Below are 109,043 nucleotides of genomic sequence, written 5' to 3' on the forward strand. Positions count from 1 at the left end.
GGACGGCACCGAGCCGTCATCGAACTGAGAAGGGGGAGGCCGCGAGGCCTCCCCCTTTTTTTACGCTAACACTTCACAATGTAGTTGCATTTCACCTGTAACCCGATTGGGCTTATGGGTAATGAGCTTTTATTTAAAGACAATAAATCGAATAACAAGGGCAACTGCTATGGCCACAATGATTAAAAGCAGGATTGTCAGTCGATGCTGCTTGCGTCGTTTGCTTGACGAAACGAAGATTGATTTTCCCTGTTTTGGCGTTTCGAGATAACGAGCCGAATGCGTTAAGGTTTGCTTAGGTCGGGGGCCTCTTTGCTGCCGAGTTATGGGCGTTTTCGCCGGGTCGTCATTGATTGCGCTGTTTTTTGATAACGGTGCATCTTTCAGATATACGGGATCGCTCGATGCGACGCCCATATGCTTACGCCCCGTTTGGGCATCCTCGAGCGTTTGATATCGATTTCTCGTCACATACTCGGGCTCTGGATCATTAATGGGCTCTTGCGAGATGTGGGGGCGATGGAACCGTGGCGGCTGCGTGGAAGTATTTTCCCCCTGCGTCGGCATAAACATATTGTTCTGGTTTTGGTCGTCCATGATGCCCTTTAGCTCGTTACCAACAACGTGTATGCGCTCATTGTAAGCCCCTTGTTATTTGTAGCTGGGGACATACTCGTTATTTAAGCTCTGGTTCAAAGAACCTTAACCTTCCTAAAACCTGAGTCCTATGCACTTAGATATGCTTATAGTACTGGACTCAAAAAACTTTATAGCTGATGTATATATGAGCACCGGGTGGGCATATATAAGAACGTCAAAAGAAGTCCCAGTCACCTAGAAGATGACTCGGCAGTCCTATAAAGGAGTGGTAAACATGGCAAGCATGGTTCCTTATCGTTCGGTTTTTGGCGTTCGTCCCTCTGCAAGCTCGCTGTTCGATCTGTTTGATGATATGAGCGACCTAGCGAACAGCTCGATTGCCTCTAAGGCGTTCCCCGTTGACGTTGAGGATAAGGGCGACGGCTATGAGGTCAAGGCTTATCTGACCGGCGTCGCCAAGGACGATATCGATGTCGAGCTTAACGAGGGCCGTCTGTCCATTAGCGTGAATGTCGAGGAAGGCGAGGAGAACGAGGGCAAGAACTTCCTGCAGAAGGAGTTCAGCTCGTACAGCGCGACGCGTGGCGTGTATCTAAAGGACGCTTCGAGCGAGGGCCTCTCGGCTAAGTATGCTGACGGCATCCTGACCGTAACGGTTCCCAAGATCGTCGAGAAGAAGAACGTTACGAAGATCTCCATCGACTAACTTCGTTGGTGCTCCGCGCTATTAAAAGACAACAAAAGGGGCTGGGAAGCGATTCCCGGCCCCTTTTGCTGTCTAGGACAGACTATTGAATGGTTGCTGGTCGATGCTGGCTTGCGGGGCGTATCGAGAGTTTTCGCGATCCTTGGAGAAGAGTGGCGGAACTGCCGACCTCGTCATCCAGGGTTGCGGCTAGAGCTTTGGCATAGCTTTTGACGGTAAGGCTCGGGCGATTGTTATCTTGGCTGATATGCATCGCAATGAGCTGTTCGGTGCGATCGGTGACGAGCCCACGCGCTGCGTCGGCGGCTTGGTCGTTAGAGAGATGGCCTTTTGCGGCTAAAATTCGATCTTGGAGGAAGCGGGGGTAATCTCCTTGGCGCAGCATGGCCACATCGTGGTTGCTCTCGAGTGCAAGAACTCGGCAGTCTTCGAGGGTGTCTATAGCTTGTTTGGTTAGCTCTCCGGTGTCGGTGGCAAAGCCAATGGAGTCATCGAAAGTGTCGAATCGATAACCGACAGGATTGATGACATCATGCGATGTTGGGTAGGTTCGTACGCGGATGCCGGCAATGGAAAGCGTGTCGCCGGGGTCAAATTCCTCTACGGGTAGATGTGCGAGGGTTTCTTTGCACGAAAGCGTGCCCCTGCTGGCAAAGAGGGGACCATGCCAGTGCTTGCACCATACATCGAGCCCTTTGATGTGGTCGGTGTGCTCATGGGTAATTACAAGCGCGGCAACGTCGTCTGCCGAGAGGCCGAGCTCCGCCATGCGTTTAAGTGTCTCGCGGCGGGACAGGCCATCATCGATCATGATGAGACCTTGCGGCCCCTCGATGAGCGCGCAGTTGCCTTTTGAGCCGCTGCCGAGGATATGAAGGTGCAGGCGAGACATAAGATTCCAAAGGATACAATGGGTGCGGACGAATAGAGGAGGAAGCGAATGCCAACGGTATCTCAGCACTATGGACATCATGCTGCGTCGAGGGCGGATGATTACGCCCTGGCGACGCGGCAGACGGCTGCTCCTGTGGTGCTCATGGTATCAGGTGGTGCGGACTCGACGGCTTTGCTCCTTATGGCATGCACATCAAAGTTGGATATCATGGACGGGCACGGCGTCGCTTCCATTGCGCGCGAGCGTCTGCACGTACTGCATGTAAATCATCACCTGCGTGGTGAGGCGTCCGATGGCGACGAGGCCTTTGTGCGCGAGCTCTGCGCGCAATATGGCTTGCCGCTGTGTGTTGAGCATGCCTATTTTGATGATGAATCGGGCAATATCGAGGCGGCTGCCCGCGAGGTACGCTATGCCGCGGCACGGAGATACGTTCGTGAGCTCTGCGCCCAGACGGGCGCACCGCGGACGGCGGCCCGCATCTGTACGGCGCACACCTCATCGGACCGCGCGGAAACGTTTTTGATGAATGCGATTAAGGGGTCGGGGCCCGCTGGTCTATCGAGCATTCCACGCCGTCGGAACATCGTGGTACGCCCCTTGCTCGACCTCACGCATGATGAGCTCGTGAACTATCTGCAGGTGCATGGCCAGCTGTGGCGGGAGGATGAGAGCAACGAGGACGTTTCGTACCTGCGCAACTATGTGCGCCACCGGGTGATGCCGGTGGTGGCACAGCGCAACGCGAACGTCTGCAAGACGATTGGTGCCGCTTGCGAGATCCTGGGCGACGAGGATGCGTTTTTGTCTCAGCTTTCGGCTCAGGCGTTTCGAAGCTGCCTGCGCAAGGAAGTGGCGGGTGCGCTGGTCCTCGACGCGCGCCGCCTTGCCGCGGCCGAGGTGGTGATTGCCCGGCGCATGGTGCGACTGGCAATTAAGCGCATCGACCCCGATGCTCGGCCGGAGATGCGGCATGTGGAGCGCGTGCTCGCCTGTGTTGCCGAGGGTGCGGGCTCGGTCACACTCCCGGCGGGAATTGATGCGCGCGTGGAGTTTGGAATGCTGGCACTCAAGGCCCCGGTGGCGCGCGAGGGCTTAGTTGCCGACTGGATCTCCGTTCCCGGGCGCCTGTCTTTGGGGGCGGGGCGTATGCTGGTGGCCGAGCCGATGGCCGTTGAGCCGGGATACGATGTCGTGCATCGAGCCCGCGAGCTTGTGGCTGCCGGAGAGGTGGCCGCTATCGTGGATGCGGCGGCCTTGGGCTTTGCCGACCGCGATAGCGATCGGATGCTCGCTGGCTCGTGCGGAGAGATTCCCGCTGAGGCTCGATCGGCGCGCTTGTGGGTGGATAACCCTGTGCCGGGGGATGTGATGTGCCCGCTGGGAATGAGTGGTCGAAGCAAGAAAGTGTCCGACCTGCTCAACGAGGCGCGCATTCCCGTTTCCGAACGCTCTGGCGTGCCCGTGGTAAGAACGGCTCCGGGGGGAGCCGTGGTGTGGGTTGCGGGCGTTCGGGCCGACGAGCGTTTTAAATGCACGGCCGCAACGCGCGTGGCATATCTGCTCCGCGTAGTCGATGCGGAATAGCGCCTTGCGCCTACTATTCTGTGCGACGTTGACGGTATTCCCGCGCTGATGGCGCACGGGCTGGTAAATATACCCCGTGCGCTGCTAGAATGTGTAGTTCGCGTCCATACGGCGGTGTGTGGGCGATAAGCACAAGAAAGGGTTGTCATGGCTTCTCAACATCCGGATATCGAGAAGGTTCTGTTTACGCAGGAGGATATCGACGGTATCGTTTCTCGCCTAGGCGAGCAGATTACTCGCGACTACGTGGGTAAGGATCTGGTGCTGATCGCGGTCCTACGCGGCGCCGTGGTCTTTATGGGCGACCTGATGCGCAAGATCGAGCTGCCGACCAACATCGATTTCATGGCTGTTTCGAGCTACGGCGACGGCGTGAAGTCCTCCGGCATCGTGCGTATCATTAAGGACCTGGATATCGACATCCGTGGCCGCGACGTACTGATCGTCGAGGACATTCTGGACTCGGGCCTGACGCTCAAGTATCTGATGAAGAACCTCGAGAGCCGCAAGCCCGCTTCGCTGGAGGTCGCCGCCTTCCTGTGGAAGGACGTTGAGGACCGCACCTCGGCCATCACGCCCAAGTATGTTGGAACCCATTGCCCCGATGCCTTTGTGGTGGGCTACGGCCTCGACTATGCCGAGCGCTATCGTAACCTTCCGTATCTGGGCATTTTGAAACCGGAGGTTTATTCGTAAGATGCCCGACGACCATAACGATAACAATTCCCAGACTCCCCGGGAGCCTAAGATCCCGGGGATGCCCGGAGGCAAGAAGCCCACGCGTACGGGCTGGCTGTATTTTATTTTGGCTTGCGCGCTTCTGGGCTACGCCTTCTTTAACATGGGCTCCGGCTTTGCCAATTCCAGCAATACCGTTAAGCTCGCGACGAGCGAGATGGTGAGCGCCATCAAGCAGGATCGCGTCGAAGATCTGACCTATACGGTTCAAGACGGAAGCGTGACGGGTCATTACTGGAAGACAAAAAAGGACAAGGGCGATACGAGCGAGCTCAAGAGCTTCTCTTCGACCTATGTCGGCTCCGATTCGCTTGCCGAGCTCATGGCGGAGCACCCCGATACCAAGTACATCGTCAACACCAACAATCCCGATTTTTGGGGCGACTTGGCGATGAGTGTGCTTCCGACGATCGCCCTTATCGCCATCATGTTCTACTTTATGCGCCAGATGATGGGCGCCAACAACAGGAACATGCAGTTTGGCAAGACCAACGCCAAGACCAACGAGGCCACACGCCCCAAGGTCAAGTTTGAAGACGTTGCCGGCGTGGACGAGGCAGTCGAGGAGCTCGAGGAGATCCGTGACTTTTTGAGCGATCCGGATCGCTATCGCAAGCTGGGCGCCAAGATCCCGCGTGGCGTGTTGCTGGTTGGCCCTCCGGGCACCGGTAAAACGCTGCTGGCCAAGGCCGTTGCCGGCGAGGCGGGCGTGCCGTTCTTTAGCATCTCGGGTTCCGACTTTGTCGAGATGTTCGTAGGTGTCGGCGCCAGCCGTGTGCGCGACCTCTTTAAGGAGGCCAAGTCCCAGGCCCCGTCGATCATCTTCATCGATGAGATCGATGCCGTGGGACGTCAGCGCGGAGCTGGCTTGGGCGGCGGTCACGACGAGCGCGAGCAGACGCTCAACCAGCTGCTGGTCGAGATGGACGGCTTTGAGGAAAGCGAGTCGGTCATCCTGATCGCTGCGACCAACCGTCCTGACATCCTGGATCCGGCATTGCTGCGTCCCGGCCGTTTTGACCGTCAGGTTACGGTCGACCGTCCGGATGTGAAGGGCCGCGAGCAGATCTTGCGCGTGCATGCCGAGAACAAGCCGATGGACGAGGACGTTAAGTTTGAGAAGCTCGCCCAGATGACCGTTGGCTTTACTGGTGCCGATTTGGCGAACCTGCTCAACGAGTCTGCGCTGCTGGCCGCTCGCCGTCATCGTTCCGTGATCTCGATGGACGAGGTCGAGGAGTCGATGGAGCGCGTGATTGCCGGACCGCAGCGCAAGGGTCGCGTGATGACAGAAGCCGAGCGCACCACGATTGCCTACCACGAGAGCGGTCACGCCCTGGTTGGTCACATCCTGGAGCACTCTGATCCGGTTCACAAGATTTCGATTGTCAGCCGCGGCCAGGCTCTTGGTTACACGCTGCAGCTTCCGCAGGAGGATCACTTCCTCAAGACCAAGAACGAGATGCTTGACGAGCTTGCCGTGTTCTTGGGCGGCCGCGTTGCCGAGGAGCTCATGTGCGACGACATCACGTCGGGCGCGAGCAACGATCTGGAGCGCGCGACCAAGATGGCGCGCGAGATGGTCACGCGCCTTGGTATGAGCGAGGAGCTGGGCACGCAAGTGTTTGGCGAGGCGCAGCATCAGGTGTTCCTTGGTCGCGATTACGCTGATCACCAGGATTACTCCGAGGAGACGGCGCGTCGCATCGATATCGAGGTTCAGCGCATCATGCGCGAGGCCCATCGCCGTGCGGTCGAGATTCTGGATGCCCGTCGCGATCAGCTCGATCTGATGGCGAAGGTGCTGCTCGAGCGCGAGACCGTCGAAGGCGACGCCGTGAACGCCCTGCTCGACAACGAGTGGGATGCCTACCTTATGCGCGAGGGCGATATCCTGGCGGCCAAGGAAGAGCGCAATGCCAAGGCGGCCGGCATGCCGACCAAGAAGCGCGCGCCTCGTATGAGCGAGGAGGAGCTGGCGGCTGATGCCGCGGCGTTTGCGCAGGCGGCCATGCAGGAGGATGCCGACGTCGCATCTGAGGATGCTGACGATGTCGAGACTGCTGACGCAAAGAAGGCCGACGGCAATACTGACGTCGACGAGTAATCTTTGTCACGAAAGCCTCCGCGGGGAAACCTGCGGAGGCTTTTTCTTTTGAGCGATATGGGCCATCTGTTGATTGGGGACAGACTTAAATGAGCGTTTTCACGCATTTAAGTCTGTCCCCAATTAACATTGCTGCGGCACTTTGCTCGGCTAAAGCGTACAATAGCGCCTATGCGAAAGGGGAACAGATGATCAACGATACTATGTATGCGCGCGGTGCGGAGAGCTCCATCATCCGCGAGATCTTTAGCTACGGCCTTGAGCGCAAGGCACAGATCGGCGCGGAAAACGTGTTCGATTTCTCACTGGGTAACCCGAGCGTTCCGGCACCTGCCGCCGTGGCTGAGTCCATTAAGAAGGCCTTGGAGCTGCCGAGCGACCAGCTGCATGGATACACGCCTGCACCGGGTCTGCCGCAGTGCCGTACCGCCGTGGCCGAATCGCTCAACCGCCGCTTTGGCACGAGCTATGAGGGCAAGGATGTCTTTATGACGGTGGGTGCGGCGGCTTCGCTCACCTGTACGCTCAACGCGATTACCAATCCGGGCGACGAGGTCATCGTTATCGCTCCGTACTTTCCGGAGTATCGCGTGTGGATTGAGAAGGCCGGCTGTACGTGTGTCGAGGCGCTCGCCGATGAAGATACGTTCCAGCTGAGCGTGGATAACGTGCTCAAGGCGATTACCGATAAGACGGCTGCCGTCATTATCGACTCACCCAACAACCCGACCGGCGCTGTGTATACGCGCGATACCTTGACGCGCCTGGCTAAAGTTTTGTGCGAGGTCAACGCCAAGCGCGATCCCGAGAATCCGATCATGCTGATCTCGGACGAACCGTATCGCGAGATTGTATACGGCGCCGAGGTGCCTTGGGTACCCTCGATTTACGAGCACACCGTCGTGTGCTATTCGTACTCCAAGTCGCTGTCGCTGCCGGGCGAGCGCGTGGGGTGGATCCTGGTTCCCAATACGAATCCTCAGGCAGCTCGTCTAATGCCCACCGTTGCCGGTGCCGCCCGTACGCTGGGCTTCGTGTGCGCTCCGGCGCTCTTCCAGCGCGTGATTATCGACTGCATTGATGAACCGAGCGATGTCGAGGCCTATGCGCGCAACCGCACCGCGCTTACCGATGCACTGGCGGAGTACGGCTACACCTATGTTGAGCCGAATGGCGCGTTCTACCTATGGGTGAAGGCGCTGGAGCCCGATGCGAACGCTTTTTGTGAGCGCGCGAAGAAGTATGAGCTGCTTGCGGTTCCCTCGGACAGCTTTGGCATGCCGGGCTGGTTCCGCTTGGGCTACTGCGTGAGCTACGAGACTATCGTCAATTCGTTGCCTGCCTGGAAGCAACTGGCCGACGAATATCTTTGAAAGTAAAGCGCTCTGCTTACAATGTTTTACGTGAAACGGGGTTTGGTTTTAAGCCAGACCCCGTTGTCTATGCCGTTGTGTGATTGGGATGAAGCAGTTTTACGACTATCGAAGGCTATGCGTACAATGAATATACGCGACGGCCATGCCGGATAAGGAGATCCGATGCCCTACCTGCTTTCTTGTGATATCCATACTCATACGATGTTCTCTGCGCATGCATATTCGACCATTGAGGAGAATGTGTACTGGGCGGCAGAGCGTGGCCTGCAGGTGCTCGGATCTGCCGACCATCTGAGCTCTATGGTTTCGCCTTGCCCCAATGACCTGCGTAGCTACCAGTTCTTTATCAACCAGGATGTCTGGCCTCGCATTTGGAGTGGCGTGCTGGTGTTGCGCGGTGCCGAGGCCGATATCGTTTCGCTGGACGGAAGCCTGTTTGGCGAGGACACTCCTGTCACGCTCGATATTGCCGGCGATCCGTTCAGCCGCCAGCATTCGCTGTTCGATTTGGTTACGCGCAATTTGGATTATTTGGTGGCAAGCGTGCATAATTCACAGATTGCTGAAGGCGCGACGCTGGCCCAGACGACCGAGATGTATATCAATGCCCTGGAGCACCCCAAGGTGTTCATGCTGGGCCACACGGGTCGCGCCGGTGTTCCCTTTGATATCGATGAGGTGCTGTTGGCGGCCAAGGCCAAGCACAAGATTATCGAGATTAACAACCATAGTCTTGAACATGGTACCGATGCCGAGCATTGGGGTGTGTGCCGCAAGATTGCCGAGCGCTGCGCCGAGCTGGGCGTGGGGATTGGCATCTCGACCGACGCGCACATTGGTATGGCGATTGGCAAGCTCGAGCAGGCGCGCAAGATGCTCGACGAGATTCATTTCCCGCTGGACCTGATTGTGACGCGCGATCGCGAGACGCTGCTGCGCGAGATGGCGGCAGCCGGCGTGTGCGACCTGCGCAAGAGCATGTAACGGGCTCATATAGCCAACGAAAGGGGGCGGTCCAGACGGGCCGCCCCCTTTCTTGTGCCGGTAGATTTTAAGGCATGTCCCAAAAATCTACTGGGGTGGGCTAGCGGCGCCCGAGGATCGCTACGGTTTCGGTGTGGTCGGTATGGGGGAACATGTCGACCGGCGTGATCTTGAGCAGGCGATAGCCTCCGTCGAGGAGCTGGTGCAGGTCACGCTCTTGGGTCACGGGGTTGCAGCTGATATAGGTGATGCGGCGCGGCTTGAGTGCGCAGGCGGCTTCGAGGAACTCGGGGGTGGAGCCGGCGCGCGGCGGGTCGATGGAAAGGACGTCGACGCGTTCGTTGTTGTCGGCGGCATCGAGGATGTAGTCGGTGGCGTCGTCGGCCATAAACCAAGCGCTGCGGGTGAGACCGTTGAGCTCGGCATTGCGGCGCGCGTCGGCAATGCCCGCGGGGTTTCGCTCCACACCGAGCAGCATGATGCCAATGCCCTTGTCCTGGGCACCCTTTGCGGCGCAAAGGCCGATGGTGCCGCTGCCGCAGTAGGCATCCATAAGCACGTCGCCCTGGCGCAGGTCCATGCCGTCGATGGCGAGCTGGTAGAGCAGCTCGGTCTGTTGCGGGTTGGTCTGATAGAACGCGGTGGGGGAGATGTCGAAGTCGCAGCCGAGCAGCTGGTCGCGCATGCATTCGGCGCCATGCACGATGCGGGTCTCCTCGCCTAGAATGGCGTTGCCGGGGCGTCCGTTGATGTTTTGGGCAACGGTGACGATATGCGGATCGAGTGCGGCGACGGCCTCAAAGAACTCCTGCGCATACGGCAAGTCGCGCTGAGCGGTCACGAGGGTGACCATAATCTGGTCGGTGCGCCAGCCGCAGCGAACGACGGCATAGCGAAGCAGCCCCAGATGCTTGTCTTCGTTAAAGGCGGGAATGTGCAGACGTTCGGCCTCGCGAGCGATACCGTTGAGAATCTGACGAGCACCCGGCGCCTCGACAGGACACTCGGGTACGGCAACGATCTTGTGCGTGCCGCGCTCAAAGAAACCGCAGCGGACAGCGCCCTCCTTACCGGGAGCAAACGGAGTGGCAGCCTTATGACGAAAACCGCGCGGCGCAGGATATTTGCCCGGGTCGCCTAGGGTGACGCCCATACCGCGAATGGGATCGACGGTTATGCCCTCGCGCTCACAGAGCTCAGCAAACAGTTCCTCCATAGCAGCCTGCTTGGCCGCCAACTGCTTCTTATAAGGACGATTGAGCGCCGTGCACCCACCGCAAGCTTTCATGATCGAACAGGGAGACTTGGGGTCCACAGTCTTGCGCGCAGCCGAAGCCGGATCTTTATGCGAGTGCTTGGGGCGAGTCTGAGATGCCTTATCCCCGCCCCGACGAGAGCCAGAACGCTTGGCCTTAGCCTTGCCCTTGGCCGACTTACCCTTCGCATCCTGAGACGCCTTGGATTTCTTAGAAGATTTTTTCTCCCCCGACCCCTCAGCCGCCTCGATCAAAGCACGACGAGCCTTACGCTCCGCACGAGATTCTGCCATGAATTAACCCCACTATTTAATAAAAGAAAAGTCCGAAGCAATTGTACCGTGCATTCAACGTGCCCGTTTGGAGAGGAGGCTATTTAAGGTTCCGAGCACGTTGTCTCCCGGCTGAGTGGCGCCCGGCGCGGAGTTTAATTTGTCGCGAGTTCCGCACGAACAGGAGGCCACTTAATGTGGCCTCCGTCGTGAGCAGGACTGTAGAGCAGCAAACTTAACCCCTGCCCCGGCACCCGGCGGGCAAATCCTCCCTTGTACTCTATCAAGGTAAAGTGTATGATTCTGAACGTTACATGACTCACTTTACTTAACTAAAGTGCCACCAAGGGGGAATACCATGAATACCGATATGTCTCGTCGTCAGTTTGTTGGTCTAGCCGGCTCGCTCGCCACGGTGCTCGGCCTTGGTCTTGTCGGTTGTGGCGGCGGTGCCGGTAAGGGCTCTGTTGCCGGCTCTGCCGCGGCCAAGGATACGAAGGGTGCCGCGGAGTCCAAGAAGCTCGTGGTGGGCTTTGATAAGTCCTATCCTCCGTACGGCTTTGTGGGCGACGACGGCGAGTACACCGGCTTTGATCTCGATCTGGCCAAGGCTGTTGCCGATAAGCAGGGCTGGGAGGTCAAATACGAGGCCATCGACTGGGATGCCAAGGACACGCTGCTCAACTCGGGCGCCATCAACTGCATCTGGAACGGCTTTACCATGGAGGGCCGCGAGGACGACTACACGTTCTCCGAGCCGTACATGCTCAACGAGCAGGTGCTGGTGGTCAAGAAGGATGCGGGCATCAAGAGCTGGGACGATCTTGCCGGCAAGACCGTGATCACCCAGACCGATTCCGCTGCGCAGGATGTGCTCGAGGGCGACCAGAAGGATCTGGCCGCGACGTTTGCCACGCTCGATACCATCGGTGAGTACAACACGGCGTTTATGCAGCTCGAGAGCGGCGCGGTCGATGCCGTGGCTTGCGACCTTTCGATTGCCCAGTATCAGCTCGCCGCCAAGCCCGATGCCTATACGCAGCTCGACAAGCCGCTGTCCAGCGAGCACTACGCCGTTGGCTTTAAGAAGGGCGACACCAAGTCGGCCGATGCTGTAACCGAGTCGCTCAAGGCGCTCTACGAGGACGGCACGGTTAAGGACCTCTGCGACAAGTATGCAGATTACGGTCTTTCCTTCGATAATTGGGTGCTCAAATAACGGCTTTCCCAGGAACCCGATCTTGCCGCTCAAACCCTCCTCGCGTACCAAAGTACGCTTCGTCGGGCTTGTCGCTCGCAGTCTTGGGCACTGCGCCTATTTGAGAATAAGATCCGCTGTTCTGCTGTTGCGAAAGAGAGGGTAGGTTGTCTATCCAAGTCATGATGCAGATGCTTGGCCAGGGATTCTTGGTCAGCTTGCAGCTGTTTGTGCTGACGCTGCTCGGGTCGATTCCACTGGGAATCCCCGTGGCGTTTATGCGCATGAGCAAAATCGCGCCGCTTCGCTGGATTGCGCGCATCTACATTTCGGTCATGCGTGGCACGCCGCTCATGCTGCAGATGTTTGCCATCTACTTTGCCCCGTACTACGTGTTTGGCATCTCGCTCACACCCGATTCCAAATGGACGGCGTGCGTTGTGGCGTTCATCATCAACTACGCCGGCTACTTTGCCGAGATCTATCGATCGGGCCTGCAGTCTATTCCGCGTGGTCAATACGAGGCTGCCGAGGTGCTGGGCTATTCGCGCCTGCAGACATTTTTGTACATTGTGATGCCGCAGGTCGCTAAGCGCATTTTGCCGGCGATGGGCAACGAGATTATCACGCTGGTCAAGGATACGTCGCTGGCATTTGCCATTGGCGTGGGCGAGATGTTCTCGACGGCCAAGGCGCTGGTTGCCTCGCAAGTGAACATGGTGCCGTTTGCAATCGCGGCGCTGATCTACTGGGTCTTTAACTTTGTGGTCGAGATGCTGCTGGGCGCCGCCGAAAAGAAGCTGGACTATTACCATGACTAACTCAGTGATGAAGATCGAAGGCGCGCGCAAGGCGTTTGGCGGCAATGAGGTTCTCAAGGATATCTCGCTTGAGGTGAAGCGTGGCGAGGTCGTGGCGATTATCGGGCCTTCGGGTGGCGGCAAGTCCACGCTGCTGCGTTGCGCCACACTGCTCGAGACGCTCGACGGAGGCTCGCTCTCGTTTGGCGGCCTTGCCGTCGCGACGGATGCGGGTTCGGGCGCGGTGTATGCGAAGGGCGATGTGCCCAAGCAGGCGCGCTCGCGATTCGGCCTGGTGTTCCAGAACTACAATCTGTTTCCGCACTATACGGTGATGAAAAACATCACCGACGCGCCGATCCGCGTGCTTAAGCGCCCGCGCGAGCAGGCGGAAGCTCGTGCGCACGAGCTGATTGCTCAGATGGGGCTTGTGGGCAACGAGAACAAGGTGCCGTGCGAGCTTTCGGGCGGCCAGCAGCAGCGCGTGAGTATTGCCCGCGCCCTGGCGCTCGACCCGGAAATCTTGTTCTTTGATGAGCCGACCTCGGCGCTCGATCCAGAGCTGACGGCCGAGGTGCTGCGTGTCATTAAAGACCTTGCGGCGCAGAACATGACGATGGTGATCGTGACCCACGCGATGCAGTTTGCGCGCGATGTTGCCGACCGCGTGGTCTTTATGGACGGCGGCCGTATTGTCGAGGAAGGTCCTGCCGAGCAGGTCATCGACCATCCACGCGAGCAGCGTACCCGCGAGTTCTTGAGCCGTATCGAGGGGTAGGCTCAGCTATTTACTCAACTTTTTAATTGAGGCGAAGCCGCCAGGTCTTACGGCCTGCGGCGGCTTTTATTTGTATCGATGGGGTTTAATAATCGCCTCGCACGTTTGCTCTGGCCTCTCGCCGTCTGTATTCATACGTGCGCCGAAAGGTGTGCATGGACAGGCGGATGCAAGGGTAGGGTGGTGGCATAGGACATTTGGAGGGTGAGTCGGCTCGGCTGCCGACCATGCTGCTCCCGGGACGGCACCGACCGCGAACTCTCCCCGTTGGCGTCGCGCATTGCGCGCGGCCCTGCAAGGAGGTCATCATGGGTGCTCCCAAGACCGGTAACGTAAGGAACGTGGTGCTCGTAGGCCAAGGCGGGGTGGGCAAGACTTCACTCGCCGAGGCCATGCTCCACCTTTCCGGCAAGACCGCCCGCCTGGGCGGCCACGACGGCACCAAGCCCACGCTTGACTATGACCCCGAAGAGGTCAAGCGTGCATTTTCCATCTCGACGACCATTGCGCCGATCGACTGGAAGGGCGCGCGCATCAACGTGCTCGATGCCCCGTGCTATCCCGATTTTATCGGCGACGCCTATGCCGCGATGAGCGTCTGCGAGACGGCTCTGTTTGTTGTCGACGCCGAGGCCGGCCCGCAGCCTACGACGGTTAAGCTCTGGTATGCCGCCGAGGACCTGCGTCTGGCGCGTGCGGTGTTCGTAAACCGTCTGTCGCGTTCCGAGGCCAGCTTTGCGACCACGATGGACCTGCTGCAGGAGCGCTTTGGTACGCGTCTGGGCGCCGTGACCCTTCCCTGGGGCGAGGGCGAGGACTTTGACGGCATCATCGACCTGGTGCGCATGAAGGCGCGCCATTGCAACGGCGCTGAAGCCGTTGAGTCGGAGATTCCTGAGGAGTATCGTACCCAGGCCGAACAGGCCCATGACCATCTGTGCGAGCTGGTGGCCGAGGCCGACGACGAGCTGATGATGAAATACCTGGAAGGCGAGGAGACGCTGACGCAGGAAGAGCTCGAGGGTCTGCTGTCGAAGGCGATCGCCGAGCGCATCTTTGTGCCGGTCTTTGCAGGCGATTGCATTAAGGAGCAGGGCGTCAACTCGCTGATGGACGACATCGCCACGTACTTCCCGGCGCCGACGGACTACGGCGAGATGCCGCTCATCGACGGCGATTCGCTCAAGATCTCGAGTGACGATGACCGCCCGGTGGCGTTTGTGTTTAAGACCCTGGCCGATCCGCAGCAGGGTCGCATCAGCTTTATCAAGGTGCTGACGGGCACGCTTGAGCCGGGCCTTGAGCTGGTCAATGCGCGCACGCGCAAGGGCGAGCGTCTGGCTCACCTGTATGTGATGTGCGGCCGCGACATGACCGAGGTCGGGCACGCGTATGCCGGCGATATCATCGTGGCGCCCAAGCTGGCTGCCGAGACGGGCGATACGCTCTCGATTACCGGTAAGGTCGAGGCTGCGGCGTTTAAGTTCCCCAACTCGCAGTACCGTATCGCCATCGAGGCCGAGAATCGCGGCGACGAAGAGAAGCTCTACGCGTTTATCGAGAAGGCTTGCAAGGCCGATCCGACCATGAGCATCGACCGCGACGAGGAGACCGGCCAGACCATTATCTCGGCGGTGGGCGAGGCACAGGTTTCGGTCCTGCTCAATCGTCTGGAGGACCGCACCAAGGTCGCTGCCAAGAGCGTGCCGATCCGTATCCCGTATCGCGAGACCATCCGCCGCACGGCAAGTGCCCAGGGTCGTCATAAGAAGCAGACTGGTGGTGCCGGTCAGTATGGTGACTGCTGGCTGCGTGTGGAGCCGATGATTACCGCCGACGGTACGAGCGACGGTTATGAGTTTGTGGACGAGGTCGTGGGCGGCCGCATTCCGCGCTCGCTGATCCCTGCCGTGGATAAGGGTGTTCAGGAGACTATGAAGGACGGCATCATCGCCGGCTACCCGCTCACGGGCATTCGCGTGGCTGTGTACGACGGCTCGTATCACAGCGTCGACTCCAACGAGATGGCGTTCCGCGCGGCGGCCCGCATCGGCCTGCGCAAGGCGTGCGCCGATGCCGACCCGGTGGTGCTGGAGCCCATCGAGGAAATCACGGTGACGATCCCCGAGAGCTACGCCGGCGCCGTGATGGGCGACATCTCGGCCTCGCGTGGTCGCGTGACGGGCATGGAGACCGATGAGCGCGGAGACACCGTGGTCATCGCCCAGGCGCCGCTGGCCGAGCTGACGGATTACTCGACGCGCCTGCGCTCTATTACGCGCGGCACGGGCGACTTTACCATGAAGCCCGCGGGCTATGAGCAGGTGCCTTATGACGTTCAGGCCAAGCTGGTCGAGCGCTATGAGGAGGGCCGCGCCAAGTAGCGTGTGACGTTGCCTGTAACATACGTGCCGATGCAAGGGCCGCTCTGGGTGATCCGGAGCGGCCCTTTTTGATCCCCGGTGGGGTTGCAAATCGGTTCTTGTCGTGGCTCGGGGCTAATCCCCCGAGGCCTGGTTGCGGCCGGTGGCGTAGTCGATCTGCACATGCGGCTGCAGGTTGTAGCAGTACACGTGGAAGCACAGTGTCTTGCCGTGGTCCTCGACCGACTGCGCCTCGAGGCGGACACCGCGGCAGACGAGTTCCTCTTCGTTGTACATGGGCGTGACGCGGTAGAGCACGTGGTTGCCCGTGTCGCGGATATAGCCGAGGATCTGCTCTTCGAAGGGCAACATGCCCGTCTCGTTGAGATAGCGCGTGCCGGTCAGGAGATTTTTGCGGTTGGCGTTTTCGCCGCAGAGCGACCAAGCGATAAGGTGGCAACGGTTATAGAGGCTCTGGCTCGGAATAAAGTCGTAGCGCTGCTGGTGCCATCCGGCGGGGTGGATACGCGAGATATCGCCGCGCTTGCCCTGACCGAGCGATTCAGGTCCTATGCAGGCGAGTGCTTTGCGGGTACGGCCCAGGCTGTCGAGTTTAGAGAACTTCTTAAAGCAGCCCTCTTCTGCAGCGCGCTCGTATTCATCGAGCGTGAATGATGGCGTGCCGAGCGCGTGCGTGCTGTCGGCACGAAGGGCAACGTAGGGGTTGCCGGCGTAGTCGGGAATGCTGCTGAGATATACGCCGCGGGCGCGGTTGAGATCGGGGTTTTCGACCTCGTCGATGGGGGTGGCGGCGCTGTCCGCGGAAGCGCCGTCGCCGGTGTCGGTTGCGGCGGAATCGGAGCCATCGCCAGAGTCCTGGCTGTTTTGAGGGTCCGGGGAGCTCGCCGTTCCCGATTCGAGCCGGGCGACCAAGTCCGCTTCGTCGTCGGTGCGGTTGGGGCTCTCGCTTTGCTTCTCGGCCAGAGCCGCCGCCTGCTCATCGCTTTGCGGCGACAACAGCTTGGGCGCTCCGTCGATCGATCCCGTAAACAGCGCAAACCCCAGCACCACGGCGGTGCCGATGGAAAGTACTTGCTTGTAGGCGGACTTGCGCGACATGGGGGCTCCTGGTTAGTCGGTTGCGAATCTACCAGTCTAGCAGGAGACGCCGCAGGTCGTTTCCCCAGATAAAACCTGCCAAAATAAACCTGTCCCTTTTCAGCAGGTTGGAGCGATATGATATATACGTTATATACAAGTTGCAAAGTGGGGGTAGGGTTGCGGTAACGCAAGCCGGCGAAGGGGGTCGATATGATCAAGGCTGTCATTTTTGACATGGACGGAACGCTGATCGATACCGAGCGTTTGGACATGAGGGCATGGAAGGCGGGCGCTGCCGAGCTGGGGATCGCGATTGACGATGCGCTGGTCCATCAGTTTATCGGTCGCTCGATGCCCGATGTCAGGGACATCCTTGAGGAGCATTATGGCAGCCGCGAAATCGTCGAGACGGTCGAAGCCCACTACAGGGATGCTCTCGACGAGATGGTCAAGACCGATCTGGAGCTTAAGGCCGGCGCCGCCGAGTGCCTGGACGAACTGCTGGCTGCGGGCTATCACGTGGGCCTTGCGACGTCGTCGCGCCGCGTTGCGGCCGAGCGCAACCTTAAGACGGTCGGCCTCTTTGATAGGTTTGAGACGGTGACCTGCAACGAGGATACCCTGAACGGCAAGCCCGATCCCGAGATCTACCTGCTCGCCTGCGAGCGCGCGGGCTTTGCTCCCGAGGAATGTGCGGTGGTCGAGGACTCACGCAACGGCTGCGTCTCTGGCATCGCGGCCGGCTGCCATGTCTTTGCCGTTCCCGACATCGTGCCGCTGCCGCAGGACGTGGTGGATGGCTGCGAGGCTGTGCTCGATACGCTGTTCGATCTGACGGCGGCGGTCAGGGCCGTGCGCTAAAGGTATGCGCCGAGGCTGATGACGGTGGCTTCGGCGTGGCCTCGCTTGCGTTTTCCCAGATAAAACCTGCCAAAATAAACCCGTCCTCTTTTGGCGGGTTGGCGGGGTAATGCCCGCCGCAACTTATGGCACGGTTGGGATGTGTACGCTTTAAAGAGCGGAGCCCATGGTTAGAGAGATGCGCTCGTCTCTCTAAACGTCTCTCTAAAGAGAACGTCGGTTAGAGAGATGGCCTTAGGTAATCTAGCAGTGAATTCGATACATCTCTCTAAATTTCTCTCTAAAAGAAGGTGCTCATCTCTCTAAAGTTAGAGAGATATACTAAGCTTTAGAGAGATAAATCTATTGTTTTAGAGAGACGGAATGCCAATGCTGTTGGATGAACCTCTTGGCCTTATCGTTGAGCGCCTTCGCAGGCGGGGGACCGATGACGCATCGGTAGAAGTTAAAGCCTGCACGAATAAATTGAGTGCAGACGTATGGGAGACAGTGAGTGCTTTTGCGAACACTGCGGGCGGGCTCATTATTTTGGGTCTGAACGAAGCCAAAGGATTTGTTCCTTCTGCCAACTTTGCTATCGACAGGGTACGCGACCAGTTTGTTTCGGGTATCGGAGACGGAGGCTCAGCGGCGGTGGTGACCCATGCGCCACGGTATGAGCTTGATCGAGGCGAGGTTGACGGGCTCCAGGTACTTCTGGTGCGCATCTTTGAACTTGAGCTCAAAGCGAAGCCATGCTATATCGGCGCGCGCGGCGTGCAGAACGGTAGCTACAAGCGCGTGGATGATAAAGATATCAAGATGTCGCCCGCTGATCTATATGAGCTACAGAGTGCGTTGCTTCCGAGTGATGCAGACGGTACGGTGGTTTCGGAGGCAACAGTCGAGGATTTGGATCCAGATGTCGTGCGGTCCATTATCGCAAATCGCCGGCTGCAGACCCCGCGCGTTTTGCGCGGGGCCGATACGCTGGAAAAGCAGCTGGCCAGACTCAATATCACTACAAAGGATGGAGCTGTGAAGCTCGCGGGGCTGCTGTCGGCGGGAATTTACCCCCAGCAGTTCTATCCCAAGCTGATGATCGATGTCGCCGTTCATTCCGATGTGGAAAAATCTGCTCCTGGGCAACCCCGGTTTATTGACCGCCAGTTGTGCGATGGCCCGATTCCGGCTTGCATCGAAGATGCCCTCGCTGCGATCGGACGAAACTTGCGCAAAGCGGCGATAGTGCGAGGCGCTGGTAGAAGGGAAGATTGGGAAGTACCCCAGGAGGTTTTGCGCGAGGCCTTGGCGAATGCCTGCATCCATCGAGAGTATTCGCCCATGTTTGTGGGGCAGGCCGTGAGCGTCGATATCTACCAAGACAGAATAGAGATCAAAAACCCCGGCGGGCTTTGGGGCGGAAAGACAGTGGACAATCTTGCGGACGGGGAATCGCGCTGCCGAAACCCAAAGCTCATGAGTCTGATGGGGGCGACGCCGTTAGAGCATACTGAGGGGGCTGTTGCGGAAAGTCAGGGATCTGGCATCCCGGCTATGATTCGCGAGATGGAGTCTCGTTCGCTTGGCAGGCCGAAATTTATCGTTAAGGCCGATTCGTTTACGGTGCTGCTTTCCCGGCACGGGGCGGAGCTTGCTGAAAACCGCATGTGGATTCAGGGCCATGTGGACACCGAACTGACGCATCGCGAGGAAACATTGCCTATGTTTATGCGGGAGCATGGGTGCGTATGCGATGTTCAAAAAATACGAGAGGCTTTGAAGTGGGATTCGGATGACATTCGCCTGATCTGCGGGGGCCTTGTCGATAAACATGTCCTGTCAAAATGTGGCAAAGACACGTTTGAAATTATCGATATGAGCAGAGAATTGTCAGCTTCGACGGCGGATAGGATCCTGGAGGCTCTCAGCGCCGGAATGGATATGACGGCGCGAGAAATAGCGGTTGCATCGGGGGTCAAGATTTCGTCCGTCCGTTACCATCTGCCAAAAATGGCGGATAAAGGACTCATTGAAGTAATGGGTTCATCGACGAGCCGCAACCGCCGCTATCGGAAGAGGTAGATGTGGCTGAGTCGCCTCTCTAGTGTCTCTCAAAGATAGATGGATGCTAGAGAGGCGGTTGCCCTGCGATATTTCCCCAGATAAAACCTGCCAAAATAAACCTGTCCCTTTTTGGTGGGTTATTGGTTCATGTTGCCGTGGATGTAGGGGGTTACCTCGGGGGAGATATGACCGCAGCCTAGGTTGCGCAGGGCAGATTCGATGGCGACGGGAAGCGGGGCCTTGCCCTCGTCGTTGACCGCGGTACTGCCGAGGGCGGCGATCTTGGCGACGTCTGCCGGCGCGGCCTCGATATGCATGCAGCCGCCGACGAGGCGTGCGCGGACCTGGTCCAGGCCAAGGTCGTGCAGGTAGTCCTCACAGGTGCGGATTGCATCGACCTTCTCGCGCGTGAGCTCCTCGCCCGTGGGGACGCGCGTGGCCAGGCAGGCTCCTGCCGGCAGGTTCCAGACGGGGTATCCCCAGGCGCGCAGCAACTCGCGCTCTTCGTCCTTGGTAAAGCCGACCTCCATGAGAGGGGAGCGCACGCCGAGTTCCTCGGCAGCGCGCATGCCGGGGCGGTAGTCACCGCGGTCGCTTGCGTTGCTGCCGTCGATGACGGTGGGAAAGCCCAGCGACTTGGCGTGGTTGACGATGGCGGTAAAGCCGGCGTGCTTACAGTGGTAGCAGCGATTAGCATCGTTGCAGGCTACTTGGGGGAGCCGCAGCTGATCGACCGAAAGATTGAGCACGGGGAGCTTAAAATGCGGCCCCTCATTGGCCTGCCCGTCAACCGCCCGCTCAAACGAAGCCTGCTCGGGCGTGCCGATGAGCGGCGTGGTGAGGTGAACGAGAAGCGTGTCGGCAGGCATGATGCGGGCGCATACGGCGGCCAAAAAGCTGCTGTCAACGCCGCCGGAAAAGCCGATGGTGACGCGTCCATATGCCAAAAGCAGCTGCTCGAGCGCTGCGAGTTTGTCCTGAAGCTCCTCTGCAGGTGCGGTGGTGTCTGAAAGCATGAATCGATCCTTGCCGTTGAGTACTCGGTCGAAAACTATAATCCTACCGAGCCGCTTGTCATAAGACTTCTATCTATGTAACGAAAGCGCAATATGCTATATACGTTATATACAAGTTTGTAAAGTGCGGTAGAGTGGCAGTAATGCAATCCGGTGAGGGGACCGATATGATCAAGGCTGTTATTTTTGACATGGACGGAACGCTGGTCGATACCGAGCGTTTGGGTATCAAGGCGTGGAAGGCGGGCGCGGCCGAGCTGGGATTCGCGATTGATGATGCGCTGATCCATCAGTTTATCGGTCGTACGCTGCCCGATGTCATGGACATCCTTGATGAGCATTACGGCAGCCGCGAAATCTCTGAGGCAATTTATCGTCGCCATAGGGAGATTCGCGACGAGATGGTCAAGACCGATCTGGAGCTTAAGGCCGGTGCCGCCGAGTGCCTCGACGAGCTGCTGGCTGCGGGCTATCACGTGGGTCTTGCGACGTCGTCGCGCCATGTTACCGCCGAGCGCAACCTTAAGATGGTCGGCCTCTTTGATAAGTTTGAGACGGTGACCTGCGGCGAGGACGTTGTGCACGGCAAGCCCGATCCCGAGATGTACCTGCTCGCCTGCGAGCGCGCGGGCTTTGCTCCCGAGGAGTGCGCTGTGGTCGAGGATTCGCGCAACGGCTGCGTCTCGGGCATCACGGCCGGCTGCCACGTCTTTGCCGTTCCCGATATCGTGCCGCTGCCGCAGGACGTGGTGGATGGCTGCGAGGCCGTGCTCGATACGCTGTTCGATCTGCCGGCAGCGGTCAAGGCCGTGCGCTAGCGTTTGTACGCGAGTCGCCATGTCCCGCGCCCGATCCCGCGGGACGGTGGCGGCAACGGCGCCTGCGTGGAGGCGCTGACGCAGTCAGCCCCTCTTATCACGCCAAGATTGCTGTTTTGGCCGATAAGAGGGGCATTGTGCTTTAAGCGACTGGGGCTGCGGCCTTGGTAAGGAGCTGGCGGAGGGTTATGACGCTACAAGTTACTCAAGGAGCCAGTCGATCACGTTGCGCTTGCGGACTCCTTCGTAGTTCGCGTCCGCAAACAGCGTGTCGAGCGTAAGAAGCGTCTTGGGGTAGTTGTCTCGGACTTTCTTAAAGGGGGCCAACTCTCGATTGAGGGTGGTTTCGTCGAGCGTTGTGGCTGAAACCTGAAAATAGGCTGTCTCGTCTGAGTTTAGGGCAACAAAATCGATTTCCCCGCCGTCGATATCGCCCACGTAGACGTCGTATCCACGGCGTAGGAGCTCGAGATAAACAACATTTTCGAGGATATGACCGATATCGCTGCTTTGGGTTTTGACAAGAGCGCCTCTAAGTCCAAGGTCAACGGCGTAGTATTTGCCGTTTGTTGAAAGAAGCTGCCGACCGCGCACGTTATAGCGCGGAGCAAAGTACAGCACAAGGCTGTCTGTTAAGCCTTTGAGGTACTTGGCTACGGTTTTCTGGTCGGTTTTGTTGCCGTTGGACGAGAGCGTGTCGGAGATTTTTTTAATCGAGATCCGGTTTCCAATGCTATGGAGTAGGAACTTGGTGATATCGCGCAGGGTCGGGACGTCCGAGACCTTCAGGCGTTCGATAACGTCGCGTATGACGATGGTATCGTAGAGGCTCATAAGATAATCGCGCGCCTGGGGTCCCAGAATACCCGTCTCGGCGATAAAGGGAAAAGAGCCCCGGGTGATGTACTCGTCAAACAACTGCGCGGGAGCCTTTCCGTCATTGGTTTTTGCCGAGCAAAACTCTTTAAAGGATAGGGGCAGCATCTTGAGCTCTACGTAGCGACCGGAGAGCAAAGTAGCCAGCTCGCTCGAGAGCAGATAGGCGTTGGAACCGGTTATGTAGAGGTCGACATTGTCCTTGATAAAAAGACTGTCGACGGCTTTTTCGAAATGCTCGACGTGCTGTATCTCGTCCAGAAAAACGTAGTTCATCTTATCGGGGACGAGTCTGGCGGAAATGTAGTCGTAGAGTGCTCTATATGACGTAAGCGACTCGAACTCCAGGTCTTCAAAGTTGAGGGATATAACCTGGTCACCTGTGATTCCATGATCGCGCAGGTAGCTACGGTAGATTTCGAATAGCTTTGATTTGCCGGACCTTCGCACGCCCGAAACGACCTTGATGACGTGCGAGTCTTTCCACGAAATGAGCCAGTCGAGGTACTGTTTGCGATCAATCAGATTCATGAAACCCCTTTCTTGGCGAGAAAAAACTGGAGCAAAATCAATACTTATAGGAAATATCTAAAAAAATGGAATTGAGTCTATTTTAACAAAAAAGTTAATGAAAATTGGATTACATTCCATAAATATCCGTAACCGCAGGTCCGGCTAAACGGGGGGCGCATGGGGCCAGTAAAAAACGCCGCAGCGGGCCTGTTTCCGTTTCGGCGTTTTTTTGTTACAAGTAGGCGCCCAGGTTGATGTCGGTTGTCGGGACCATGGGTTGGCCCGTCGGGTGCGGCTTGGCATTTTGGGTGCTTACGCGCTCGAGCAAGAAGGGACGCACGAGCTCCTGACGGTTAATGTCCTCGCTGGCCGTGACCGTGGTGACGGTGCGCGCGGCGGAGCCGATGCGGACTCGTTTGGTCTTGGCGACAGGTTTATCCTCGATTTGTTCCATGAGCAGCTGCACGCCCTTGCGGCCAATTTCATAGCCCGGCGGCGCCACGGTGGTAAGGGGAACCGACCCGCTCCATGCAAGGGGGTTGCCGTCGCAGCCGGCCACACGGACCTGCTCGGGGACGAAGATGCCTTTGTCGGTCAGCGCCGAGATAACGCCCGAGGCCAATACGTCGGTCAGGCCGATGACAAAATCGGGGCGCTCGTCAGCAGGGCGTTCGGCAATCTGGGTACCGATGCCGTAGCCGTCGGCTGCGGCATTCCACTCTCCGGCATCGATGACCTCAATTTTGATATCGGGATGCAGGGCAAGTGCTTTGTGGATGCCAAGGACGCGCAGGGTGAGCTGCATAAATGCCGCTCTGCCCACAACGGTGATACGGCGTGCGTCGCGGGCGATGGCGAGCTCGGCGATAATGCGCCCCTGTGCCTCGTTGTCGGCGGCCACGTAGTAACCGGGTTCTGAACAATGGACGTCCAGATGGACGATGGGGACGGGAATCTTGGTCATGGCGGGGTGCCAATCGGGGGACGCCATGGGCTGAACCATGACGCCGGACATCTGCGTGCCCATAAAATAGCGCAGGTAATGGTCCTCGAGAATGTCGTCGTTATCGGCGTTGGCGATGAGCAGGTCGTAACCGTGTTTGCGCGCCTCGTTATGGGCGCCGCTGGCAATTTGGAGCGAGAAGCCGTGGTCGAGGCGGGGGAGAACCAAGCCAAAGGACTTGGTGGTGCCGCCTGCGAGCTGGCGGGCGCTTTGGTTGGGCAGGTAGCCCAGGCGATTGATGGTCTCGTTGATGAGTTTGAGGGTCTCGGGGCGCAGCTTTTCGGGGTGGTTGAGCGCGTTGGATACCGTGCCCAGCGAGACCCCCGCTTCGCGCGCGACGTCGCTGATTTTCACCTTTGCCATAGCGGCCCCTTTGATGCGTTTCAAGTACAAGGCAGATTGTAGCATCGCCCGCCCCTAGGGTGTCAAAACCTGCCAATTAGGGACAGGTTAATTTTGGCAGGTTTTATCTGGGCAAACGCCGTTGCCAGCGCGACCACCACGAAGGGGACAGGCACCTTTGTGGTGGTTTGAGACGCCCGGGCCTTCAATTGTCTCGATCTGTAACATCTGGACGGCAAAACCGCCTCCACCTGTTACAGATTGAGACATAGTGCAGGGGCCGAACCGTAACGTCTCGACCTGTAACACTAAGCCGGCTTATTGCGGCCCAGATGTTACAGATCGAGATCTTTCGCCGGGATAGGCCGCCGCCCCGGCCCAAACCACCACAAAGGTGCCTGTCCCCTTTGTGGTGGTGAGGTGTGTGCATCGGGTGGTATCTAAGTTGAGATACCACTTCTGGTATATCAGCTTGCGCTTGCGTGAGTACAATACTCGAACGTTATACGTCTCAGCGCCCCCTGTGCGTGGACGTCTTGCAGTCACGCGAACGAAGGGATTTATCCTATGTGCGGAATTGTCGGCTACACCGGCTCTGATATTGCAAAGAACATCCTGGTCACGGGCCTCAAGCGCATGGAATATCGTGGCTATGACTCCTCGGGCGTTGCGCTCGAGGTGGGCGAGGGCGCCGCGGCTCACCTCGACGTCATCCGCCGCGTGGGCAAGGTCGCGGGCCTGGAGAGCGAGCTTTCCAATATCGACAGCGACGCTACCTGCGGCATCGGCCATACCCGCTGGGCTACCCACGGCAAGCCCTCCGTCGTTAACGCCCATCCCCACACCAGCTGCGACGGTCGTATCGCCATCGTCCACAACGGCATCATCGAGAACTTCGCTGAGCTGCGCGAAGAGCTGGAGGGCCGCGGCCACCACTTTAAGAGCGAGACCGATACCGAGGTCTTCGCGCATCTGATCGAAGAGGCCTATGCCGAGACACACGACCTGATGGCCTCCGTGCGCGAGGCTTGCACCCACGTGGTCGGTGCCTATGGTCTGGCCGCCGTGTGCGCTGACGAGCCCCGCGTGATCGCCGTAGCCCGCAAGGATTCCCCGATTGTGGTCGGCGCAGGCGAGACCGGTGCCTATGTCGCCTCCGACGTCATTGCACTCATCGACGCCACCCGCGATGTCGTGGTGCTCGAGGACGGTCAGTTTGCCAAGCTCACGCCCGCAGGCGTCGAATACACCGACGAGGCCGGCAATGTTATCGAGCCCAAGGTCACTCACATCGACTGGGATCTGGACATGGCCGAAAAGGGCGGTTATCCCGACTTCATGCTCAAGGAAATCCACGAGCAGCCGCGCGTCGTGCGCGACACGCTGGTCGGTCGTATGACGCCAGCCGGCGAGCTCGACATCGACGAGCTGGGCCTTTCGCTCGAGGAGCTCAACGACATCGACCGCGTCTACGTGATCGCTTGCGGCACCAGCTATCACGCTGGCCTCATTGCTAAGAATCTCATTGAGGGCTGGGCTCGTATTCCTACCGAGGTCGAGGCGGCAAGCGAGTTCCGCTACCGCAACCCCATCATCACGCCGACGACGCTTGTTGTGGCCGTGTCCCAGTCGGGCGAGACGGCCGATACCCTTGCCGCCATTCGCGACGCGCGCATCAAGGGTGCCAAGGTCTTCGGCATCACCAACGTGGTGGGCAGCCCGGTGGCGCGCGAGAGCGACGGCGTCATCTATACCAAGGCCAACAAGGAGATCGCGGTCGCCTCGACCAAGAGCTTTATCGGCCAGGTTGTGAGCCTGACGCTGCTGGCGCTGCTGCTGGCGCAGGTCAAGTACCGCCTGACCACCAAGCAGGCGCGCATGCTGTTCCGCGAGCTTTCCGATACGGCAGAGCAGATCCAGTGGATTCTGGACACGCAGACCGAGGCCGTGCACGAGGCCGCCCTGCTGTGCAAGGACGCGCAATCGGCGCTGTTCGTGGGCCGTGGCATGGGTGCCGCTATCTCCTACGAGGGCGCGCTCAAGCTCAAAGAGGTCAGCTACCTGCACGCCGAGGCCTACGCCGCCGGTGAGATGAAGCACGGCCCCATCGCCCTGATCGACCCGGGCTTCCCTGTCATCGCCGTGGCCACCAAGAGCGCCACCTACGACAAGACCGTGTCGAACCTTATGGAGTGCAAGGCGCGGGGTGCCAAGGTCATCGTCGTTGCCACTGAGGGCGACGAGGAGATCAACAAGATCGCCGATTGCATCATCCGCGTGCCGGCAGTCCGCGACGTGTTCAGCCCCATCACGGCGAGCGTCCCGCTGCAGCTGCTCGCCCGCGAGGTCGCCATCCTGCGCGGATGCGACGTCGACCAACCCCGAAACCTGGCGAAAAGCGTTACTGTCGAGTAGCGGATGTTCCGGCGTTCCAACAGCCAAGGCCCGGCTCCGCGTCATCAGACGGAGCCGGGCCTTTTTGTACGGAGAAACCACCACAAAGGTGCCTGTCCCCTTTGTGGTGGTTTTGGCAGGTTAGCGGAGCTTGCTGGTCTCGAAGTACTCGGGATACTGGTCCAGAATCTCGGTCTGGTTGCGGAACATCATGTGCAGGTGCTTGCTCACCAAAAAGCGCGCCTCGATGGGGTCGCGTCCGGCAATAGCGCGGCGGATTTGCTTGTGCTCGTTAACAATCTCCTGCTTGTCGAGCGTCTGCGTGGCGGCGCGCAGCCAGCGGAAGCGCTCTAGGTCGGCATTGGTCTCCTCGAGCCACGACCACACGGTGCTGCGGCATGCGATGCTAAAGATCATGCGATGCATGAGATTGTCGCTCAAAAAAAAGCCGATGCGATCCTCTTCGGCCATCGCCTTTTCCTGCAGCACGATGGCGCGGTCGAGCTGCTCGATGCCCACCGAGGTGGCACGCGCGCAGCACTCCACGATCACCTGCTTTTCCAGGTGCTCGCGAATGTAGCAGGCACTCTCGGCAAGGGTAAGGTTGATGGGCGAGACATAGGTGCCGCTTTGGGGCACGGTGCGCACCAAGCCCTCTTGCGCCAGACGCACCAACGCTTCGCGCACAGGGGTGCGCCCCATATCCAGGTCGTCGCAAAGCTGTTTAACGCCCAGCTTCTCGCCCGGCTTGTAGTCCAGGTAGACGATTTTGCGTCGAATGGTGTGGTAGGACTGGTCCTGTAGGCTCGCTTCTTGCTCGCCGATGTGCATCGATTCTTCCATAGCGCCTCGCAACCGTTCATTCACACTCATATGTCAGTTGTTTATTATGCCGCGAGTCAGCCCTCCGCGGTGGGTAATTCAATCGCCGCCCGATAACTTTTGCGACATTTTTTCCTGCGTTTGCGCGGGATTGCGCTTAGCGTTGTCGTATCGTAAGTCGTCGCAAACGTGAAATAGGAAGAAGGAATCCCATATGCAACTGGCAAATATCGTACGCGAGCGCTGGAAGGGCGTCTTGTTCTGCCTGATCATCGCCATTCCCGCAACGCTGCTCGGCAAGCAGATCGAGGTGGTTGGCGGGCCGGTATTTGCCATCCTCTTTGGCATGGTCCTGGCTCTCGTCTTTCCCAAGAATCGTCGCGAACCGCTCGCTGCTGGCGTCACCTATACATCCAAAAAGATCTTGCAGTACGCGGTTATCCTGCTTGGCTTTGGCATGAACCTCTCGCAGATTCTGTCCAAGGGCGCCCAGTCGCTGCCGATTATCGTGGCGACGATCTCGACCTCGCTTGTTGCCGCCTTCGTGCTCTGCCGCGTCATGAACGTGCCGAGCAAGATCGCGACGCTTGTGGGTGTGGGTTCGTCGATTTGCGGCGGTTCTGCCATCGCCGCGACCGCACCCGTCATCGATGCCGACGATCGCGAGATTGCCCAGGCTATTTCGGTCATCTTCCTGTTTAACGTTATCGCGGCGCTCGTGTTTCCGACGCTCGGCGGCATGCTCGGGCTGACCAACGAGGGCTTTGGCATGTTTGCCGGCACCGCCATCAACGACACCTCGTCGGTAACGGCTGCGGCGAGCGCCTGGGACAGCATGCATCCCGGTGCCAATGTGCTCGAGAGCGCCACGGTGGTCAAGCTCACCAGGACGCTGGCCATTATTCCCATTACGTTGGTCCTCGCATGCTGGCAGATGCATCTAGCGCGCAAGGCTGGCGGCGACGCCAAAAGCACGTTCTCGCTTAAACGCGCGTTTCCCATGTTTGTGCTGTTCTTCGTGCTGGCGAGCGTGATCACCACGGTGCTTCAGCTTCCCGCGTCCGTTACGGCACCTATCAAGGAGCTTTCGAAGTTCTTTATCGTGATGGCCATGGCGGCTATTGGTTTCAATACCGATATCGTTGAGCTGGTCAAAAAGGGCGGTAAGCCCATTGCGCTGGGCCTTTGCTGCTGGATTGGCATTGCGTGCATGAGCTTGGGAATGCAGTACGTGCTGGGAATCTGGTAGAGAAGTAGCCAGTTTGCGTGTTGGCTGCTGGTGAGCGCATGCCTGCGGTGGAGCGATAGGAGCTCTTGCGGGTATGGCTTGTCCGCAGGTTGATAGGTCCCGAAGAGCTCTTATCGCCCCGCCAGGATGGCGATGCGGGGCAACACCTATACTCGCAGGACGGCGCTTTCTGCCCTATAGTGTTTGGTGAGCAATATCGTTCAATTTTGAAACACTCGGTCGTGCGACCGTCGGCGGTTGCACATCGCCGCGGACAGGGGCAAATCATGGATAGCGATTCCAAGCTGAACATCTTGACCGAGGCCCTGGCTGCTGCCGGGGCCTCGGCATTGGCAATCGATGCGCGGGGGGACGTCGCGATTTCTACCATGAATGACGCGGCTCTTGAGCGGGATGTGGCGGCTTTTGTCGCTGAGCGCCTCGACCGTATAGGAGACGGCGCGCGTCTGGTTATGGGACGTGCGGGTGCGCGCCTGAGCCTGACCGTTCGCCCCACCGACAAAGAGGGCGGGGGGCTTTGGGTCGCCGTGGTCCGCGAGGTGCGCGGCGCCGCGGCACATGCGGGCATCGAATGGCTCAATGCCGACGAAGTTGAGGCCCGCTACGAATCGAGCGCGTACGGCATCGTTGAGGGGGCGGCCTCGATGGCTGCGCCGGTCGCCGAGAGCTACGCGCGCGGAGTGCCCCTTATGCTCGAGGGCGAGCTGGGGGCGGGTCAGGTCGAGATAGCCAAGCGCCTCTATCTGGACGGTCCTTTTGCCGATCAACCCTTTGTTTCCGTCGCGCTCGATGAGCTCACCGATCGGGGTTGGCGCCATGTGCTCAAAAGCTCCGAATCGCCGCTGTTTCAAACAGGGCTGACCCTTTGCATTGAGGGCTGGAATGCGGTTGGTCCCCAGCGCCTCCGCGAGCTCGTTTCCACGATGGCCGACACCGCGTTGGCGACGCGCTGCCATGTGGTGCTGACGGCGAACGACATGCCGGGCGGCAGCGAAAGTGATCAAGCCGCCTTTGTGACCGAGCGCTTCGCCTGTGCGGTGAGCGTGGCGCCGGCGATTGCCGAGCAGGGAGCCGCGTCGACAAAGGTTGCGCGCTATTTGGAATATCTCGCTGATGCATTTGGGACGGCAGCACCCACGCTGTCCGCCGCGGCGACGAAGACGCTCGATGCTTACCGCTGGCCGCGCAATTATCTGCAGCTCCGCGAGGTCTCGGAACGACTGTATATATTGGTGGGGGCGGGCGCGGTGGACCGCGCTGTGGCGGAGGAAGTGCTCGCCCAAGAGGATGTGATTAAGACCGCAACCTTTGGCGCCCCGACACTCGAAAGTGACCTGTATATCCTGCGACCGCTGGCCGATACCGAGCGAGATATCGCGCATCTGGTTGTAGATCATCTACGCGGCAACCGAACCCGTGCGGCGGAGGTGCTGGGCATAAGCCGTACAACGCTGTGGCGCTTGCTGAAGGACGATGACCGTTGAGCGAGGCGCCCGTGACCGCGCGCGACGCGTGTGCTACAGTCCAAAGCGTTATTGTTTCGATTTGGTTACGGCGTGCGAGGGCATATGGCTGAGACTTCAAAACCGAGCCGCAGAAGACGGAGCGCCGCGCCGGTTAACCGACGCACGACATCGGTGACGTGGGGCAAACACGCCTCGGGGTTTGATGGCTCGTTCAAGCGCACTAAATATGGCTATCCTTCGGCAAGCGCTCGCTTGGCCATGCAGGCCGAGTCGTCGCTGTGGGGCCGCAAGCGCGTGGTGGGCTCAAAGCTCAAGCACGACGGCACACTCGGTTACATCAGCCGCGGGGCGGCTCGCCGCAGCGGGCTCAATCCCGCCGGCTGGCATCGCTACGTGCCGATCGTGGTTGTCGTTGCAGCGATCGTCATCGCGCTCGCTGCGCTTGGCTACGCCGGCGGCGGCGCCAACTTGGACGCAATGTTTAAATCGCCCGAGCTCGCGCATGCAGGCACAGAAGTTGTCGAGGGCGCACAGACCCAGACGGGCGTTGTGCCCCAACGCGGTATCGTCGCGGCGGCCACCACCATCGCCGATGCGCAAAAGGACGAGGACGAACAAAGCAGCGAAGCCGAAACGACTCACACGAACGAAACGACGACAACGGCGACGTCAATATAAGTTGCGAGAGGGGTAGCTAAAATAGCCCCGTCCCAAATTAGCTACCCCTGCTGACGCTCCTGGGTTACCTTACGTAGACGACGTTGTCGCGGCGCGGCTTTGCCTCGGGAAGCGCGTCTTCGGCATAGCCCAGAATGCAGTGACCGATGCCGCGTAGGCTACCGTCGGCGGGCAGGCCCCAGCTTGCCAGTAGCTTCAGGCCCTCGGGCGAATCGAAAACCTCGTGGGCGCGATGAATCCAGCACGAATCGACACCCAGTGCATAGGCGGCGTTGAGCAAGTTGCCCATGGCGAGCGAGCCGTCTTCCAGATGTGTGGGCACGCTGCGGTCGACGAGCACTACCACAACGGTCTTGGCGCCGTAGAAGGGATCTCCCTCGCTACCCATAACTTGGGCGTTGAGCTGCGAGAGGCGCTCGACGGTTGCGGGGTCGGTGACGGCGACGAACGTGACCGGCTGGCGTCCCATGCCGCTCGGCGCGTACTGACCGGCTTCGATAATGCGTGCGAGCTTCTCGGCCTCGACAGGGCGATCGCTGTATTTGCGGCAGCTGCGGCGGTGGATTAGCGCTTCAATAGTCTCCATGGTGTCTCCTTGCGGTGGCGTTGCAGATGCCACGTTCATACCCGTCGGGCTCAAACGATAGACGGTCAATTGCCCGGCCAAAAGGATAGATTCCAATTGGGAAAGTAGGTTTGCATAAAAGTACCTTCATAATGTGACAAACCAATGGGATGGTTAAACGTTTTATCCCGTCTACCCTGCGGTTTTTTACCACTTGCCTAAATGACGAACGCATAACCTCTGATAAAGGTTTTACTAAAGGAGCACCAACGTTTATCAACGCGCCGTGGTGGCGCCGGGCCAGGAGGTAACTATCATGTTCCAGGCTGGAGATGTCGTCGAGACCGATTTCGAAGGATTTCTGAAGCTGCTGCGTTCCAAGACGCGCGCTTTCGTGTCGATCAACGATCACGAGTACTACATCACGCACACCGATGGCTATTGGCGTGTTCAGGATTGCGAGGCCCTCAACGACAAGGGCCACTTTACTGACTGCTCCGAGCTCGTCAATACGGTCTGCGAGGTCGTCGAGCTGCCGTGGATTGCCGGCAAGAGCCTGCATGATAGCTTCTCGGGCGCTACGGTCTATGAGGCCGTCGCCGCTTAACAGGCAATAAAACCCGAATTTCACGTGACCGCTGGCGCTGCCCCCGCGCCGGCGGTCTTTTTCTGCCGATAGGCCATAAAAGTGCAAACATTTGCGGAACGCCTGTTGACGATAGTCAAAACTCGGACTAATCTAAAGACATAAATTGGTCAAAAATCGGACAATCGAATGGTGGGATAGATGAATAGTGCGGTTACGCTGGTCGACTTCGACCGGTTGCTCAATGGACTCGACCATATCTATTCGGAGTTCTCGCGCGCCTGCGGTCTTTCGGACTGCGCTTACTGGATGCTCGTCGATACCAGCACGGCGGGCGGTAGCATCGCTGTGAGTCGTCTGACAAGCGAATGGTTCTACAGCAAGCAGACTATCAACTCGGCAATTAAAACCTTGACGGCGCGGGGCTTTGCAACGTTGGAGTTTGCCGAAGGCAGCCGTAAGAACAAGGTTGTGCGTTTGACCGAAGCGGGCATGCGGTTTGCCGAGCAATATGCGCTGCCGGCGCAAGAAGCCGAGCAACAGGCTTTCGAAGTGCTCGAGCCCTGGGAACAGCGCGAAATCATGCGCCTGATCGGAAAATTTTCCCATGCGCTCGGCGATGAGTGCGATGCCTTTAAGCAGCATATCGCTGCCGAGAGCCAGGCCGAGAATCAAGGTGAGGGGGAGTCGTGCGACTCTTAATGAGGTTTATGAAGCCGTATCGCAGGCTTGTCGCGGTGACGTTGTTGGTGCTGCTAATCGACAACGTCGGTACGCTGTTGGTTCCCACGATGCTGGCGAACATGGTCAACACCGGCATCACCACGGGCGATGTCGACTACATCCTGCGCAACGGCCTCTACATGCTTATCGCGACCGGCATGGCCAGCGGCGGCGCGGTGTTGGGCTGCTATCTTTCGGCGCGCTTGGCCGCCAACGTGGCCTGCGATATCCGCAATGCCGTCTACGACAAGTCGCTCGAGCTGTCTGCCAGTGACTTTGAGCGCTTTGGCACGGGCTCGATGATCACGCGCTCGCTCAACGACATCAACGTGATTCAACAGGCGATTCTGCAGACGATCCAGCTGGTGCTGCCGGTGCCGTTCCTGGCGGTGGCAGGCATCATCTTCGCCTGGCTCATCGATTCGGCCATGGGCATGCTTCTGGGCGTCGTGGTTGCGATCGTGCTGGTTGCGGCGGTCTTTACGGTTGCCAACGCGGCTCCGATCTTTATGCGCTTGCAGAGTTTTATCGACCGTATGAACGTGGTGCTGCGCGAAAACATCGTGGGTGTGCGCGTCATCCGTGCGTTTAACAAGGAGCGCCATGAGGAGCAGCGCCTGGACGAGGTGTTTAGCGATTACGCGGACAATGCCATTAAGGTCAACCACCTGTTTGTGGGGCTCGACAGCTCCAGCTTCTTTTTGATGAACATCGCCGAGGTGGCGGTGCTGTGGGTGGGCGGCAACCGCGTGGGCGCCCATGCGATGCAAATCGGCAGCATCTCGGCCGTGCTGGAGTACGCGATCCTGATTCTGTTCTTTGTGATGATGGCGCAGATGGTGGTGCTGACGCTTCCGCGCGCCGCGGCGTGCCTCAACCGTGCGCAGCAGGTGTTGGAGATTGAGCCGAGTATCGTGGATGGCGAGCGTACGCTGGGTGACGGGGCGCCTGCCTCCGAGGACGATGCGGATGCAGTCGCCGTGTTCGATCACATGTCGTTTCGCTTTGACGACACCGACGAGGACACTCTGTGCAATTTGAACTTTACTTGTCGACGCGGTCAGACGACCGCGATTGTGGGCTCGACGGGCTCGGGCAAGTCGACGGTGGCCAAGCTCCTACTGCGCTTCCACGATGCCACCAAGGGCGTCATTCGCCTGGACGGCGTCGATCTGCGCGAGCTTTCGCAAAGTGAGATTCGCGGGCGCATTGCCTATGTGCCGCAGAAGGCATGGCTGTTCTCGGGTACCGTGGCAAGCAATCTGCGCTTTGGCAACGAAGACGCGACTGAGGCCGACATGCTTCATGCGCTCCAGGTTGCCCAGAGCACCTTTGTGCTCGATCAGCCGCAGGGGCTCGATGCCCCGGTGGCGCAGGGCGGCACGAACTTTTCGGGCGGCCAGCGCCAACGTCTGGCCATCGCCCGTGCGCTCATGAAGCATGCCGATCTATATATCTTCGACGACAGTTTTTCGGCCCTGGACTTTAAGACTGATGCCGCCCTGCGCCATGCGTTGCAAGACGAGACGCGCGACGCTGCGGTGCTCATCATCGCGCAGCGCATCTCGACGATCTTGCATGCCAACCAGATCGTGGTGCTCAAGGACGGCGAGGTCGTGGGCCTAGGCACGCACGACGAGCTCATGGAAACCTGCGAGGTGTACCGCGCTATCGCGGAATCGCAGATGAAGGGAGGTGAGTAGCATGACCGAGGAGCTCAAGAAGCAGGGCGGCGTTGATGACGCCGCTGCCGCGGGACTGGTTGAGGAAACGGCTGCCGCGGTACCCGAGCTGGACGATGCCGCCAAGGCGGCGGCCGAGCGCGAGGCTCGTCGCCAAGCGCTGTACGAGGAAAACGAACGAGCCGAGGATGAGCGTGCCCGCGCCGAGGCAGAGCGCATGCGCGACGTGGATGACGAAGACGAGGACGAGACGCCTCGGGATACCTGGGCGACGGTGCGCCGTTTGTGGAACGAGGCTACCGGCGACCATTGGCGCTTCTATATCGTGTTCGTGAGCATCGTGTTCTACGTCATCTTTAACACCGCCGCGCCGGCATATAGCGCTCATGTTATCGACGAGCTGTGGGGCCATATACAGGTGGCGTTTGCCAACGACACCACCTTCAACATCACCTGGGAGAGCTGCGGCAGAACCATCTTCATCTACTTTTTAATCTGGACGGCCGCCGGATCGTTCTATGCACTGCAGAGTTTTTTGATGTCGAGTGTTGCTGAGCGCCTCAACCTGCGCCTGCGCAACCGCATCGCGCAAAAGCTCAGCCGTCTGCCGCTCGCTTACTTTGATGCGCATCGCCCCGGTGAGGTAGTCAGCCGCGCGACCAACGACCTGGACAAGATGTCCGAGAGCATGCAGCGCGGATTGCTGCAGCTGCTCGTGTCGATCGGTACGGTTGTGGGCGCTGTGAGCATGATGTTTGTGTTCAGCGTCGAGCTCACGCTCGTCTTTTTGGGCTTTACGGCGGTGTCGCTGCTGGTGACCAAGGTGGTTTCGCGCCGCACGCATGACGTGACGGGCGAGCGCCAGGAGTGGGTGTCCAAGATTACGAGTGCGGTCGAGGAGGGCTATTCGGGCCGCCTGGTGATTCGCGCGTTCAACCGCGAGCGCCAGAGCTCTGCCGAGGTGCATGAGGCTTCGAACGAGTTGGCGCGCATGAGCGCCAAGGCCGACTTTATGATTAACGCCGTCGGCCCCGCGGTGCGCTTTATCGGCCGTTTGGCGCAGATCGTGATCGCGCTCGTGGGCTGCAGCATGCTGGTTGCCGGTCATATGACTGTCGGCGTGTTCCAGGCGTTCTTCCAGTTTATCTACGAGGCGTCCGAGCCCATGACGCAACTCTCGTTTACCTTCAACTCGCTGCAGAGCGCGCTGGCGAGCGCGGAGCGCGTGTTCGACCTGCTCGATGAGCCCGAGATGGAGGCCGATCCGCAGCCAGGCGAGGCCGCCAAGCTGCCGGGTCGCGTGGAAGGCCGCGTCGCCTTTGAGCATGTGCGCTTTGGCTATGCGCCCGATAAGCCGCTCATGCGCGATGTGTCGTTTACCGCTGAGCCGGGCCAGAAGATTGCCGTGGTGGGAACCACGGGCGCGGGCAAGACCACGCTCATCAACCTGCTCATGCGCTTCTACGAGATCGACGGTGGCCGCATTACGCTCGACGGCGTGGACACGAGCCGTATGGACCGCGGCGAGCTGCGCCAGCAGTTTGGCATGGTGCTGCAGGACGCCTGGCTATTTGATGGCACGATTGCGCAGAACATCGCCTACGGCTGTCCCGAGGCGACGCGCGACGAGATCGTGGCGGCTGCGCGCGCCGCGCAGGTCGACTTCTTTGTGCGTACCATGCCGCAGGGTTATGACACGCGGGTGGTCAACGATGCCGAGAGCATTAGTCAGGGCCAGCGCCAGCTGCTGACCATTGCACGCGTGCTGCTCAACAACCCGGCGATTCTCATCCTGGACGAGGCGACCTCAAGCGTGGACACGCGCACCGAGCTTGCCATCGGCCGCGCCATGGATGCGCTCATGCGCGGGCGCACCAGTTTTGTAATCGCGCATCGCCTGTCGACGATCGTGGATGCCGACCTGATTCTGGTCATGGACCATGGCAACATTATCGAGCAGGGCACGCATAAGGAACTGCTGGCTGCCGAGGGTGCCTATGCCGACCTCTATCTGAGTCAGTTCGCATAATGTGACAAAGGGACAGTCCCCTTGTCACATCGAAAAGAAGGCGCGCCGGGGGATTGATTCCCTGGCGCGCCTTCTTGCGTTGATGCGGGTCTGTACCGTTCGCAGCCCTAGCGTTCGTCCACGAGCTTGGCGACGAGGGCCTTGAGCTCCGCTACCTCTCGCTCGAGCTCCTTGACGCGGCGAGCATTCTCGGTGATGCCCTGGCGGTTGAGGGCACTCTGCTCGGCGGCATCGTCGGGCATGTACTCGCGATGCTGTTTGGCGTCGAAGCTTTCCTCGAACACACGGCAGCCGTTGCGCTTGATGATGCGCCCGGGCACGCCCACGACGGTGCAGTTGTCGGGGACGTCCTTAACGACGACCGAGTTGCCGCCGATCTTGACGTTGTTGCCGATGCGGATGTTGCCGAGCACCTTGGCGCCCGTGCCCACGGTGACGTTGTTGCCGAGCGTTGGGTGGCGTTTGCCGGTCTCGTTGCCAGTACCGCCGAGCGTGACGCCCTGATAGAGTACGCAGTTGTCGCCCACAATGGTGGTCTCGCCGATGACGACGCCCATGGCATGGTCGATAAAGAAGTGCTTGCCAATCTGCGCGGCAGGGTGAATTTCGACGCCGGTGATATGGCGAGTGAGCTGCGAGAGCACACGGGCGAGCGAGCGATACCCATGTTCCCACAGCCAGTGCTCGGGCACGTGGTTCCACTTGGCGTGAAGACCGGGGTACGAAAGAAAAATGACCAGACCGTTTTGCGCGGCGGGGTCCTGCGCCTGGACGGTCTTGATGTCCTCGCGAATGGTATTGATAAAGCTCACTGGCCGCCCTCCCTTAGCGCCATGGCAATGCGATTCAATAAAGTATAGCGATTCGCTAGGGATTAGGAAGAGCAATCTTTCACGGCTTAGCGTGACAGGTGTCAGTTATGCATACTTGCTGGTAATGGAGTCATGCTTTTGTGGGGTTGCGCACGAGGAGGCGCCGCAACCGTATACTGGTCAACTTGGACGTATCCGCGCCCACAACTGAGAGGTTTTACTTCATGGGTTTCATTAATTTTATCGCCGAGTTGCTCAAAGACCCGCGCACCGCGATCGCCAGTTGGATCGCCGCCGGCCCGCTTATGGCCTACGGCTGCGTGTTCCTGATTATCTTTGTCGAGACGGGCGTGGTGTTCTTCCCGTTCCTTCCCGGCGACTCGCTGCTGTTCGCCTCGGGCTTCTTTGCCCACAACGGCGGCTTTAACATCGTGGCCCTGCTGGCCGTCGCATGGACGGCTGCTATCTTGGGCGATCAGTGCAACTTTATGATCGGTCATTTCTTTGGCCAAAAGATTATCGCCTCGGGCAAGGTCAAGGCCATGACGCCTGAGCGTATCAAAAAGTCCGAGGACTTCCTGGACAAGTGGGGCCACCTGGCCATCTTCCTGGGTCGCTTCTTCCCGTTTATCCGCACCTTTGTGCCCTTCATCGCCGGTATGGGCGGCATGCACTGGCGCAACTTTGTCATCTTTAACGTGCTGGGCGGCATTACCTGGTCGACGGTCTTTACGCTGCTGGGTTACTTCTTTGGCGGCATTCCCTTTGTGCAGGAGCACTTTGAGCTGCTAATCGTTGGTATCGTTGCCGTGTCGATCATCCCGACTGTGGTCGGTCTGGTTAAGGCTAAGCTGGGCAAAAAGAACGCGTAGGCGTCTAAAACCGATTGGTGCAAAAAGACCCGCCACTTTGGATGGCGGGTCTTTTTTGTTGTGGGAACGATGTGTGGCGTTGAGTGCGAGGCTATTGGACCTCACTCAGCTTCTGTAGAACGCGCCCCTGGACCTCGAGATAGTAAGCCTGATCCTCGGCGGACAGCGAGCTTTCATCGACGCTGTCAAATTTCTGCGACCAATCGCTGTATTGCTGCATCATCGATCCGTAGTCGGCAAGCATCGATGCGGTGTCGTCTGAATTCTCGTACTTTTTCATGAACTCGACGTAGCTATTCATAAACTGTTCGTAGCCGTCCATCATGGCGTGGAAGTCAGAAGAGGATGCGGCCGGTGCGGTTTCGATCTGCAAATCAGCGGCTGCCGCATCGGTATCGTCGGCCGCGTCTGCCTGCTCGCTGCTGTCCTGCGGCTTCTCGAGCTCGATGTCGAGGGACTTTGAGCTGCTGTAGTAGGACAAGGTCAGTTTTGCTCCGCTGGGTGCCGTTGCCTCAAAATCATCGGTGCCTTCGCCCGAGAAATCGGTATAGCTAGCTTCTTTGCAAGCGTTGATGTAGCTATCGTAGTCCGCTTGTGAGACTTCTTTCAGCGTTGCCGAGAAAGAGTCGGAGCTGTTCTCGTATATCTCGCCCTTGTTTGTATTGGGCTTGGGCAGTTCGGTCGCGAGACCGCTGCTGGGCCAGGTGAACGTGTCGGCGGTCTTTGATGGGCCCGAAGAGCCGCAGCCGCTCACGCATGAGCTGATACGTGCCAAGATAATCAGGATAACAAGCACTGCCAGAACGATCGGCCATTTCTTCTTGCCTTTGGGCGGCTTGCCATCGGGTGTCGACACCGTTTGGGGGACGCCATTATCCCCGCTGCCTGAAGCTTCCCAATCCATAGTTGTTCCTTCCCTTGATATGGATGACACTGCTTCGAATTGTGGCTGTGGGCTGCGGGGGTTTCATCAGCTGCCAACTGAATCTGGTGAGAAATTCAGTTGGCAGCTGATGAAATTATTTGCCTGGTGTTTAGGATGGGAGGAAAACGTTGGACGGGGGATGACGGCGTGGACGAGTACAATCTGGCACCCGGCGAACTCATCATCATGCAGACCTCGAATGTGCGCTTGGGCGTTGGCTCTGGTAGCGAGGCTCTCGATGAGATCGTGCTTACAAATATGAATCTAATCTTGGTCGCAACGGTCTCCGAGGGGCTGTTTAAAACTCGACGCTATCTCAAGCGCTGCCCGCTCGATTCGATTCTGTGCTCGGCGGATGTCCCCCAGACTATCGCAGCGCGTGTGAATAGTACGCCGGTGCTGCGAGTCGCATTTTCGGAGGAGACCGTTACGGTGAGCTTTACCGAAGGCGGCAAGCGCCTTGCCGACCGTTGGGCCGAAAGTGTGCGCCGCGCGGCGGCGGGCAACATCGATGCCATCGATACTTCGGAGCTTCCCTCAGGTACAGCGGCAGAGATTGCCGATTTTGTAGACGGTGCCGTGGGCGTTGTCGGGGCAGTTGGCGACTCCATTGGCAGTGCCTTGGGTGCTTCTCTGAAGGTGCAAAAGCCTCATGCCGAGAAGATGGCCGCAAAGGCGACGGCAAAGTGTCCCGGATGCCATGCGCCCGTCGCGGGACGCAAAGGCCAGGGCATCGTTTGCTCGTACTGCGATACCAAGTTTGTGCTGTAGGGTGAGGTGGCTGTGGGTATTGTGAATGTTGCCATCGACTCGCTCGGTGGCGTACTCGCCGATCAATGGAAAGATATTGTCACGGCTGGTCATTTTGACGAGCATGTCGTGGTTGCTCCCGGGGTGCGTAAGGTTGGGCAAAACGGGCGCGGCGGAAACTACGGATCGAGTGACGTTCTGTCCAACGGCTCGCTCATTTTTGTTCCCGAGAACACCGCGGCGTTTATTTTTAGTCAGGCGGGCATCGAGCAAGTTATAACGGAACCGGGCGGTTTTGAGTATCGCGACGGCGAAGCGTCGCTTTTTGATGACCACGATCGTGAAGAGCAGGGCGTCCTCAAAATGGTTCTCGGACAGGCGGCGCGTCGTGTCGGCTATGCGGGCATGTCGCCGTCGCAGAAGCGTGTGGCGTTTGTCAATCTGCGCGAAATCCGCGGTATCAGGTTCGGCACGCGTGGACCGCTTGCGTATAACGACTTGTTTTACGGCGCAGATCTTGAGGTCTTCGCGTATGGTCAGCTGTCACTGCAGGTAGTGGATGCCGAGCGTTTTATCAGGAATTTTCTTCCTGCGAACGTCTATAGCTATTCGTTTGACGACCCGCGCGCACGGAGCATGCTGATTGCAGAGTTTCTGGCTTCGTTCATCGTGGCCACGAATGCCTTGTCGTCCGAGGTCCGAATTTCGCAGCTGCCGTCACACGTCAACGAAATTCGCCATATGATCCTGGATGAGGGTAATAACGCGGGGTCATGGCAAGATCGCTTTGGCATCAAACTTGTGCAAGTCGCCATCGAAAACATTGAATTCTCCGATGACTCGCGCGAGCTTATCAAGAGCTATGCGAAAAAGAAGCTGGATGTTAACGCTTACGAGGGGGTTTCTAAGCAGGCAGCCGATGTGGCGGCTCAGCAGATGATTGCCGAGGGCGTACGCGAGAACGGGTTTGGCGCTGCGGGCGGCATGGTGCTCGGCATGGGGCTGGCGGGAATGCTCAACCCCCGTAACGCTTCTGTAGAAGGCGTCGCGGGCGCGGTCTGTACGCCGGATACGATGGAGCCCAAGGGGGCGCCAGGGGACAGTGCCGAGTCCGCACGGACGCTTGAGGATCAAATAGAGGCCGTAAAGAAATTCAAAGAGCTTCTCGATGCCGGGATTTTGACGCAAGAGGAGTTTGATGCCAAGAAGCGTGAGATTCTAGGGCTGTAGAAGTACGGAAGGGCCGGCGCGATGCCGGTCCTTCTTTGTGCTGCGGAATTATTCGCGGCACCCCGGACCTTACCACTGGGCTGCGTAAATATCACAGCTTGCGTGCGTGGGCGGATTGTTGACGTCGATCGAAACAGGGACCGTCGAGCCGACGGAGGGGCAGCCGCAAAAATTGTTATAGCCGGCAACGATATTGCCTTGTTTATTGCGCAGGATAGCCGATAGGAACACTTGGGTCTTATCAAAGCCGCTCGGGGCGCTTTGGAGTTTGAGTTTTGCCAAGAATGATTGCATGCCGTCTGCCCCAGCGGATTCGGTGCTATCTAAAATTTCGTACACCGGTGCTTCGGTGGCGGTGGCAAGTGCAACGCCGCTGGGTGTGACTGCCTCGAACTCAACGCGCGCGGGAGCGGTGCCATTTCCCGTCTGATCGCCAAAGTAGACAGTCTGGCCGGGCTCGATGGCGCTGTAGGTTTTCTCATCCGTAAAGATCAGGTTGTCATTCGCGTCGTATCCGTAGACCTTAATGGTGGGAAATGCGATGGCGGCGGGGCCGTCGGAGTTTTTAAGGCCGATGCCAAAGTGGACGTATCCGTGCCCGTCAACCGACCAACCTGATTCCGCGATCGAGAGCTCGGCGGACAAGTGGTTGGCATCGCTTGCCGAATTTGCTTTTTTGGATGTCGAAACGCCGTCAGACTGGCCGGCTTGCGATGAGGACGTGGGCCCGTTGTTGCTTTCTCGGCCGGCGTAGAACGTCGAGATGGCAATCGCGCCGACTGCCATCAGCCCGGCAAGCATTGCGGTGACGAGTGCCAGTTTTAGCAACAAGCCGCCAAAGGTCCGCGTCCTGCTTTTGTCTGGGTTGCGCTTAGACGCATGCGTGCCCGCCGCTATTTGGGCGTGGTCGGTTTGCCCATCTGTGCCAGAAGATGCCCTATCGTTTCCCGGTCGAGACGAGCCGGAGAGCGCCCCTGCCATCTCTGCCGCAGACTGGAATCGCGCGCTTGGCTCAAACGAGCAGGCGCGCGTGATGGCATGGACGAGCGTCGCGGGTGCATTATCAAGATGCTTCTTAAGAATCTGCTCGTAAGCCTCGTCATCAGGACGGATGCCCGTAAGCGCAAAGCCAAGAACGCGTCCGATGGAGTAGACATCGCTTCGCGCGTCGGTCTGGGCAAAACCGTATTGCTCGGGTGAGGCGAACCCCCAGGTTCCAAGGGAAGTCGTGTCCTTGCTTGCCCCTTCGACGCGCATGCGGGCAATACCGAGGTCGATGAGGTGTGCGCCGTTCGCGGCAACCACGATATTGTTGGGGGAAATGTCACGGTGGACGATACCGTGTCTGTGGAGCTCCTCGGCCGCCTCACAAAGCTCGATGGCAAGCGATGTTGCCTCTTCCGGCGTCAACGGCCCATCGGTTTCGATAACTTTGGAAAGCGGCCGACCCGGCACAAAGTCGTAGACGACAACAAAGTGCTCGGGTAGTTCGTAGGTCGCCTCGACGCGGGGAAGACGGGGCGAACTGCATTCTGTGAGTGCCGACCATACATTGCGGCGGGCAAGCTTCTGTCGAATCTTCTTTCGCACGAAGGGACCGGCTCCGTCAATCGTGACGAGTTCGGTAATGCCGTCTTCGCCGCGCGCGAGCACCTGCTCGACGCGATAGGTGTCGTCAAGACTCATGGCATGCATGAGCTGGTTGTCGTTCAAGCCGTCCTCCCTTCATGGTAGCTGGGCAAATGCCCCAAGAATGATATGACAACGATTGTTCTGTTTGTTCAGTTGGCAACTGAATCGCGTATGGAGAGGATAGCGTTACGGGGCTCGCACAGACGTGGGCGTTTATTTGAGTGGGTTGGTTCCCAGAAGCGTTTTTTCGCCCAAGCGGTAAAGCTCGTCATCGGTGCAAGCGCGACTCATGCCGCGTTCGATGCACCAGATGACGATGGCGTCGCGGCGATCCTTGCACCAAAGCTCGGCGACGCTGTCGAGTCTCAGAAGGCGCTGCGTCTCTCGAAGCGTGCAGCCGATGCCGAGTGCCAACATGATGGCGTGGTCGCGGCCGGGGCGGCTTTTGCCGGCAAAGATGTCGTACACAACGGTCGGGTTAAGGCCCGAGTTGCGCGCGACGTCCGAGCGCTTGATGCGGCGCTCGTCGATGAGGCAGCGCAAGTACGAGGGAAGCGTTTGGTCGACGGTTTCGCCTTCGTCAAGATAGGCGTCGATGCTCGAACTGGCCAACAGCCGCTTGAGCAGGTCTTCCGTCAAGTGTTCGCGTTTGTTTTGAGTTGCCAAGGGGGCTCCAATCATCGTCTCGACTTTAGAGTATATCGATAGGGCGGTCGCGGGGCGCATGGGGCGAGTGGACGCCGCGGCTTGGAGGATGCCTATTTACCCTGGTGAATCCCGAAGCAAATGAAAATACTTTAGTTAGTTAAAGAAAAACGTTTTATCCAACGCATGCGGGGAGTACAATCTCGTGCATGCGAATCGACGTGCCATCGGCTTTGATGCTGTTCGCGTGTCCCGTCCGGCTCTACGCTCCGGGCGTGCGACGTTGCGACGCGGTCGGCCTCGGTCCTTGCGTGCGGGTTCGCGAGTATGCAACTGTGTATGTAAGGAGCGACATATGGCTGTCGAGAAGAAGGATATCGATTGGGGTAGCCTTGGCTTTGGCTACATGAAGACCGATTACAGCTACGAGGCTCATTGGAAGGATGGCGAGTGGGACGAGGGTGGCCTGACCACCGATCACACCCTGCATGTCTCCGAGTGCGGCGGCATCTTCCATTACTGCCAGGAGGTCTTTGAGGGCCTGAAGGCCTATACCGCCGAGGACGGCAGCATCGTCTGCTTCCGTCCCGACATGAACGCCGAGCGTATGTATAACTCTGCCCAGCGCCTCGAGATGCCCCCGTTCCCCAAGGACAAGTTTGTTGAGGCAGTCAAGCAGGTCGTTTCTGCCAACGCCGCCTGGGTTCCGCCTTTCGGCTCCGGTGCAACCCTGTACGTGCGTCCGTTTATGATCGGCTCCGGTGACGTGATCGGCGTGGCTCCCGCTCCTGAGTACACGTTCCGTATTCTCGTGACCCCGGTCGGTCCGTACTTTAAGGGTGGCCTTAAGCCCGTCAAGCTGCGCGTTTCCGAGTACGACCGCGCCGCACCGCACGGCACCGGCAACATCAAGGCCGGCCTTAACTATGCCATGTCCCTCAAGCCCACGATGGAGGCCCATCGCGGGGGCTATGCCGAGAACCTGTATCTCGACTCCGAGTCCCGCACCTATGTCGAGGAGACCGGCGGCGCGAACGTCCTGTTCGTGAAGGAGGACGGCACCCTCGTCGTTCCGCAGTCGCACACCGACTCCATCCTGCCCTCCATCACCCGTCGCTCGCTCGTTCAGGTTGCCGAGGATCTGGGCATGACCGTCGACCAGCGTCCCGTCGAGTGGGCCGAGGTCAAGGCCGGCACCTTCGTTGAGTGCGGTCTGTGCGGCACCGCTGCCGTCATCTCTCCGGTCGGCGAGATCGACAACAAGGTTTACGGTGCCGACGAGACCGTGACCTTCCCGGCTGGCTACACCGAGATCGGCCCTGTGATGAAGAAGCTCCGCGAGACCCTGACGGGCATCCAGTCTGGTGCTGTTGAGGATAAGCACGACTGGGTTTACACCGTCGCGTAATTATCCTTTCCTGTTCGGGCGGAGAGCAAGTTCCCTCCCGGCGCGTCCTCGGACATGCAAGAAGCCCTCGCTGCGCACTTCGTGCGGCGAGGGCTTCTTTCGTCCTGCGGAGTGCGCCGGAAAGGAAGGTCGCCCTCGGGCCTGCGTGAGCCCGGCACCTACGCGACGGGTAATGATGGGTCTGAATGAAAGATGGTGCGCGGCCTTTTTGGCCGCGCGTTTTGTATATGTGGACCGTGCGCTCTGTTTACTCTGCTGCTAAGGCTTTGCCGTAGTTGCGGCCGAAGATGAGGCCGGCTAGGAGTAGGGAGACTCCCAGGCCCGTGTGGAAAACGGCGATGAAGCGGTCGGGGGCGATGCCGCTCGAGCTCAGGGTGATGCCGCTGTCCATTATGAGTTCACTATAAGGCACTGGGTTTACCGCCGCTGCGTAAGCGCGCGACCCCGCGACCATGGCTCGTGCGGTAAATACAGTGCCATTTTGCGCATTACTACGTCTGATAAAATTGAGCCCACATACTGTATTGCATCATGCAAGCAAGGAGGAACCGTGCGCTACGCAGACCTCATCGACGGGAACGTCACGGAAAGCGAGCTTAAGGCCTATTTGGTCGAGGGCGAAAACGTGGCGGTTACGGTTCGCATACCCAAGAACATGCGCGACGTGGCCAAACAGGCCGCCGAGCTTACGGGCGTGAGCTTCACCAAACTCATGTCCGGCGAGATCGAGGTCTAGCCATGCTGATGAACAACGAAGAGTACAAGGACGCTTTTAATCACATCGTCCTTATCGTCAATCAGGCACGCGCCAACGCTGTGCAAAAAGCATCCTCCGAAATGGTGCGTATGTACTGGCTTATCGGCAATGAGGTTGTCGCGCGTTCCGAATGGGGCAACAAATTCATCGACACTCTTTCGCAAGACATCCGCTCCGCTTTCCCCGGAATCAAGGGCTTTTCTGTCCGCAGTCTCAAGTACATGGCAAAGTTTGCGCGCGAGGTTGACTCAGAATTGTGCAATGGCTATTGCACAATTCCCTGGGGACACATCGTGAAGCTCCTGGACAAGACTGAACCGGGCGCCCGTCGCGAATGGTATAGGAATGCCATTGTCGAAAATGGATGGTCGCAAGCCGTTCTCGACCATCAGATCGATTTAAAGCTCTATGAGCGTCAGGCGCTCGCGGGCAAGGCCACCAATTTTACGCGCACTCTGCCCGCGCCTGAAAGTGAGCTTGCTCAACAAGTGCTCAAAGATCCGTACGTTTTTGACTTCATCACTGCTAAACAAGGGCTAAAGGAACACGACATCGAAGAGCAGATGGTTTCCAATGTGACCAAGCTCTTGTTGGAGTTGGGAACAGGCTTTGCGTTTATGGGGAGGCAGTATCACCTAACGGTCGGCCAAGAGGACTTCTACATAGACTTATTGTTCTACAACGTCAAACTGCGAAGCTATGTGGTCATTGAGTTAAAGAACGAGAAGTTCAAACCGGAGTTTACCGGACAATTGAGCTTCTATGTTGCTGCCGTGGATGGTGAGCTTGCTAACGAAGGGGACAACCCCACGATTGGTCTTTTGCTTTGTAAAGAAAAAGATAATGTGGTGGCTGAATACTCGATCAGGGACATTGCAGCACCCATAGGCGTGAGTGAATATCGACTTGGGGATGTGCTGCCGGAGCAATACCTCGAATACCTACCGACGCCGGAAGACCTGCAGGCAAGAATCTAGGAGCTTGTCATGTCCAAGAACCGTTACTCCGAAGAAGAGGCTGTACAGAAACCAGCAGGCAATCTGCTCGCGACACTTGGGTGGGACGTCCATTACTGCTTCGATGAGGAAGTGCTTGGGCCGCATGGCACGCTTGGGCGTGAGAACTATCATGACGTGCTGCTTAGGCGCGATTTGGAAAGTGCACTGACCGAGCTTAACGAATGGATGGATGAAGCCGACGTCGCTGAAGCGATCAAAACGCTCGAGCATGCGTTTGTGGGGGATTCCCTGCTTCAGATCAACGAGGCCAAGTACCACATGCTGCGCGACGGCGTTCCCGTGCGCAAGCTAAACGCAGACGGCACACCCCGCACCGAGCTTGCGCAGGTGTTTGACTTCGAGCATCCCAAGATGAACCGCTTCGTGGCCGCAGAAGAGCTGTGGGTGCACGGCCCCCTGCACCGCCGGCGCTGCGATTTGGTGGGCTTCGTTAACGGCGTGCCCCTCGTGTTCATGGAGTTCAAGCGCCAGGACAAGGACGTGGAGCGCGCCTACCGCGACAATTATGCCGACTACCAGGATGCCATCCCGCAAATATTTCACTTCACAATCCCCTTCGTATCGTGTTCGTGTGTGCCATGTGGCTCACCGGCTTTGACGTGAAGCCCCTATCGGTGATGTACTTCGACAAGCCCATGAAGGCGCACGGCCTTATGCAGGCCATCGCGCGCGCCAATCGCGTGGCCGAGGGTAAGAGCAACGTCCTTATCGTGGACTACGTGGGCGTGGTGAAGGCGCTGCGGCAGGCACTGGCCGACTACACGCGCGATTTAGGTGACGACCGCGATCCGGCCGATGTAGTGGTGGATAAGGAGGAGCTTGTCAGGCGTATTGGGGAGCTGACGGGGCAGATCACTTCTTTTATGAGCGATCAGGGCTTTGAGTTGGAAACACTTCTCGCCGCAGACGGCTTTGGAAAGCTCGAGGCAATACAAGACGCCGCCGGTGCTATGAGCGCCACCGACGAGACCAAGAAGCGCTTTTGTATCATGTGCCGCATGCTCTTTAAGCTCTACCGCTTTGTGACCAGGAAAGAGGTGGGCGAAGACGTTGCCTGCCGGCGAGATGCGATGCGCGCAGTGTACAACCTAATGAACCAGCGTCGCGCTGCTGTCGATACCAGCGAGCTCATGCATCAGGTGCGCGACATCGTGAGCGCTCATATCGAGGTGAGCGAGGCGTCCGATCAGGCAAAGGAGCGTACCCGCTTTGATATAAGCGGCATCGACTTTGGGCGTCTGGGGCAGGAGTTTACCCGGGCCAAGCATAAGCATCTCATCATGGACAATTTACACCGTCGCGTAATTATCCTTTCCTGTTCGGGCGGAGAGCAAGTTCCCTCCCGGCGCGTCCTCGGACATGCAAGAATCCCTCGCTGCGCACTTCGTGCGGCGAGGGCTTCTTGCGTCCTGCGGAGTGCGCCGGGAGGGAACTTGCTCTCCGCCCTGCGGGAACGACGTTGTCGCAACAGGCAACAATTAATCTGAATAAAGATGGCGCCCGGCCTTTTGGCCGCGCGTTGTGCGTGGATACGAAAAGGGCCCAAGGTTTGTGCCTTGGGTCCCAAAGGGTTGATGAACTGGCTTAAGACTCTGCCTTGTTGTTTAGAACTTGACGGTCGGGGTCTGGCGGGCGGCCTCAGCTGCCTCGAAGCCCTGGCGCTCCTTAAACTGGAAGATGCCGGCAAAGATGACAGCCGGGAACGTCTGAATGGCGTTGTTGTAGCTGAGCACGCAGTCGTTGTAGCTCTGGCGTGCATAGCTAATCTTGTTCTCGGTATCCTCGAGCGACGCCTGCAGCTGCGTAAAGTTGGTGTTTGCCTTAAGGTCGGGATAGGCCTCGGCTACGGCGAAGAGCTGGCGCAGCGCACCGGTCAGCACGTTGTCGGCTTCCATCTTGGCCTCGGGCGTGGTGGCCTTGACGGCGGTGTTACGCGCGCTGATCACGGCGGAGAGCGTCTCCTGCTCGTGCTTGGCGTAGCCCTTGACGGTCTCGACTAGGTTGGGGATCAGGTCGTTGCGGCGCTGCAGCTGCGTATCGATGTTCTGCCATGCGTTATCGATGCGGTTGCGCTTGGTGACCATGTTGTTGTAGATGCCGGCGATGGCGCAGACAATCACAATAACAACAACGATGCCGATGATGACGGGAAGCATGATGTCTCCGTTTCGAATGGCCGCGGCGGCATGCGCCAGCTGCCGTTGGTATAACGCTACTAGTATACCCGCAACGTTTTGTCGTGCCGAACTTTCCGGTAAGCGTTATGTTTTCGGCGGGGTTGGCACCGGGGCAAAGCGCGCGAGGTACAGGTGTAAGATATGCGACAGATTGACGAGTGTTGTCTTTACCCTGAGGATGGCGATACCAGTGGACCTTCGCATTAAGAAAACCTACCGCGCCCTGTTCGATGCCTTCACCGAGCTTCTCGAGGAGCATCGATTTGAGGACCTGACGGTTGCCATGCTGTGCGACCGCGCCATGATTCGCCGCACGACGTTCTACAAGCACTTTCGCGACAAGAACGATTACTTTGCCTTTTATATCGATGAGCTTATGTCGGGTTTGCCGCAAAAACAGCCCGATGAGGCCGGCGCAGTGTCTGCCGAGGACGTGCGCGCGCTTCGGCACGCGATTTTGGACGATGCCATGGATTTGATTCTGGCGCACGAGCAGCTCATGGATAACATTTTGGCAAGCAGCATGTCGGGCATGCTGACCAACGTTATTTGCGACCGCATTGCCCGCTCCATCCGCGAGCGTGTGATGAACGTGCTTGCCGAGGATGCCCTGGCCCCCGTGTCGCTCGAGACGACGTCTGAGTTTGTCGCCGGCGGTATTATTCGACTTTTCACGATATGGTGGGAGTCGGGTCACGACCTCGAGCGTCGACCCGAGATGGCCGACGTGGTCGATGCGCTGTTCGAGCGAACCATGACGCCGGTGCATCACTAAAAGTGGCGGAGAGAGGGGGATTCGAACCCCCGGAACGCTCTCGCGCTCAACGGTTTTCAAGACCGCCGCATTCAACCGCTCTGCCATCTCTCCGTGAGTCGTAATGATAGCATCGTTTTGAATTTGCAACAGGGAAGGCGAACGATGACGATCACCGAAATCGACGAGAAGTTCATGCGCGAGGCGCTGGCGGAGGCTCGCGCCGCCGCTGCGGTGGGCGAGGTGCCCATTGGCGCTGTGGTGGTGCGCGCGGGTGAGATTGTCGCGCGGGCGCATAATCGTCGCGAGCTCGATCAGGACCCTTCGGCGCATGCAGAGTTCGCGGCCCTGTGCGCTGCCGCTCGGTCGCTCGGTCGCTGGCGCCTTTCCGACTGTACGGTCTACGTGACGCTTGAGCCCTGCTGCATGTGTGCGGGGCTTATGGTTAACGCGCGCGTAGGACGCTGCGTGTATGGCGCGGCTGATGCCAAGGCGGGCGCTCTGGGTTCGCTGTATGACCTGAATGCCGATTCGCGCCTGAATCATCGGTTTAACGTACATGCCGGCGTGCTGGCGGATGAGTGTTGTGAGGTGTTGAGCGACTATTTTAGTGGGCTGCGTGACGCCGATGGTGCTGGCTGCGGTTGCGGGGCCGATCTTGAGGCGCATGCCGCTCATGCTGAGGCGCTCGCGTGTGCCGAAGAGGATGCTGGCGCGGCGGTTGACTTTGGCCCCGCGTGCCGCCGGCCCCGCCGCGTGCTGCTGGCGATCGACTCCTTTAAGGGCAGTGTGTCGAGTGCGCAGGCAGAGGAGGCCGTTGCCGAAGGCGTGCGCCGCGTTTGGCCCGATGCCCAGGTGGCCGCGTTGCCGCTGGCAGATGGTGGCGAGGGAACGCTCGATGCTATCGCCGCATGCGGTGGTGAGCTCTCGACCTGCGAGGTGGCAGGTCCCTTGGGCGAACGCGTGTCTGCCCGGATGCTGGTGGACGGCGAGCGCGAGTCCGCGGTCATCGAGATGGCCGAGGCGGCCTGCATTGGGTACTCGCCTTGCACGGAGTCGTCGGCGCTGGTTGCTACAACCTATGGCGTGGGCGAGCTCATGCTTCGCGCAGTCCGTGCTGGGGCAAAGACTATCTATATTGGTCTGGGCGGCAGTGCCACCAACGACGGTGGCGCCGGCATGCTGCAGGCGCTGGGCGCGCGTCTTGTCGATGACCGTGGCTGCGATATCGCGCCGGGGCTCGCGGGCCTTGAACACGTGGCGAGTATCGATTTGGTACCGGCGCTACGGGCACTGAATGGCGCGCGTGTCGTGGTGCTTTCCGATGTCGAGAATCCGCTCGTGGGGCGTCGGGGCGCATTGGCGGTGTTCGGCGGACAGAAGGGTCTGCCGACGGGCGACGTCGAGGCACTGCGCAGGTGCGACAGCTGGATGGTCGGCTACGGCCGCTTGCTCGACGCTGCGATTGCCGGAGCTCGAGCCCAGGGGTTGTTGCGCACACCCGAGGGCGCACGGACATTTGGCTCGGTGCTCGGCGTGCCCGGCGCGGGCGCTGCCGGGGGCTTGAGCGCGGCGTTGCTGGCACTCGGTGCGGAGCTACGCTCGGGTGTGGAGACGGTGCTCGATCTCGTGGGGTTTGACGAGCGTGTACGCGATGTCGACCTGGTCATAACGGGCGAGGGCAATATGGACGAGCAATCCGCCGCCGGTAAGGCGCCGGTGGGCGTGGCCCGCCGTGCCAAGCGCTATGGCAAGCCGGTTGTTGCCGTCGTGGGCGGTCGTGCCGACAACCTGGATGCGGTGTACGAGCAGGGCATCGACCTTGTCCTGCCGATCTGTCGCAAGCCCATGGACCTGGAGCGGGCACTCGATCCGCAAGAAGCCGCAACCAACCTCATCTGCGCTGGCGAGTCTGCCGCGCGAGCCTACGACCTCGGCCGCCTCTAGAAAAGTAGTCATTTTGGGGCTTTTTTGACTACCCATCAGTTAAAAAGTAGTCAAAAAAGCCCCGTCCCAAATTGGCTGTCTTGCCCCATCGGGCGGGAGCGGGTAAGATATATCGAGCGCCTAGCGCGTTCGATGGGTTCGGATGACGACATGTTCCGAATCTGGTCAGGTCCGGAAGGAAGCAGCCATAAGGAGCCTCTGTCGGGCATCCGAATCCATCGAGCGCACGGGCTTTCTTTTTGCGCGGTTTTACCAAACCGCGCAATGCTCGACGCTGCGCGCCACCCAGAGCGACAATTTGTCATTCAAAAGGCAAGGCATGACCAGAAGGTCTATGCCTTGCCTTTTTCATGCCAACTTGTTCGCTCTGGATGGCGCTCGCTGACTGCGCCAAGACATCAATGGCTACGTGGTTCAAGAGACGGCGGCGTTGCCATCTGTTTTTACAAGTAAGGAGGCCCGTTTCTCTGGTTTTGGTTGGGGAAACGGGCCTCTTTGTCTATGGGCTTGTAGATTGGTGGGAGCGATATGCTCTGGCAGCTATTTTGAGTTCTTGATGCGGCGTGTGGCTGCGGTGGTTATTCCGAGTCCTGCGGCGGTGATTCCTGCGAGTGCGATTGCGCTCGGTGCTGTGTCGCCCGTGTTCGCGAGCTTGCCGGCGGTCGTATCTGCTTGCTTGGTGGAGCTCGATGGAGCGTATTTGCCGGTCGCGGGCGAGCTGGCGGGCTGTGCCGTTTCGGCCGGCTGCGCTGAGCTGGAGGGTTTTGTCGTCTCGGCGGGTTTCGTTATCTCGGGCGAGGTGGCCTTGTCTGCCGCGGCTTTCGCCTCTTCGTATGCTTTGCAGGCGTCGTCATAGGCCGTTTGCGCCTTTTCCAAATCGCCGAGGAGTGCATTTCGCTTGGCTATGTCCTCGTCGATGTGGGCTTTAGCTTCCTCTGCCTCACTTTCGAAATACTGAACCTGTTTTTCCTGGCTTTCGAGCCGGCGTTGGTAGCGGTGAAGATCATCTTCACAAGATTCTTCTCGCCTTTCTGCCGCCATGATCTCACTGCGCAACTGCTTAATATGCTCCTTAATAGCTGTGCTGGGCGCCTCGTCGCCGAGCTCCTTGAGTACCTTATCTAATTCTGCCTGAAGGCCGCTTGTCCGGTTGTGGGCCTCATCGTATTTGGCTTGGGCTGCATCGACGTTCGCTTGCATGGCGGGAAGGGGTTCCCTCCGTTTGGCGGCTTCCGTCACCACCATGTCGTGGATCTCTTGAAAACTGGCAATGTCATCATCGATTTCCGCAAGTTTCTCGGGACTTGCGGCGTCTTTTGCGGCTTCGAGGTTTTTGAGCGCTTCCTGCATGGCTGCATACGCTTTTTCTTTTGCGGCGGCCGCGTCTTCCGTCTGCAAGGCAACTGCACCGGTGGGGGAGCTGGTTTCCGCCGCGATCGCCGTTGCAGGGGCGATTCCCGCGATAAGTGCCGCGGAAAGGGCGATGCCCAAGGTTGTTCGTCTTGCTCTTCTCGCGAGAATGTCGTTCATCTCGGCACCTCATTTCAAGGGTCGGCGACTAACTTGGTAGCACTAATGTAAGTAAACCAAGCGATTGGCCCGCCACTGGCTGGGTGTGCGCGTATGCTCCTCTGAAAACTGAATCCCGTTAGAAATGACGAGTTGTTTACGCTTCTTTTGGGGTGGCGGTACTATCATGGTTCGAATTGAATGTGGATGATGATAGGGAGCGCCTATACATGATTGAGTTGCTCAGGCGTTTTGGTGGTAAGTTTCGCCGATATATGGTGATCGGCCCTGCGTGCAAGTTGATCGAAGTGATCTTTGACCTGCTGACGCCGCTGGTGATTGCCCAGATGATCGATAAGGGCATTGGCTCGCACGACGTGAATGCCGTTATCCACTACGGCATGGTACTTGGCGCCATGGCTGTGATCGGCATCTCGTTTACGCTCGTCTGCCAAAAGATGGCGGCGCTCACCTCACAGGGCATGGGCACCGATATCCGTGGTGCGCTCTACGAGCACATCAACAAGCTGAGCTATGCCGAACTCGACCGCTTCGGCACGCCGTCGCTCATCACGCGCATTACCAACGACGTCAACCAAGTTCAGCTCGCCGTGGCGCTGGGCGTGCGTATGCTCATCCGCTGGCCTTTCTTGGCGGTGGGCTCTATGTGCGCGGCCCTCGCCATCGACCTTAAGCTTGGCGTGATTTTCTTGATTTGCACACCCGCCATTGGCCTGGTGTTTTGGTTTGTCATGGCGCGCTGCATTCCCTACTACAAGCAGCTGCAGGCAAAGCTCGATCGCATCGCGCTTATCTGCCGCGAAGGTCTTTCGGGCGTCCGCGTGGTTCGCGCCTTCGTGCGCGAGGACCACGAGCGTGAGCGCTTTGCCCAAGCCGCCGATGACCAGGCCAATACTGCCATCGCGGTGGGCAAGCTCTCATCGATTCTCAACCCCGTCACGTTTTTGGTGATGAACCTAGGCGTGTGCGCCATCCTGTGGGTGGGTGGCATCCAGGTCAACGTGGGTGAGCTCACGCAGGGCCAGGTCATGGCGTTTGTGAACTACATGACGCAGACCCTCACCTCCATCGTGTATGTCGCCAACCTGGTCGTGGTCTTTACCAAGGCGAGCGCCAGTGCGTCACGTATCAACGAGGTGCTCAATTGCGTGCCGAGCATCACGGACGGGGACAACCAGCAGGTCGCGCTGCCCAGGCCGGGTGACCTGGCAAGTGGCGCCCCGGCCCCCGCACTGAGCTTTGACCATGCGAGTTTTTCGTTTGGCGCGGGCGCGGCAAATGCCGTCGACGATGTGACCCTGGAGCTGCCGCTGGGCAAGACGCTCGGAATCATCGGCGGCACGGGCAGCGGCAAGTCCACGCTCGTCTCGCTTATTCCGCGCCTGTATGATGCGGGCACCGGCAGTGTGAGCGTGATGGGTACCGACGTGCGCACTTGGCCGCTCGATCAGCTGCGCCATGTGGTTGCGACCGTACCGCAGCGCGCGTCGCTGGTGAGCGGCACCATCCGCAGCAACCTGACCTGGCGCGACGAGGCGGCAACCGACGAGGAGCTCTGGGCGGCGCTCGATATGGCGCAGGCCAGCGAGTTCGTGCGCAACAAGCTGCAGGGGCTCGATGCCCCGGTCGAGGCGGGCGGCAAGAACTTTAGTGGTGGCCAGCGCCAGCGCCTGACCATCGCGCGCGCCCTGGTGGGTTCGCCACAGGTCCTGATCATGGACGATTCCGCCTCGGCGCTCGATTTTAAGACCGACGCGGCGCTTCGCCATGCCATTCGCGAGCGCAGCGTGCGCGGTGCCGCCGAGGGCGGGCTGCCGCTGACGACCGTCATCGTAAGCCAGCGCGTCTCGACCGTGCGCGACGCCGACATGATCTGCGTACTCGACCACGGCTCGGTCGCGGGTCTGGGCACGCATGACGAGCTGTATGCAAGCTGCCAGCTCTATCGCGAGATTTGCCAGTCGCAGCTGCGCCGCGAGGAGCTCGAGGGCCAGCAGAGGAGTGCGGCGCCCACGTCCGCCCCAACCGTTCCCGCATCCGTCTGCGCAAAGGAGGGCTGCTAGATGAATCCGTATACTTCTTCCGGTTCGGTCGCCACGATGACGGCCAATGTGTCCGGCAACGACAAGCTCAACGACCTGGGTGACGGCCCGCGCCAGCCCGGCGACCCTGAGCGCTATCCCGTGGGCGCGGTGACCCGTCGCCTGATGGGTTATGTTCGCCCGCACCGCGTCTCGTTTGCGGCGTCGTTTGTGAGTGCCGCCATTTCCGTTATCTTGCAGCTCTACACACCTATTCTCATTGGCGAGGGCATCGACCTGATTGTTGCCGCGGGCCAGGTGGATTTCGACGCACTGCTGCCGCTCGTCACCAAACTCGCGCTCGTCGTGGTGGGAGCCGCGGCCTTCCAGTGGCTGCAGGGCTACTGCGTTAACCGCCTATCCTACGAGACGGTGCGTGACATGCGCGTGGAGGCGAGTGATAAGCTCAGCCGCATGCCGCTCGGCTTTATCGACAGCCATGCCCACGGCGACCTTATGAGCCGCGTGGTCAACGACGTCGACCAGGTTGGCGACGGTCTGCTGCAGGGCTTTACCCAGCTCTTTACCGGCGTCATCACCATCGTGGGCACGCTTGCGTTTATGCTCTCCATTAACCTGACCATGACGCTCGTGGTGGTGCTCGTCACGCCGCTTTCCATCTTTGCCGCCGGCGCCATCGCCAAGCTCTCCAACAAGAGCTTTACGGCTCAACAGCGCATTCAGGGTCAGCTTGGCGGTCATATCGAGGAATACGTGGGTGAGCAGAAGCTTGTCGACGCCTTTGCCTATGGTCCCAACGTCCAGCAGCGCTTCGATGCCCTCAATGCCGAGCTTTACACCGCGGGCGAGCGCGCGCAGTTTATGGGTTCGCTCTCCAACCCCGGCACGCGCTTTATCAACAACATCATCTATGCCGTGGTCGCTGTGATCGGCTGCGTGGGCGTGATCACGGGCGTGCCGGCGGCGCTTACGGTGGGCGGCGTGCAGATCTTCTTGTCCTATGCCAACCAGTACACCAAGCCGTTCAACGAGGTCACCAACGTCATTACGCAGATCCAGACCGCGTACGCCTCGGCGCGCCGCATGTTCGCGCTGCTCGACGCTCGCGAGCAAGAGCCCGATGCGCCAGATGCCGTGGAGCTTGCCGCCCCGCAGGGCGAGGTCGCCTTTGAGCATGTGGACTTTAGCTATGTGCCCGATCGCAAGCTGCTGCAGGATATTTGCATCGAGGCCAAGCCCGGCATGCGCTTTGCCCTGGTCGGTCCCACGGGCTGCGGCAAGACGACGCTCATCAACCTGCTGCTGCGGTTTTACGATATCGATGCCGGACGCATCATGGTCGATGGCCGGTCTTCGCGTGACTACACGCGCGCAAGCCTGCGCCGCGCCTTTGGTATGGTGCTGCAAGATACGTGGCTGTTCGAGGGCACGGTGGCGGACAACATCGCTTACGGTTGCCCAGGAGCCACGCGCGAGCAGGTCATCGAAGCCGCCAAGCGCGCGCACGCGCACAAGTTTATCGTGCAGCTGCCAGGCGGCTACGACACGGTAATCGGCGAGGACGGCGGCACGTTTAGCCAGGGTCAAAAGCAGCTGCTGTGCATCGCGCGCGTCATGCTCACCGACCCGGCGATCTTGCTGCTGGACGAGGCAACGTCGAGCATCGATACGCGTACCGAGCTGCAGGTGCAGGCGGCATTCGACGAGCTTATGGCAGGTCGCACAAGCTTTGTCGTGGCGCACCGCCTGAGCACCATCCGCAACGCCGACTGCATTCTGGTGATGCGCGACGGCCAGATTATCGAGCGGGGCACACACGACGAGCTGCTGGCGGCAGACGGCTTCTACGCCGAGCTCTACCGCAGCCAATTCGCCCAGTGAGCAAGCCCGTGGGGCGAATTAATCAATCGACAGACGGTGGTTTACATCTGTCACGTTAGTACTAAGATATTCATCTAATAAATTGCATTAATGGCTCGAGTTTCGGGGGAAACGAGGCAACGTGACTACGACGTGCTCTTTGGTGGTTAACAGCAAGAGCGGTAATACCAGGATGGTTTCGGGTGCGATCAAGCGCACTCTGCAGGCTGCGGGCGTTGAGTTTGTCCACGCTGCGGCGTTGAGCGACGATGCGGACGCAGATCAGGTTGAGCTCGAGGCGCAGGGCGCCTGCGCGGCCGACACGGTGCTCGTCGGTTTTTGGTGCGACAAGGGCGCGTGCACGCCTTCGGTCGCGGCGTTGCTCTCCGCCTTGCACGGTAAGCGCGTCTTCCTGTTTGGCACCTGCGGTTTTGGCGCCGACCAGAGCTATTACCAGCAGATTATTGATCGCGTAACTTCCAATTTGGCTGGGGATGCCGAGCTTGCGGGCTGGGCGATGTGCCAGGGCAAGATGGGCCCCGCGGTCAAGCAGCGCTACGAGGCCATGCTCGAGCAAGATCCCGATAACGTCCGATTTAAGATGCTGCTCGACAACTGGGTTGCCGCGAAGGACCATCCCACCAAGGAAGACCTGGACAACATGGCTGCAGCCGCCAAGAAGGCCGTGCTGGGAGAGTAGCTTCGCCGTTCGCGGTCCTTCGTGCAAAACAATACAAATGTGAAAGCCTCGAGATTCTCGAGGCTTTTTTCTTGACACTTGTGGACGCAACCACTGCAAGCGTTTGGGGCGACATTTTCCATCACCCCGATGACAAGCCGCGTTCCAGCAACAGGGCGTCTGTCCGGGCGGAGGCATATAAGGTTCATCGCGAGTTCCGCACGCAAAGGAGGCCACTTAATGTGGCCTCCGTCTTGCGCAGGACTGTCCGAGCAGGGAACCTTATATGCCTCCGTCCGGACAGACGTTTCAGTTATGAGCGACCCGCTACTTAATCTTGGTTGTTCCCGGTGCCAGGTTGGGGTCGGTCTCGTTGGCCTCGGTCTGGAAGTGCTCGGTGTACACGTTCTTGCCGTCGCGGAACATCTCGTAGTACTGCATCTTCGCGTAATCCTCGCGCGCCTTGGTGGCGGCTGCGGCAGCGGCGTCGTCACCGGTGACGTTGGAGGAAAGCGCCCAACGCAGGCTGGCGTCCTCGTAGCCCACGGAGTTGATAGCGGGCAGCGACTCGCGCAGCGTCATGTGCGCCTTCTGGTAGTCGGTCAGCGGGGCGCCGATCAGCTGCATCAGCTGGGTAGACAGGTAGTTGGTGGACAGGTCGTCGACCTCGCTCGTCTGGTCGCAGCCGGCAACGTCGTAGTTGGCCCAAATGATGTAATCGGTCTGCCACAAGCGCTCCTGGTGCGTGGCGTCGTCCTCGTCGGTAAACCACTTATCGTTGAACTTGGACGGGAAGAACGGCTGATGGTCGCCCCAGAACACCACGACCACCTTGCGGTCGAGCTTGCTCAAGGCGTTAAGGAAGTAGCGCAGCGCCTGGTCGGACTGCTCAATGCACGAAACATACTCGTCGACATCGGAGAGCGTACCGTCCTCGACGGTCTTGGTGTCCAGGTCGGTCGTGTCGATGTTCAGGTGCAGCTGCTTGTCGACCGGCAGCAGGCCCGTGTCGTAGCCCGAGTGGTTCTGCATGGTCACGTCGAAGATAAACTGCGGATCGGCGTTCTGGTCGAGCAGCTCAAGAATCTTGTCGTAGGTAGCCTGGTCGGTCACCATGCCGCGTAGGGTATCGGCGCCCTGGAAGTCGTTGATGGACAGGAACTGGTCAAAGCCAAAGTCCTTGTAGACGTTCTCGCGGTTCCAGTTAGTCGCGTGGTTGGGGTGCATGGCCGTGGTGGAATATCCGAGCGACTTGAACTGCTCTGCCAGGTTCCCAGTCGTTTCCATGTTGTAGATGGTGTAGGGGTACACGCCCGAGCCCAGGTTGGCCATGGAGTTGCCGGTCATAAACTCAAACTCGGTATTGGCGGTACCGCCGCCGTAGGCGCTTACATAGAGCTTGCCGCGGCTGAGGCAGTTGGACAGGCTCTTAAAGTACTGCGGACCCTCGTAGCCGGCGCGCATGTTCTGATAGATCGACAGGTCCGAGAAGGTCTCGTTCATGATGGCGATGACCGTGGGCTTCTCGCTGTCGAACTGCTCCTCTGCGGCGGCGCGCTCGTCGCTCTTGGCCGCGTTGGACTTGTCGTAGGCCTTGGCGTACTTTTTGAGCGTGGCCTTGGCATCGTCGACGGAGTAGTCGGCGGGTTTGGGCGGCTTAATGGACTGTGCCGCACTAATAAAGGCAGGCAGGTAGCCCTCGCGCCAGTAGCTCTCGAGCGGGCGCCAGGTGTAGACGGTGATGCCGAGGGTGTTGTAGTAGTCGATGAGCGTGACGTGTGCGGTCGCGCCGCCCAGGCACAGTACCGCCACGAGCAGGTTGGTGAGCAGCATGCGCTTGGCGTTGGCGGCACCCTTCTGACGGTGCGGTGCCACCAGGCCGGCGTACTCGCATAGCAGCATGGCGATGGCGGTAAAGCCCATGGACAGCACGCAGAACAGCGAGATGGAGAAGGTGTAGCCGTTGCCGGCGACTGCGGCGGCAGTGGAGATGGCCGAAAGGTCGCCCGGCTGGATGGGCATGGATTTAAACGTGATGACGAAGAACTCGGCAATGCCCAGGATAAAGAGGGCAAAGGCCAGGACGGCCGGAGCTGCGCCATGGCGCTGGAACAGGAAGAACAGGCCGACCATGAGCACGGTGATGATGGCCCACTCGAGCAGGATGCATAGGGGGTAGACCCAGGTAAAGTCGTGGTTGGACGAGACCTCCATGCCCAGCAGCGCAAAGACGCCGGCGAGCAGCAGGCACAGGACGGCGGCGACGAGCGGTTTGCCCACAAAGGCGCCGCGCAGGCGGGCGAGCTTGCCGGTGGGGGCGGGGGCGTCGGGCCCGGCGAACGCAAAGACGCGCGGGGCGATGCGGTCGCGGGCGATGCTGGCCCAGGCGCAGCCGGTAAGGATGGCGTTGGTCAGGATGAGCATCACAAAGGCGAGCGGCTCGTTTTGGGCGACGAGGCCAATGGCGCCCCAAATGGTCAAAAAGAGCTGGAACAGGCCGAAGACGCCGCTCCACCCAAGAGCGCTTTTGGCAACGGTGCCCGACTGAGCGCGAATGGCCTTGGCCTCGCGCAAGACAAGGTAGATGGTCGCCGCAAGACCGACGAGCGAGATGGCGGCTGCGAACATGCTGAGACTCCTCACAAACTTAAAACCTACGAAAGCGGGGGTTTACCCGATTGTTAGCAAGATATGCGCTGCAATTGGTGGCTGCGCACAACCAGCCATATTAACGCGCACGTGTGGCGGTGTGGCGCAATGTAGTGGCGACCTGCGCGATAATGGACGGGAATTACACGGAAACGTAAAGGCTTCTTAAAGAAATGGCGAGGGTAGGGCGATGAGCGAGCAGGTTTGTATGACAGGCGCCGAGTACTGCGGCGGAGCTGCGGGCGTGGATACGTGCGGCTATCCGGTCGAGACTACGGGCAACACAGTGCTGGACATCTTGGAGCATCGCTCGTCTACGCGTGCCTTCGCGCGTGATGACGACGACCGTCCCGTGGCGGTGACTGACGAGCAGCGGGCGGCGATTTTGCATGCGGCGAGTCGCGCGCCGTCGGCGGGCGCCATGATGATGTATTCCATCGTGAGCATTCGCGAGCAGGCCACATTGGACCGCCTCGCCGACCTGTGCGATTACCAGCCCATGATCGCCAAGGCGCCCTGGGCACTAATATTTGTGGTCGATTATGCCAAGTGGATCGATCTGTTTGAGCACGTGGGCTGCTTTAAGCCCGAGTTTGTCGAGCGCACGGGCAAGGCGCCCCGTCGTGCACCGGGTCTGGGTGACTTTGCCATCGCGGCGCAGGACGCCGTGATCGCCGCGCAAAATGCCGTGGTCGCCGCCGAGGCCCTGGGGCTGGGGAGCTGCTACATCGGTGATATCGTCGAGAATGCCGAGGAAGTCGCCTCGCTGCTGGACTTGCCTCCCTATACCATGCCGCTGTCGATGCTCATCATCGGCACGCCCCGCAAGGAGCGTCCGGCAATCGCGCATCCCGTGGTGAACCTGGTGCACGAGGAGCGCTACCGCCGCGCCGATACCGCGACCATGGACGCGCAGGTGGCCGAGATGGACGCGATGTTCCGTCCGCATGCCCGCGAGGCAGGCGAGCGCGTGGTGGATATCTACACCCGCAAGCACACGAGCCCCTTTATGGCCGAGATGAGCCGTTCCATGGAGTGGTGGTTCAAAAACTGGCTCGGCAAGTAACGAATGCGGCGATGTGACAAAGGGAAAGTCCCTCTGTCACATTCCATATCGCCGCGGTGGCCTAAAGGCCGCATAAATGTTTATCTAGCTGGGAAAACGGCGCCATTCAAACATGGGCCGATTACCTATAATCCCGTCAAACGTTAATATTGGGAGGAAACCGGCTTATGGAACAAAAGGCAAAGGAAGTAGCCTCGCACGCTGCGATTCCTGTGAGCATCTCGGCGATGCTCGTCACGCTGGGCGTGGTGTATGGCGATATCGGCACCAGCCCCATGTATGTAACCAAGGCGCTCGTTGCCGGCAACGGCGGCATCGGAAGCGTCACGCAGGAGTTCGTGCTCGGCGCGCTCTCCCTTGTCGTGTGGACGGTCACGCTGCTGACGACTGTCAAGTACGTGCTGATCTCGCTGCGCGCCGACAACCACGGCGAGGGCGGTATCTTTGCCCTGTACAGCCTGGTCAAGCGTTGCGGCAAGTGGCTCATCATCCCCGCCATGCTGGGTGGCGCGGCACTGCTCGCCGACGGCATCCTGACGCCTGCCGTTACCGTCACCACGGCCATCGAGGGCCTGCGCACCATCCCGGCGGTCCATGCCGTGCTCGGTGACGACCAGGGTCGCGTTGTCGCGATCACGCTTGCCATTATCATTGCGCTCTTCTTGGTGCAGCGCATCGGCACGGCCAAGATCGGTCACGCCTTCGGCCCCATCATGACGCTGTGGTTTTTGTTCCTGGGCGGCACGGGCCTGTTCTTTGTCTGCCAGTATCCCGCGGTGCTGCTGTGCCTCAACCCGTTGCGTGGCATCGCTTTTCTGCTGAGCCCCAACAACCATGCGGGCATCATGATTTTGGGCAGCTGCTTCCTCGCTACCACCGGTGCCGAGGCGCTCTATTCCGACATGGGCCATGTGGGCCGCGGCAACATCTACGCCACCTGGCCGTTCGTTAAGTGCTGCCTGCTGCTGTCCTACATGGGTCAGGGCGCGTGGCTTATCAACAACGCTGCCAACCCCGAACTCGTGGGCATCGCCGACCTCAACCCCTTCTACCAGATGCTCACCCCGAGCCTGCGTCCCTTTGCCGTCGGCCTTTCCACCATCGCCGCCATCATTGCCTCGCAGGCGCTCATCACCGGCGCATTCTCGCTGGTGTCCGAGGCCAGCCGCCTGGACCTCATGCCTCATATGCAGGTCTTCTATCCTGCCGAGACCAAGGGTCAGCTCTACATCCCCATGGTCAACAACGTCATGCTCGTGGGCTGCGTTATCGTGGTGCTGCTGTTCCAGAACTCGGCGCACATGGAGGCTGCGTACGGCTTGGCTATTACCCTGACCATGATGTGCACGACGCTGCTGCTCTTCTTCTATCTGCACGTGGAGCGCAAGCTCAAGGTTGCGCCGTGGATCTTTGCCGTCTTCTTCCTCATGCTCGAGGGCTTCTTCTTTGTGAGCTCGCTCACCAAGTTCTTCCACGGCGGCTATTTCACCATCCTTATGGCCGCGCTCATCATGAGCATTATGGTGTGCTGGTACAACGGCACGGCGGTCGAGCAGCGCCAGTTTACGCTGCTGCCGCTGCGCAGCTACCTGCCGCAGCTCAAGCGCCTGCGCGACGACGACCGCTACGAGCTCATGAGCGACAATATCGTGTACCTGACCAAGGACACCAACACCGACTATATCGACCGCGATATCGTCTACTCCATCCTGGATAAGCACCCCAAGCGCGCTCGCGCCTGGTGGTTCGTGAATGTCGAGACCATGGACGAGCCGCATACCTTTGCCTACTCGGTCGAGACGTTCGGCACCGACTACGTGTTCCGCGTGCATCTGTACCTGGGCTACAAGATCAACCAGCGCGTTAACGCCTATCTGCGCCAGGTTGTTCAGGATCTGGCAGCCAGCGGCGAGCTGCCGCCGCAGACGCATGACTACTCGGTCTACAAGGATCCGGGCAACATCGGTACGTTCAAGTTCGTTATGATCCGCAAGCTTCTGGCGCCCGAAAGCGACGTGGAGCCGAGCGAGCGTACGGCCATTACGCTCAAGTACATCATCCGCCGCGCCGCTGGCACGCCTGCGCGCTGGTACGGCCTGGAGAACTCCAACGTGAACTTTGAGTACGTGCCGCTGTTCACCAAGTTTAAGGCCGTGAGCAAGATGCAGCGTCTGGCTCCCAACGAGCGCCCGTAATCGACACCTGAGATTTGACTGTGAACGGGCAGGTTTGCAATGACGGGAAATGAGTCTGGGGAGAAAACCATGGACGCAAAGACGCTTGACGGTCGCGATCTTGCGGCCGAGCTGGTGCGCGAGGCACGCGTCGACGCCGCCGAAGATCGGTTCTTTACGAATCGGGCCAACATGGACATGGCCGATCGTGTGATTTCGGTCGTGGCGCTGGTGTTTGTCGCGGCGTGCGTGTGCGCACTGCTCGCGCACGTGCTGTTTGTCTAGCGACCGCAGGTTGCAAAGGCTATACACTTGGAACCACCACGAGGGGAAACCACCACAAAGGTGCCTGTCCCCTTTGTGGTGGTTTTTGTTTTTGAGAGAGGGGCGGGGCGCTGATGGACGTCCATGCGGACGGCGATATTGCCGAGAACTTTTGGTGGAGGCGTACAACGCTGACGCGTCGCAGCCCTCTGTATGACGCCTGCGTATCGGCGGGGCTGCTGGTCGCGGCGACGATTGTGGGCGCGCTGCTCGACCATCCGGGTCTCGCGCCGAGCATCATGATCGTCTATGTGTTCGCCGTGCAGCTGTGCGCATTCTTTACCTGGAGTCGCCTGTATTGCTTGCTGAGCTCGGCTGCCGCCGTGGCGCTCTACAACTTCTTGTTTGTCGACCCGCGCTGCTCGCTGTCGTTTATCGACCGCGTCTATCCCGGCATGTTCTTCATTATGTTTGCGGTCTCGCTCGTGTCGAGCTCGATCGCGCTGGCCCTGCGCCGCGCCTTGGCGCAGGCTGCCGCCAGCGACCGTCGCACGCAGATGGTGCTCGAGACCAACCGTATGCTGCAGCGCTGCGCCGATCAGCAACAGATTGTGCACGCTATGGCAACGCAGCTGGCGCGTCTTTCGGACTGTCCGGTCGTGTGGTATAGCGCCGATGCCGACGACGATGACCTGCTGCCGCGCGCGACGTACACGGCCGTGGGCGATGCCGCGCCGGTGCACCAGTTGGCGCCCCAGATGCCGCCGCGGCTCTCGGCATCCGCCTATGTGGGAACGCCGCTCGATGCCACCTATGGTGGCTCGGCGTTCTACGGCATATACCTGACCGTGCGCTCGGGTGACACCATGGTGCGTGCGGGCGATCCCGCCTCGGTGGTGGGGGTGCTCGCCATTGTCGCCGAGCCCGATGCGCTGACGCCCGAGGAGCGGACGCTTGCCGATGCCATTGTGAGCGAAGGCGAGCTTGCGCTCGATCGCGCCCGCGCCATGGAGGCCCGCGAGGAGGCGGCGGTACTCGCTAAAAACGAGCAGCTGCGTGCCAATTTGCTGCGTTCCATTTCGCACGATCTGCGCACGCCGCTCACCAGTATTTCGGGTAATGCCGACGTGTTGCTCGACCAGGGCTCGACCGGCACGGCCGTGCTCGACGACCAGACACGCCGCGGCATGCTCCTATCCATTCGCTCGGATGCGCTGTGGCTCAACGCCACCGTCGAGAATCTGCTCGCCATCACCAAGCTCGAGGGCGGCGGCATGCACCTGTCGACCACGCTCGAGCTCATGGACGATATCGTCGAGGAGGCGCTGCGTCACGTAAATCCGGCCGTGCGCGAGCACGACCTTAAGGTAGTGGCGTGCGATGAGCCGGCGCTCGTCAACGTCGACGCGCGCCTGATGGTGCAGCTGGTGGTCAATCTGGTGAACAACGCCATCACCTATACGCCTGCGGGCTCGCATATCGTAATCTCGATTGGCGTCCATGATGGATGCGTGGCGTGCTCGGTTGCTGATGATGGCCCGGGCATTGCGCCCGAGGACCGCGAGCGAATCTTTGAGTCGTTCTACACCGCCAACCATGGCCTAGCCGACAGTTGCCGCAGCGTGGGCTTGGGGCTTTCGCTCTGTCGCTCCATTGCGCTGGCACATGGCGGTAGCATAGAGGTTGCCGCGGCGGCCCCGCACGGCTCTGTCTTTACGATTGAGCTTCCCGCCGCCGATATTTCGTTTGATAAGGAGTAGCGCTGTGCCGAACTCTGCCGTGAAACCGCTCATCTTGGTCGTTGAGGACGATCCCGCCGTCCGCAACCTTATTGTCGCCGCGCTCGAGGCGCACGGCTTGCGCCATATGGCAGTGGAGACCGCTCACGCCGCCATCGCCGCCGCCTCGTCGCAGGCGCCGAGCATTGTGCTGCTCGATCTGGGCCTGCCCGATATGGACGGCGTCAAGGTGGTGGAGTCGGTGCGCGCGTGGTCGGGCATGCCGATTATCGTGGTTTCGGCACGCAGCGAGGACGTGGACAAGATCCGCGCGCTCGATGCCGGCGCCGACGACTACCTGACTAAGCCTTTTTCGGTCGAGGAGCTGCTCGCGCGCATTCGCACGACGCTCAGGCGCCTTTCGTATGCGCAGGCGGGCGGTGTTGCTTCCGAGGGCTCGTTCGATACCGGCGAGTTGCATATCGATTTTGATGCCGGCATCGCCACGATGGATGGCGAGGAGCTGCATCTGACGCCGATCGAGTACAAGTTGCTCTGCCTGCTGGCACACAATGCCGACAAGGTGCTGACGCACCAATTTATCCTGAACGAGATTTGGGGTACGGCGACTAAGAGCGACCTGGCGAGCCTACGCGTCTTTATGGGCACGCTGCGCAAGAAGATCGAGTCCGACCCCGCGCATCCGCGCTATATCCAAACGCATGTGGGTATCGGTTACCGATTGGTCACCCAGGGGTAGGGCAGAGCGCGGCCCCTCTGTGAGTTGCGGTGAAATAGATCCTATTTGGGCCTTTACCAGGCATCTTTAGGAACTATTCCACCGCAATTATGTTATTTGCCCTTGGGCTTGCTGGCGTAGAACTTCTTCTTTTTGGGCTTACCTGCACAGGTGGGCTTGCCGTCACCGCGCGGCCCTCGGTCGCCGGCCTGCGCGTGCGCGGGCACTGCTGTACGGGGCTTGCGGGCTTCAGGGTTGCGCAGCTCCTCGGTTCGCTCGGCAATCTCCTCGGCACTAAAGCCGACTTCGGCCATGGCATCCTCGATGGGCAGGCGGCGCACGATATAGCAATGGTGCACCTTCTGGTTGCGCGCGAAGTCCTCGGGGATGGTCTGCGCCGTAATGTCCTCCAGCACGACGCCCGCGCGCGCGAGCTTGCGCGTCTCGGGGCGGAAGCCGCGCAGGTTGCAGCTAAAGATGGCGTGGCCGCCCTGCGCGAGCAGGCGCGATACACCGGCCAAAAGCTCAACATGGTCGCGCTGAACATCCCAGGTGCGGCGGCCCATCTTGGACGAGTTCGAAAACGTGGGCGGATCGACAAAGATCAGGTCCCAGCGATTGCGTGTCTGGCGCTGGTCGCGAATCCAGGCGAGCACGTCGTCGCGCACAAAGTGGTGCTGCGGCCCCACAAAGCCATTCTGGCGCATGTTGCGCTCGGCCCAGTCCAGGTAGGTGTTGGAGAGGTCGACCGTCACGGTTTCCTCGACGCCGCCGTCGGCTGCATAGCAGGTGGCGGTGCCGGTGTAGGCAAACAGGTTGAGGAAGCGGCGCGCCTGCTTGGCGTGCTCGCGCACCAGATTGCGCGTGAGGCGATGATCCAGGAAGATGCCGACGTCCAGGTAGTCGTCAAAGTTGACGGCAAAGGTAAGGCCGCCTTCCTCGATGAGCGGCAGGCGACGGCGCGCAATGTTGGCGCGCTCGCCCGAGCCGCCCTTGCCGGCGCCCTGCTTACCGTACTGCGAACCGCCGCGCGAACGTATGCGGGCTTTGGCGTGCACGTGCTCGGCTGGAACATCCAAGATGCGCGGCGCGATGGCCAAGATATCGAGCATGCGGGCCTGGGCCAGCGCAGGATCGATGGTCTTGGGTGCGGCGTACTCGGCGATGACGAGCCAGCGGCCCGGCGTCTGCGGGCAGCCCTCGTACAGGTCGACGGCGGCGGAGTAGTCGGGCAGGTCGGCATCGTAGACGCGGTAGCAGCTCACGCCCTCACGCTTTGCCCACTTGCGGCGCAGGCGGGCGTTCTTGCGCAGGCGGTTGGCGAACTGCTCGGACTCGGGAATGAGCACGGGCAGCGGCTTGCCGTCGCCCAAATCGAGCGTGGCGGCAGGTTCGGGCATGGCGGAAGCGGCGGCTTCATCGTTGGTTTCGTTGGCATCCGTAACCTCGGCCTCGGTATCCGCGCTGGTCGCAGCCTCAAACGCTGCGGCGGCATGGTCGAGCGAAGGCCAGACCTCAATAGCTGCTTCCTCGTTGTTGGGCATGACGGCAATCGAGCGCTCGGGCTCGGCGTGGAGCGCGCGGGCCAGCAATCCGTCGCGGGTGAGCGCGGCGACCGGTGCCGCGGCAAGCTCGGGCGCGCGGCGCAGCTCACCGACCAGCGTCATGGCGTCGTGCATGAGCGAAAGCGGTGTCTCGGTCGTATCCGCGACCACGGCGGCACCGGCGACGGCGCCCGCGTGGTCCAGTACGGTGGCGGACTTGGCGGCGCAGAAATCGACAAAGCGCTTGTGGCCAGCGCTCTTGACCATGCGCTCGGCAGTCTTGCGGGCGGCGGGGTCGATGTCTGCGGCCACGATGCGCGCCTGGCGCTCGCGCGCTGCCGCCTCGCGCGAGCGCGCCTCGGCAAGCAGCTGCTCCCACAGGGCGGCGTCGTGCAGCTGCCAGCCCTCAAAGCCCCAGCGCTCGCGTGCGGCGCCCGGGGCGCGGTCAGTCAGGATATTCACGGCCTCCAGCAGCAGGCCGCCGCCGGCGCACGAGGCGTCGATCAGCGTGGGCAGAGCTTCGTTCTCGTAATCATCGGCCGTCAGCTCGCGCTCGCATAGCGCGGTCCAGCTGACTTGCGCCAGCACCAGGGCGGCGTAGTCGGGGCGCAGCACGTGCGCGCCCTCGCTGGCGCGGGCCGCTGCGGGCGGCAGGCGTTTGAACAGCGGGTCGCCCGAAAGGTCCAGGCTGATGCTCGCGCGGCGCTGACGCAGCGAAAGCAGCAGATGAACGTCGGGATCGGCGGCATCAACGTCGGCGCGACGGCCCGTGGTCTCGGCCAGGCGGTCACACAGCGCGTCCTTGGCGCGCAGGGCCGAGAAGCGCGTGTTGCGCAGCTGCTCGGTCACGCCGCGGGCGGTAATGGCGATGGTGGCGCCGGGGCGGATGATGGTCTCCCAAGCGATGTCGTAAACGCCGTCGTACAGCTCATCGGCATCCTGCGCCTCAAAGCGTCCGAGTACCACGAACACGCGGCTCGCCAGGCGCGACCACAGGCACGCGCGATAGCCTTCTTCGAGCTCGCCCTCAAACGTGGCGCGGCCCTTCAGGCGGCGGACATGCGAAAGCCCGAGGCGTTTAAGCTCATCGGCGAGTGCGGACTCAAAGCCCTCGGGGCAGCTTGCGTAAAATTCCATGGGTGACCTCTCTGGTTGCGTCGCTCCATTATATGATGGATGCTTCGTTTACTCTCGCCCCCGAAAGGAACCTATATGATTGATGCGTGCTCCTTGATTCCCATTTTCATTGCAACAGCCTCAGGACTCGGGGCCTCGCACAGGCTCCCGCCGCCTTACAGAACTGAAAGCTGGGCGTAGGGCAAATCCATGGCACGTGACCTGCGATTGCTCGGCCATAGATGGCGTAATCGAGGCCAAGGGAGGGCATCATGCGCGAGGGAAACGAGAGCTGGTTCTGGCACGCGAACGACATGGTGGTGGCGGGCGACATGAACCTCGTGGTCCGCGTCCTGTGGGTCGCGCTCATCGTAGGCATCGGCGTCGCGACGATGGCCACGCTCTGGATCGTCACGAGGTAGCGCGCCACGAACGGATGACGAGGCACGCGGCGCATGCCACGCTGGCGGAACCCTAGCCTCGCTGCTGGACAATCTGTTCGATGAGCTTCGCGACGGAGTCCTCGGCTGCGTCCCCGATCAGGTGATGGGCCGCGGCCTTCGCCTCTGGCATCGCGCCCGCGACTGCGTAGGAGTTCGGCACCTTTTCGAGGAGCGTCACGTCGTTTTCCGAGTCTCCGATAAAAGCGACCTCGTCCAGCGTGACCCCAAGGCTGCCGAGAAGCGCGTCGAGTCCGTTTACCTTGCTCCAGCCAGCCGGAACAACATCGAGGAAGAATGGGACGGGCGAGGGGAAATCAAGCTCTGGGCAGGCTTCCTTGCATCGACTCCGAACGACTTCCGTCGGGGCGGAGCTGACGTTGACGAAGATGCCGGCGGTGATGACGTCACGGTTCGTGGGCACGTCTCCGAGCGCCATGTCTCTTCCGGAGTCCTTAACGATTTCCAGGGCGAATTCGTCGCCAGGCTCGACGGCGCAGAGGAACTGCTCGCAGCGTTTGCCTGTCTCATCGACATCGGCGACTAGCCAGAGTGACGTCCCCGCGTAGGGGCGTACGGCGCTATCGAGCTTGACGAGGGCCTCCGTCGAGAGCGTCTTTTTGAACACGAGTTCGCCGCTGGAGAAGACCTTCTTTCCGTTGGCCATGATGCCGGTCGAGAAACAGCGCGCGTCGCCGTCAAAGGCATCGGCCAGGTCGGCGTAGTCGCGGCCGCTTGCGGGGCCGAACGCGATGCCCGCATCAAGCGCCGAAAGAATCGCGCTGTGCGTGCGCTCCGATACGACCCTTGAGCCAAACGGCAGCAGGGTCCCGTCCATGTCTGCGAGGATGAGCTTTATCAAGGGGTCCTCCCGTTTCGGTCTGGGCGTCGGTGCGCCGGTGTGCGTCGTCCTAGCTGTATTGCCTGTCTCCCAAGAGATTCTTCGAGATGATCCTGTTAAACTCTACCGGGTCATCCCAGCAAGAGGTCAGGAAGAGGAACAGCAGCTCGATGACGAAGTTGATCGAGCTGTGCGAGAAGGCGACCTCGGTTCCGGTGATGGCCTGATCTCGCGAGATGGCTCGGATGATATACGTGGCACGCTTCGCGAGCGGCGTATCTGGGTTGTCTGTGATCATGATGATGGGGGTGTTCGAATCCTCGGCAGAGTCGAATATGTTGACGAGGCGCTTCGAGTATCCGGACGTCGAAATGACGAGCAGGATGTCATTCTCCTTGAGGCTGGTTGCGGCGGAGACCATGGCATCGGTGGTACTGGGGCAAAACGCCCTGACTCCAACCTGTGAGAGCTTGAACGCCGCGTTTACGCCCATGCTAATCGAGTTGCCGACGCCCGCAATCAGGACGAGGTTGGCGTTGTGGAGCAGATTGACGACTGCCGAAAAGTCATCGGAGTCAATGAGCGAGGCGGTTTGGGAGAGCTCCTTGACCTTGTGAGACAGGACGTACTTAATGGAGCCCTCGACGTCGTCCAGAGTAACCTTGCCGCCCGTGGCCTTTTCCTCGCCGGAGGCCCTGCTGATGGATATGCCGAGCGCCAGACGCATGTCCGAATAGGTTCGGTAGTCAAGCGTCCTTGCGAACCTCGAAACAGACGCCGGTGACGTACCGGTTCCTGCGGCGAGTTCGCGGACGGTCATCGTTGCGACGTCCGACGGGTGGTCGAGCACATACGTTGCGATTGCCTTCTCCGAGGGGGATAGGCTGTTCATGACCGCGCAGATGTGGCTGAGCACATCCCCTGTCTTATCCATGGTTACTCCTTGGCCCTAGTTTGCTTCGTATCTTAGGTCAAGAGAGGTGAAAATAAAGCAAAATGTTTCATAGGCGGTGAAATAGCGTTTCACCGCTGATTTCCTACCGTTCACGGTAAATCGGTGCTTCCCCGACGCAATCTCATCTTGAGCTGCTATCTTATGAGCCGTGAAACAACGGCACGAAAACGATGAAACAACAGAACATTGTTCCAACGCCTCACAACTTTGTTTCACGCTAGATGGCGAATCACTTCGAAGCCCAGACAGGCACCCGGCGAGCAAGAAGGGAGAAGCACGATGCACAACGCCAGGACAAACGCAAGCATGACTTCGCTGTTCTTCGCGAACGTCCTCTACTGGGTCTGCGCGGGCGTGTACTCGCCGTTCCTCTCCGCTCACTACACGAGCCTCGGCCTCAGCGCAGCCCAGACCGGCATCCTCCTCGCGGCGACCCCGGTGTGTGCGCTCGCCATCCAGCCGCTCTGGTCGACGATCGCCGACAAGCTCGGGCGCCGCCGCGCGGTCATCGTGATCCTCTGCCTTGCGGCGGCGGTACTCGCTCCGCTGTATTACTTGGCGTCGACGTTCGTCCCGGTCCTTCTCGTAACCTTTGCGTTCTCGGCGTTTTTCTCGGGGCTCCTGCCCCTGAGCGACTCCCTCGTCATCGAGCTCGCGGATCGCTCTGGCCTGGACTTTTCTCGCATTCGCATGGGTGGCACTATCGGCTATGCCATCGTCGTCCTGATCGTCGGTCGGCTGCTCGACATGGCTCCTCAAATCCAGTTCGCGGTGGTCTCTGCCGCGCTGGTGGTCTTCGCGGCTCACATGTGGCGCCTCCCCGAGGCGGGAATTCGCGCCAATGCCGCGGACGATCCCAAGGTCTCCCACGGAAAGGGCCTCCTCTCGCTGTTTACCAGCAATGAGATCGCCTTCGTCTTGGTCTTCGCCTTCATCAGTTCGGCCGCGATTGGCTTCATCGGGGCGTTCTTGGGCCGCTACGCGGTCGAGCTTGGCGAGGGTCAGAACCTCGTGGGCGTCCTGAGTGCGGTCTCCGCTGCGAGCGAGATCCCCATCCTGCTCGTTTCCTCCAAGCTGGTCAGGCGCTTCGGCGAGATGAACCTCCTGATCTTTTCCTGCTTCATGGCGGCGCTCAGGCTCGTGCTCGTGGGCACCGGCATCGTCCCGGTCATGATCTGCGGCCAGCTGCTGCAGAGCGTGAGTTACATGACCGTCTACTACTCCTGCGTTACCTACATTGCCAACCACACTTACGAGGATTGTCGCGCTCGAGGTCAGAGCGCCTTCGCGATGGTTCAGAGCGGTCTGTCCGTCGTGGTTGCGAACCTGTTTGGCGGTTGGGCGTGCGACGCGCTCGGCACGCACGCGGGTTTTCTTGCCTTCGCCCTCGCTTCAACGATTGCTGCGGTCGTTGCTTTTGTGGCGTACGTACTGTGGCGTCGAAGCGCAGCGCCACAGCCTGAGGGCCAGTCGGCCGCATAGGCTCCACCGCGTTTTGCAAGCGCCTGCCTGCTTCGCGCTTCTCTTCGTGTTCAACCAGCTGACGAGCTGAGAACTGTCCAATCCAATGGTTATCCAAGTGAAAGGAAGACAAAGATGTCTCTCATCAAGGTCAACGAGCTTCTTCAACATGCGACCGAGCACCACTATGGCGTGCCCGCGATCAACGTCATCAACACGGAGACCATCCGTTATGCGATCCAGGCCGCCGAGGATGAGCACATGCCTATCATCATCCAGTACTGGCCCGGCTTCGAGGACCACTGTGCCCTCGACATCATCGCCTTCGCCGCCCGCTATTACGCCGAGCGCGCGAGCGTGCCCGTCGCCGTCCACCAGGATCACTCCGCTGGTTACGAGATCGCCGTCAAGGGCGTCAAGGCCGGTTTCCCCTCCGTCATGGTCGACGGCTCCTCGCTTCCCTATGAGGAGAACTTCCAGCTCACGAAGGACGTCGTCCAGGTCGCCAAGATCTTCGACGTTGACATCGAGGCCGAGCTCGGCCACGTCGGCAACGGCTCCGACGCCAACGACTTCGTGAACAGCGACCACTATACCGACCCGAACCTCGCCGAGGAGTTCGTCGAGGGCACCGGCTGTGGTTCGCTCGCCATCGCCGTCGGCAACGCCCACGGCCCCTACGTCAAGGTCCCGAACCTCGACATGGAGCGCATCAAGGCCTGCAGGGAGGCCGTCAGCGTCCCCCTCGTCATGCACGGATGCTCCGACATCCCCGACGAGCAGCTCCAGGAGGCCGTGAACCTCGGCATGAGCAAGTTCAACATCGCCACGGAGTACTTCCGCTCCATGTACCGCGCCTTCGAGAAGGACATCAGCTCCGGCAAGAACGACGGCAACGGCGTTGGCCTCCTGATGGACGCCGCCCCCGACATGCGCGCGTTCGTCGCAAGCAAGATCCAGCTTCTGAACCCCAACCACTATTCGCTCTAGGAGAGACTCGATGAAGAAAGTTCTTGTCGCGTCGCACGGTCACCTCGCAAGCGGAATCAGGAGCTCGATCGAGATCCTGACCGGTATGGCGGACATGGTGGAAGCAGTTGACTGCTACGTGGACGACTCCGATTTCACCCCTCGCATCCAGGCGTTTATTGACTCGGTGGGCCCTGAGGACGAGGCCATCATCTTCACCGACATCTACGGTGGCTCCGTCTTCCAGAAGGTCGTCCTCATGGAGCCGGAGAAGCGCGGGATCGTCCATGTTACCGGTATGAACCTCGGCCTCGTGATCGAGGCGCTCCTCGGCGCTGAGCCGGTCACGGCAGATTCGATCAAGCAGAGCGTCGAGCTGGCGAGGGCGACGATGCAGGTCGTCGAGCCTCCGAGCAAGGCCGCGGACAACGAGGGGTCCGACGGAGACTTCTTCGATTAGAGAGCACTAATAAGTAAGGAGAGGAAACAATGATTGTTCAGGTTCGAGTCGATGACCGTCTGATTCACGGGCAGGTCGCCCTGGTGTGGACCAAGGAGCTCAACACCACCAGGATCATCGTCGCCAACAAGCACGCCGTGGAGAGTGATGCCCTTCGCATGACGCTTTCCATGGGTACGCCGGCGGGCCAGAAGCTCCTCGTCAAGGATGTTCCGGATGCTTGCCGCATCGCGAACGATCCGCGTGCGGACTCCATGCGCATCTTCGCGCTCACCAACTGCGTGCGTGACGTGCTTGAGCTCGTTAAAGGCGCACCGGGCAAGATCGAGGGCGTGAACGTTGCCAATGTCGGCCGCTTCGACAAGTCCGATCCGGATAGCAAGGTCGCCCTCAACTCCACGATCATGCTCAACCCGGATGAGCTCGAGGCCGCGAAGGAGCTTTGCGAGCAGGGTATTCCGGTTTTCCATCAGCTTATCCCGTCCAATCCCAAGACTCCTCTCAAGAGTCTGATCGAGGCGGCGGAGAAATAAGGGGATTTGGCCAGGCGGTCAAATGAAATGAGAGAAAGGAAGTCAAATGATTGGGTTAGCAGTAATGGCCTGGTTGACCGTGCTGATTTGCTACGGCGGCAACTGGGTTCTCGGTCAGTGTATGATCGAGCGTCCTCTCGTGGTCGGCCTCGTTGCGGGCCTTCTGATGGGCGACGTCAAGACCGGTGTCATCATCGGTGCCTCTCTCGAGGCAATCTTCATGGGCGCGGTTAACATCGGTGGCGCCATCTCCGCCGAGCCCGTTACCGCGACCGCCCTCGCCGTCGCCTTCACCGTTGGCGCCGGCATCGACCAAGGCGCCGCCATCACGCTGGCCGTTCCCGTTGGCGTCGTCACCGCGTTCCTCTCGATCTTCATGAACAACGTGTTCCTTGCGTTCTTCGCCGCCACCTTTGACAAGATGGCCGCCGAGGGCAACGAGAAGGGCCTCGCGCTTCAGCACTTCGTTCTCTGGTTCGTTAAGTACGCCGCCTTTGGCCTCATCGCCTTCCTCGGCGTTTACCTTGGCGCTGAGCCCGTTGCCGCTATCGTCAACCAGATTCCGGCCAATGTCATGAGCGGCCTCAACGCCGTGGGCGCCCTCCTGCCCGCCGTTGGTATGGCGCTCCTGCTCCAGATGCTGTGGAGCACCGAGCTCAGCATCTACTTCTTCCTGGGCTTCACGCTCTACCAGTACCTCGGCCTCCCGATGATCGCCATCGCGGTTCTCGGCGTCATCATCGCGGTTGCCTCCGCCCTCCGCGACAAGGAGATTTTCGATCTCACCAAGAAGGGCTTGGCCACCCAGGCCGTTTCCAACGACTCTGTAACCAGCGACGAGGAGGATTTCTTCGCATGAGCAACCTGACCAAGAATGTGAGCCCTGAAGACAAGAAGATGCTCAACAGCATTTTCCTGCGCTCTTTCTCCGTGTTCGCCTCCTGCGCCGGCGGTTCCGTCAAGGCTGGCGCCGACGGCTGGCTGTACTCCGTCCAGCCCGCGCTTAACCGCTACTACGCCGATGACCCCGAGGCCCGTGCCGAAGCCATGAAGCGTCACACGACTTGGTACAACATTACCCAGAACGTCGGCACGTTCGCCATGGGCCTCGTCGCCTCCATGGAGAGGGAGAACTCGCAGCACGAAGACTTCAACACCGAGTCCATCGACGGCATCAAGGTTTCCCTGATGGGCCCGATGTCCGGCATCGGTGACGCAATCTTCTGGGGCGTCCTGCGTGTCATCGCTGCCGGCATTGGCATCAACCTCGCCATGAGCGGCTCGCCCCTCGGCGCGATCATGTTCCTGCTGATCTACAACATCCCGTCGATCCTCTGCCGATACTTCATGACCTACCTCGGCTTCAGCATGGGCACCAACTTCATCTCCGAGATGTACGAGGGTGGTCTCATGAAGCTCATCACCAAGGCGACCTCCACGGTTGGCCTCGTGATGATCGGTGCCATGACTGCGGCGAACGTCCAATTCAACACGATCCTGTCCATTCCGGTTCAGGACTCTGACCCCGTCATGATCCAGACCTACCTCGACTCGATCTTCAAGGGCATCGTGCCCCTGGGGCTTACGCTCGTCGTCCTCTGGCTCCTGCGCAAGAAGAACGTGAACGTCAACATCATCCTGGTTGGCATCATGATTCTGGCGCTCGTCCTCGGCCTCGTGGGCATCGTGTAGGGCGGCTTCCGGATCATTCGAAGCTTGTTTAAGGCAATTCCCGGCGGCACGCGATCGAGGACATTCGACGCGTGCCGCCCCATTAGAAGGAGAGAACATGCGCTACACGCACCTCAAGAATTCCGATGTCGACGTCTCCCAGCTCGCTGTGGGCACCTGGGCGATCGGCGGCGACTCCTTTGGTGAGAACGATGACGCCGCCAGCATGTCCGCCATCCGCACCATGCTCGATCACGGCGTCAACCTCATCGACACCGCGCCGTGCTATGGCAACGGCACGTCCGAGAAGGTCGTCGGCAACGCGCTCAGGGGCGTCGACAGAGAGAGCTACCTGCTCTCGACCAAGGTTGGCCTGATCACCAGCGCCGCCGGCTATGACCGCGACTCCTCGTTCAAGAACATCATGAGGGAGGTCGAGAGCTCGCTGCGCAACCTCCGCACCGACTACATCGACTTCTACTTCGTGCACTGGCCCGACGCTAAGACTCCGTTCTCCGAGACGATGTGCGCCCTCCAGCTCCTCAAGGAGCAGGGCAAGATTCGCCACATCGGCGTCTCCAACTTCACGACCGAGATGATCGAGGAGTGCGAGAAGGTCGCTCAGATTGACGTCCAGCAGCCGCCCTACTCTATGGTTGACCGCTCCTCCGAGGACCTCATCAAGTGGGGCTACGAGCGTGGCATCGACTCCTTCACCTATGGCTCCCTTGGCGCGGGCATCCTGTCGGGCAAGTTCCGCGAGCTGACGAAGTTCGAGGAAGGCGACGTCCGCGGTGGCTTCTACGACTACTTCCGGGAGCCCAAGTTCTCGCGCGTCCAGGAGCTGCTCAAGGTCATGGACGAGATCGCCGAGGCCCACGACAAACCCGTGGCGCAGGTTGCCGTGAACTGGAGCACCCAGAAGGAGTACGTGGGCACCGCTCTCGTGGGCGTGCGCACGGACGCCCACGCGATTCAGAACTGTGAGACGTTCGAGTGGGAGCTTTCCGCCGACGAGATGGCCAAGCTCGACGCCAGGCTCGACGAGCTGAAGATCGGCTAGCCATGAGCGCCGAGGATAGGAAGTACCCCACTTCCGAGCTTGAGGTGCTTGAGAGTGGCGCGAGGGAGGTTGTCGAGCCTAACGGCCTGAGGCTGATGCTGAAGCCCGTGCCGGGTGACGACCGCGAGCACGTGCTCGATCCGCGCGTCTATGTTCGTGCGCACGCGAAGCTCGCTGCGGCTCCTGCGGCGGGGTCGGCGCCGGCCGGACCGGTGGACGTGATCGCGTGGCGCTCCGCGCCCAACAAGGAGACCCACGTCGTGAGGGGCGCGAACGTTGCCAAGAAGACCGTCGTCATGAACTTCGGCGACAAGGGCATTCCGCTGCACATCTTCACGCCGGAGGGGCACGAGGATGGGTCTGCCGCGCTCGTGTTCATCCATGGCGGCGGGTTCATGGTGGGCAACATCGGCCAGTACGAGAACTGCCTGCGCGACATCGTGGAGCGCACGGGTTGCGTCGCGATCTATCCGGAGTACCGCCTGTCTCCCGAGACGATGTTCCCGGGTGGCGTCGAGGACTGCGTGAAGACGCTCGACTGGCTTGTCGATCACGCTGACGAGCTGGGCGTTGATGCGACTCGCATTGCCGTGGCTGGTGACTCTGCGGGTGGCAGCCTGTCGAATGCCGTCGTGCTCGAGGGCTCTCACGCGGATAGGATCAAGGCGGTTGTCGAGCTTTATCCGCTCGTTGATGGCGGTCCCGTTCCGGATGAGTGGTCCTATGACCTGTACGAGGTCGTGGATGAGCAGAGGCCCGAGGCGCTGAGCAGGGTTGATCGCATTCGCCTCGCCAACAACGACCTTCCGCCCATGTACGTCAACGGCGATGCGGACAAGATGCTCGACCCGCTGATTTCCGCGCTGTTCGCGGAGGACGTGAGCGCGTTCCCCCGCACGGTCATCATCTCTTCCGAGTATGACTATCTGCGCCATCAGGACGAGCTGTTCGCGAAGAGGCTGCAGGATGCGGGCGTTGACGTCACTGCGATTCGTTATCGCGGCTGCGACCACGGCTTCTTCGAGATGTACGGCGTGATGCCTCAGGCTGAGGATGTCTGTCGCGTCATCTCCGAGGAGCTTGCGAAGATCTAGGGGCTCGTCGCGGCGACCTCCTGGACGAGTGACGGTCCGGCGGGATGCTAGGTGCGTCCCGCCGGACCTTTGCGTTGGCGGGCGCGTGCCGCTTGCCGGCGGGCGCGTGTGGGGTTTGCCTCGGCGGTGCCGGATTGACTGGGAGACGCGTTTACCGCCGATCTTCCAAGCGAGCCCAGCAAGCAAACCGCGAGCTGAGCCCCAAGGGCATTGACAAGGGCGTGGGCGTGGCGCGAGCACTGGAGTATCTGGGATGCAGCCGTAACGCGCGCACCTTTGGCTTCGGCGATTCGGGCAACGACCTGGGCATACTCGCCGCTGTCGAGATGGCTGTCGCCATGGGCAACGCCATGCCCGAGGTCAAGGCGGTCGCCGACTACGTGACCGACGATGTCGCGAACGACGGCACCGTCACCGCCATGCAGCATTTCGGGTTGATTTAATAAATGGCCGGGTCGCCCGCAGTGGGGGCGACCCGGCCATTTGAGCTATTTTGCAATATAGAGCTTGGGATGACTGCGACTGCTCTCGATCGCCGCCGTCATGATGCCCTCGTTGTCTCCATCAACGATGATGCCGTCGAGGTCATCGATCTGCGCGGACTGATAAAAACTGGTCTTGTTGAACTTTCCCTGGTCAACCATCATGTAGCCCTGGTTTGAGTTGGTAAGGTACATATGCTTGATCATGGCCGAGAAGTCGTGCTCGACGGTAAAACCGTGGTCGGGGTGGAATCCGTCAGCACTGACAAACGCCTTGTCGGCATGTAGTTTGCTCATGCAGTCGAGCGTCAGTGCGCCCGCGAGATAGAGGTGGCCCTTGCGCACGGAGCCGCCCAGCAGCACTACCGAAGCATTGGGGAGATTGAAGCTGGCGTAGTTCGCGATTGCAAGATCGCCGGTGATAATGGTGATCTCACGCTTGTCCATGAGGGCCTTAGCGAAGTAAAAGCCTGTGGTGCCGATATCAATTACCAGAACATCGCCATCATCAACAAGAGTTGCTGCGGTTGCGGCGATGGCCTCCTTGGCCTCGACTTGGACATTGATGCGCTCCTCGGGATACGAGATTGCGTTGGAGCGAGAAAGCGATACCGCTCCGCCGCGTACGCGGCGCAGCTTGCCTTCGGATTCCAGCGAGATGAGGTCGTGTCGTGCGGTGACTTCCGAAACCGAAAAACGGCGGACGATGTCGGATACCGAGATATTTGGCTTTTCGGCCAGCCAATTCATGATAAATCGCTGACGCTCGGCCGGTGAAAGGTCTGAAGTAGATGCCATATGCCGCTCCTTTTGAACAAAAGGTAAAAGATGCGCCTTTCGTAATCGAAATATAACGTATCGATATGAAAAGAACAAGGCAAATTCGAATGAATCAAAGGAACGGAATGGCATGTCACAAATGCATGCGTAGTAGATAGTCCGCACGTAGACGGGCTATAAAGAGTCTCATTCTGAAGGTGCCGCCCAAAAGAAGTACGTTCACACCCGATATTCGACCGTTCACGGAAAGTTGACAATTGAGCTTTCGATATCTTTTGAAATGGTTTATAAAAGAAAACCGAAAAGCTTTTGAAACAAAGAAGAAGGCTTTCGATAGCAATAGTGCTAGATGAGAAAGGACCGAACATGGCGATTAAGGTGTTTGCCGACGGCGCTAACCTCGAAGGCATGCTTGACATGCATGACAATGGCAACGTTCAGGGCTTCACGACCAATCCTTCCCTTATGAAGGCCGGTGGCGTGACTGACTACCGCGCTTTTGCCAAGACGGTTCTTGAGCACATTACTGATGTGTCGGTTTCTTTTGAGGTATTCGCTGACGACGAGGCTGGTATGGAAGCCGAGGCTCGCGAGATTGCAACCTGGGCAGACAACGTCTACGTTAAGATCCCGGCGCTCAACACCAAGGGCGAGTCCACTGCAGCGCTGGTCAAGCGTCTTTCCGCCGATGGCATCAAGGTGAATGTCACCACGATCTTCACGCCCGAGCAGGTCGACGAGTTTGTCGATGCCGTCTCTGCCGAGACTCCCTCTATTCTGTCCATCTTTGCCGGTCGCATTGCCGATACCGGCGTCGATCCGCTGCCCCTCATGGCGGAGTCCGTAAAGAAGGCTGCCGTTAAGCCTGCTGCCGAGGTTCTCTGGGCGTCTACGCGCGAGGTCCTCAATATCGTCCAGGCGGAGTCCGTTGGATGCCAGATCATTACGGTCCCCAATGCCCTTCTTGCCAAGCGCAAGAATTTCGGGAAAGATTTGCTTGAGTACTCGCTTGATACGGTCAAGGGCTTTGCCCGCGACATTCAGGCGCTTGGTTTTCATATCCTGCCCGAGGAGTAGGGGACGAGCATGCTGACCGATCTTCTTAAGCCCGAGCTTGTTGCCTGCCACGTCAAGGCCTCCGATTGGGAGGAAGCGATCAGGGCATGCGGTAAGTTGCTCGTTGATGCCGACAAATGCGATCAGAGCTATGTCGACGCCATGATTTCATCGGTTCACAAATTCGGCCCCTATATGGTCTTGGAAGAGGGCATCGCCATGCCCCACGCTCAGGCAGATGGCAATGTGAGTGAAGCGGGAATCTGTATCGTCACGCTTGACCCAGCCGTTGCGTTTGGACACGAGGATTTCGATCCGGTTCACGTGCTCGTGGGTATTTGCGCGCCCGACCCCAAGGCTCATCTTGGCTGCTTGGCGGAGCTTTCGCAGATGTTCGAGGACGAGGACTGCGTTGCCAAGCTCAGCGCATGCGATACGCCCGAGCAGGTTTTGGAGACCATGCGTTCATTCTTTTAGGCCTTAATGGCACGGCGATGCGTCGCCGCTTTTGGATAGACGGAAAACCGTCACGTGTAGGAGAGGAAGGTTGCCATGCATATCATCACCGTATGCGGAAACGGCATCGGGTCTAGCCTGATGCTCGCTGGCAAAGTCGAGGAGCTTTGCGAGGAGGAGGGCATCAAGGCCGACGTTGAGTCTATGGACCTGAACGGTGCTTCTTCCGCAAATCCGGATCTGTTCATCACCGTTAAGGAGCTCGCCCCCGAGCTCCACGGCAACGTTGTGATCGTTCGCAGCTATGTGAACAAGAAGAAGATCCGCGAAGACGCCCTCGAGGCAATCAAGGCGGCTGCCGCTAACGCCTAAAGCGGCACAAAAAAGGGCGGTTCCCTGTGGAAGAGGGAAACGCGCCCACGTTAGAGAGAAAGGAAGCGCAGATGCAAGCCATCCTTCCCATACTTGAGTTTATCCAATCGATTCTGACCAAGCCAGCGTGGATCATGGGTCTGTTTGCCTTTGTGGGCCTTGTTGCGCTCAAGCGCCCTGCCCACAAGGTGATGACGGGAACCCTGAAGCCCATTCTTGGTTACATCATGCTGTCTGCCGGCGCTGCTGTTGTCCAGGAGAACCTTGCTCCGCTGGGCACCTTCATCGAGACCGGCTTCCACATCACCGGCGTCGTGCCCAACAACGAGGTCGTCGTTTCGATGGCTCAGAGCGTCCTCGGCGTTCAGACCATGATGATCCTGATTCTCGGCTACGTCGTGAACATTATCATTGCCCGCTTTACCAAGTTTAAGTACATCTTCCTGACGGGCCATCACAGCATGTTTATGGCTTGCCTGCTGTCTGCCGTTCTGCAGGCATCTGGCTTCCAGGATGTCCAGCTTGTCATCGTGGGCGGCATGTTCCTGGGCCTCGTGAGCGCTATGCTTCCCGCCGTTGGTCAGCGTTTCACCGAGAAGGTTACCGATGGCGATGAAATCGCCATGGGCCACTTCGGTTCACTCGCCTATTACATCTCCGCTGCAGTCGGTACGCTTTTTGCTAAGGACGCCGAGGAAAACAGCACCGAGAAGATCGAGGTTCCCGAGAAGTTCTCCTTCCTGCGCGACACCACCATCTCCACGGCTCTTACCATGGCCTTCTTCTACCTGGTTACCGCATTTGCCGCTTATGTTGCGGATCCCGCGGTTGTTACCGAGACCGCTGGTGGCGACAACGTGATTGTCTATGCCTTGACTTGTGCTCTGTCCTTCGCCGTCGGTGTCACCATCGTCTATAACGGCGTCCGCATGATCCTCGCCGACCTGGTCCCGGCTTTCCAGGGCATCTCCAACAAGCTGATCCCCGGCGCCATCCCCGCCGTCGACTGTGCCGTCTTCTTCCCCTATGCTCCCACCGCCGTCATCCTCGGCTTTGTTGCCTCCTTTATCGGTGGCGTGGTCGGTATGTTCATCGTGGGTGCTACCCTGGGCATCTTCATCATCCCGGGCATGGTTCCCCACTTCTTCTGCGGTGCTACCGCAGGTATCTACGGCAATGCTACCGGCGGTCGCAAGGGCGCAGCTCTTGGCGCTTTCGTCAACGGCCTGCTCATCACCTTTGCCCCGGCTCTGCTCCTGCCCGTTCTTGACGTCTTTGGTTTCAAGAACACTACGTTTGGCGACTTTGATTTCTCCGTCATTGGTATTACGCTTGGCCGCGCTGCCGAGGCCTTCGGTACCACCGGTGTCTACGCGATTCTCGCTGTCCTTCTGGTCGTTGCCTTCGTCCCCAACTTCATCCACACCAAGGGTGCTGTGATCAATCACGTTGAGGAAGAGTAATCCAGGCATACGTTAAGCCCTAATCGGGCGGAGCTCCGATAACCGGCTCCTACACGGAAGCGGTGACGTCTCAAATGAGGCGTCACCGCTTTTTATTTGGAGCGGTTATGAAAATGCGCTGACGAAGCATCGCCTCTGCGCCGTGAATGGAATTAATTGCGATTAATGGCAAAAATGTTTTGCCGCTGGGTTGATTTAATAAAAATGGTAAAACCACAAAACCGTTCGCCGAGAAGATAAAAAACCGCAGTTCACGCCTTGATAAACGTAGATAAAGTGTTTAGCAGTTCCACGCCCGTATGCTAACGAAAGGAATCAGGCAGATGGCAATCAAGGTGTTCGCTGACGGTGCAAACCTCGAGGGCATGCTCGACATGTACGAGAACGGCAACGTTCAGGGTTTCACGACCAACCCGTCCCTTATGAAGAAGGGCGGCGTGACGGATTACCGCGCGTTTGCCAAGGAGGTCCTGGCCCACATCACCGATGTGTCCGTATCGTTTGAGGTCTTTGCCGACGACGTCGAGACCATGGAGATCGAGGCCCGCGAGATCGCTGCCTGGGCCGAGAACGTCTATGTCAAGATTCCGTGCGTGACCATCAAGGGCGAGTCCACGGCCGAGTTGGTGCGCAAGCTTTCCGCCGACGGCATCAAGGTCAACGTCACCACCATCTTTACGCCCGCGCAGGTCGACGAGATGGTCGACGCCGTCGACGCCGAGACGCCGTCTATCATCTCGCTCTTTGCCGGCCGTATCGCCGACACGGGTGTCGATCCCATTCCGTTTATGACAGAGTCGGTCAAGAAGGCCGCCGCCAAGCCCAACTGCGAGGTTCTGTGGGCGTCCACGCGCGAACTTATCAACATTTACCAGGCGCAGGCCTGCGGCTGCCAGATCATCACGGTGCCCAACAGCATTCTGGCCAAGCGCAAGAACATCGGCCGCGACCCGTACGAGGTCTCGCTCGATACCGTGCGCGGCTTTGCCAAGGATATCGCGGCGCTCGGTTTCCATATCCTGCCGTAACGCGAACACTGGCTGCGTCGCGGATTGTTCGCCCCGGCCTTTCCTTTCCCTATCGCTCACGCGCTTCGCGAGGGTCGCGCTAGGCAAAGGAAAGGCCGGGGCTGCCGACGCGAACCCGTCGGTAGGTCCTGAGCTGAATCGCTACCTTTATTCCGATGGGGGTCGACAGTACTACCCCGCCAACTGTCTCGGGCAGTAATGGGGCTGGGCTCGGATGGCAACGCCGCGTGCCACTGGCGGCTTCGTTCGCCGGATGACGATTCGTGTTACGCGTCCGGCGTCACCTCGGACGGCGGCGTGGGCTCCGACGGCATCGCGTGGACAACGCGGTTCCGCATCATGGATCAACCTGTAATCTAATGATCTTCTAATCCATATCTATCAAGTATCGAAAACGATCCGGCCCCGAGTTGGCAGTCATCGCCAAGGAAAAGGACCCTGCCGGCTATGTGTTCGGGGCGACGCGCAAGTCGCTCAAGGCCTTTCGATTATCCTTTGTTCCGCGCATGTAAGATCTCATACTTGACGTGGTTGAACAGCTCTACCGGGCAAACGAGGTCTTTGCGGCTCGTGCCCATAAGTGTCCCACCAACAGAAATCGAGATATTCGGCCTCAGAGTGCCGTCAAGATTGCCAATATGGCTGAAAAACGTCCCGTACCGCACCTCTGCGGGTGCAGATATGGGACGTTTGTGGAATATCTGATGTCTATTTGTTGAGCTTGCACTTTGAAGAAGTGTTATCGCGGCCCAGCGAGGCCGAATATCTCAAAAATTGCAGGTGAGGATTAGCGGAAACGGCGTCTCGCACTTCGGGATATCGCCAAATCGCTTTAGAAGGAGAGACGCTCGGCGGAATGGGACCCGCCGAGCGTCTGCAGCGGCCTATTTGCCCCGCACCATGGTGAGCGAGATCTTCTTGCGGTCGCGATCGACCTTCTCGACCCACACCTTGACCGTGTCGCCGACGCGCACCACGTCGCTCGGGTGCTTGACGAAGCGGTTGGCAAGCTTGGAGATGTGCACGAGGCCGTCCTGGTGCACGCCCACGTCGACAAAGGCGCCAAAGTCCACGACGTTGCGCACCGTGCCCTTGAGTTCCATGCCGGGCTCCAAGTCGTCGATGGAAAGTGCCGAGCGGCTAAAGACCACCTCGGGCGCGTCGTCGCGCGGGTCGCGGCCGGGCTTCTTGAGCTCGTTGACAATGTCGATGAGCGTCAGGGTACCGCAGTCCAGGTCGCTTGCCAGCGCCGAGATGCTGCCCAGACGGCGCTCGATGTCGGGCACGCCGCCGCGGCTGAGCTCGCTTGCTTTAACGCCGGCGCGCTCCAGGACGGCCGTGGCCACCTCGTAGCTCTCGGGGTGGACGCTTGTCGCATCGAGCGGGTTTATACCGCCGCTGATGCGCAGGAAGCCCGCGGCGTTGAGATATGCCTTGGGTCCTAACTTGGGAACCTTCTTAAGCTGGCGACGATCGGTAAAGGCGCCGTTTTCCTCGCGGTAGGCCACGATGTTCTTGGCCACGCTCGGCGTGATGCCCGATACGTATCCCAGCAGGCTCGCGCTCGCGGTGTTCACGTCGACGCCCACGCGGTTGACGACGTCCTCCACCACGTGGCCCAGGGCGCGCGAGAGCTCGGCCTGGTCAAGGTCGTGCTGGTACTGGCCCACGCCGATGGACTGGGGCGGAATCTTGACGAGCTCTGCCAACGGGTCCTGCAGGCGGCGGCCCAGGCTCATGGCGCCACGCACGGTGACGTCCAGGTCGGGATACTCCTGGCTGGCGAGCTCGGAGGCGGAGTACACCGACGCGCCGGCCTCGTTGACGATGGTGTATCGCAGCCCAGGCGCCTGCTCGGCGATGAGCTCCGAGACGACTTCCTCGGTCTCGCGGCTGGCGGTGCCGTTGCCGATGACGATGGTGTTGACGCCGTCCTTCTTGACGAGGCGGGCGAGCTCGCGCTTAGTGCCGGCGACGTCGTGGCGCGGCTTGGTGGGGTAGACTACGCTGTGGTCGAGCAGCTTGCCGGTCTCGTCCATGACGGCGACCTTGCAGCCGGTGCGGTAGCCCGGATCGAGCGCGAGCACACGGGCGCCGCGGACGGGGCGTGCCGAGAGCAGGCCCTCAAGATTCTTGGCAAAGACGTTGATGGCCTCGGTCTGGGCACGAACGGTGAGTTTGGCGCGGGCCTCGCGCTCCAGCGAGGGGGCCATGAGGCGCTTGTAACCGTCAGCGATGGCGGCATCGAAGATGGGAGCAAACACGCCCTGGCGTCGGGGCCAACGGCTGCCGAGGCGTGCCGTGGCGGCAGCGCCGTCGACGTTCACGCGCACGCGGAGCTTGCCCTCGCGCTCACCGCGGTCGATAGCCAGCACGCGGTGGTTGGGAATATGGCGCAGCGGCTCGTCAAAGTTGTAGTACGGCTCATAGGGGGTCTTCTCGGCAGGGTCGGTGGCCTCGACGACGATGTCGGCGGTGTTTTGCGTAAAGGCGCGCAGGTCGGCGACGTTCTCGGGGTCCTCGGCCACCGTCTCGGCCACGATGTCGGCGGCGCCGGCGAGCGCTTTCTCGGGCGTGTCGAAGCCGGCCTCCTCGTTGACGTATGCCGCGGCGGTGTCGAGCGCGCTGCCCTTGGCCGAGGCCTGCATGATGATCATGTTGGCGAGTGGCTCCAGGCCGGCCTCGCGGGCCTTCTGCGCGCGAGTCATGCGCTTTTTGCGGAAGGGCTTGTAGAGGTCCTCGACACGCTGGAGCTGCGTGGCCTCGCGAATCTGCTGCTCAAGCTCGGGCGTGAGTTTGCCCTGGGCATCGATGAGCAGGATGACGTCCTCTTTGCGCTGTTCAAGATTGCGCAGGTAGGACAGGCGCTCGTCGAGTGCGCGCAGGGCGACGTCGTCCATGCCACCCGTGGCTTCCTTGCGGTAGCGCGAGATAAAGGGGATGGTGTTGCCATCGTCGATGAGCTTGACGGCCGCCTCGACGTTGGCGGCCTTAAGGTTGAGCTCGCGGGCGAGCTGGGCGATAAGATCCATGGGACTCCTTGCGTTTAAGGTGCGTTTGCGACACAGGGCTACCAAGGATACCACCTGTCCCAAAAGACTGTTTTGGGGCGAACGAACCAAGCCGAGGTGCGAAATAGCCCCCCGCCCCAGAAAAAAACGTCGGCAACGTAGCAAAATACCCCGCGGGCAGGAGGCTGCTCGCGGGGCAAAGAAGAGGGGCTTGTTGGTGGCGGGCCGAGACGCTCGGCGGGGAGTTTGCCGCGGCCCGCTCTTAAGGCATACAGCTCGACGAGCTGGCCGGTCTTGGCGGCCTCCTTGATGGCGTTGAGAAGCGTGAGCGTCTTGACGTTGTCGACCGGCGTCACGACGGGCTCGACCTCGCGGCGGACAACCTTCACAAAGTGCTTGAGCTGCATCTTGTGCGGCAGTGCCGGGTCCACGGCTGGAATCTCCATCTGCAGCGGCTTGTGCCAGTTGGAGGTGCCGTCGTAGGAGAACTGGTGCAGGCGGGGCAGCGACAGGGCGCCCTTAGTGCCGCCGATGAAGTAAGCGTCGGCGTCGATCGAGCTTAAGCCAGTTGCTCATAGGAACTTCCCTTCTTGAACCTCCCTGTGGGCCGCTCCCATTAATCGACCCACGTGGTTTTCGCTGGTTATCGTATGCTTTGAATTTGCGCAGGTGAATTGCATATTTGTTAGAATGGCGTTAACCGTAGGTTCATACCGCTTGATGCGATTTGTATCCGATTGAGCGCGTGACCTGCGAAAACGACCCCCTACGGCACCGTGTGGCCGTACGTGCGAAAACGGAGAGATGACGTGTACGATCGACGACTTGAGGCTATTTCGGCTGCCGCAGAGCTGGGAAGCTTCTCGCGCGCCGCGGCAAAATTGCGCGTGTCGACGCCGGCGCTCGTCAAACAGGTATCGGGGTTCGAGGCCGAGTTTGGCATCACGTTGTTCGAGCGCTCACATTCGGGCGTCAAAGTGACGCCGGCGGGTGCTCTGCTGGTGGACGGCGCACGCTCGATCATGCGCCAGTCTGAGGATGCGTTGCGTCGCGCCCGACGCGCGGCGGGCGATGGCGGCGCCGTGCGCGTGGGCGTGTCGATGATGTGCCCGGGGCGCCAGACGCTGTCGATGTGGACGGACGTGCACCCGGCCTTTGTGGGCGTGCCGTTCCTGTGCGGCCGCGAGGTGCCGGTCTTCTTGCACTACCCGCTCGAGCCCACCCTCCAAGTCCAAAAATTCGTCAACGCCATGGCCCAACTCCTCAATAGCTAATTTGGGACGGGGCTTTTTTAGCTACTTGAGGATGATTTTTCCGGGACGGGGATTGAATAATCATTCGGTACACAATGATGATTAAATCCCCGTCCCGGAAAAAACGTAAGAAAATAGCCATAAAAAGCTTGCTTTCCCTATGAAAGCCGCCATATCTATGGTTGTTTAGCCTATGAAAACTGGCATGTCTTGTTGCCGTATCCCTATGATAATTGCCAAAACCCATAGTGGGCGTGCGGTTCCCGTCGAGGTGAAGTCGGGGACCAACCTTAAGGCGAAAAGCCTAGCGGCGAGTATTAAACGATTTGATTATGATTTGGCCATTCGTTTCTCGGCGGGTAAACCATCTCGGGATGGCGCAATCATCGACTTGCCCCTCTATGCGGTCGAATCGCTCCCAAAGCTCCTCGAGGATCCAGAGCGATTTTTGGGCCGATAATTCACCAGCCGAATCCGCCCTTGTGCAGTTTAAAAAACGAGGCCCTGGCCAACTGGCCAGGGCCTCACTTGCTTTTATTCCGTTCTAAACGACGGGCTGATTGCGCGCAGGAGGACCCCCAGGCGGGCCGGGGTGTAACCTCCGCGCGCAGTTTCGCAGCGCAGCGAGAATGTTTGAGCACGGAGGTTACACCCCGGCCCGCCTGGGGGTCCTCCGTGAAACAAACCTACCTACTCGAGCTCAAACGCACCCGTATACAGCTGATAGTAATACCCGCGCTTGGCAATCAGCTCGTCGTGGTTGCCGCGCTCGATGATGCGGCCGTGGTCCAGGCAGATGATCGCGTCGGAGTTGCGCACGGTGCTCAGGCGGTGTGCGATGACAAACGTCGTGCGGCCCTCCATGAGCTTGTCCATGCCCGCCTGCACGATTGCCTCGGTGCGGGAGTCGATGGAGCTCGTGGCCTCGTCCAGAATCATCGCCGGCGGATCGGCGACGGCGGCGCGCGCGATCGAGATCAGCTGGCGCTGGCCCTGCGACAGCTGCGCGCCGTTGCCGGTGAGCATGGTGTCGTAGCCGTCGGGCAGGCGGGTGATAAAGTCGTCCGCTCCCGCGAGCTTGGCCGCCTTGATGCACTCCTCGTCGGTGGCGTCCAGGTTGCCGTAGCGGATGTTGTCCATCACGGTGCCGGTGAACAGGTTCACGTCCTGCAGCACCACGCCCAGCGAGCGACGCAGGTCGGACTTGCGAATCTTGTTGACGTTGATGCCGTCGTAGCGGATCTTGCCGTCGGCGATGTCGTAGAAGCGGTTGATGAGGTTGGTGATGGTCGTCTTACCGGCACCGGTGGCACCGACAAACGCGACCTTCTGGCCCGGCTTGGCGTACACAGACACGCCGTGCAGCACCTCGTGGTCGGGCGTGTAGCCAAAGTCCACGTTATCCATGACCAGATCGCCGCGCAGCGGCACGTACTCGATCTCGCCGGTCGCGCGGTGCGGGTGCTTCCAGGCCCACATGCCGGTGCGGTGGTCGGCCTCCTCGAGCTGCCAGGTGTCGGGGTTCACCTGTGCGTTGACAAGCGTCACGTAGCCCTCGTCGGCCTCGGGCTCCTCGTCGAGTAGCTCAAAGATACGCTCGGCGCCGGCAAGGCCCATGACCACGGCGTTGATCTGCTGCGAGATCTGGCCGATCTGGCCGCAGAACTGCTTGGTCATGTTGAGGAACGGCACCACGACGGCGATGGAGAGCGCCATGCCCGAGAGGCTCAGGTTGGGCACGCCCAGCGCCAGGAAGATGCCGCCGGTCAGCGCGACCAGCACGTAGAGCAAGTCGCCCAGGTTCCCGAGGATCGGCATGAGGATGTTGGCGTACATGTTGGCCTTCTGCGAGACCTCGAAGAGCTTCTCGTTGCGCTCGTCAAAATCGGCCTCGGCGGCGGACTCGTGACAGAACGCCTTGACGACTTTCTGGCCGTTCATGACTTCCTCGATATGGCCCTCGACCACGCCGAGCTCGGTCTGCTGCGCGATAAAGAAGCGCGCGGAGTTGGAGCCGAGCAGCTTGGTCATAAAGGTCATAAAGGCGACGCCGGCAATGATGACCAGGCACATCCACACGCTGTAATACAGCATGATGAAGAACACGGTGACGATGACGATGATCGTCATGAGCAGGTTGGGCAGCGACTGGCTGATCATCTGACGCAGCGTGTCGATGTCGTTGGTGTAGTGGCTCATGATGTCGCCGCGCTGGTGCGTGTCGAAGTAGCGAATCGGCAGGTCCTGCATGCGGTTGAACATCTTTTCGCGCAGCTTCTCGAGCGAGCCCTGCGTGATGACGGCCATGGCGCGGTTCCAGAAGAGCGAGGAGGCGACGCCCACGGCGTAGATGCAGCCGAGGGTGGTCACGAGCTTCAGAATCTTGGGCTGCGCGGCCGTCCAGTCGCCCGACTGCCACGATTCGCTAATGACCTGCAGCGCGCTCTGGAGAAACGTCGCGCCGATGGAGTTGATGATGGCGCAGAGCACAACGCCGGCGACGACGAGGGGCAAAAGCACCGGGTAGAAGCCAAAGAGCATCTTGATCAGGCGCGTCATGGTGCCGCCCTTGCGGTTGCGCGCGCGCTCGGCGGTAGCGGCCTTACTCATGTGCCTCGCCTCCTTCCTGGGTCTGAGCTTGCGGTGCGGATGCCTCGGTGTCGGCTGCGGCGGTCTCGCCCGCGTCCTCGCCTTCGGCACTCATCTTATTTTGCGAGGTAAAGGTCTCGCGGTAGATCTCGCTCGTCTTGAGCAGCTCATCGTGGTTGCCGATGTCCTTGATGCGGCCGCCCTCCATGACGATGATGCGGTCGGCGTCCTGCACGGAGCTGATGCGCTGGGCGATGATGAGCTTGGTCGTGTTGGGCAGGTAGCTCGCCAGGCCCTCGCGGATCTTGGCGTCGGTCTTGGTGTCGACGGCGCTCGTGGAGTCGTCCAGGATCAAGATCTTGGGGCGACGCAGCAGGGCACGCGCGATGCACAGGCGCTGCTTCTGGCCACCGGAAACGTTGGAGCCGCCCTGCTCGATCCAGGTGTCGTAGCCCTTGGGGAAGCCGTCGACGAACTCGTCGGCGCAGGCCAGATGTGCGGCCTCGCGGACTTCCTCGTCGGTGGCGTTCGGGTCGCCCCAGCGCAGGTTCTCGGCGATGGTGCCGCTAAACAGCACGTTTTTCTGCAGGACCATGGCTACCTGGTGGCGCAGCGCGTCCAGGTCGTAGTCGCGCACGTCTACGCCGCCGACGCGCACGGTGCCCTCGGTGACATCGTACAGGCGGGCGATCAGGTTCACGAGCGTCGACTTGGCCGAGCCGGTGCCACCGATAATGCCGATGGTCTCGCCGCTCTTAATATGCAGGTCGATATCGTCGAGCGCCTGGCGGCGGGCATACTCGGAATACTTAAAGCTCACGTGATCGAAGTCGATGGAGCCGTCGGCAACCTCGTGCACGGGCTCGGTCGGGTTGGCGATCGTGGGCTCGGCGGCCAGCACCTCGGTAATGCGGTGCGCCGACTCGTCTGCCATGGTTACCATGACAAAGATCATCGACAGCTGCATTAGGCTCATCAGAATCTGGAAGCCGTAGGTAAAGATGGAGGAGAGCTGGCCCACGTCGAACAGGGTGCCCTGGCTCGTGATGATGAGCTTGGAGCCCAGGTAGATGATGACGACGAACGCGCCGTTGACGCAGATGTTCATCATGGGGTTGTTAAAGGCAAGGAGCTTCTCGGCGCGGGTGAAGTCCATCTGGACGTCGCGCGCAGCGGTCGCGAACTTCTCCTTCTCAAAGTCTTCGCGCACATAGCTCTTGACCACGCGCATGCCGGTGACGTTTTCCTCGACGGATTCGTTGAGGGCGTCGTACTTGTGGAACACGCGGGCAAAGATCGGACGTACCTTGTAGATGATAAAGAACAGGCCAAAGCCCAGCAGCGGAATGATGACCAGGTAGACCATGGCGACGCTGCCGCCCATGGCGTATGCCATGGTAAAGGCAAAGACCAGCACCAGCGGCGAGCGCACGGCGATGCGGATGAGCATCATAAAGGCCTGCTGCACGTTGTTGATGTCGGTGGTGAGGCGCGTGACGAGCGAGGAGCTCGAGAACTCGTCGATGTTGGCGAAGCTGAACGTCTGGATCTTGTAGAACAGGTCGCGACGCAGGTTCTTGGCAAAGCCGCAGCTGGCATGGCTGCAGGTGATGCCCGCGGCGGCGCCAAAGGCGAGTGACGTCAGCGCGATGAGTACGAGAAGGCCGGCGGTGGGCAGCATCTCGGTAACGGCAGTGCCGTCCTTGATGGCATCGATCATGTCGGCGGTGATAAACGGGATCATCATCTGGCAGATTACCTCGCCAAGCACCAGCAGCGGCGTGGCGATCGTGACCTTCATGTAATCGCGGATGCTGCCCATAAGGGTTTTAATCATCCAGTTCCTCCCAGGTTACGCGGATTTTCTCGAGCATCTCGGCGAGCTGTTCACGCTCGTCGTGGTTGAGGGCGCTAAAGGCCTGCTCTCTAAAGCGGATGCGGGCGGCTTGGTCGATGCGGGCCTTCTCCCAGCCGATCTCGGTCAGGCGAATGGTGAGCTGCCGGCGATCTTTTGGATTGCGGCTGCGCTCGATGATGCCGGCGCACTCGAGCTTGGACAAGATTTCGGAAAGCGACCCCGGCTTGAGGTCGAAGTGCATGCCGAGTTCCTGCTGCGACATCTCGCCGTTTTCCTGCTTGGCAAGCAGGCAGACGATGGGCGCCTTGCCGGACACGCCGCCGCCGTGAAAGTGCATGTAGTGGCCGCAAAAGCCTAGGCCGCTCAGGATGCGCTTGGCGAGCTTGTCTTCGCCGTTAACTGCTTCGGGCACGTCTGCCGGTTGCGACGGGTCGCCGCCGGGCTCGTGCGGACGAAGGTTAAGGGGTTCATCGCACATGAATTCGTATCGCTCCTTTCTTTAGTTAGGTAGTGGGATTGTTTTGTGCCTAACTAATCTAGGAGTGCTATACAGGAATGTCAAGGTACCAAAGTAGTTGTTGCGCGGTTTTACCAAACCTATTGGTCCCGCCGTTCTAACGAACGGCGGACCAGCCGACGCTGCGCGGGCCGCATTTGGACAATCTGACGTTCAACTTCAAGGGCGCGACCAGAAGGTCAGCACCCTTTCGTTTCACGTCACCTTGCCTCAAATGCGACCCGCTCGCTGGCATTGCCAAAACATCGACGTTTACATGTTGGAATGATCCGTGGGGGACGGAGGAAAAGGGATCATTTTCCGAAACCTTTCCGCAACAATGCGCTCTTCGCGGCCCTGGCGCCTGCTCGCAACGGTCCCTGCGCTACACTTAGTCGCACTGTGGCGACTTTGCGCCGCTCCCGACCCAAGGGGGGACTCTCATGAAGAACACTCAGCTGCTGCTGATCAACGATATGTGCGGCTACGGCAAGGTCGCGCTTTCCGCCATGCTGCCGGTGCTGTCGCATATGGGCTACCGCATCCACAACCTGCCGACGGCGCTTGTGTCCGATACGCTCAACTATCCTAAGTTCTACATCCACGACACCACGGAGTACGTGCGCCAGAGCCTCGCCATCTGGGAAGAGCTCGGCTTTGAGTTCGACGCTATCTCGACCGGCTTTATCGTGACCGAGGAAGAGACGCGTATCATCTCGGACTTTTGTCACCGCCGCGCGCAAAAGGGCACCAAGGTGTTCGTCGATCCCATCATGGGCGACAACGGCAAACTCTATGCCGGTGTTCCCGAGTCCACGATCGGCCTCATGAGGCACTTGCTCGAGTGCGCCGACTATGCGGTGCCCAACTACACCGAGGCCTGCCTGCTCACCGACACGCCCATCGCCGAGCAAATCACGCCTGACGAGGCCCGCGTCCTTGTGGACGCCATGCGCGCGCTGGGAGCCAAGTCGGTGGTCATTACGAGCGCTGTGGTCGACGGCACGAACGCCGTCATCGGTTACGACCACGTGGCGGGGGAGTACTTCACGATTCCCTTCGACCTGATCCCGGTTTACTTCCCGGGCACGGGCGACACGTTCTCGGCGGTGCTCGTCGGTCGCGTGATGGCCGGTTGGAGCCTGCAGCGCGCAACGGCCGATGCCATGCGTGTGGTGGCTGAGCTTATCGAGCGCAATGCCGACCAAGAGGACAAGTCCGCCGGCCTGCCCATCGAGGCCTGCCTGGATGTGATTGACCATGAGTAATGCTGACGAGAGCGGCGTCAAGCCTGCGGGCGAGAACAGGCCGCTCGGCGCGCCGCGTGGCAAGCGTCCGCGTATCCGCGTGAGCTGCGTGGATCAGCTGGGTGCGTGCCGCTGCCACCATGGTCACAAGCCCGGCGACGTCTTCGACTTCGACCGCGATCGCGGCAAGATGTGCGCCATGGCCTGTCACGTGGGCTTTCCCTATATCGATATCCTGCGCTATGGCGGAACCGTGCCCGGCAACGAGCCCGGCACGGCAAAGTTCTGCTGCCCCGAGGTCGATACGTTGAACGTCTGGCTCGCCGAGATCGTCGACGAGTAATCGAGCGTGGATTTTCTCCCACCAAGATAATGAGCGTGGATAATCTCCCGTTTAGAGCGCCGTTTTGCGTTCAAAGTGGGAGATTATCCACGCTCAATTTGTATGCGGGAGATTATCCACGCTCATTTTATGCCGATGGCGTGGCTCACGCATCCGCGCCGCCCGGGCGCCTACAGTTGCTCGAGCATGGCCGTGCAGCCGGCGAGCACATCGCGGTAGGTGGCATCGAAGTTGCCGGTGTACCAGGGATCGGCGACGTCGCCGGGGCGATCGGTCCAATCCAGCAGCCGCGAAATCTTGCCGTCGGCATCGTCGCCGAAGATGCGACGCAGGCCGCGCGCGTTCTCGGCATCCATATAGACGATGTGGTCCCAGTCACCATACTCCGCGCGACGAACCTGGCGCGCGCGGTGCGCAACGACGGGAATCCCGACCTCGCGCAGCTTGGCGACGGTGCCATGATGCGGAGGGTTGCCAATCTCCTCGGTCGAGGTCGCGGCAGAATCAATGACGAACTCCGCCTCGCGCCCAGCACGGCGCACCAGCTCGGCAAACACCGACTCAGCCATCGTCGAGCGACAGATGTTCCCATGACAGACAAATAGGATTTTGCGCATTGGCTAAAACCTCTCGAATATCAGAGTTTTCGCAGATAATCGCACTGCTTTTTGATCCCTCGTCAAGGACAGAATATCAAATTGATTCATAAATGAGCGGATTATTCTTCTTTCCAGCGTCGTAAGAATTGTCGTAAAGAACGAGGGTTTACGACTTGTTGTCACAATGTTGACCGTCCTTTGCATCCAATTTTCAGCATATCCTCTCTGACGTCGTCGAAATCAAGATGGGTGTATGTGTTAAAAGTCACGTTGATGTCGGAGTGGCCCATGATGCATTTTAGCTTCGCAGGGTTCATTCCCCTGCGTGCCATCTTCGAGCAGAAGGTATGTCGGCAGACATGTGGTGTGATTTTGGGAAGCTCATCCTTGTAGATGCGATTATGTTTCTCTATCGCGTGGTGGAAGTACTTCTCCCAGTGCAGGGCAACACGCGGCATCTCGTTTTTATCAAGAAACAGAAAACCGCTAACACCGTCAACGACCGGCTCACTCGAAGGCTTTAGACGTTGCGCAAGGATACTCCTGAAACACTCTGTCACGGCTTGAGTCATGGGAACATAGCGGATCCCGCTCTCCGTCTTGGGACGTTCGATGTAGTATCGCATGTTGCTGGTCCGCTGAAGTTGCTTGTTTACCCGAATGCTTCCGTTTTTGAAATCAAGGTCTTCGACGGTAAGACCGCAGAATTCAGAAATGCGCAGGCCCGTATTTAGAAGGATGTAGATGGCGTCACGATAGCGGTGAAAGTGTTCATCGCCCTCCACGAAAGCAAGAAATCTGCGTTCTTGGTTAGTGGCCAAGGCCTTGCGTGTAACCATGCCGTTTGTCAGTATCGTTGCGAGCTCGAAATAGAAGGGATTTCGGCGAATCAGGCTGTTCTCCTCTGCCAGTTGAAACGCCGGTCTCAGAACACCACGGATGCTATGGATTGTGCTATAGCGCTTGCCGTGGATTTTTTGCAGGTTGATGAGCCATTCCTTGGCATCAAGGGAGGTGACACCGCATATTCGTCGCGAGCCGAATTCATCTGTAGCAAGAAAATTGAGGATTGTCTTGTAGGCGGCTCGAGTGGATTGTTTCACGGCAGTCTTTGTTTCAGTGTAACGAGATGCGAGTTCGTAGACTGTCATATTGTTCGGCGCGACCTTATCAAGCAGATCGCGCTGGATCTCATGCTCCAACGCGCGCAAGCACGGACTGGCTTTCTTCCCCTTCGGAGTTAGATCATGAGTTGTCAAGGTCCACGAGTAGACGCTCCGCGTTTTACCTCTTGCATCCACATACTTGAAGCAGTAACGGCCGTTTTTTCTCTGGCTTTCCCCGCGTCTGAGGATTCGCCCTTTGCTGTCTTTTCTCACAGTCACTAGCAGGCTCCTTCCTGTTCAGAAAAGAGCCCCGATGCGATATTTCAAGATTATCGCACGGGGCCCGATTGGTTAAGCTGTCAAGTGCGAAACGGTGTCGAGAAGCTCTTTATAAAGAGCGTTGGCGCAGGACGAGGGGGCGAGTCCTCGCGCATAACTCGAATATGGGTTTGTACGAGAGGAACCTTCGACCGGCCAGTATCCGTCGAGATCGTGCCTAAACTCAGAGAGACAGATCTCCCTCGTCTGCATCTCCGCAACGACGGAGAGGCGCCTCTCAAGTTGACCAAATCCGTCGACATCGTTTTGCGGACGATAAGTCGCGGATCGGCGCATCTGTTCTCCATAGAATTCCAAGGGGCTGTAGGGCGTCGTGACGATTACGAGATCGGCGGCTATCGCTTTGTCGGAATATCGGGACGGTGCCATCACCTCATGCTCCATCGCATAGGGATCCGTGATGCGAAGCAGGTCGGCGTAGGGGATGGATGAGGGACGAAGTTCGTCAAGAATCACCGTGTGCTTGCCCTCATACCCCTGAAAGATGTCTCTCGTAGATCCAGAGACGAAGAACGGTTCGCCCTTCCGCTTCGCATAGAGCTTTGCGAGGGTGGACTTCCCCGTTCCAGCAGGCCCGAAGATCCAAACTGATTCCACCCTTCTTTCGCCCTTGAGCATCAACCCCCGCCATTCCCGGGCCTGAACCTGAAGGCGGCGTGCATAAACGTCTTCGATCTGACGCTATGTCCGGGCATATTCGGATCCGGAGAGCTGAGAGATCAAGGACTCCTTGTCGATACGACCTTCGAGAAGGTCATCGAGAAGGACTTTGATGCTGCTATGGGACCTCGTTCGAGCAACGCGCGACTCAATAGAAGCAAGTAGCGCTGGGTAATCGAAATTGGAGCGCACGATTTTGGGGTCGTACTGATGCTTGGATCGTGCGCCATCCGTTCTGTGGCACAGGTAGGAAAAACCGTTTTCCACACCTGCCTTCCAAGCCTCGATGCGCTCAGGTTTATCTCCAAGGAGCTTCGCGATGCTATTGAGCGAGCGCGGATTCTGGAACTCCATCATCACGTGAAGATGCGCGGCTGCCGGACGTCCCGCGTCCGTCGTGTCGCTGTCGTGCACGATGCCCGCATAGCGCTTCGGGGCGAGTGTTTCGATTCTTCGGTACATTTCGTCCACAAGACGGGGCAGGTGATCGAGCTGCTGCTCGTACATCATCGCGCGGGTCTTCATGGGCAGAGAATTGGTCATGGTTCCGAGTCCTTTCTCGTAAATGAGCTATTTCGGGACGATTTTGGAACGCGCCCGAGGGTGCGCCTTGGGATAACAAGCTCCCCAAGGCGCATAAATGAGCAGAATTTCAAGTAATGGAACAATCGACGGGGTCCGCTTTTGCTGCGCGAAGCGGACCCCGCGGTGGTTATTCTCTGAAGTACAGGTCAAGGAGCCGCCCAAGCTCGCGGTACACGGGGAAGTCCATGATCGGAAAATGCACAAAGCCGATGCGGTCGTGCGCCCCGTCCGTACTGCTGAACCAAGCGTCGCCCGGGGAGAAGGTGCGAGGTGCACCGAGGTCGAGCAGGCGTTCCGCGCCCCATATGAGCCGCGCCTCGGGAAGCGTCGGCTTGAAGAGGACGCGGGTGCTGCACGCCGAGCGCAGCATCGACGGCAAGCCCCCCTCCTCAACAGACGCCTCGGCGATCGAGATGATGGCGTAGCAGCCCGCGCTCGCCCCCATCGTTACGATGCGCTTCACCAGCCCATCAAACGTCGCGAGGCAGTAATCGGGGTCCTCCTTGCTCGCGCGCTTGGGAAACAGCGTGCGGAGTGCCACGTACTCATCCATGAAGAGAAGCGAAACGTGAAGCCCCGCATCCCACCAGTGCACGGCGTCTCCCGTCTCTGTCGACCTGTCGTTGAGGAAGCTCTGTCGCTCTTTGATGCTGTCGGCGAACCGTGATAACGCAGACAGGATTGCGCGAGCGTCCCCGTCAGCATTCAGTGAAACCACGCGAGGAAGTCGGGAGGGCTCGGCCTGCTTGGGGTCTATGATGAGGACTTGCGATCCGTGTCCGTCAGGACCAGCCAACAGGGCTTGGAGCAAGAGGGCGATCACGCCCGTGGTCTTTCCAGCGATGAGCATGGAACCGGAGGTGCGGAGGTCGATGCTCGTGCCGTTTTGAACGCGGAATTCGTAGGCGTTCGCCGGGCACAAATCCTCGACACGCGATGCCTTGATCTCTCGATGCAACGTCACATCTTCAAGGAAGAAGGTCACTTGATTGCATGCGACGTCTGCTTCGGCAAGTACGACGGCGTAGCGGGAGAACCTTCCGCGAAGTCGGGAGCTAATGCTAGGTCCCATCTTCGATATTTCTTCTGCCGTTGAGGATGAGGTTGAGATGGCGAGCTCGAACTGTCCAGGAGCCGTCTCTTTGCAAGAGATGTCGGGAAGAAGCTCGCCTTCTCGCAGGTGTAGAGGATTCCCGTAACGTGGATCAAAGAGCCCCTTCCTAATGCGTGCATGCAACCGTGTTGATTCAGATAGCATGACGTAATGTGTGATCCCTCCCGCAAACAACATGGTCCCAGCGAGGCTAAGAGTGGCCGCTGCGGAGGTAAGGTTGCCGCCAAACGCCACCACCGTACTGGACTCTATGGCGATGGGCGCAAGAATGGTGTTCACGAATAGCCCGATGCAATAAACGCACGCGGCGACCGCAAATAAAGCGACCCCCAGCACACAAAGCTTTGCGCTGGGGGTCGAATACACGATCGCCGGTGCGCCACTGGAGTAACGCACCACAATCACCTAGCCCTTCGCGGGGATGACGGTAATGCCGTCCGCCGTGATGGACAACTGGTTGCGATAATCACCGTAAACCTTTGCGACCACGCCGGTGGGAATGACGTGCTGATTGACGGGAATCTCGATATCGTTCGAAACCTTGATGGAAAGCTTCTCGAAACGATTGCTGACCACCTCGCCTTCGTTTTGGTGATACTGCGTGTTATCGGTTGTGATCACCACGTCGATCTTGGTGCCGCGATGCTCTTTGGTGTTTTAATCAACCCATTTACCACCTCCGACACAAAGGAAACGCTTGCCTTTCGCAAAAGCTTCCCAATCTAACTTCATAAACTGATTCAATTTCCTCATACTCGAACTCCTCTCAATCCAATTATTTGCTGACTCCGCGTTGCGGCTCGCCGTGGACATCGAGATAGAGGCGCAGGACGTTGCGCAAGATCTCCTCGACATTTCTTGTTGCGGCATGAAGATCATCGTCCCCAAACATTGCCCCATGGAGCTTCGTGTGGGCACAAAGAATCTGGCGATACATGACGCGAGAGAACATCTCTTCGGCCTTCAGGGCATGTCGAACAGCTCGTTCAGAACAAGTCGGCATGCTCGCCGAAGACTCCTTTATAGACGACATTGCCGTACTGGTTGTTGAGATGGAGCCGCATTCAAACGGTCCGCGCATGATCTTCGGTCGGGTCATACACACCTCTTTCCTAAAATTGGATATTACCGACGATTCGTCAATCGTCATCGAGCATTCGGTGAGCACATCATGCCATAAGCTTCTGAGCTGGGATTATTTCGCAAGGACCTGTCGTTCTCGACGTCCTCTGATGAGAAGAAGTGGGGCGTAATGATGACAAAGTATTCAATCACGGAACAAACACAATTTAATAATCACCCAGATGGGGCAAATATGGACATCCAGATATTGAATCGTCGGTATCGTTGGTGTCGCTGAGCCTTCAGGCTGAGGGGGATGGGCCATTTGCGCTGAGTTGCTTGCAAAACGGGGGAGGGGATATCAGAAGAAGGCGGCTTGCAGAAGACATGCCTGAGCGCTAGAGGAGGGGCTGACCAATAGTGTGCTCCTCTTCTGGGGCCAAATCCAAGCGGAGGGGGCATGAGGCCGAGAGGAACTGCTCGTCATGGCTCACCAAAACAAGCGCGCCGGGAAAGGCGGAAAGCGCTCGCTCGAGTGCCTCCACCGAGTGCAGGTCCAGGTGATTCGTGGGTTCGTCCATGACGATGATTTCGGGGGCATCTAGTATACCGCGGGCGAGCATGAGCTTCCGCAGCTCCCCCGGGCTGATGTTCTCGCCGGACAATATTCGTTCGGGATCCGAATTGAGTTGCGCAACGATCGAAAGCAGGGCTCCACGTTCGGCTTGGGGCAGGTCCTTGATTTCCGAGAGGAATTCAATTGAGGATGAATCGTCGACTTCCTGAGGGATATACAGCGTGCGAATGTCCAATCCCGTGGCCTTGCGGCCTTCCAATATCTCCAGGATATGCTTGACCAGTGTTGTTTTCCCCGCTCCGTTGGGGCCGCTTATGCCCAGATGATCGGTATTTCCCAGATAAATCTCGGGAACCCGCAAAGATTGCCTCGGGCCGCACGGTATGCGATCTGAGCTGACGTGAATCAGTGTTTTGCGCGGGCTGGGTTGCGCTTCCATCCACAAGGTGCTTTCGTAGCGCTTTTCGACATGGTGGGCGTCGACGGCGGCTTGCGCGCGCTGGATTCGGGAGTCCATGCGCGAAGCGAGCTTGCCCGCAACGCCGTCTCTGCCAGTGAGAATGGCGAGTTTGATTCGTGCTTTCGCGTCGTGATCCTTCGGATCGACATGACGGGCGCTTCTCTTGGATGCGGACCGTGAGGCGTTTTCAACGCGCCTGATATACTCAGCCTTCATGCGCTTTTCTTCGGATCGCGCAATCGATTTGGCCCGCGCCGCGCTTTCGCGCTCCAGATTCGCCTGCGAGCGAGCTTGGGAGTAGTTGCCGGGGCGCATGGTGACGTGCCCCGACTCAAAGCACAGGCAGTCCTTTGCCAAGGAGTCGAGCAACGCACGGTCGTGCGAGACGAGGAGGCCAATACCCTTGTACTCGGCGAGTGCTTTGCAAATCTGCCTTCTGCATTCTGCGTCCACATGGTTAGTCGGTTCATCCATTGCCAGAAGATCGGGATTCTGCCAAAGCGCGACGGCTATTTGAATTTTCTTCTGCTCGCCACCGGAGAGCTCGGAAAAACGCCAGAGCATATCATCGGTGATGCGGAGCATCCTTCTGAGGTGCGTGGTCGCCGGGGCGAAGTCGCACGCAAAATCGAAGAGCATGGGCGGTTCGACTCCGGCTTCTTGCGCGCAATATGCGGAGACGAGACGCGGTGAAACGACGCCGCGATCTGGAATCAGAAGTCCGCACGCAATGCGGACGAAAGTTGATTTCCCGCACCCGTTGTCTCCGACGATGCCGTGCCAGCCGGGGGCAAATGTCGCCGACACGTTGTCGAGTGCGGGCATTGCGCTGCCAGGATATGCATAAGTAATATGGGAAAGAACGAGGGTGGTGGAGCTGTTCAAATTGGTTCTTGACATTGTGCCTCCTCGGCATGGGAGGCCGCGTTTTGCCGCATATGCTCTGATTGGCTCGTTCCGACCAACGTGAACGCCCGTCGACTCGAGTCAAGCTGAAAGAAAATGAGTCGACGGCAATGCTCGCAAAGGTAGTGTTTAGGATATACGAGGATCAGTGAAAAGACGATACGACAAATGTGCAGCCAGATTTATTCTTGGATAGATGGCAATTTGCAAATTGGCGTCGATATGTATCGTCTACAGCTTCACGAATCCTTTTCCTTTCCGGGGCGCTGGCTTGGCATATGGGCCTGCGCTGAATTCTTCCGTAGAGTCTAACAAAGCAATAATGCGGACGCAAGGAGGCGTTGCGTCTGAAAGCACGCCATTGCGTTGGACGCTTGAAGGGGTTTGCAAGTCGATTGAAAGAATACTAGTGCATCCGCTTCTTGTAACTAGCATGCGATGGTGGGCGTCGTTGTTAGCGCCGGGCGATTTTAGCCGCTAATAGTCAACCGATTTTGACCAATCCCGGTCACCGAATAATGGCCACCGTGCCTCCCCGCCGCCACTACGCTGGTGGCGCCAACACGCCGCCCTCGACAGGCTGCTCGACAAGGCGTCGGTGTTCGTGATGCGGGGCCCGAGCTACCGCGGCAGGGGGCTCGACACGTACTCGGTGGAGGCCGTCCCCCAGGCGGTGAAGGTGAGGGGGATCCAGCCCGAGGGGATGTAGGAATGCGATAGGAAAGTCATAGATGCGGGCGTGTTGGCCAAAATGGGTCGGCCGGGATTGGTCAATCTCGGCCGACTATATTTGGCTAAATTTTTCCGACACTAACATCGTGAATGTTGAGCGAGGTCATCGACTTGATTTTTCTGGTGTTTGAGATATTAGCTTTCGCGATTTACCCTCCAAATTGCAGAGGTTTGAGACGACCGGAAAGGAATGCTTATGCTCGATTCTCCGTTCTTCAGCTACTGGGGAAAGGCGAAAGGAGTTGCTTTTCTCCATCACGGCAATATCGCATCGGGGCTCAAAGTCGTAAAAACGTCGTAAGGTACGCGATATGGTTCGCCGGGATCCTAACTAGCTAGGCATTTTTCTGAATCTGCAGATATTCCCATGACAGATAAACAGTACGCGTTGCATAGAACGATACCTTTCATATAGAAGGCTGCTAAAGAGTCGAAGCCGGGCGCATACAGAGTTTTATTTCTTAGCCAGTTTGAAGTAGCGCTCAAATATCAATTCGAAAACGTAATAGAACATTAATCGACTGTCGAGGTCCATGCTGCCCAAGCGGATTTCTTTTTGCACGGTGTAGATAGGGTAGTCGGCTAGTTTCGAGAGAGAATTTCGAGAAAAGCCGGTGAGTGTGACGACCTTGCATCCGCGCGTTTTGGCTATCGATGTGGCGTCAATAGACACCTGCGTCTCGCCGCTTACGGAAACGCTGAAGACCAGGTCGTTTTTGCCAAGCAGTTCTGCGTAATGCCTCATGACATGGCGTTCGCTGAGCGTATCGGTGTTCTTGCCCATTATTTTGAGCTTTTCAGCCATCTCGAGGCACGGGTATTTCGAAAAGCCCGAGCAGAAGAACACGATATGCGAGGCGTCCTGGATAAGGCTTACAACCGAGTCGATGACCCGGTCGTTAAGCAGATCTTTGGTCTGTACGAGCTGGGTATCAAGAGGAAGTGCCTCGATAGTGAATCGATTGCGATCGAGCGAGGCGGAATACGATTGTTTGAGCTCCGTAAACCCCGAGAAGCCAAGCTTATGAGCAAGCCTGACGATTGTATTGGGAGCGACAAAGAACCGTTCAGCAACGCTCTTAAGCGTGACATCGTCAATATCATCACGCAGCTCGATGATGTAGCGCATGATCTCGCTTTCGAGATCGTTGAGCTTGCTCTCGCCAGCCCGCACATGATCATAAAAAGATTCTTGATCTTTCATAAGATGTTTCAGCCCCTCGCACCTCGTCGTACATATGGTACCGCTTTGTGTAGCCAGGAGAGAAATCGGTAATCGGTCAAGATTGCCTATTGCCTATGAACTGGGCAAACGCGCGTGTTTGCCTACACATATCTGTGTCGTGAGCGAAATCATGTGTCCCCGTTTCGCATTGGCTCACACGGGGACTCGCAAATGACCTTATGTCGCAAAATATCAATCGAAACGAAGCAAGCCGAGGACAACCGCGGAGCCCAAGGTCTTCGAGAACACCGATCAGCCAACCCTGGAGGGACGGAACATGAAGGATAAGCTCAATATTGTGATCGTTGGCGGCGGCTCCACGTGGTGCCCTGGCATTCTTAAAGCCCTGACCAAGCACATGGACATTCTGCCGCTGAACCGCGTGATGCTCTATGACATCGATGCCGAGCGTCAGCGTCCGATTGGCGAGTTTGGCAAGATCCTCTTCGCCGAGGAGGAGCCCGGTGTGGAGTTTGGTTACACCACCGATAAGGACGAGGCATACACTGACGTTGACTTTGTGCTCTGCCAGATTCGTACCGGCGGCTATGAGATGCGCAGCAAGGATGAGAAGATTCCGCTGCATATGGGAATCATCGGCCAGGAAACGGTGGGCCCCGGCGGCATGGCTTACGGTATGCGCTCCATGCATGACATGGTTGAGATCGTCAACGACGTTCGCGCTCATAGCCCGGAGGCGTGGATTATCAACTACACCAACCCGGCTGCTATTGTGGCATATGGTCTCGAGCGCGTTCTGCCCGATGAGCATCGCGTCCTCAACATCTGCGACCAGCCTGTCAACCTCATGCGCTCTTACGGTCGCCTGCTCGGTCGCGATATGAGCAAGACGGAGCCCGTGTACTTTGGCCTCAATCACTTCGGTTGGTTCAAGCACATCTACGATGAAGAGGGTCATGACCTCGTCCCGCAAATTAAGGAGTACACGGAGAAGAACGGCTTCCTTCCTGCCGATGCCGAGCAGCGTGACCAGTCCTGGCTCGATACCTACGCCATGGTCAAGGACATGCTCGAGGACTTCCCCGACTATCTGCCCAACACTTATCTGCAGTACTATCTGTATCCCGAGTACAAGGTCGCTCACCTCGACCCCGACTACACACGCTCCGATGAGGTTATCAACGGCCGTGAGAAGCGCGTGTTCGCCGAGTGCGAGCGTGTTGCCAAAGTCGGCACCGCAAAGAACTCCTCGGTTGTGCAAAACGACGCTCATGGCGATATGATCGTGGAAATCACCTCGGCCATTTATCGCAACACCAACAAGACCTTCATTGTCATCGTGCCCAACAACGGCATTATCGAGGGGATGCCCGATGACGCCATGGTCGAGGTCGCGGCAAGCGTGGGCGCCAATGGCCCGCAGCCCTATGCTGTTGGCAAAATCGGTACATTCTATCGCGGCCTTATGGAGAACCAGTACGCCTATGAGCGCCTGACTGTTGAGGCTTGGATGGAGGGTTCCTACGAGAAGGCTTTGCAGGCACTCACGCTTAATCGTCTGGTCGGTGATGCTAAGAAGGCTCGTAAGGTGCTCGACAAGCTCATCGAGGCGAACAAGGATTATTGGCCGGAGCTTAAGTAACTAGTTCCATATCGCTTGATAACTGTTATGGGGCGTGTGGATTGTAGAGCCGCGCGCCCCGTTTCTTTAAGAGGGGTATCCCATGAACAAAGATGAGCTGCTGGCAAAGTTCCAGCGCCTGGGCAAAGTCCTCATGACGCCCGTGCTGATTCTGCCAATTGCCGGCATCCTCCAGGGCTTTGGCAATGCCTTTACCAGCCCCACCCTTACGGCAGCTGTTCCCTGGCTTGCTGCTCCGGGCTTTGCGATTTTCTTTTCGATTCTCAAGGCCGCAGCCGGCATCGTTATGAACAACATCCCGGTTATCTTCTCGATTTGTCTCGCCTATGGCTTCGCCAAGTCCGAGAAGGCTACCGCGGCGCTTTGTGGCTTTTTGGGCTACATGTGCATGAATTCCGTGATGGGCACGTTCCTTACGGCGACTGGCGTTATCGATCCCGCGAATCTTACGACGGGCCAGAGCACGATTCTCGGTATCACCACGCTCGACACTGGCGTTATCGGCGGTCTTCTGGTGGGCGCAATCGTCGCATGGTTGCATAACCGTTACTACAAGATTGAGCTGCCCGCCGTGTTCTCCATCTTCAACGGTACGCGCTTTATTCCGGCGGTAACACTGCTCTCATGCAGCATCCTCGCATTGGTCATGTCCTTTGTTTTCCCGTTTATTCAGAACGCTCTCGGTGCGCTGTCCGAGTTCATCAAGACTACGGGTGCCTTTGGTGCATTTGTCTACGGCGCCGGCGAGCGCATGCTCCTGCCTTTTGGCCTGCATCACTTTGTCTATTTGCCGTTCTTCTTCACGTCGCTCGGTGGCGTCGAGACCATCGACGGCCAGACCGTTCAGGGCGCTATCAATATCTACAATGCGATCCTGGGCTCTCCTAGCACGCCGTTTAACATCGAGGTCAGCCGTTTTGTCATGAACGGCAAGGTTATCTTCGCCATGTTCGGCCTGCCCGGCGCTGCACTCGCCTTCTACAAGACGGCGCTTCCCAAGAACAAGAAGAAGACCGCAGCGCTCATGATCGCCATCGTGGTGCCTTGCATCCTCTCCGGCATTACCGAGCCGCTCGAGTATTCCTTCCTGTTTATCGCGCCCATCCTCTACGTGTTCCACGCTCTCATGGCTGGTCTTGCCTATGCGCTGACCTATGTCCTGCAGTTCAACGTGGCTGGTTCCGCGTCCTTCGGTGGCCCGCTCTTGTCGTTGATCTTTAACGGCATTATGGGTGCAGGCAAGGGCTCCAACTGGCAGGTTATCCTGTTCCTTGGCCCCATCTACTTCGTGGTGTACTACTTCGTCTTCAAGTTCATCATTCTTAAGAAGGACCTTAAGACCCCTGGCCGCGAGGAAGAGTCCGACGACGAGGCCGAAAAGGCTCCCAAGACCGTGATCAGCGACCTCATTCCCGCCATCGTTGAGGCAGTGGGCGGCGACAACAATATTAAGTCTGTCGAGGCCTGTTTCACCCGTCTGCGCATCCAGCTCAATGACTGTGACAAGGTGGTTGATGACGTCGAGTTTACCGAAAAGCTTGAAGCGCGTGGCATCGTGCATGTCAACGGCGGCGTGCAGATTGTCTACGGCAACATGGCATCTAACTACGCGACTCAGATGCGCGAGCTGCTGGGCATGGAGTAAACGACTCAACCACACGATCAAGATTAATACAGGTCGGCGTCCGATTCTTCAATCGGGCGCCGACCTGTGCTGTTTTGGGGCGAATGGGCAAGTACATGACGTGCTCGCTGCTCTCTTTTGGCACTGCCTATCGTGTATTCGGACGCCTTGCGACGGTGAGGTGCGTTCTTTTCAGTTCTAGCATGTTTGCGGCTAGCGCTGCGCCCGAAGTCGATTTGCACAGCTGATATATAGAGCGTTAACCGCGCTTTGTAGGCTCATGCCCTCAACCAAGGCGGTCGAGTACTCGCTGAGTGACTCCGTGCTCACGGGTAGCAAGAGCTCACGCGCCCCGTTGTTATCGAATGCCATGTTGCTCGATATCCAAATAACGCGGCAACCTCGCCGCTTGGCCTCAACGTAAAGATTGAAGATATAGCTCGTCTTTCCTGAGAACGATACAAAGATGGTTAGATCGTCGGGTTGGAGCAGACAGAGTGACGTCTCCTGTCCCTTGACGGAGCCAAATGAGAAGCACAGTCGGTTTACGCGGCTCAGCTTTTCGCAGAGTGAGCGGGCGGCGAGATTGGAGAATGAGCTTCCGTATACGTAGACATTTTGCGCATCGAGAAGCCAGTCAACGGCCTGCTCGAGTCGATCCTCAGTGAGCAGGCGTTTTGTTTCAAGCAAAGAGGTCTCTACGATATCGAAATACCAGGGTATATCGATTTGCTTATGAGCCCTTGCCTCGGTTGTCTCACGCTGGAGCCAAGCGTTGAAGTCGTCAACTTGCTCTTTGAACGATCGAAAGCTCGAGCCGTTTACGCGCCTGCAGAAGCGTGAGATGGTCGCGGGCGATGTATTGCACGCGCGGGCAAGTTCTTCTATTGAGAGCTCTGGAACCTCGTCGTGATGGGAAAGGGCGTAGAGTGCGATGTGGGCGTCAAGGCTCCCGCCCTTCTCGACGTCTTCGATACAAGACCTGAGGTTCGAATAGACCTCGTACATCGACATTCAAATCACTCCAAACAATAATGCCCCGGAGCGGATATGCCATCTCCGGAGCATTGTGGTGAAGCTATGGGACGGATTTATTCCATGCCCAAGTATTCTCTCATTTCGACTTTGTAGACAGAAGCTTTATTGCCGTAAACGATCTGAACACCGCCGCCAACGTGCACGATGGCGCTGGCGCCGAGGTCTTTGGTGAAGACGCTATCGTCCTTGACTAGGGCGGTGTCTTTGAGGCTGAGCCTCAGGCGAGTGAAGCAGGCGTTGACACCCGAGATGTTATCGGCGCCGCCCACGGCTTCCACGATCTGTGGGATGAGCTCGCTTACCTGGACAGGTGCTTTGGAGTCGATGGCCGACGTGTCATCCGCTGCCTGCGTGTCATCATCCTCGCGGCCCGGGGTTTTGAGGTCAAATTTCTTGATAAAGGCGCGGAACAGCACGTAATAGATCCCGAAGTAAGCGATGCCGAGCGGAATAAGCCAGAACCAGTTGGAGCCTTTGTCGGCGTTCATGATGCCGTTGAAGATCCACGAGAGGAGCGGTCCGCCGAAGGCGGAAGGCCCGGGCACATTGAACTGTACCAGGTAGGTGAGTACATACGCGATGCCGCACAGCAGGGCGTGGACCACATAGAGTACGGGTGCTACAAAGAGGAAGGAGTACTCGAGCGGTTCGGTTATGCCCATGATGGCGGCCGGGATAACGGCGGCGATCATGAGGGAGCCGACCTTCTTTTTATGGCTCTTCGGTGGTTTCTGTGGGAGAGATTCCGGCATA

The 109,043-nt window shown here is 59.1% G+C and carries 96 protein-coding genes, 1 tRNA gene and 1 other RNA gene; 60 read left to right on the forward strand and 38 right to left on the reverse strand.

Translation table 11 applies throughout. The annotated features are described in order from the left end of the window. Window positions 1-129: 129 nt before the first annotated feature. Window positions 130-597 carry a hypothetical protein gene (locus DW732_RS07380; protein ID WP_118099183.1) on the reverse strand — a complete coding sequence of 156 codons (468 nt, stop codon included), beginning with the start codon at window positions 595-597 and terminating at the stop codon, window positions 130-132. Window positions 598-874: 277 nt separating this feature from the next. Here DW732_RS07380 and DW732_RS07385 point away from each other — a divergent pair, with 277 nt between their 5' ends. Continuing rightward, window positions 875-1,306, forward strand: coding sequence for an Hsp20/alpha crystallin family protein (locus DW732_RS07385; RefSeq protein WP_118099184.1), 432 nt, complete (start codon window positions 875-877; stop codon window positions 1,304-1,306). Window positions 1,307-1,388: 82 nt separating this feature from the next. On the opposite strand, the gene DW732_RS07390 is transcribed toward DW732_RS07385, so the two are convergent. Then, complete coding sequence (locus tag DW732_RS07390; RefSeq protein WP_118099185.1) at window positions 1,389-2,198, reverse strand: MBL fold metallo-hydrolase; 810 nt, start codon at window positions 2,196-2,198, stop codon at window positions 1,389-1,391. 48 nt (window positions 2,199-2,246) lie between these two features. Between DW732_RS07390 and tilS the strand changes: the two genes are divergently transcribed. The 5 genes from tilS (at window position 2,247) to DW732_RS07415 (ending at window position 8,993) form a co-directional block, all read left to right on the forward strand. Further along, window positions 2,247-3,788, forward strand: coding sequence for a tRNA lysidine(34) synthetase TilS (gene tilS / locus DW732_RS07395; RefSeq protein ID WP_199569770.1), 1,542 nt, complete (start codon window positions 2,247-2,249; stop codon window positions 3,786-3,788). Between the two features lie 147 nt (window positions 3,789-3,935). Continuing rightward, window positions 3,936-4,484, forward strand: coding sequence for a hypoxanthine phosphoribosyltransferase (hpt, locus tag DW732_RS07400; RefSeq protein ID WP_118099186.1), 549 nt, complete (start codon window positions 3,936-3,938; stop codon window positions 4,482-4,484). 1 nt (window position 4,485) lies between these two features. Continuing rightward, window positions 4,486-6,633: an ATP-dependent zinc metalloprotease FtsH gene (ftsH, locus tag DW732_RS07405; protein ID WP_118099187.1), complete on the forward strand. Its 2,148-nt coding sequence runs from the start codon at window positions 4,486-4,488 to the stop codon at window positions 6,631-6,633. Between the two features lie 188 nt (window positions 6,634-6,821). Next, the gene (locus tag DW732_RS07410; protein WP_117743429.1) at window positions 6,822-8,006 is read left to right on the forward strand and encodes a pyridoxal phosphate-dependent aminotransferase; all 1,185 of its coding nucleotides are present in this window, start codon (window positions 6,822-6,824) and stop codon (window positions 8,004-8,006) included. 165 nt (window positions 8,007-8,171) lie between these two features. Further along, a complete protein-coding gene (locus DW732_RS07415) occupies window positions 8,172-8,993 on the forward strand; it encodes a phosphatase (RefSeq protein ID WP_117734840.1) in 822 nt (273 codons plus the stop codon). Window positions 8,994-9,093: 100 nt separating this feature from the next. Here the strand turns inward: DW732_RS07415 and rlmD are convergent, their stop codons facing one another. Continuing rightward, window positions 9,094-10,542 (reverse strand): 23S rRNA (uracil(1939)-C(5))-methyltransferase RlmD, encoded by a 1,449-nt coding sequence (rlmD, locus tag DW732_RS07420; RefSeq protein ID WP_117734841.1) that lies wholly within the window; start codon window positions 10,540-10,542, stop codon window positions 9,094-9,096. A 337-nt stretch (window positions 10,543-10,879) separates the two neighbouring features. On the opposite strand from rlmD, the gene DW732_RS07425 reads away from it, so the two are divergent. The 4 genes from DW732_RS07425 to DW732_RS07440 all read left to right on the forward strand — a co-directional run bounded on the left by DW732_RS07425 (window position 10,880) and on the right by DW732_RS07440 (window position 15,681). Beyond that, window positions 10,880-11,740 carry a transporter substrate-binding domain-containing protein gene (locus DW732_RS07425; RefSeq protein ID WP_117743430.1) on the forward strand — a complete coding sequence of 287 codons (861 nt, stop codon included), beginning with the start codon at window positions 10,880-10,882 and terminating at the stop codon, window positions 11,738-11,740. A gap of 161 nt (window positions 11,741-11,901) precedes the next feature. Continuing rightward, window positions 11,902-12,540, forward strand: coding sequence for an amino acid ABC transporter permease (locus DW732_RS07430; protein WP_117743431.1), 639 nt, complete (start codon window positions 11,902-11,904; stop codon window positions 12,538-12,540). Next, the gene (locus DW732_RS07435) at window positions 12,533-13,297 is read left to right on the forward strand and encodes an amino acid ABC transporter ATP-binding protein (RefSeq protein WP_117743432.1); all 765 of its coding nucleotides are present in this window, start codon (window positions 12,533-12,535) and stop codon (window positions 13,295-13,297) included. Before DW732_RS07430 ends, DW732_RS07435 begins: the two co-directional genes overlap by 8 nt. A gap of 308 nt (window positions 13,298-13,605) precedes the next feature. Then, entirely contained in the window at window positions 13,606-15,681 is a 2,076-nt protein-coding gene (locus DW732_RS07440) for a translation factor GTPase family protein (protein WP_118099188.1), read from the forward strand. Between the two features lie 114 nt (window positions 15,682-15,795). Here DW732_RS07440 and DW732_RS07445 read toward each other — a convergent pair whose 3' ends face one another. Next, complete coding sequence (locus DW732_RS07445) at window positions 15,796-16,779, reverse strand: DNA/RNA non-specific endonuclease (protein ID WP_118099189.1); 984 nt, start codon at window positions 16,777-16,779, stop codon at window positions 15,796-15,798. A gap of 192 nt (window positions 16,780-16,971) precedes the next feature. On the opposite strand from DW732_RS07445, the gene DW732_RS07450 reads away from it, so the two are divergent. Beyond that, complete coding sequence (locus DW732_RS07450; RefSeq protein ID WP_118099190.1) at window positions 16,972-17,622, forward strand: HAD family phosphatase; 651 nt, start codon at window positions 16,972-16,974, stop codon at window positions 17,620-17,622. Window positions 17,623-17,991: 369 nt separating this feature from the next. After that, on the forward strand, window positions 17,992-19,686 hold the full coding sequence (locus tag DW732_RS07455; protein WP_158567379.1) for an ATP-binding protein: 1,695 nt from the start codon (window positions 17,992-17,994) through the stop codon (window positions 19,684-19,686). Window positions 19,687-19,805: 119 nt separating this feature from the next. Here DW732_RS07455 and DW732_RS07460 read toward each other — a convergent pair whose 3' ends face one another. After that, window positions 19,806-20,684, reverse strand: a complete 879-nt coding sequence (locus tag DW732_RS07460) for an ATP-dependent sacrificial sulfur transferase LarE (protein WP_118099192.1) — start codon at window positions 20,682-20,684, stop codon at window positions 19,806-19,808. 167 nt (window positions 20,685-20,851) lie between these two features. Between DW732_RS07460 and DW732_RS07465 the strand changes: the two genes are divergently transcribed. Next, entirely contained in the window at window positions 20,852-21,502 is a 651-nt protein-coding gene (locus DW732_RS07465; protein WP_158567380.1) for an HAD family phosphatase, read from the forward strand. A 201-nt stretch (window positions 21,503-21,703) separates the two neighbouring features. Here DW732_RS07465 and DW732_RS07470 read toward each other — a convergent pair whose 3' ends face one another. Together DW732_RS07470 and DW732_RS07475 are read right to left on the reverse strand one after the other, a co-directional pair. After that, a complete protein-coding gene (locus DW732_RS07470) occupies window positions 21,704-22,909 on the reverse strand; it encodes an ATP-binding protein (RefSeq protein WP_118099194.1) in 1,206 nt (401 codons plus the stop codon). A 214-nt stretch (window positions 22,910-23,123) separates the two neighbouring features. Beyond that, complete coding sequence (locus DW732_RS07475; protein WP_233539398.1) at window positions 23,124-24,257, reverse strand: LacI family DNA-binding transcriptional regulator; 1,134 nt, start codon at window positions 24,255-24,257, stop codon at window positions 23,124-23,126. 546 nt (window positions 24,258-24,803) lie between these two features. Here DW732_RS07475 and glmS point away from each other — a divergent pair. Continuing rightward, window positions 24,804-26,651, forward strand: a complete 1,848-nt coding sequence (gene glmS / locus DW732_RS07480; RefSeq protein WP_118099195.1) for a glutamine--fructose-6-phosphate transaminase (isomerizing) — start codon at window positions 24,804-24,806, stop codon at window positions 26,649-26,651. Window positions 26,652-26,771: 120 nt separating this feature from the next. Here glmS and DW732_RS07485 read toward each other — a convergent pair whose 3' ends face one another. Further along, entirely contained in the window at window positions 26,772-27,473 is a 702-nt protein-coding gene (locus DW732_RS07485) for a GntR family transcriptional regulator (RefSeq protein ID WP_233502147.1), read from the reverse strand. Between the two features lie 193 nt (window positions 27,474-27,666). On the opposite strand from DW732_RS07485, the gene DW732_RS07490 reads away from it, so the two are divergent. The 3 genes from DW732_RS07490 to DW732_RS07500 all read left to right on the forward strand — a co-directional run bounded on the left by DW732_RS07490 (window position 27,667) and on the right by DW732_RS07500 (window position 30,845). After that, window positions 27,667-28,701, forward strand: coding sequence for a YeiH family protein (locus tag DW732_RS07490; RefSeq protein WP_117734862.1), 1,035 nt, complete (start codon window positions 27,667-27,669; stop codon window positions 28,699-28,701). A 266-nt stretch (window positions 28,702-28,967) separates the two neighbouring features. Then, complete coding sequence (locus DW732_RS07495; RefSeq protein ID WP_118099196.1) at window positions 28,968-30,185, forward strand: helix-turn-helix domain-containing protein; 1,218 nt, start codon at window positions 28,968-28,970, stop codon at window positions 30,183-30,185. A gap of 84 nt (window positions 30,186-30,269) precedes the next feature. Continuing rightward, window positions 30,270-30,845 (forward strand): hypothetical protein, encoded by a 576-nt coding sequence (locus DW732_RS07500; RefSeq protein ID WP_147356369.1) that lies wholly within the window; start codon window positions 30,270-30,272, stop codon window positions 30,843-30,845. A gap of 64 nt (window positions 30,846-30,909) precedes the next feature. Here the strand turns inward: DW732_RS07500 and DW732_RS07505 are convergent, their stop codons facing one another. Continuing rightward, on the reverse strand, window positions 30,910-31,431 hold the full coding sequence (locus DW732_RS07505) for a nitroreductase (RefSeq protein ID WP_118099198.1): 522 nt from the start codon (window positions 31,429-31,431) through the stop codon (window positions 30,910-30,912). 295 nt (window positions 31,432-31,726) lie between these two features. On the opposite strand from DW732_RS07505, the gene DW732_RS07510 reads away from it, so the two are divergent. The 4 genes from DW732_RS07510 (at window position 31,727) to DW732_RS07525 (ending at window position 36,430) form a co-directional block, all read left to right on the forward strand. Beyond that, the gene (locus tag DW732_RS07510) at window positions 31,727-32,017 is read left to right on the forward strand and encodes a hypothetical protein (protein WP_006235631.1); all 291 of its coding nucleotides are present in this window, start codon (window positions 31,727-31,729) and stop codon (window positions 32,015-32,017) included. A gap of 180 nt (window positions 32,018-32,197) precedes the next feature. Beyond that, entirely contained in the window at window positions 32,198-32,698 is a 501-nt protein-coding gene (locus DW732_RS07515; RefSeq protein ID WP_118099199.1) for a MarR family winged helix-turn-helix transcriptional regulator, read from the forward strand. Further along, window positions 32,698-34,422, forward strand: a complete 1,725-nt coding sequence (locus DW732_RS07520) for an ABC transporter ATP-binding protein (RefSeq protein ID WP_118099200.1) — start codon at window positions 32,698-32,700, stop codon at window positions 34,420-34,422. Before DW732_RS07515 ends, DW732_RS07520 begins: the two co-directional genes overlap by 1 nt. A gap of 1 nt (window position 34,423) precedes the next feature. Further along, window positions 34,424-36,430: an ABC transporter ATP-binding protein gene (locus tag DW732_RS07525; protein WP_118099201.1), complete on the forward strand. Its 2,007-nt coding sequence runs from the start codon at window positions 34,424-34,426 to the stop codon at window positions 36,428-36,430. A 107-nt stretch (window positions 36,431-36,537) separates the two neighbouring features. On the opposite strand, the gene cysE is transcribed toward DW732_RS07525, so the two are convergent. Further along, window positions 36,538-37,242 (reverse strand): serine O-acetyltransferase, encoded by a 705-nt coding sequence (cysE, locus tag DW732_RS07530; protein WP_118099202.1) that lies wholly within the window; start codon window positions 37,240-37,242, stop codon window positions 36,538-36,540. Between the two features lie 224 nt (window positions 37,243-37,466). On the opposite strand from cysE, the gene DW732_RS07535 reads away from it, so the two are divergent. Continuing rightward, window positions 37,467-38,114 (forward strand): DedA family protein, encoded by a 648-nt coding sequence (locus tag DW732_RS07535; protein WP_118099203.1) that lies wholly within the window; start codon window positions 37,467-37,469, stop codon window positions 38,112-38,114. 91 nt (window positions 38,115-38,205) lie between these two features. Here DW732_RS07535 and DW732_RS07540 read toward each other — a convergent pair whose 3' ends face one another. Next, on the reverse strand, window positions 38,206-39,018 hold the full coding sequence (locus tag DW732_RS07540; RefSeq protein WP_118099204.1) for a DUF6591 domain-containing protein: 813 nt from the start codon (window positions 39,016-39,018) through the stop codon (window positions 38,206-38,208). A gap of 168 nt (window positions 39,019-39,186) precedes the next feature. On the opposite strand from DW732_RS07540, the gene DW732_RS07545 reads away from it, so the two are divergent. Both DW732_RS07545 and DW732_RS07550 read left to right on the forward strand, forming a co-directional pair. Beyond that, entirely contained in the window at window positions 39,187-39,810 is a 624-nt protein-coding gene (locus DW732_RS07545; protein ID WP_118099205.1) for a hypothetical protein, read from the forward strand. Between the two features lie 12 nt (window positions 39,811-39,822). Then, the gene (locus DW732_RS07550; protein WP_118099206.1) at window positions 39,823-41,019 is read left to right on the forward strand and encodes an SPFH domain-containing protein; all 1,197 of its coding nucleotides are present in this window, start codon (window positions 39,823-39,825) and stop codon (window positions 41,017-41,019) included. A gap of 69 nt (window positions 41,020-41,088) precedes the next feature. On the opposite strand, the gene DW732_RS07555 is transcribed toward DW732_RS07550, so the two are convergent. After that, window positions 41,089-42,732, reverse strand: a complete 1,644-nt coding sequence (locus tag DW732_RS07555; protein WP_118099207.1) for a serine/threonine-protein kinase — start codon at window positions 42,730-42,732, stop codon at window positions 41,089-41,091. A gap of 132 nt (window positions 42,733-42,864) precedes the next feature. Then, window positions 42,865-43,317, reverse strand: a complete 453-nt coding sequence (locus DW732_RS07560; protein WP_138340479.1) for a helix-turn-helix domain-containing protein — start codon at window positions 43,315-43,317, stop codon at window positions 42,865-42,867. Between the two features lie 334 nt (window positions 43,318-43,651). Here DW732_RS07560 and DW732_RS07565 point away from each other — a divergent pair, with 334 nt between their 5' ends. Then, window positions 43,652-44,704 (forward strand): branched-chain amino acid aminotransferase, encoded by a 1,053-nt coding sequence (locus DW732_RS07565; protein ID WP_117734869.1) that lies wholly within the window; start codon window positions 43,652-43,654, stop codon window positions 44,702-44,704. 247 nt (window positions 44,705-44,951) lie between these two features. Here DW732_RS07565 and DW732_RS09890 read toward each other — a convergent pair whose 3' ends face one another. Then, a complete protein-coding gene (locus DW732_RS09890; RefSeq protein WP_158567381.1) occupies window positions 44,952-45,095 on the reverse strand; it encodes a hypothetical protein in 144 nt (47 codons plus the stop codon). Between the two features lie 159 nt (window positions 45,096-45,254). Between DW732_RS09890 and DW732_RS07575 the strand changes: the two genes are divergently transcribed. The 4 genes from DW732_RS07575 to DW732_RS07590 are packed head-to-tail and all read left to right on the forward strand — an operon-like array spanning window position 45,255 to window position 47,967. Next, window positions 45,255-45,440 (forward strand): hypothetical protein, encoded by a 186-nt coding sequence (locus DW732_RS07575; protein ID WP_118099210.1) that lies wholly within the window; start codon window positions 45,255-45,257, stop codon window positions 45,438-45,440. Between the two features lie 2 nt (window positions 45,441-45,442). Then, window positions 45,443-46,438, forward strand: coding sequence for a YhcG family protein (locus DW732_RS07580; RefSeq protein WP_118099211.1), 996 nt, complete (start codon window positions 45,443-45,445; stop codon window positions 46,436-46,438). A 9-nt stretch (window positions 46,439-46,447) separates the two neighbouring features. Further along, window positions 46,448-47,083, forward strand: coding sequence for a type I restriction endonuclease (locus DW732_RS07585; protein ID WP_118099233.1), 636 nt, complete (start codon window positions 46,448-46,450; stop codon window positions 47,081-47,083). Further along, window positions 47,044-47,967 carry a type I restriction enzyme endonuclease domain-containing protein gene (locus tag DW732_RS07590; RefSeq protein WP_233539400.1) on the forward strand — a complete coding sequence of 308 codons (924 nt, stop codon included), beginning with the start codon at window positions 47,044-47,046 and terminating at the stop codon, window positions 47,965-47,967. The genes DW732_RS07585 and DW732_RS07590 overlap by 40 nt, the downstream gene beginning before the upstream one ends. A gap of 117 nt (window positions 47,968-48,084) precedes the next feature. On the opposite strand, the gene DW732_RS07595 is transcribed toward DW732_RS07590, so the two are convergent. After that, window positions 48,085-48,636 (reverse strand): LemA family protein, encoded by a 552-nt coding sequence (locus tag DW732_RS07595; RefSeq protein WP_199406608.1) that lies wholly within the window; start codon window positions 48,634-48,636, stop codon window positions 48,085-48,087. Window positions 48,637-48,835: 199 nt separating this feature from the next. Between DW732_RS07595 and DW732_RS07600 the strand changes: the two genes are divergently transcribed. Next, window positions 48,836-49,432: a TetR/AcrR family transcriptional regulator gene (locus tag DW732_RS07600; protein WP_158551327.1), complete on the forward strand. Its 597-nt coding sequence runs from the start codon at window positions 48,836-48,838 to the stop codon at window positions 49,430-49,432. Between the two features lie 3 nt (window positions 49,433-49,435). Here the strand turns inward: DW732_RS07600 and DW732_RS07605 are convergent. Continuing rightward, a tRNA-Ser gene (locus DW732_RS07605) sits at window positions 49,436-49,525 on the reverse strand. A gap of 51 nt (window positions 49,526-49,576) precedes the next feature. On the opposite strand from DW732_RS07605, the gene tadA reads away from it, so the two are divergent. Both tadA and ffs read left to right on the forward strand, forming a co-directional pair. Beyond that, complete coding sequence (tadA, locus tag DW732_RS07610) at window positions 49,577-51,358, forward strand: tRNA adenosine(34) deaminase TadA (protein WP_118099213.1); 1,782 nt, start codon at window positions 49,577-49,579, stop codon at window positions 51,356-51,358. A 129-nt stretch (window positions 51,359-51,487) separates the two neighbouring features. Beyond that, window positions 51,488-51,583, forward strand: an RNA gene (ffs, locus tag DW732_RS07615) — signal recognition particle sRNA small type. 315 nt (window positions 51,584-51,898) lie between these two features. On the opposite strand, the gene DW732_RS07620 is transcribed toward ffs, so the two are convergent. Next, on the reverse strand, window positions 51,899-52,888 hold the full coding sequence (locus DW732_RS07620) for an LPXTG cell wall anchor domain-containing protein (protein WP_118099214.1): 990 nt from the start codon (window positions 52,886-52,888) through the stop codon (window positions 51,899-51,901). Window positions 52,889-53,097: 209 nt separating this feature from the next. Between DW732_RS07620 and DW732_RS07625 the strand changes: the two genes are divergently transcribed. The 3 genes from DW732_RS07625 (at window position 53,098) to bilS (ending at window position 57,490) form a co-directional block, all read left to right on the forward strand. After that, on the forward strand, window positions 53,098-54,951 hold the full coding sequence (locus tag DW732_RS07625; protein ID WP_118099215.1) for an ABC transporter ATP-binding protein: 1,854 nt from the start codon (window positions 53,098-53,100) through the stop codon (window positions 54,949-54,951). Further along, window positions 54,952-56,811, forward strand: a complete 1,860-nt coding sequence (locus DW732_RS07630; protein WP_118099216.1) for an ABC transporter ATP-binding protein — start codon at window positions 54,952-54,954, stop codon at window positions 56,809-56,811. 142 nt (window positions 56,812-56,953) lie between these two features. Next, entirely contained in the window at window positions 56,954-57,490 is a 537-nt protein-coding gene (gene bilS, locus DW732_RS07635) for a flavodoxin family protein BilS (protein WP_233539401.1), read from the forward strand. 306 nt (window positions 57,491-57,796) lie between these two features. On the opposite strand, the gene DW732_RS07640 is transcribed toward bilS, so the two are convergent. Next, window positions 57,797-60,097, reverse strand: coding sequence for an LTA synthase family protein (locus tag DW732_RS07640; protein ID WP_118099217.1), 2,301 nt, complete (start codon window positions 60,095-60,097; stop codon window positions 57,797-57,799). Window positions 60,098-60,308: 211 nt separating this feature from the next. On the opposite strand from DW732_RS07640, the gene DW732_RS07645 reads away from it, so the two are divergent. The 5 genes from DW732_RS07645 (at window position 60,309) to DW732_RS07665 (ending at window position 66,100) form a co-directional block, all read left to right on the forward strand. Beyond that, window positions 60,309-61,184: a nitroreductase family protein gene (locus DW732_RS07645; RefSeq protein WP_117793891.1), complete on the forward strand. Its 876-nt coding sequence runs from the start codon at window positions 60,309-60,311 to the stop codon at window positions 61,182-61,184. Between the two features lie 167 nt (window positions 61,185-61,351). Further along, a complete protein-coding gene (locus DW732_RS07650; protein ID WP_118099218.1) occupies window positions 61,352-63,379 on the forward strand; it encodes a KUP/HAK/KT family potassium transporter in 2,028 nt (675 codons plus the stop codon). Between the two features lie 69 nt (window positions 63,380-63,448). Then, entirely contained in the window at window positions 63,449-63,643 is a 195-nt protein-coding gene (locus tag DW732_RS07655; RefSeq protein ID WP_117734879.1) for a hypothetical protein, read from the forward strand. Window positions 63,644-63,756: 113 nt separating this feature from the next. Then, complete coding sequence (locus DW732_RS07660) at window positions 63,757-65,382, forward strand: ATP-binding protein (protein WP_117793890.1); 1,626 nt, start codon at window positions 63,757-63,759, stop codon at window positions 65,380-65,382. A gap of 4 nt (window positions 65,383-65,386) precedes the next feature. Beyond that, window positions 65,387-66,100, forward strand: a complete 714-nt coding sequence (locus tag DW732_RS07665; protein ID WP_199406609.1) for a response regulator — start codon at window positions 65,387-65,389, stop codon at window positions 66,098-66,100. A gap of 92 nt (window positions 66,101-66,192) precedes the next feature. On the opposite strand, the gene rlmKL is transcribed toward DW732_RS07665, so the two are convergent. Then, the gene (rlmKL, locus tag DW732_RS07670) at window positions 66,193-68,760 is read right to left on the reverse strand and encodes a bifunctional 23S rRNA (guanine(2069)-N(7))-methyltransferase RlmK/23S rRNA (guanine(2445)-N(2))-methyltransferase RlmL (RefSeq protein WP_118099219.1); all 2,568 of its coding nucleotides are present in this window, start codon (window positions 68,758-68,760) and stop codon (window positions 66,193-66,195) included. Between the two features lie 251 nt (window positions 68,761-69,011). Here rlmKL and DW732_RS09895 point away from each other — a divergent pair, with 251 nt between their 5' ends. After that, on the forward strand, window positions 69,012-69,161 hold the full coding sequence (locus DW732_RS09895; RefSeq protein ID WP_158567382.1) for a hypothetical protein: 150 nt from the start codon (window positions 69,012-69,014) through the stop codon (window positions 69,159-69,161). A gap of 52 nt (window positions 69,162-69,213) precedes the next feature. Here DW732_RS09895 and DW732_RS07675 read toward each other — a convergent pair whose 3' ends face one another. Continuing rightward, window positions 69,214-70,041, reverse strand: coding sequence for an HAD hydrolase family protein (locus tag DW732_RS07675; RefSeq protein ID WP_055251935.1), 828 nt, complete (start codon window positions 70,039-70,041; stop codon window positions 69,214-69,216). A 49-nt stretch (window positions 70,042-70,090) separates the two neighbouring features. Continuing rightward, entirely contained in the window at window positions 70,091-70,954 is an 864-nt protein-coding gene (locus DW732_RS07680; protein ID WP_055251936.1) for a MurR/RpiR family transcriptional regulator, read from the reverse strand. Window positions 70,955-71,281: 327 nt separating this feature from the next. Here DW732_RS07680 and DW732_RS07685 point away from each other — a divergent pair, with 327 nt between their 5' ends. The 9 genes from DW732_RS07685 (at window position 71,282) to DW732_RS10170 (ending at window position 78,669) form a co-directional block, all read left to right on the forward strand. Further along, complete coding sequence (locus tag DW732_RS07685) at window positions 71,282-72,457, forward strand: MFS transporter (protein ID WP_158567383.1); 1,176 nt, start codon at window positions 71,282-71,284, stop codon at window positions 72,455-72,457. 114 nt (window positions 72,458-72,571) lie between these two features. After that, window positions 72,572-73,426, forward strand: coding sequence for a class II fructose-bisphosphate aldolase (locus tag DW732_RS07690; protein ID WP_055251940.1), 855 nt, complete (start codon window positions 72,572-72,574; stop codon window positions 73,424-73,426). A gap of 10 nt (window positions 73,427-73,436) precedes the next feature. Continuing rightward, a complete protein-coding gene (locus tag DW732_RS07695; protein WP_055251942.1) occupies window positions 73,437-73,865 on the forward strand; it encodes a PTS sugar transporter subunit IIA in 429 nt (142 codons plus the stop codon). Window positions 73,866-73,894: 29 nt separating this feature from the next. Further along, a complete protein-coding gene (locus DW732_RS07700) occupies window positions 73,895-74,398 on the forward strand; it encodes a PTS sugar transporter subunit IIB (RefSeq protein WP_055251944.1) in 504 nt (167 codons plus the stop codon). 64 nt (window positions 74,399-74,462) lie between these two features. Beyond that, window positions 74,463-75,257 (forward strand): PTS sugar transporter subunit IIC, encoded by a 795-nt coding sequence (locus DW732_RS07705; protein ID WP_199412185.1) that lies wholly within the window; start codon window positions 74,463-74,465, stop codon window positions 75,255-75,257. Beyond that, window positions 75,254-76,090 carry a PTS system mannose/fructose/sorbose family transporter subunit IID gene (locus tag DW732_RS07710; protein WP_118099220.1) on the forward strand — a complete coding sequence of 279 codons (837 nt, stop codon included), beginning with the start codon at window positions 75,254-75,256 and terminating at the stop codon, window positions 76,088-76,090. The genes DW732_RS07705 and DW732_RS07710 overlap by 4 nt, the downstream gene beginning before the upstream one ends. 97 nt (window positions 76,091-76,187) lie before the next feature. Further along, window positions 76,188-77,132: an aldo/keto reductase gene (locus tag DW732_RS07715; RefSeq protein ID WP_055251950.1), complete on the forward strand. Its 945-nt coding sequence runs from the start codon at window positions 76,188-76,190 to the stop codon at window positions 77,130-77,132. 2 nt (window positions 77,133-77,134) lie between these two features. Then, window positions 77,135-78,226 (forward strand): alpha/beta hydrolase, encoded by a 1,092-nt coding sequence (locus DW732_RS07720; RefSeq protein ID WP_118099221.1) that lies wholly within the window; start codon window positions 77,135-77,137, stop codon window positions 78,224-78,226. Window positions 78,227-78,270: 44 nt separating this feature from the next. Continuing rightward, window positions 78,271-78,669, forward strand: coding sequence for an HAD family hydrolase (locus tag DW732_RS10170; protein ID WP_118099222.1), 399 nt, complete (start codon window positions 78,271-78,273; stop codon window positions 78,667-78,669). Window positions 78,670-78,714: 45 nt separating this feature from the next. On the opposite strand, the gene DW732_RS07730 is transcribed toward DW732_RS10170, so the two are convergent. Then, a complete protein-coding gene (locus DW732_RS07730; RefSeq protein WP_128620070.1) occupies window positions 78,715-79,506 on the reverse strand; it encodes a DeoR/GlpR family DNA-binding transcription regulator in 792 nt (263 codons plus the stop codon). A 348-nt stretch (window positions 79,507-79,854) separates the two neighbouring features. Between DW732_RS07730 and DW732_RS07735 the strand changes: the two genes are divergently transcribed. From DW732_RS07735 to DW732_RS07755, 5 genes are all read left to right on the forward strand, one after another. Then, a complete protein-coding gene (locus tag DW732_RS07735; RefSeq protein ID WP_118099223.1) occupies window positions 79,855-80,565 on the forward strand; it encodes a transaldolase in 711 nt (236 codons plus the stop codon). Window positions 80,566-80,574: 9 nt separating this feature from the next. After that, the gene (locus DW732_RS07740) at window positions 80,575-81,021 is read left to right on the forward strand and encodes a PTS sugar transporter subunit IIA (protein ID WP_118099224.1); all 447 of its coding nucleotides are present in this window, start codon (window positions 80,575-80,577) and stop codon (window positions 81,019-81,021) included. A gap of 75 nt (window positions 81,022-81,096) precedes the next feature. Continuing rightward, window positions 81,097-81,372 carry a PTS sugar transporter subunit IIB gene (locus tag DW732_RS07745; RefSeq protein ID WP_022094539.1) on the forward strand — a complete coding sequence of 92 codons (276 nt, stop codon included), beginning with the start codon at window positions 81,097-81,099 and terminating at the stop codon, window positions 81,370-81,372. Window positions 81,373-81,443: 71 nt separating this feature from the next. Next, complete coding sequence (locus tag DW732_RS07750; protein WP_117793885.1) at window positions 81,444-82,835, forward strand: PTS ascorbate transporter subunit IIC; 1,392 nt, start codon at window positions 81,444-81,446, stop codon at window positions 82,833-82,835. A gap of 323 nt (window positions 82,836-83,158) precedes the next feature. Further along, window positions 83,159-83,863: a transaldolase gene (locus DW732_RS07755; protein ID WP_233539403.1), complete on the forward strand. Its 705-nt coding sequence runs from the start codon at window positions 83,159-83,161 to the stop codon at window positions 83,861-83,863. Between the two features lie 884 nt (window positions 83,864-84,747). Here the strand turns inward: DW732_RS07755 and DW732_RS07760 are convergent. Then, on the reverse strand, window positions 84,748-86,895 hold the full coding sequence (locus tag DW732_RS07760) for a Tex family protein (RefSeq protein ID WP_118099226.1): 2,148 nt from the start codon (window positions 86,893-86,895) through the stop codon (window positions 84,748-84,750). 38 nt (window positions 86,896-86,933) lie between these two features. Next, on the reverse strand, window positions 86,934-87,320 hold the full coding sequence (locus tag DW732_RS10110; RefSeq protein WP_233539404.1) for a hypothetical protein: 387 nt from the start codon (window positions 87,318-87,320) through the stop codon (window positions 86,934-86,936). Window positions 87,321-87,683: 363 nt separating this feature from the next. On the opposite strand from DW732_RS10110, the gene DW732_RS07770 reads away from it, so the two are divergent. Then, on the forward strand, window positions 87,684-88,148 hold the full coding sequence (locus DW732_RS07770) for a LysR family transcriptional regulator (RefSeq protein ID WP_118099227.1): 465 nt from the start codon (window positions 87,684-87,686) through the stop codon (window positions 88,146-88,148). 669 nt (window positions 88,149-88,817) lie between these two features. On the opposite strand, the gene DW732_RS07775 is transcribed toward DW732_RS07770, so the two are convergent. From DW732_RS07775 to DW732_RS07785, 3 genes are read right to left on the reverse strand one after another with little or no spacing between them, the layout of a single operon-like run. Beyond that, window positions 88,818-90,737 (reverse strand): ABC transporter ATP-binding protein, encoded by a 1,920-nt coding sequence (locus tag DW732_RS07775; protein WP_118099228.1) that lies wholly within the window; start codon window positions 90,735-90,737, stop codon window positions 88,818-88,820. Next, window positions 90,730-92,553: an ABC transporter ATP-binding protein gene (locus DW732_RS07780; RefSeq protein ID WP_233505622.1), complete on the reverse strand. Its 1,824-nt coding sequence runs from the start codon at window positions 92,551-92,553 to the stop codon at window positions 90,730-90,732. Before DW732_RS07780 ends, DW732_RS07775 begins: the two co-directional genes overlap by 8 nt. Further along, window positions 92,546-93,052 (reverse strand): MarR family winged helix-turn-helix transcriptional regulator, encoded by a 507-nt coding sequence (locus DW732_RS07785; protein ID WP_117746998.1) that lies wholly within the window; start codon window positions 93,050-93,052, stop codon window positions 92,546-92,548. Before DW732_RS07785 ends, DW732_RS07780 begins: the two co-directional genes overlap by 8 nt. A gap of 461 nt (window positions 93,053-93,513) precedes the next feature. On the opposite strand from DW732_RS07785, the gene DW732_RS07790 reads away from it, so the two are divergent. Together DW732_RS07790 and DW732_RS07795 are read left to right on the forward strand one after the other, a co-directional pair. After that, a complete protein-coding gene (locus DW732_RS07790) occupies window positions 93,514-94,338 on the forward strand; it encodes a PfkB family carbohydrate kinase (RefSeq protein WP_117793878.1) in 825 nt (274 codons plus the stop codon). Beyond that, the gene (locus tag DW732_RS07795) at window positions 94,331-94,660 is read left to right on the forward strand and encodes a TIGR04076 family protein (protein ID WP_199568905.1); all 330 of its coding nucleotides are present in this window, start codon (window positions 94,331-94,333) and stop codon (window positions 94,658-94,660) included. Before DW732_RS07790 ends, DW732_RS07795 begins: the two co-directional genes overlap by 8 nt. A 170-nt stretch (window positions 94,661-94,830) precedes the next feature. On the opposite strand, the gene DW732_RS07800 is transcribed toward DW732_RS07795, so the two are convergent. The 9 genes from DW732_RS07800 to DW732_RS07845 all read right to left on the reverse strand — a co-directional run bounded on the left by DW732_RS07800 (window position 94,831) and on the right by DW732_RS07845 (window position 104,004). Next, window positions 94,831-95,277 (reverse strand): low molecular weight protein-tyrosine-phosphatase, encoded by a 447-nt coding sequence (locus DW732_RS07800; protein ID WP_117743459.1) that lies wholly within the window; start codon window positions 95,275-95,277, stop codon window positions 94,831-94,833. Between the two features lie 161 nt (window positions 95,278-95,438). Continuing rightward, the gene (locus DW732_RS07805; protein WP_199569772.1) at window positions 95,439-96,644 is read right to left on the reverse strand and encodes a site-specific integrase; all 1,206 of its coding nucleotides are present in this window, start codon (window positions 96,642-96,644) and stop codon (window positions 95,439-95,441) included. A 72-nt stretch (window positions 96,645-96,716) separates the two neighbouring features. Beyond that, the gene (locus DW732_RS07810) at window positions 96,717-97,322 is read right to left on the reverse strand and encodes a hypothetical protein (protein WP_117734894.1); all 606 of its coding nucleotides are present in this window, start codon (window positions 97,320-97,322) and stop codon (window positions 96,717-96,719) included. Window positions 97,323-97,385: 63 nt separating this feature from the next. Continuing rightward, complete coding sequence (locus tag DW732_RS07815; RefSeq protein WP_117743461.1) at window positions 97,386-97,907, reverse strand: Rep family protein; 522 nt, start codon at window positions 97,905-97,907, stop codon at window positions 97,386-97,388. A gap of 169 nt (window positions 97,908-98,076) precedes the next feature. Continuing rightward, the gene (locus DW732_RS07820) at window positions 98,077-99,021 is read right to left on the reverse strand and encodes a hypothetical protein (protein WP_147330301.1); all 945 of its coding nucleotides are present in this window, start codon (window positions 99,019-99,021) and stop codon (window positions 98,077-98,079) included. Between the two features lie 447 nt (window positions 99,022-99,468). Then, the gene (locus DW732_RS07825; RefSeq protein WP_117743463.1) at window positions 99,469-99,684 is read right to left on the reverse strand and encodes a hypothetical protein; all 216 of its coding nucleotides are present in this window, start codon (window positions 99,682-99,684) and stop codon (window positions 99,469-99,471) included. A 154-nt stretch (window positions 99,685-99,838) separates the two neighbouring features. Next, window positions 99,839-100,162, reverse strand: coding sequence for a hypothetical protein (locus tag DW732_RS07830; protein ID WP_117734898.1), 324 nt, complete (start codon window positions 100,160-100,162; stop codon window positions 99,839-99,841). 361 nt (window positions 100,163-100,523) lie between these two features. After that, window positions 100,524-102,062, reverse strand: a complete 1,539-nt coding sequence (locus DW732_RS07835; RefSeq protein ID WP_117743464.1) for an ATP-binding cassette domain-containing protein — start codon at window positions 102,060-102,062, stop codon at window positions 100,524-100,526. A 1,192-nt stretch (window positions 102,063-103,254) separates the two neighbouring features. Next, window positions 103,255-104,004 carry a MurR/RpiR family transcriptional regulator gene (locus DW732_RS07845; RefSeq protein WP_117757480.1) on the reverse strand — a complete coding sequence of 250 codons (750 nt, stop codon included), beginning with the start codon at window positions 104,002-104,004 and terminating at the stop codon, window positions 103,255-103,257. A 298-nt stretch (window positions 104,005-104,302) separates the two neighbouring features. Here DW732_RS07845 and DW732_RS07850 point away from each other — a divergent pair, with 298 nt between their 5' ends. Both DW732_RS07850 and DW732_RS07855 read left to right on the forward strand, forming a co-directional pair. Then, window positions 104,303-105,628 carry a 6-phospho-alpha-glucosidase gene (locus DW732_RS07850; RefSeq protein WP_089573127.1) on the forward strand — a complete coding sequence of 442 codons (1,326 nt, stop codon included), beginning with the start codon at window positions 104,303-104,305 and terminating at the stop codon, window positions 105,626-105,628. Window positions 105,629-105,710: 82 nt separating this feature from the next. Then, entirely contained in the window at window positions 105,711-107,273 is a 1,563-nt protein-coding gene (locus tag DW732_RS07855) for a PTS transporter subunit EIIC (protein ID WP_118099231.1), read from the forward strand. 192 nt (window positions 107,274-107,465) lie between these two features. On the opposite strand, the gene DW732_RS07860 is transcribed toward DW732_RS07855, so the two are convergent. Both DW732_RS07860 and DW732_RS07865 read right to left on the reverse strand, forming a co-directional pair. Then, window positions 107,466-108,260, reverse strand: a complete 795-nt coding sequence (locus DW732_RS07860) for a MurR/RpiR family transcriptional regulator (protein WP_233539405.1) — start codon at window positions 108,258-108,260, stop codon at window positions 107,466-107,468. An 83-nt stretch (window positions 108,261-108,343) separates the two neighbouring features. Then, window positions 108,344-109,043, reverse strand: a 700-nt coding sequence (locus tag DW732_RS07865) for a glucose PTS transporter subunit EIIB (protein ID WP_158567384.1), incomplete at its 5' end; no start/stop codon positions are given.

The sequence above is a fragment of the Collinsella sp. AM28-11LB genome (genome assembly GCF_003469895.1).
Classification (GTDB): Bacteria; Actinomycetota; Coriobacteriia; order Coriobacteriales; family Coriobacteriaceae; genus Collinsella.

What these genes read in the sequence shown, in the direction of transcription:
- DW732_RS07380 (WP_118099183.1), bottom strand. Translation starts at nt 597, where the DNA reads ATGGACGACCAAAACCAGAACAATATGTTTATGCCGACGCAGGGGGAA.
- DW732_RS07385 (WP_118099184.1), top strand. Translation starts at nt 875, where the DNA reads ATGGCAAGCATGGTTCCTTATCGTTCGGTTTTTGGCGTTCGTCCCTCT.
- DW732_RS07390 (WP_118099185.1), bottom strand. Translation starts at nt 2,198, where the DNA reads ATGTCTCGCCTGCACCTTCATATCCTCGGCAGCGGCTCAAAAGGCAAC.
- tilS (WP_199569770.1), top strand. Translation starts at nt 2,247, where the DNA reads ATGCCAACGGTATCTCAGCACTATGGACATCATGCTGCGTCGAGGGCG.
- hpt (WP_118099186.1), top strand. Translation starts at nt 3,936, where the DNA reads ATGGCTTCTCAACATCCGGATATCGAGAAGGTTCTGTTTACGCAGGAG.
- ftsH (WP_118099187.1), top strand. Translation starts at nt 4,486, where the DNA reads ATGCCCGACGACCATAACGATAACAATTCCCAGACTCCCCGGGAGCCT.
- DW732_RS07410 (WP_117743429.1), top strand. Translation starts at nt 6,822, where the DNA reads ATGATCAACGATACTATGTATGCGCGCGGTGCGGAGAGCTCCATCATC.
- DW732_RS07415 (WP_117734840.1), top strand. Translation starts at nt 8,172, where the DNA reads ATGCCCTACCTGCTTTCTTGTGATATCCATACTCATACGATGTTCTCT.
- rlmD (WP_117734841.1), bottom strand. Translation starts at nt 10,542, where the DNA reads ATGGCAGAATCTCGTGCGGAGCGTAAGGCTCGTCGTGCTTTGATCGAG.
- DW732_RS07425 (WP_117743430.1), top strand. Translation starts at nt 10,880, where the DNA reads ATGAATACCGATATGTCTCGTCGTCAGTTTGTTGGTCTAGCCGGCTCG.
- DW732_RS07430 (WP_117743431.1), top strand. Translation starts at nt 11,902, where the DNA reads ATGATGCAGATGCTTGGCCAGGGATTCTTGGTCAGCTTGCAGCTGTTT.
- DW732_RS07435 (WP_117743432.1), top strand. Translation starts at nt 12,533, where the DNA reads ATGACTAACTCAGTGATGAAGATCGAAGGCGCGCGCAAGGCGTTTGGC.
- DW732_RS07440 (WP_118099188.1), top strand. Translation starts at nt 13,606, where the DNA reads ATGGGTGCTCCCAAGACCGGTAACGTAAGGAACGTGGTGCTCGTAGGC.
- DW732_RS07445 (WP_118099189.1), bottom strand. Translation starts at nt 16,779, where the DNA reads ATGTCGCGCAAGTCCGCCTACAAGCAAGTACTTTCCATCGGCACCGCC.
- DW732_RS07450 (WP_118099190.1), top strand. Translation starts at nt 16,972, where the DNA reads ATGATCAAGGCTGTCATTTTTGACATGGACGGAACGCTGATCGATACC.
- DW732_RS07455 (WP_158567379.1), top strand. Translation starts at nt 17,992, where the DNA reads ATGCTGTTGGATGAACCTCTTGGCCTTATCGTTGAGCGCCTTCGCAGG.
- DW732_RS07460 (WP_118099192.1), bottom strand. Translation starts at nt 20,684, where the DNA reads ATGCTTTCAGACACCACCGCACCTGCAGAGGAGCTTCAGGACAAACTC.
- DW732_RS07465 (WP_158567380.1), top strand. Translation starts at nt 20,852, where the DNA reads ATGATCAAGGCTGTTATTTTTGACATGGACGGAACGCTGGTCGATACC.
- DW732_RS07470 (WP_118099194.1), bottom strand. Translation starts at nt 22,909, where the DNA reads ATGAATCTGATTGATCGCAAACAGTACCTCGACTGGCTCATTTCGTGG.
- DW732_RS07475 (WP_233539398.1), bottom strand. Translation starts at nt 24,257, where the DNA reads ATGGCAAAGGTGAAAATCAGCGACGTCGCGCGCGAAGCGGGGGTCTCG.
- glmS (WP_118099195.1), top strand. Translation starts at nt 24,804, where the DNA reads ATGTGCGGAATTGTCGGCTACACCGGCTCTGATATTGCAAAGAACATC.
- DW732_RS07485 (WP_233502147.1), bottom strand. Translation starts at nt 27,473, where the DNA reads ATGGAAGAATCGATGCACATCGGCGAGCAAGAAGCGAGCCTACAGGAC.
- DW732_RS07490 (WP_117734862.1), top strand. Translation starts at nt 27,667, where the DNA reads ATGCAACTGGCAAATATCGTACGCGAGCGCTGGAAGGGCGTCTTGTTC.
- DW732_RS07495 (WP_118099196.1), top strand. Translation starts at nt 28,968, where the DNA reads ATGGATAGCGATTCCAAGCTGAACATCTTGACCGAGGCCCTGGCTGCT.
- DW732_RS07500 (WP_147356369.1), top strand. Translation starts at nt 30,270, where the DNA reads ATGGCTGAGACTTCAAAACCGAGCCGCAGAAGACGGAGCGCCGCGCCG.
- DW732_RS07505 (WP_118099198.1), bottom strand. Translation starts at nt 31,431, where the DNA reads ATGGAGACTATTGAAGCGCTAATCCACCGCCGCAGCTGCCGCAAATAC.
- DW732_RS07510 (WP_006235631.1), top strand. Translation starts at nt 31,727, where the DNA reads ATGTTCCAGGCTGGAGATGTCGTCGAGACCGATTTCGAAGGATTTCTG.
- DW732_RS07515 (WP_118099199.1), top strand. Translation starts at nt 32,198, where the DNA reads ATGAATAGTGCGGTTACGCTGGTCGACTTCGACCGGTTGCTCAATGGA.
- DW732_RS07520 (WP_118099200.1), top strand. Translation starts at nt 32,698, where the DNA reads ATGAGGTTTATGAAGCCGTATCGCAGGCTTGTCGCGGTGACGTTGTTG.
- DW732_RS07525 (WP_118099201.1), top strand. Translation starts at nt 34,424, where the DNA reads ATGACCGAGGAGCTCAAGAAGCAGGGCGGCGTTGATGACGCCGCTGCC.
- DW732_RS07535 (WP_118099203.1), top strand. Translation starts at nt 37,467, where the DNA reads ATGGGTTTCATTAATTTTATCGCCGAGTTGCTCAAAGACCCGCGCACC.
- DW732_RS07540 (WP_118099204.1), bottom strand. Translation starts at nt 39,018, where the DNA reads ATGGATTGGGAAGCTTCAGGCAGCGGGGATAATGGCGTCCCCCAAACG.
- DW732_RS07565 (WP_117734869.1), top strand. Translation starts at nt 43,652, where the DNA reads ATGGCTGTCGAGAAGAAGGATATCGATTGGGGTAGCCTTGGCTTTGGC.
- DW732_RS09890 (WP_158567381.1), bottom strand. Translation starts at nt 45,095, where the DNA reads ATGGACAGCGGCATCACCCTGAGCTCGAGCGGCATCGCCCCCGACCGC.
- DW732_RS07580 (WP_118099211.1), top strand. Translation starts at nt 45,443, where the DNA reads ATGCTGATGAACAACGAAGAGTACAAGGACGCTTTTAATCACATCGTC.
- DW732_RS07585 (WP_118099233.1), top strand. Translation starts at nt 46,448, where the DNA reads ATGTCCAAGAACCGTTACTCCGAAGAAGAGGCTGTACAGAAACCAGCA.
- DW732_RS07595 (WP_199406608.1), bottom strand. Translation starts at nt 48,636, where the DNA reads ATGCTTCCCGTCATCATCGGCATCGTTGTTGTTATTGTGATTGTCTGC.
- DW732_RS07600 (WP_158551327.1), top strand. Translation starts at nt 48,836, where the DNA reads ATGGCGATACCAGTGGACCTTCGCATTAAGAAAACCTACCGCGCCCTG.
- tadA (WP_118099213.1), top strand. Translation starts at nt 49,577, where the DNA reads ATGACGATCACCGAAATCGACGAGAAGTTCATGCGCGAGGCGCTGGCG.
- DW732_RS07620 (WP_118099214.1), bottom strand. Translation starts at nt 52,888, where the DNA reads ATGAACGACATTCTCGCGAGAAGAGCAAGACGAACAACCTTGGGCATC.
- DW732_RS07625 (WP_118099215.1), top strand. Translation starts at nt 53,098, where the DNA reads ATGATTGAGTTGCTCAGGCGTTTTGGTGGTAAGTTTCGCCGATATATG.
- DW732_RS07630 (WP_118099216.1), top strand. Translation starts at nt 54,952, where the DNA reads ATGAATCCGTATACTTCTTCCGGTTCGGTCGCCACGATGACGGCCAAT.
- DW732_RS07640 (WP_118099217.1), bottom strand. Translation starts at nt 60,097, where the DNA reads ATGTTCGCAGCCGCCATCTCGCTCGTCGGTCTTGCGGCGACCATCTAC.
- DW732_RS07645 (WP_117793891.1), top strand. Translation starts at nt 60,309, where the DNA reads ATGAGCGAGCAGGTTTGTATGACAGGCGCCGAGTACTGCGGCGGAGCT.
- DW732_RS07650 (WP_118099218.1), top strand. Translation starts at nt 61,352, where the DNA reads ATGGAACAAAAGGCAAAGGAAGTAGCCTCGCACGCTGCGATTCCTGTG.
- DW732_RS07655 (WP_117734879.1), top strand. Translation starts at nt 63,449, where the DNA reads ATGGACGCAAAGACGCTTGACGGTCGCGATCTTGCGGCCGAGCTGGTG.
- DW732_RS07660 (WP_117793890.1), top strand. Translation starts at nt 63,757, where the DNA reads ATGGACGTCCATGCGGACGGCGATATTGCCGAGAACTTTTGGTGGAGG.
- rlmKL (WP_118099219.1), bottom strand. Translation starts at nt 68,760, where the DNA reads ATGGAATTTTACGCAAGCTGCCCCGAGGGCTTTGAGTCCGCACTCGCC.
- DW732_RS09895 (WP_158567382.1), top strand. Translation starts at nt 69,012, where the DNA reads ATGCGCGAGGGAAACGAGAGCTGGTTCTGGCACGCGAACGACATGGTG.
- DW732_RS07680 (WP_055251936.1), bottom strand. Translation starts at nt 70,954, where the DNA reads ATGGATAAGACAGGGGATGTGCTCAGCCACATCTGCGCGGTCATGAAC.
- DW732_RS07685 (WP_158567383.1), top strand. Translation starts at nt 71,282, where the DNA reads ATGACTTCGCTGTTCTTCGCGAACGTCCTCTACTGGGTCTGCGCGGGC.
- DW732_RS07690 (WP_055251940.1), top strand. Translation starts at nt 72,572, where the DNA reads ATGTCTCTCATCAAGGTCAACGAGCTTCTTCAACATGCGACCGAGCAC.
- DW732_RS07695 (WP_055251942.1), top strand. Translation starts at nt 73,437, where the DNA reads ATGAAGAAAGTTCTTGTCGCGTCGCACGGTCACCTCGCAAGCGGAATC.
- DW732_RS07700 (WP_055251944.1), top strand. Translation starts at nt 73,895, where the DNA reads ATGATTGTTCAGGTTCGAGTCGATGACCGTCTGATTCACGGGCAGGTC.
- DW732_RS07705 (WP_199412185.1), top strand. Translation starts at nt 74,463, where the DNA reads ATGGCCTGGTTGACCGTGCTGATTTGCTACGGCGGCAACTGGGTTCTC.
- DW732_RS07710 (WP_118099220.1), top strand. Translation starts at nt 75,254, where the DNA reads ATGAGCAACCTGACCAAGAATGTGAGCCCTGAAGACAAGAAGATGCTC.
- DW732_RS07715 (WP_055251950.1), top strand. Translation starts at nt 76,188, where the DNA reads ATGCGCTACACGCACCTCAAGAATTCCGATGTCGACGTCTCCCAGCTC.
- DW732_RS07720 (WP_118099221.1), top strand. Translation starts at nt 77,135, where the DNA reads ATGAGCGCCGAGGATAGGAAGTACCCCACTTCCGAGCTTGAGGTGCTT.
- DW732_RS10170 (WP_118099222.1), top strand. Translation starts at nt 78,271, where the DNA reads ATGCTAGGTGCGTCCCGCCGGACCTTTGCGTTGGCGGGCGCGTGCCGC.
- DW732_RS07730 (WP_128620070.1), bottom strand. Translation starts at nt 79,506, where the DNA reads ATGGCATCTACTTCAGACCTTTCACCGGCCGAGCGTCAGCGATTTATC.
- DW732_RS07735 (WP_118099223.1), top strand. Translation starts at nt 79,855, where the DNA reads ATGGCGATTAAGGTGTTTGCCGACGGCGCTAACCTCGAAGGCATGCTT.
- DW732_RS07740 (WP_118099224.1), top strand. Translation starts at nt 80,575, where the DNA reads ATGCTGACCGATCTTCTTAAGCCCGAGCTTGTTGCCTGCCACGTCAAG.
- DW732_RS07745 (WP_022094539.1), top strand. Translation starts at nt 81,097, where the DNA reads ATGCATATCATCACCGTATGCGGAAACGGCATCGGGTCTAGCCTGATG.
- DW732_RS07750 (WP_117793885.1), top strand. Translation starts at nt 81,444, where the DNA reads ATGCAAGCCATCCTTCCCATACTTGAGTTTATCCAATCGATTCTGACC.
- DW732_RS07755 (WP_233539403.1), top strand. Translation starts at nt 83,159, where the DNA reads ATGGCAATCAAGGTGTTCGCTGACGGTGCAAACCTCGAGGGCATGCTC.
- DW732_RS07760 (WP_118099226.1), bottom strand. Translation starts at nt 86,895, where the DNA reads ATGGATCTTATCGCCCAGCTCGCCCGCGAGCTCAACCTTAAGGCCGCC.
- DW732_RS10110 (WP_233539404.1), bottom strand. Translation starts at nt 87,320, where the DNA reads ATGGAGATTCCAGCCGTGGACCCGGCACTGCCGCACAAGATGCAGCTC.
- DW732_RS07775 (WP_118099228.1), bottom strand. Translation starts at nt 90,737, where the DNA reads ATGAGTAAGGCCGCTACCGCCGAGCGCGCGCGCAACCGCAAGGGCGGC.
- DW732_RS07780 (WP_233505622.1), bottom strand. Translation starts at nt 92,553, where the DNA reads ATGATTAAAACCCTTATGGGCAGCATCCGCGATTACATGAAGGTCACG.
- DW732_RS07785 (WP_117746998.1), bottom strand. Translation starts at nt 93,052, where the DNA reads ATGTGCGATGAACCCCTTAACCTTCGTCCGCACGAGCCCGGCGGCGAC.
- DW732_RS07790 (WP_117793878.1), top strand. Translation starts at nt 93,514, where the DNA reads ATGAAGAACACTCAGCTGCTGCTGATCAACGATATGTGCGGCTACGGC.
- DW732_RS07795 (WP_199568905.1), top strand. Translation starts at nt 94,331, where the DNA reads ATGAGTAATGCTGACGAGAGCGGCGTCAAGCCTGCGGGCGAGAACAGG.
- DW732_RS07800 (WP_117743459.1), bottom strand. Translation starts at nt 95,277, where the DNA reads ATGCGCAAAATCCTATTTGTCTGTCATGGGAACATCTGTCGCTCGACG.
- DW732_RS07810 (WP_117734894.1), bottom strand. Translation starts at nt 97,322, where the DNA reads ATGCTCAAGGGCGAAAGAAGGGTGGAATCAGTTTGGATCTTCGGGCCT.
- DW732_RS07815 (WP_117743461.1), bottom strand. Translation starts at nt 97,907, where the DNA reads ATGACCAATTCTCTGCCCATGAAGACCCGCGCGATGATGTACGAGCAG.
- DW732_RS07820 (WP_147330301.1), bottom strand. Translation starts at nt 99,021, where the DNA reads ATGGGACCTAGCATTAGCTCCCGACTTCGCGGAAGGTTCTCCCGCTAC.
- DW732_RS07830 (WP_117734898.1), bottom strand. Translation starts at nt 100,162, where the DNA reads ATGACCCGACCGAAGATCATGCGCGGACCGTTTGAATGCGGCTCCATC.
- DW732_RS07835 (WP_117743464.1), bottom strand. Translation starts at nt 102,062, where the DNA reads ATGTCAAGAACCAATTTGAACAGCTCCACCACCCTCGTTCTTTCCCAT.
- DW732_RS07845 (WP_117757480.1), bottom strand. Translation starts at nt 104,004, where the DNA reads ATGAAAGATCAAGAATCTTTTTATGATCATGTGCGGGCTGGCGAGAGC.
- DW732_RS07850 (WP_089573127.1), top strand. Translation starts at nt 104,303, where the DNA reads ATGAAGGATAAGCTCAATATTGTGATCGTTGGCGGCGGCTCCACGTGG.
- DW732_RS07855 (WP_118099231.1), top strand. Translation starts at nt 105,711, where the DNA reads ATGAACAAAGATGAGCTGCTGGCAAAGTTCCAGCGCCTGGGCAAAGTC.
- DW732_RS07860 (WP_233539405.1), bottom strand. Translation starts at nt 108,260, where the DNA reads ATGTACGAGGTCTATTCGAACCTCAGGTCTTGTATCGAAGACGTCGAG.